We start from the raw sequence: 96,124 nt of genomic DNA, 5'->3' as shown, positions 1-96,124 counted from the left end.
AAACCGTCTTTCCATCTTCTCTCATGCGAGAAAAGAACGTATCCGGTATTAGCTCCGGTTTCCCGAAGTTATCCCAGTCTTACAGGCAGGTTGCCCACGTGTTACTCACCCGTCCGCCGCTGACTATCAGGAGCAAGCTCCATCAAGTCCGCTCGACTTGCATGTATTAGGCACGCCGCCAGCGTTCGTCCTGAGCCAGGATCAAACTCTCCGAAGAAATGTTTGACTTGCTCATGTGCTTTTTTAGTGTGTGCTCACTATTACTTAAAACGTTGGCGCTTTGTTTTGTTCAGTTTTCAAAGAGCAATCTTGTTCGACTTTATTATCTTAACATAACCTTAAGTGGTTGTCAACTTCCGCGAAGTTAGTTTAACAAATAACTTCGTAAGCGACTTCAATATCATATCGTGATCAAACAAAAAAGTCAACATCTTTTTTTAAAAATATTCATTTCAAAATCTTTTCTGCGTCGCTCCGTAAAGAAGCAACTCATTTATAATACACTCTTATAAATTTGAGGTCAACATTTTTTTAAAAAAATTATGAAATACAATATTCGTTCAAACGTTTGACCCCATCTTCAGCTCATCCTAAAAGGGCAGAAACCGTATCACCCGCTTCCGCCCTCTACCATCGCAATTAACGAAACATAAACTGCATCATCACATGAGCTGCAAGCCTGCTTGTCATATCACGAAAATCTTTTGACGGATCAATTTCAACAATGTCCATCGCTTTTACTTTCTCAAAACGGGAGGCTGCAGCTATGCTGGACAGAAGTTCCCTGCTCGTCAATCCTCCAGGACCGATAGCAGGACAACCAGGTGCGAACGCCTGGTCAACGACGTCCATATCTACTGAAAAATAAATAAAATCCACTTTCTTTGATAACCTCTCCATTTCCTTCTTTATTATAGTAAGCAGACCTGATTCCTCAATATCAGCCATTGTGTATACAGATATCCCTTTTTCTGCTGTATAGTACCGGTATTTTTTCGCATTGGAAAAATCGCGGATTCCTATTTGAATGAGATTTTCTCCAAGCAACAAGCCATCTTCCACAAGGCTTCTGAAGGGTGTACCGTTAGTACGGCCACCGTCCTCCAAGTTGCGTACATCGTGATGGGGATCCCATTGAATCACTCCGACCGATCCGTATTTTTCTTTAAAGGCACGGATAGAAGGGAAGCTGACACCATGGTCTCCCCCCAAAACAATATATCGCTTACAGGAATTGGTCGAAATCATTTCTTTTACACTTACATAAAGCCGGTTAAGTGTATCTTCCACATCAATCGGATGAGTGATAACATCACCGAAATCAAGTATATGATATTCTTGATAATCCGTGTCCTTTTCACCAGAATAAGTGGAGTAGTAACCCAGGCAGGATCTGATTGCCGCAGGGGCATCCGCCGCTTGAGATAAGGATATGGACGACTTGGAAAAAGGGAGTCCAATTAATCCGATTTCACCTTTGCTTCCCGAAACATAGGGAGAGATGCATTCCTTAACCTTTGTTACATATTGGTCTTTAAATACCGCCGCTTTTCCCGGCTGCAGAAAACTGAATTTCTCCATAAGTTTCCCTCTTCCATATTTTTCTTCCGGCATAATAAACGCTTTCCGCATGATTAACACCGAAATGGTATGGCAAGTATAAATAATTTGGAATGTCCCAAATCACGAAATTAGCCGGGTGACCGGTTTCAATAAAACCTGCTTCTTCCCCTTTTCCGATCGAATGGGCTGCATTAACGGTTACAGCATTCCATATTTCTTCAGCTGTCATCTTCAGCTTCAAGGCAGCAAGCGACATAATCATCTGTAAATTCTCCGTTACACAGCTCCCGGGATTAAAATCTGTTGCAAGAGCTACCGCAGCGCCTTCATCAATCATCTTTCGGGCGCGTGCATAATGATCCTTTCCGAGATAAAAGGTTGTTCCCGGAAGGAGCACAGCTACTGTATCACTGTTGCCAAGCGCTTGGATTCCTTCATCAGAGGCTGCTACTAAATGGTCTGCACTGACCGCTCCAAGTGAAACTGCAAGTTCCGCTCCTCCTAGTGAGTCGATTTCATCGGCATGGATCTTCAGCCGGAAGCCTTTTTCTTTAGCAGCTTCTAAAAATCTCCTGGACTGTTCTATTGTAAAAACGCCCGTTTCGCAAAAAATATCAACAAACTGTGCGAATTCTTCCTTTTTAATTTCATCTAACAGCTCTATCATTTCATCCAAAAAAAGATCCTCTTCCCCTCTGTATGCTGAAGGAACGGCATGCGGCCCCAAAAAAGTGGCAGTAATCGAGACTGGATATTTTTCCCTAAGCCGCTTTATGACCTTTAACTGCTTTAGTTCGGTTTCCCTAGTTAGTCCATAACCGCTTTTCGCTTCCAAAGTTGTAGTTCCAAAGGAAATCATCCTTTCTAAATGAAAAGATGCTTTTTCCAGCAATTTCTCTTCACTAGTCCCAGCTGTCGATGCCACAGTGGAATGGATGCCGCCGCCGTTTGCCAGAATTTCTAAATAGGGAACACCCGTCTGTTTTAACGCAAGCTCATTTTCCCGTGACCCGCCAAAAACCAGATGTGTATGCGGATCAACCAATCCAGGTGACACTACCTTACCACTGGCATCGATCACTTCTTTCGCAATAATACCGGGCGTTTCCTCGTTTAAACCAATCCAGGCTACTTTTCCATCTAAAACGGCTAACGCAGCATTTTGCTTTACTGGGAGAACCTTCATTTCTTCCCCTTTTAATGGGTGTGATGAATATCTTGGCAGGATTAATTGCCCTATATTCCGTATAAGTAAATCATATTGCATAAAACCTCCTCCTTTCCTTAAAAATCATTTCTGCAGCATTGGAATATCGACGCCTTTTTCCCTTGCGACTTCAATTGCTTTATCATAGCCGGCATCTGCATGGCGGGCGATACCCATTCCAGGATCTGTCGTCAATACGCGCTGCAGTCTTTCTTTGGCAAGTTCAGTCCCATCAGCAACCGCAACCATTCCAGCATGCAGGGAATAGCCCATCCCCACGCCGCCGCCATGGTGGACGGAGATCCAAGAACCGCCTGCAGCGACATTGATGAGAGCATTTAAGATAGCCCAATCGCCAACAGCATCGCTTCCATCCTTCATTGCTTCTGTTTCCCTGTTTGGAGATGCTACAGAACCGCAGTCCAAATGGTCGCGCCCGATTACAATGGGTGCCTTTAATTCGCCTTTTTTCACAAGCTCATTGATGGCAAGACCCATCTTGACCCGCTCTCCGTACCCGAGCCAGCAAATACGGGATGGAAGCCCTTGGAACTCGACTTTTTTTTGAGCCATATCAATCCAGCGCAGCAGAGGTTCATTTTCAGGAAACAACTCTTTTATCAGGGCATCGGTACGGTAAATGTCTGCAGGATCCCCGGACAAAGCTGCCCAGCGGAACGGTCCCTTTCCTTCGCAAAATAAAGGACGGATGTATGCCGGCACAAAGCCCGGGAAATTGAAGGCATTCGCCTCCCCTTCATCCTTAGCAACCTGTCTGATGTTATTTCCATAATCAAAAACAATAGCTCCTCTATTCTGGAACGCAAGCATAGCTGCAACATGATTAGCCATGGAGTGACAAGCTTTTCTTTCATATTCCTTCGGATTATTTTGGCGTAATAAATCTGCTTCCTCCAAAGAGAGACCTTCCGGGATATAGCCATTTAACGGATCATGGGTAGAGGTTTGGTCTGTAACTATATCAATTTGAATGTTCTTTTTCAAAAGCTGATGGTGCACCTCTGCGGCATTTCCGACAAGCCCAATCGAAAGAGCTTCCCCCTTTATCCTTGCTTCTAGTGCCCAGACAATGGCTTCATCAATAGAACGCGTCATTCTGTCGCAATAACGGGTTTCAATCCTTTTTTGAATCCTCTCGGGATCAACTTCTACAGCGAGACAAACTCCGCCATTCATCGTAACAGCCAACGGCTGCGCTCCCCCCATTCCTCCTAGACCTGCCGTTAGAGTAATGGTATTTTTTAAAGATCCGCCGAAATGCTGGCGGGCTACTTCCGCAAACGTTTCATATGTTCCCTGCAAAATGCCCTGCGTTCCAATATAGATCCAGCTGCCGGCTGTCATTTGTCCGTACATCATTAAACCTTTTTTATCCAGATCATGAAAATGGTCCCAATTAGCCCACTTTGGCACTAATACAGAATTCGATAAAAGCACACGAGGAGCGGCAGCATGTGTTTTAAAAACAGCCACCGGTTTTCCTGATTGCACAAGCATCGTTTCATCATTTTCCAGCCTTCTCAAGGTTTCTGCAATCGCATCAAAGGATTCCCAGTTTCTTGCCGCTTTACCTATACCGCCATATACAACGAGTTCCTCAGGCTTTTCGGCCACCTCAGGATCTAAGTTGTTATATAGCATCCTCAAAGCTGCTTCCTGTTCCCAGCCTTTACATTCCAGTTCCAGTCCTTTTTTTGCCTTTACGGTACGCTTTGAAGTTGTTGACATCTTATTTATCTCCTTTGCTTTCAGAATTTTATTAAATGGTGTTTTTAATAATTCCTTGGCCTCGCTTTTCTTCCATTAAACCTGTCCAGCACCCATTATTTTTTTTAAGCCAATCAGCCAGCCTTTCGATATCTTCCGAAAATACACGATCTTCCGTAATTGACGGGACTATCATTCTCGCTTCCTCATAAAATAACCTTGTTTGCGGGGACATTTTATCTACTCCCCGATATTGGACTGCCTGCAAAGCACATATACACTCGATTGCCAAAACTCTGCGGACGTTTTGGATAATGCTGTAGGCATGGCGGGCAGCGATTGTACCCATGCTCACGTGGTCCTCCTGATTGGCAGAGGAAGGGATGGAGTCTACACTTGCAGGATGCGCAAGAGTCTTGTTTTCTGAAACCAGGGAGGCTGCACAATATTGCATGATCATCGCCCCAGATTGAAGGCCCGGCTGAGAACTTAAAAATGGCGGCAAATCATTTAATTGCGGATTAACAAGTCTTTCGATCCGGCGTTCAGAAATGCTCGCCAGCTCAGCAGCTGCAATTTTCATAAAATCCATCGCGATTGCAATTGGCTGCCCATGAAAATTCCCTCCCGAAATAATCGTTTCACCCCCATCAAAAATTAACGGGTTATCGGTAGCAGCATTTACCTCTATCTCAAGCTTTTCTTTTACATAATCAAAAGCCTGCCATGAAGCACCATGTACCTGCGGGATGCACCGAAGCGAATAAGCATCCTGAACCCGTTTCTCTCCTTGCCTTGTTATCAGATTGCTCCCTGATAACATCACACGCATACGTTTTGCAACTGCTATTTGCTGCGGATAGCCGCGCGCTTCATGTATAGCCGGATGGAACGCGTCAATAATCCCCTCAAGCCCCTCCATTGTAAGGGCAGCGATCATTTCGCTCTGATATCCCAATTCATTAGCCTCCAGCCAGTTAATTACGCCCATTGCTGTCATTGCCTGGGTTCCATTGATTAAGGCAAGCCCTTCTTTTGCCTGCAACATGATCGGGTTTACCCTCGCTTGATTGTACGCTTCCTCAGTGGAGCATATTTTTCCGTTGTAATGAACCTTCCCTTCACCTATAAGTACAAGCGCAAGATGCGAAAGCGGCGCTAAGTCTCCCGAAGCGCCAAGTGACCCCTGTTGAGGAATGACCGGATGAATCTTGCAGTTTAATAAACCAACAAGCCTTTCTGCTATGACCGGGCGTATGCCAGAAAATCCTTTTAACAATGCATTCAGCCTGAGCAAAACCATTGCCCTTGAAACAATTTCGGGAAAAGGTTCACCGACTCCACAGGCATGTGAACGAATCAAGTTTAATTGAAGAAGGTTAACATCATCCTCCTCGATAATCACATCGCTGAATTTGCCAAAACCTGTATTAATGCCGTAAATCGTACGCTTTTCAGCAACTATTTTTTCAACTGCTGCCCTGCTTTCTTGAACTTTCCGCATGCTTTCAGGGCAAATCGAGACCAGTTCCTCCCCATAACAAACTCGCCTTATCTGTTCTAAAGTTAATGAATAGCCTGTCAATTCAATCATTCCTGATCCTCCTAATTTCAAAAGTGAAGCGGCCGGACAGTGGAAGAACAGCTTTGACCGCAGTGTTGTATCTAAAACTGCTTTACAGCCTTCGTCCTATAGCGCGGCTAGTACCCTATCTCCGATCTAAAGTTTTCTTTCGTGAGATGAATTAGTTCAGCTTTGTTCACTGTCCTTTACGCCGGAGCTTTATTATTCTGCAAGTATGCTGACCGCTGGTACTAGACATTAAAAAAAGGAGACGATAATGGCATAGTGATACCATCATCGCCTCCTATTTGACTATTGGACTCTAGGCAATGTTTTTATATATGATTAATTCCCAAACCAATTGTTTCGTGCTCCAGCCCTTTAACAGGAGCCCCAATTGTTCCATAAAAAGCAACAGAGATCCATTCTCCTTCCGCTTTTTCTGCATATGGAACTCCGCGGACTACGGAAAACCGCAGGCCGACTGTTCTGCTCATTTCGCCGATTGCAGGCTGATCCCTTGTCACACCTTTAATCGCTTCTAAAATGGCGTGATACAATGCATGCGTTTCCCTGTAAAGACCGTCATGAATGATCCCATTTCTCTTAGCAGCCGTTTCTACAGCTGAAATCACCTTTTGCATATTCATGGATCCTACTTTTCCCTGGCAGAATCTCACATCATTTAGGGAAGGCCGGAAATAATCCAGCTCCTCATCAGTCAGTGAGGCCAGCAGAACCGCTATTTTACCAATTGCGATCTTTTGACTCATATATTCACCATTTTCCGAATCTTTACTATTAACTAATAACTTACTTATATTTTATTTGCACTAAATTCCTGATGTCAATGTTTTTGGAAAATTTTAGTTTACTAATATATCACCATGATAGTATAATAAAGCGTTACATAACAAAACTGCCGGCTAAAAACTTTATCTTATTTAAGTCTGCAAAAAGCTTATTTCTTTTTTTCTGCTGAAAAGCGGCAGAGCTGTGCCGATTGTTAGGGTTAAGAAAAACTAATTAAAACACTTAGGAATATGTATTGTCAGCTTCTCTCAACCCCCTTTTCATTGTGTTAGCATGTGCAAACAGGTTTCCATCCACCGCTGGAGGATAACTCAAGATTGGTTGCTGTCCAAAAGAAAAACCAGCACAGGGCTGGCCTCGAAATCTAGACATGAAACACTTCATACAATTCTTCTGGTATTTCTGAAATAAACGGGTTCAATTCACCCGGGCATAAAACATGAAGCTCATGCATCGCCCTCGTGCAAGCTGTATAAAATAATTTCCGCTCACTTTCCTTTTCATACCGGCCTCTCGAACCGTTATAAATGACCACTGCATCAAATTCTATCCCCTTCGCCAAATAGGAGGGAATCACAATTACTCCCGATTCGAACGTTGAGCTTCCTCGCCCGACCAGCCGCACCTCGGCAATATCTCTAATTGCATTGAACGCTTCATTGCTTTCCTCTTCATTTTTGCAAATAACGGCTATGGTTTCATAACCTTTCGCACGAAAATCATAAATTGATTTAGCTGCTCCTGCAGCAAGTTCATGTTTTGACTTTATCATGGTCACACGCGGTTTGCTCCCATTTCGGTTAAAAGGTTCAATATTTTCCCCGCCCGGAATAAAGGCTCTTGTGAAATCCGAAATTTGCCGAGTTGAACGATAACTCCGCTTCAGTAAAATCGATTCTGTCTTCTCAGGATCGTACAAAGATGCCAGAACCTCAAGACCTGTTTTCTTCGAGTGATCATAAATCATTTGATTCGTATCACCAAGCACAGTCATTCTGCTGCGCGGAAACAGCCGTTTGATAAACGCAAGCTGGAACGGAGAGTAGTCCTGGGCTTCATCAATAAACACATGACGGATCATCCTATTTGTCCGGAATCCTTCTAATTCTTCCTTGAGATACAAGAACGGGCATGAATCTTCATATAATATCTGTTCATTGTCCAGCTTACTGTTTGTAAGCCCGCAAATGCCTTCCCAATTCTGCGGCAGGCCATAAGGAAAGATAAACGCTGTAAGCTCCTCGCTCCCGCTAAAAATTTGCCGGTACATTCCTCTTACATCCAGATAGGTTAAAGCTTTAACTTCTTTATAAAGTTCTCTAAAGCTTTTCCTCACTACATAAGCTGAAAGAAGCCTTTGCTCCCTTTCGAAATCATCAAATGTATTCTCTGCAAAACGTTTTTTCTCATTTAATTTCCGGTAAAAAGCAGCATATTCCTCTTTTTCCAGATACTGAATCTCTTCCTCTACCCATTCTTTTTTCGCCTCTGCTTTTTCCAGTAATTTCAACTCCTTTAACAGCCACTCGTTAACAATCTTTAACCGGTCAGGAATTTTTAATTTTGCTGGAGTTTCATAAAAAACCTTTTCTATTTCAGAATAAGAAATTAAGACTTTTTCCCGAAAAAGTATATCGCTGAATATCAGCCCTTTCACACCAAGCTGTTTTATATAAAGATCGAGTGTCTGAATAAAATTAAGCCCTGATTTAAGCCGAATGCTTTCCAGCCTGTCTTTGTATTGATGATCTTCGTCTTTTGACAGCATATACTCCATTTGCTGAAAAAAATCCTCTAGCACCCATTCATCCGAAAGATGGCTTTCAAGAAACTGCTGAAAAGTGGCTTGCTGCATATTCTCTTCCCCAAGCTCAGGCAAGACATTTGATACATAACTATTGAACATCGGATTTGGCGAAAACAGCAAAATATTTTCTGCTTCCAGGCTGTCTCTGTATCTATAAAGCAAATAAGCAATTCTTTGCAGAGCGGCAGAAGTTTTTCCGCTCCCCGCTGCCCCCTGGACAACAAGCAATCTGCTTTTATCATTGCGGATAATTCGATTCTGTTCCTTCTGTATCGTGGCGACTATACTCTTCATCTGGCTGTCAGCCTGTTTGCCAAGTACCTCCTGCAGCAGCTCGTCTCCTATCGTTACTCCAGTATCAAACATACTGATAATAGAACTGTTTTTAATCACATATTGCCTTTTTAGTTCAAGCAAACCTTGAATCGTTCCGAAAGGCGCGTTATACGCTGCACTCCCAAGAGAGTAGTCATAATAAACACTCGAAATGGGAGCACGCCAATCATAAACTAGGAACATGTCTGTTTCTTCATCAAAATAAGAGCCAATCCCAATATAAATTTTTTCCGGCTCAGTTTCATTTTCTTCCTTAAAATCTATCCGGCCAAAATAAGGAGAGTTCTTTAGCCTTCTCAATATATTTAATTGCTTGTCATTATGGCCGCGCCTGCGCTCTCGTTCAGCAAGGAGCTCCGCCTGCTGTATTATGCTTGTATGCGTTTCATGGATGTCATCAGGAGTATCAAGATTGACCCTGACATCTTCCCAAAAACTTTGCCTAATATCATTGATTTCAGTTTCCGTTAAACCGCTTAAGTCATTTACTAAGTTCACTTCTCTGCCGATCTTCACAGAAACAGCATTAACTCTCTCCTGCTCTTTTTGAAGCTCATAATTCCACGCATCCATGAAATCTCTCCTTTACAGCCAATTTAGCAAGAAATAATTTGACAAAGATACTCTATTCATCTATAATATATAATAGAGTTACTATACATTAAAAAACAAATAGACTCACCTCGTTAATATTACCACATTTTTCTTCCTCATTCAATAAATCCTGAAAACCATACTATCTTCTTCCCTTATTGCAGTTTTAATCTCTTTCTTGGTTTATCTTACTTCATAAAATTTTACTCCTTTTTTCCGACTAAATTACCTGCCTGCATCTGTTTTAAAAGACCATCCCAATGTTGCTTGTAGAAAAATGGTATAATTTAACGAACTTTAAAATTTGAAAATTCAAAATTAATAGTTTAATATAATAGCTGTAAGTTTGGAAACGCTTTCATATCTTCACCATGAAATACATAATGACTATAAACTTTTATTAGGAGGGTATTCATGGCAAATATCACATTGGAAGTAAGTGAAAAGCTGCAGAAATTCTTACAGGGGCCAAAGAAACTTTATATTAATGGCGAGTTCGTAGCCAGCGTCTCCAACAAGACGTTTTCAACTCCGAATCCTGCTACAGGAGAATTATTGGCGGAGGTATATGAGGCTGACCGTGCAGATATTGATGCGGCTGTAAGGGCAGCAAGAAAGGCTTTTGACGAGGGCCCATGGTCTAAAATGTCCGCTGCCGAACGCAGCCGGTGCATGTATAAGCTTGCTGACTTAATGGAAGAGCATAAGACGGAGCTTGCACAGCTGGAAACTTTGGACAACGGAAAGCCGATTGGCGAGACCTCTAATGCAGACGTACCTCTTGCCATAGAACACATGCGTTATTATGCTGGCTGGGCCACTAAAATTGTAGGTCAAACAATTCCGGTAAGCGGAAATTATTTTAACTATACAAGACACGAAGCCGTAGGGGTTGTGGGCCAGATTATCCCTTGGAACTTCCCTTTGCTGATGGCTATGTGGAAGCTCGGTGCTGCACTTGCAACGGGATGTACAGTTGTTCTGAAGCCCGCTGAGCAAACACCTCTTTCCGCTCTTTACCTGGCTGAACTGATAGAGGAAGCAGGATTCCCGGCAGGTGTTATCAATATCCTTCCTGGCTTTGGCGAAACTGCCGGGCAAGCTCTTGTTGATCATCCATTGGTCGATAAAATTGCCTTTACAGGGTCTACCCAGGTCGGAAAGCTAATCATGCGAAATGCAGCTTCAAGCTTAAAGCGGGTTACTCTGGAGCTGGGCGGAAAGTCACCGAACATCATCCTGCCTGATGCAGATATGTCAAAAGCGATCCCAGGTGCCTTAAATGGTGTTATGTTTAACCAGGGCCAGGTATGCTGCGCAGGCTCGAGGGTTTTCATCCAAAAGAAGCATTACGATAATGTTGTAGCAGATATGGTTTCTCACGCAAAGAATATTAGGCAGGGTTCCGGACTTGATCCTGAAACACAAATCGGGCCTCTTGTATCCCGCGAACAGCAAAACCGAGTGCTTGGCTATATCGAAAAAGGAGTTAGCGAGGGCGCAGAGGTACTTGTAGGCGGCAGCAAGCCTCAGGATGATGGATACTTTGTATCTCCTACCATCTTTGCAGCTGTAAAGGATGAAATGACTATCGCCAGGGAAGAAATCTTTGGTCCTGTCATCGCGGCAATGCCTTTTGAAGACTTGGATGAGGTAATTAAACGTGCTAACGAAAGTGAATATGGCCTTGCTGCAGGACTATGGACACGTGATATTTCCAATGCCCATTATGTGGCTAGCAAGCTTCGTGCAGGAACTGTCTGGGTAAACTGCTACAACGCCTTTGATGCTGCTTCTCCTTTTGGCGGTTACAAGCAATCAGGTCTTGGCCGAGAAATGGGATCTTATGCACTGAACAACTATACTGAAGTAAAGAGCGTGTGGATAAACCTTAACTAATACTACTATTCAACATAAGTATGCTAAAAAAGGCCAGTTAACAAAAATTGGCCTTTTTGCATTGTTATAATTAAGATTAGTTATTTAAACCACCCGTATATCACAGCTTCCTGCCGCTGCTTTCCCCAGGTGCCGATTCCATATATAACTGAAGCAAAAGATCGACAAATAAAACCGCCCTCGCATTGTATGATGTGATGCTATATGATACATCAAGCGGTTCTCTTGATCCGTAAATAGGCAAAATAATATCCGACATTTTACCGAGTGAACTTTCACGATTACTCGTTATCGCCACAATTTTAACTCCCTGCCTTTTGGCGATTAGCGCTTTTGATATTGGATACGAAGATTCACCAGACCGCGAAAACACCACCATCATCTGGCTTTTTTCCAATTGGTTCATATATATTCCACCTGGGGCACTTACATTTACTAACCAAGCATCTTTACCAATAATCTGGAAACGTTGGGTAAAATAATTTGCGATAATCTCTGAAATGCCTGATCCGCAAACGCCAATCTGTTTTGACTCTGAAAGCATTTGAATAAAACTATCCACATCAGCTTCTTTTATCTGCTGTATAGTTTTTTCATAGCCTTCTTTGAAAGAATCAGCCAATATATACGCAGTATTTTTAATAGAAGACTGCCCTTTATCCTGGTTTGCATCTAGAGAATCGTATTGATTTTTCAAATAAAACTTTAACTCGCTATATCCGCTCAGACCAAGCTTTGCACACAATCTTGAAACGCTGGAAGTAGAAACAAAATTATTTTTCGCCGCTTCACGAATACTATAATTTTGCAATTCATTAATACGGTCTATTAAATCAGCTAAAATTGTGTACTCTGTATCATTGATAGTATCCCCGACAGTCGAAAGAATTTTGTTCAGAAGCAATCGTTTCATTGAGGCAACAACTTCCTTTCTATTTTTTCTATTATAGAATAGGAAAACCAAGAAAGAAATCTGGAAAATAATAGACTGCAATAATAAAAAACAGACCTGAACAATAGTCCAGGTCAATTCTTGCATATAATGTTAATTTAAAGCTGGCCAAAATTCTTTATTTGCTTCGATTAACTCATCTAGCACAGTTTTTGCAACTTCCACTGATGGGAAGGTTTTATTAAGTGCGAACGCCTGCAGAGCTTTTTGATAAGATCCTTCAAGTGAAGCTTCAACCAGCAGCTTTTCAGAAGCCAGCTGCTGCTCAATTAATCCCTTGTAGAATAATCCAATTGGTTCAAGTCTGACTGGCTCAGGTCCTCGGCTTGTTACATATGCTGGTATTTCAACCATTGCATCTGCAGGAAGGTTAGGAATGGCACCATTATTTTCTACAATCAGCAGGAATCGTTTTCTTTGGTCAAAAGCGATGGACATAGCTACATCAACGATAAACGTACCGTGTACGCCCACTTTAAAACCTTCCTTAAATTCACCTGTTTGTTCTAAATGTTCGATTGAATCAAAGAGATTTTGTTCGCGGTTATCCATTACACGGTTGGCCCTTGTGTATTCCGGATTTTGCTGTTCCACTATTGTTTTCGGAATCAAGTAATATTGTAGATAAGAGCTTGGCAAATACTCAGGGAACAACTTAAGCATTTTTGCTACATTTGTGTGGGCCTTAATCCAGTCTATATCGGAATGCTGAAGGTCCTTGGATTGCTCAGGTGTAACAAGACCATGCTCACTCATGTATTCCCGAAGCTCTCCCATGCGGCTTTCACCTTTAACATAAACATCAGTGAACCAGCCAAAGTGGTTTAAACCAAAATAGTCTACTTCAATTTCGTCATATTCACAGCCGATTATTTCTGCCATTCTCAGCATCATTCCAATTGGCATATCACAAATATTCAGGATGCGGGCATTTGGGCGCATTTTCCTAATTGCTTCTGCTACAATGGCTGCCGGATTGGAGTAATTGATGATCCAAGCATCAGGAGCATATTCGGCCGCAAAATCGCAAAGCTCAAGCATTGGGCCAATGGTTCGCATTCCATACGCCATTCCTCCTGGGCCGCAAGTTTCCTGGCCAACTACTCCATTGCTGAACGGAATTTTTTCATCTTTTTCCCTCATTGCATTGCCGCCTACGCGCAGCTGGGCAAAAATAAAGTCTGCACCCTCAAATGCTTGTTTTGGATCGGTTGTCGCACTGATTTTTACATTTGGATTAAACTCCTGGACAACCTTTTCTGTTATAAGAGCTACTTTTCTCTGACGTTCTTCATTAATATCGTAAAGACGGATTTCGCTTACAGGAAATTCTTGTTTTTTAAGCATTAGAGCTTTCACAATTCCTGGTGTATATGTTGAGCCTCCGCCTGCTACTGCTATTTTAAAAGTTTTCATTATATAGCACCTCTTTGTTAGTTTTTACTCTCCCATTTGCTTGTCTACTGCGCTTCGATACTCAGATACCTTCATACCAAACACAATATGGAATTCTTCTTCTGATGGCTGGGACATGCCAAGAGAATCTGGAAGTTTTTTAAGCGCATTTTTATTTACCAATGCAGGGTCCTTCACAAAAACACGAAGCCGCGAAATACAGTTTGTATAGTCTTTGATATTTTCTCTTCCGCCAAGATGTTCAATAAGCTTGCTTGCTACTTCATGTCTATCTGTTTTCTGTATAATTAGCTTAGACGCAGCTACTTCTGCTATCAGTACCTCGTCTGTGTCATCCTCTGGCTCACGCCCAGGAGTCATGATATTAAACTTCTCTATATACCACTTGAATGTGATTAAGTAGATAAAGAACATGGCTATACCTACAACAAAAATAGGAACCCACGTAGATTTATGTCCCTGGAATACACCGTTAAATATTAATTCGATGATGTTGTTTCCACCCAGATATGACGCATTAACCATGTCAAGAATAGCAAATGAAAGTCCTGTTAATGCAGCATGGATGACAAATAATCCAGGTGCCAGGAACATGAATAAGAATTCAAATGGCTCGGTAACACCTGCAAAGAAAGATGCACTTGCTGCTGAAATGACAATAACCTTAGCCCTGTTTTTATTTTTAGCAGCTAAGTAAATACCCAATAATGCACCCGGGATACCAAATACTTTGATTGGTGTCGCACCTTGTCCAAGCCAGACACGGGTGATGTCCGATAAATCGCCGCTGAATTCACCACATCCTAGTGCTCCGGTAGTAATCGCTTTTGTACCTGTGAATACTTCACCGCAAATTTCTTTTACTCCGCCTACTGGAGTAAAGTGGGCTAAAGAGTACCACACATGGTGGAGCCCGGTTGGAATAAGGATCCTTTCAATGAATCCGAACAAGAATGATCCAACAACACCTGCCCCGGTCACAAGTTGGGCAGCTTTATAAATACCACCGCCGATATAAGGCCAAACGAACGGAATCGCAATACCCACCAGCATAAAGATGAATCCTGTTACGATCGGAGGAAAATGCTTACCTTGATAAAAACTGAAAATCATAGGCAATGATTGATCGCGGAAACGTTTCGTCGCCCATGCAGCAACCGTACCAACGAGCACTCCGCCTAAAACACCTGTATCAATTGTTTGAATTCCAAGCACGAAAGTCTGCATTGCTTTTCTCATATCAAGCGTTTGCGTTATGCTGACCATATTGTTATCCCCGACTAGGACATCCGGACGGATTGCCATTCCGAAGCTGCTGATTGCCAAGCTTGAAAATGTAATCATGAATAGATAGCCAATTACCGAGGAGAATGCAGCGAGTTCTTTATTGCCCTTTTCTGACATTCCTATTGCAATCGAAACGGCAAATACTAATGGCATAAATCTGATAACAACCAATCCTGATTCACTTAACGCATTAGCGATAAATTGAATGGCAGTACTTCCTAAAAAGGGTGCAGCTTCGATAAAGTGAGGATTTTTCAAAACTGCTCCAAGTGTAAGAAGCAATACGAAGAATGACATAACCGCTACACCAAGAAGGAAAGACCTGCCCAGCATTGAAAAATAACTTTGTAATTTCTTTTTCACATAAATAACCCCCTTTTAACCCATTTAAATCTGAATACGCTTTCAACACCATCAATATATCACAATATTATTTTATATTTATCATTCTTGGAACATGTTTTGGCAACGGTTACAAGATTGAAACATGTTCCAACATCCACTCTTTTCATAGAAACCCAACCTTAAATTAGGCTACTATATTACTATAATATAAACTTGACTTCTATTAAACAGGAGGAACATATGATGGAAAAACATTATGATATCGTAATTGTCGGTGGCGGCCCTGCCGGCATTAATGCTGCGATTGCAGCGGGCCGAAGCAATAAAAAGGTATTATTGGTGGAAAGGCATGGATTTCTTGGCGGCATGTCGACAATTGCAAGCGTTTACCCTTGGATGACATTCCATACAGAAAATGGCGAACAAGTAATTAAAGGAATTGCAGAAGAAATCGTGCAGCGTTTAAAGGAACGCGGCGCTTCTCCAGGTCATCTTCGGGATACTTGCGGTTTCGTATATAGCGTTACACCGTATGATCCTGATGTATATAAGGTAGTTGCTGTTGAAATGCTGGAAGAAGCAAACGTGGATTTATTAGTTCATAGTTTTGTAGATAATTTGGAGGTGGTTGACAATCACATCTCCTACATTGAAATCACCTCTAAATCAGGCAGGGTGAAAGTGTTCGCAGATATCTTTATCGATACATCAGGCGATGCTGATCTCGCCTATCTTTCCGGAGCCCCTACATTAAAGGGCCGTGATGAGGATCAAAAAACACAGCCGCTGACAATGAAATTCCGGATGAGAGGCGTTAATCTGCAAAAAGTTAAGAAGGAAATGATTAAACACCCTGAAAACTTTTTCAGAAAGACTCCATTTGATGAGCTAGCTGATCTTCCTTTGACATCCGTTCAAGGGTTTTATAAGGAATGGAAGGAAGCAAACCTGCCAATTAACCGGGATCAGGTCCTGTTTTTTGCCGGTCCGGCAGAGGATGAAGTACTGGTTAATATGACGAGAGTCCAAGATCTTGATGCAACTAAGATTGAAGATTTAACGAAGGCAGAAATTGAAGGCCGGAAGCAGGTTTTAATGGTTGCCGATTTCCTTGTTAAATGGATACCTGGGTTTGAGAAGGCATCTATCTCAAGTACCGGTGCACAGATCGGAATAAGGGAGTCTAGGCGGATTGAAGGCGAATATATCCTCACTAAAGAAGATGTTATTGCAGGACGCAAGTTTGACGATGTTATTGCTAAAAGCGGCTATCCGATTGATATTCATGCACCGAGCGGCAATGGAATGGAAGTTGCCTGGGTCGAAGGTGACGGATCATTTGATATCCCGTACCGTACCCTTCTCGCAAAAAAGATTACCAATCTCTTAGTGGCAGGCCGATGCCTCTCTGCTTCCCATGAAGCTATGGCGACAACAAGATTAACCCCCAGCGCAATGGCGGCCGGGCAGGCTGCAGGAACAGCCGCGGCACTTGCAATCACAACGAACAAAAATGTTAATGAAATTGACATTAAAGAATTACAAAAGCAGCTTATTAAGGCTAATGCAGTGTTATAAACAGTAAAGGGAGGCAACTCGAGTAAATAAACGGGCTGCCTGCCTTTTTATTTAACGCCTAACTTGCTCATATCACTTTTATCTTTGTTCCGCTTTAATTTTTTCATTAGCACAAACCCGCTCACCATATACATGAAGGAAGCAATATAGAAAATGCTTCCGATTGTCAGAAAGTCTACCAGATACCCAGTAAGGATAATGGCAATTGCCCCTCCGATGCCAGTCCATGCATGGTACTTCCCTATTTCCCTGCCCACCTGCTTATTTTCGGTATGACGGGCTAATGATGTCTTTTCTGTGTTTTTCTGAACCGCTCCCAATAATCCCATTAAAACTTGAAGCAGATAAACCTGCCATACCTCTGTTACCAGCGGAAAAAATAATAACAGCAATGCCATTGCCCAAGAGTAAACAACCAGCAGCCGCTGGTCACCTATTCGGTCTGAAAACCTTCCTATGACCGGATAGAAAAGCGCGGCGCTTAATGCGAACAGCCCATATGCCCAGCCAAATTGCGAATAGCTGTCACCGGCATTTCGGAGCAGCAGGATATAAAATGGAAAAACAATGCTGCCAGCCATAATAACAATGCTTTGAGAGATGATAAACCTCTGATATGTCATCTTCCATACTCCTCATAAAATAGGTTCACAAAGCGGTCATTCGGGTCAAATTCTTTTTTCTTTGTAAAAAACTCATCTATCCGCGGGTAAGCTTTTTTAAGCTGCCCGCGAGTCGGATAAGGGTAATACGGCAAATAATAGCTGCCCTTATGGTTCAGGGTGACGTTGATCATTTTTCGGATAACCCGCCCTGTCTCTTTCTTCTCCGCTGAGGATCGGCCTTGGTTAATCAGCAGGACAAGAGCAAACATATCATCCTTCGCATAGGATAATACAGCATTTTCGTTTTTTTCGACAAACCGGACAGTAATATTGAGCAGATTAAAATTCTTTTCGTTTTGAAGCACCGAGCGCAGCTCATCTATATAACCGGGGAATTGGTCGACAGGCACGAAATATTCCTGCAATGTCTCCGTTCGTGTTCCGTTTTCATAATCCATAAAAGCGGACTCGGACCTCATGACGTTGTTCCGGGTTTCAAATGAACCATTCTGCTGTTCTGTATAGTTTTTTTGCAGGTCCCAAAAAGCATTTTTTCCCCAATCACTGTAACGGGATATTCCCAGGAACAATTTTGGCACTGCAATAATTCCTTCGCCCTTTAATTTACTAAATTGCTGATGCATGCTCTGATCGTCTGCCAGTAAATAATCGGTAACATACATATCTTTTAAAAGGTTTTTTGGGGCAACTGAAATACGGGCCAGATGCATTTTCACCCCCGGATTGTTCCTGATCTCATTCTTGAAAAAGTCAGGATAATCCTTGTATTCTACCAAACCGGTTCGTAACTGATAGAGTTCATCATCCGTTAGTTTTAAGGTTACATCAAGAATCACACCAAATAATCCATATCCGCCGATAACCAATGGAAAAAGCTCAGCATTCTCTTTTTTGCTAACATTTAAGATCCTGCCGTCAGGTGCTAACAGGCGAAACGACTTTACTGTATCTATTAATGCATCATTTCGTATGTCCCTGCCATGGACATTTACACTCAATGCCCCTCCAACAGTAAAGATATTTTGCGACTGCATCACTTTAACCGCGAGACCATGGGGGTTAATATATTTCTGGATATCATCCCACGTTGCCCCGCTTTGGACGGTGATTTCTTTTTGTTTTGGATCAAAATCAAGTATTTTATTATATTCTTTCATATCGAGCATAATCGCATTTGGATAATAGGTGTGCCCGCCCTGGCTGTGCTGCATGCCGGCGATCGAAAATTTATCATTCGTGTGCATAGCTTCCTTTATCAATTTCTGCAGCTGTTTATGATCGGCCGCCTTCTCCACCGACTTGACCCTGATCGGAAGCAGCCTCCCTTTGTCACTGATAACAGGGCTGGAGATCCTATTCTGGTAGGTATGTATGGAAATGGAAAACAAGAGTATATAAGCCGCCAAGAAAAGATAAAGCATCTTGATTTTCATAAAAATCGCCTCGGGCTTTTTTAGATTTTGTTAATCTTATCATACCCTTGCATTAATAGGGCCATCATTTTGGAGAAACTTATGCAAAAACAACCACAAGACCGTGTCCTGTGGTTGTTGTTATGAGTGCTTGGAAAGCGGCTCCTCTCCATCAATCATTTGGTCTAATCGAATAATGCTTTGTCTGGCGCGTTCATGATCCAGTTTGCGGTAATGATGCATCCCGCCCTTCTCCTCATCCTTTTCATCCGCCCATTTTATGAGCTGCTGGATCGGTGTTCGGATAATATCATTTGAGGGCAAAAAAGAGTCAGTATGAAACAAAATCGCAAGCGAGATGGTCCGTGCTTTAACCGGATTTTCTCCCAGACGGATCAAGAGCTTATGCGCCCTTTCTGCTCCTTTTATTGGATGTATATCATTTTGCCTGTATAAATCGTAATCCCACTTTCCGTTTCGATACCAGGTGAAATGTCCTATGTCATGCAATAAACCGGCTTTTGCAGCTATGTCTGCATCTTCTCCATGCTCCTTTGCCAGGTGATAGGCATGATAAGCTACGGCAATAGCATGAGCGATCCCAGAGCGCTTCAAATATTTTTGGGCAATTCGATGCTCAAATACCTGTAATAGAGTAACATCCCTCATCCTATTCCCTCCTAATTCATAATATGAAAAAAATACTCGTGACGGAATCACAAATATCCTGAAAACGTACCCATTATTCTTTTATTACTACCCTTTTTCGGGTTTTTTAGACCTTCATGTTAATGATAAACCCCTTTGTGTCATCTCAAATATTCTTTTTAGCTTTCTATTTGTTTATCCTGTAAAAGTTTCTCTCTTAAAGTTATCATTTATAAGAAGTTAGGGTAAAGAATAGCATGTCGGCTATCATAAGAAAAGGATTTTGTATGAAACTTAACAGATGGGCATATGCAAGGCGTAATACTATAAAAGCAACTTTTGATGAATTTCCGAATTCGCTCGTTATTTTTAGAAGAGTAAAGTATTATTATTTTGTTTATAATGTGGAGTGGTCTGCAATGGACCCTCCTGTCAGCCGAGGCAAATTGGAGGAAATGGAATGGCTGATAAATAACGAGCTAGATCACGCAGAAAACTATCGTAATAGAAAGTTTTTTAACAAGGGCAATTAGTGTGTGGATAAGGAAGGAGTTTAACCAATGAAATTTCCAAATGATGAAGATGGAAAGGTTTTAAGCATGCTATTTAATGAAGGGATAAACTTCAAAAAACCTCAGCTTGTTGATTTTTTTGTTGCAGTCCCAGATAAAAAAAGCGGCGAGAAGGTCTTAGAAGCGATGAAGGTTGAGGGATTGCACGGAGAAGTCATTCAGGATGATGAAACAGATGAATGGATGTGCTACTGTTCCAGAAAAATGATGCTTACACATAAAGAGATAGTGAATATCCAAAAGAGGCTTGATGATTTAAGCAAACCATTTAACGGCCACTCTGACGGCTGGGGTATGTTAACAGATTAACTAGTTCAGTATACCCGTAAGCATATTCTTTCCATTTTATGAAAATTCTTGATAGAATTTTTTTAAATTCTGTTAGGAGGCTATACCTATGTATGAAGTAATTATTATTGGCGCTGGCCCTGCCGGCGGCAGTGCTGCCCTTATTACTGCAAAGGCTGGAAAAAACACTTTAATTATTGACAGCGATCAAAGCGTCACAAAAAGAGCGTGGATTGAAAACCATTATGGAGTGGCTGAAATCACAGGGCCTGACCTTGTTGAAATTGGCAAAAAACAGGCGAAAAAGTTCGGAGCCGAAATTGTACAAACAAAGGCTGCGAAAATTGTGAAGGCAGATGAAGGGTTTACAATTGAAACAGAGAATGGCAGCTATGAAGGTAAACATGTCGTTCTTGCAACAGGTATGATTACAGAATTAGCAGAACAAGCGGGTGTCCAAACAAAAGCAGGTACCGAGCCCCGTATTAAATCTATCATCGACTGCGATGCAGCTGGAAAAACTAACATTGATGGAATATGGGCTGCTGGAACATGTGCCGGAGTAAGCATGCATACAATCATTACCGCTGGTGATGGCGCTAAAGTTGCCATAAACATTGTGAGTGAGCTAAATGGCGAGCGTTACGTCGATCATGATTTGTTAAAGGCATAATCACTCATATTTTTACCCCTGTCATGTTAGGCAGGGGTTATTTTAGCTGTGCTTCAAAGGCCCCCCTTTTATTTCATTCGTATCCCCTATTTCTCCAATCATGCTTTCTCTTCCGTAAGACCGCATTTATTATCATCTCACTTCCCTCATTCTTTAAGCTCAAACGAAGAACTGAACTATTAAACTTTTTTGAAACCTTCTTTCCAAAGCCTATAGTTACTTTTTTAGTTCATTTTCATTCTCTTCTAATAGCAGAAGCCTACTATGAACCTATGAAAAAACATTCCCCCTACTTATATCGAAAAACCTTGGAATATCATTTATGACGCGGAATGGTTCATATTTTCTTTACAACATAAAAATGTTTGAATTGTTATATAACAAGCAGGAATATTAATGGTAAATTCAGAATATATAAACTATTAAGAATGAATGAGTATTCAATCATTCTTAAAAACTATAAGGGGGTTTTATATGAAGGCTTTTTGGTTGCATGTTACTGAGCTTATGGGAAAGAAAGGAATGTTAATTTCGATTATCGCTGTCCTGCTTGTACCTCTCGTATATGCGGCAATTATACTGACTGCATCCTGGGGACCGTATGACAATCTTGCAAGCTTGCCTGTAGCAGTTGTCAATAAGGATAAGGGTGCAACTTCTTCAGGAAAACCAATCAATGTCGGCGAAGACTTAATGAAGACTTTGAAAGACAGCAACACGCTCGGCTGGGACTTCATTGATGAAAAGGAAGCGGAACAGGGATTAAAGAACCAAAAGTATTATATGGTAATTGAAGTGCCTGAGGATTTTTCCAAAAATGTCACCACAGTATTGGATGAAAATCCAAAGAAACCTGAGCTGCGTTATGTGCAAAATGAAGGGCTCCATTTTATGGCTGCCCAGGTTACCAAAAGTGCTACAGAGCGTATCCGCGAACAGCTCGCCAATAAAGTAACTGAAACGTACACAAGAAGCCTGTTTGATCAACTGGGTGAAGTATCTTCCGGATTCCAGTCCGGTGCTGATGGTTCTCAGAAAATCCACGATGGTACAGCTCAGCTTCAAAACGGAACAAATCAGCTTCTTACGTCATTAACAGAAAAGTCCGGAGATATTAATAAACTGGCTTCGGGTTCCAAGGAACTGGAGGCAGGCACAAAGCAATTATATGATTCTTTAAGTTCCAAGCAAGGAGATATTTCTAAACTTGCAAAAGGAGCGCAAACAGCTGAACAAGGGACTGGTTTGCTGCTAAACTCACTTAAACAGAGCAGCGGTAATATCAACCAGCTTGCCGCAGGATCGAAGTCTCTTGCCGCAGGTGCAGCCGATCTAAAAGCCGGTACCGCTGAAATGCTCGAAAAAATGAATGATGCTAAAACTGGTACAGCACAGCTAAAAGAAGCTCTGACAAAACAGATCGAGCCAGGAAGCGATAATCTTGCTGCAGGTCTGACTGCTTTGAATGAAAAGGCTCCTCAATTAGCCGGAGGATCAAGGCAGGTCGCTGATGGCATTAAAAAATTGCAAAACCATCCGCTTATGGGTCCCTTGCTTTCTGCAGACCCTGAATTTCAAAAGCTGGTAGCTGGCAGTGAAGCAGTTGCTCAAGGCGCTGCAGGCCTGGCAGCAAGTTCGCCTCAATTAAAGGACGGTGCAAATGCTCTTGCTGGCGGAATTGATAAAGTTACTGCAGGAGTGGCCACACTCGATGGCGGCATGTCCCAGTTCATCGCTGGCCAGAACAAAATCAATAATGGCGCATCCGCACTGGCTGCAGGTGCGAACAAAGTTTCCGCTGGAAATGCAACTGTAAATGCCTCATGGGGCAAATTAACTGGCAGCGTTGCTCAGCTGAACAACGGTATTTCCCAGATCAGCGACGGCAATAAATCAGTAGAAACAGGCTGGAATAAACTGACTTCAGGCGCAGGAACAATTCATAGCGGAATGAAGCAGGTCAGCAATGGCAACCAGACAGTCGCAGCTGGCTGGGTAACCATGAAGGACGGAGTAGGCAAACTGGACAGCGGGGCTGTTCAATTAAAAGATGGCAGCCATGAGCTTGCTAAGGGGCTTCAGGGAGGTGCTGACAAGACAGCTAGTATCAACGCTGGCGACAAAAACATCGAAATGTTCTCTTCTCCTGTTGAGCTAGTTGCGAATAAAATCAACGAATTCCCGATGTACCGATATGCGAATGCTCCGTACATCCTTTCACTTGCCTTATTTGTTGGTGTATTGGTCATGACATTTATTGTTGACCTGAACAGACCGTCTGACATCCTGCTCACAAGGCAAAGCTGGTTTGCCGGCAACCTTTCTGCCATGTCTATTCTGGCAGTGGTTCAGGCTGTAGTTGTTTCTGTTTTTTCACTATTCTTTATTAGACTAGGTTTTGGAAGCGGTTTCTTTCTTGTAGGCTTTGCCATCATTGCCAGTCTAACTTTCTTGATGCTGACATACTTCCTTGTCGCACTGGGCGGAAATATTGGCAGATTTGCAGCTATGGCTTTTCTGGTTCTGCAGTTATCGACAACAGGCTCGGCTCTTCCTATCCAGATGCTTCCTGAAGGTCTGCAAAGCTTAAGCAGGTTCCTGCCGCTTACCTACTCCAACGCAGGTTTCAGATCGATAATCTCGCTTGGTGACTCTGGTTATACATTCTCGAATACAGGCTATTTGTTAATCTTCTTAGCTGCAGGCCTGATTCTTTCATTAATCGTTATCAGATTCAAGTCAAAATCACCTTCTAGTGATTCCACACTGGCAGCGTAGAGCTCAGCGGTTCGAGCCCGCTATTCAAGTCATAAAGAAATTTTAGAAGTAAACATCAAGCAGGATGTTGTTGATCCAGATGATATTGAAATGCTTCAGGATTCAGTTTTGGCAGCTACAAATGATGCTTTGAAGAAAGCGGATAAACTAACAAACCATGGGGCAATTTACAATGGGAAAGACCACAGCAATTTATTGATGTTGTCGGTCAGGAGCATGTAACGAAAACACTGGAGAATGCCCTACTGCAACTGAAGCAGTTAAAGAATTGGAAGCAGGTGAAATCGGAGCTAGAACACTCGGTGAACATGTATACAACGAATATGTTTCTATCGAAGAAACAGAATGGGATAGCTACCGTATAGTTGTTCACACATGGGAAATCGAAAACTATCAATCTAAATTCTAAAAAAGAAGCGGGAAAGGTCTTTTGAAATAGGACCAGTTACCCGCTTCTTTTTATATGTTGTCAAAGCTGCCAATTTATATTTGTTTAGTACAAGTATGGCATGGACATATGTCTTACCTTACAATAAAAATTTCTATCCGCTAACAGCTGACCGTGGGTTTTTTTAAAAATCTATCTATAATATTTATTTACTGCGACCACAGGTAAAGGAGGTCTTCAACTTCATAAAATTGTAGATCAGATTTGCATTTTTTCCTTTTCGTGTATTTCGATTCCTTTTAAACTTAAGGCACTCCATAAATTCCTGATCGCATTGATAAGGGGAAATCCCACTGCTAAGACAGCGATCGTGTCTCATGCAGCACGCATCTACATCATTGATAGGTGCGCCTGGACCGCTGCAGCCCGGCCCACACCATCTGTACCCCGGGAAGATACAAAGAGATATTCCCTTTTTCCTTCTCCTTATACGTGACAAACCCAACACCCCCTTTAGAAGTTGCTATATAATTATATTTTTTTAATACATGCATGGCTCGGACAAGTATCATCCAACAGAAAAATAAATAAATCTTACGGTATATGATAAATCGAAACGATCATTCTCATTCTAATGATAAAGCAGGAAGGATAGCCGGATTCTGTTGGCGGATAGCCATTTCAATCAAAGCTATTTCGGTAGATTAAAGCAAGTGTATTCCTTGTCGAATTGTTGAGAAATTCAGTGACTCCTTAATTCACCAAAACCTTTTGCGAACCTTCGTTCCGTTATATGAATCATCATCAAATGGTTCATCTTTTTTTTGTAATAGCCTTGTTGAAAAAACACTCAGACCACCTCAATATAATTGTACGACACAATTTTGGGGTGTTTTATTGGAAATTCATTTACATTTATAGGAATGAAAAATAAAAGATGCACCGCAAGGCACATCTTTAAAAATCAAGTTCAAAATGCTCTTCAATCCAAATTACAATTCTCTTTATAATTTTCTAGCAGCATTATGGGCACTTTTGTTTCGCCCTTTTTTTAAAACTCGAAATACCTTCGAAGTAAATAAGAAATCCATTTACATTGAGAATGGTTTCTAATATTTTCAAGCAATCCTTTTACAATAGCACGACTTAAAGTCGGTTCAAGCAAATGCTGCTTAAGCAGGATTAATGATTCCTTTTCAATAGACTCTTCAATTTCACCGATTTTCTCTTCCGCAAGTTCGAGAATCTGTTCCTTCGTTACTTCTTCTTCCATCGGTTCCTTAAACATCTGGATAAGCTCCTGTGAAATAAAAGGGACTGTTGTATATCTGGCCAGTATAGTTGTTTTTTCAACAAGCGATTGGGATAGTTTATTCAAATCTAACGGCAGGTTATAGAATAAAAATAACTCTGAATAAGTATTCATAAAGCCTTTTATGCAATAAATTAAATCATATTTTATATATTTAACCTCTTCGCCATACAAACGTTCAATCATCGATAAGATAATTCCCTCAATTAATCTGTTATAGTAATGAATTTTAAAAATGAGTTCTTTATTAAATGACTGTGTTTGTTCCTTGATGATAATTTTGACAAAATCAGAATGCTTATGAAAAGCGTTAAATGTTGCGTAATAAAAGTTATATAAAAGTTCTCCGTCATCATTTGTATTTCTGACTGAACAGTCAATATCAGAGGTAATCTGCATCATGAAATTATCAATCAATGCTAAAATCAATTCGTCCTTTGACTTGAAAGATAAGTAAAAAGCACCCTTTGAAATGCCGCAGTGCTCTGTTATTTGTTGAACAGAGGTAGCCTCAAAGCCTTGCTCTGCAAAAAGCTCCAACGCCTTTTCCATAATTAATTGTTTTTTCATCATTTTTTTGATCGCTCCTATAATCATATCATTGACAAATGACTGACTAGTCATTAGTATAAATAATTGAGTTTGATAAGTCAATTAAGGGTGGGTGTTCGAGTGAAAGGTTTAGTCAATTTTGTCCTACAGAACAAACTGGCAGTTTGGCTGCTTACAATCATCATTACTGTATCTGGTATTTATTCAGGTACAAAAATGAATATGGAGACAATTCCAGATGTTTCGATTCCATACTTAATGGTCATGGATGTATATCCTGGAGCAACTCCTGAAAAAGTTATGGAAGATGTGTCCATGCCAATAGAGAAGGCTGTAGAAGGCCTTGAAGATGTAAAATCCGTTTATTCAAATTCATATTCTAATATGTCTAGTCTTCAAGTGGAATATGAATATGGTATAGAAATGGACGAGGCAAAACGTGCATTACAATCTGCTATAGATGCAGTGGAATTACCTGAAGGAGCACAGGAGCCGACAATTACAGCCATCAGCATGAACATGATGCCGGTTGCTGCACTAAGTGTAAGCAGCTCAACCGAAGATATTGTTGATTTAACGTCAACAGTAGAGGAGATTATTCTTCCCAAAATCGAGAAAATCGATGGTATTGCATCTGCAACTATTACCGGCCAGCACATTGAAGAGGTTAACCTTACGTATAATGAAGCCAAAATGGGTGAACTTGGCTTAACCAAAGAGAAAGTAAAGGAAATGATCCAGGCAAGTAACATGGCTGTATCGTTAGGACTTTACGAGTTTGAAGAAGGTGAACAAGCCGTATCCGTAGACGGCAAGTTCATGACAGCTGATGAATTAAAGAATATGCTTATTCCTGTAACACCATCATCAAAGAATCCATCCCCCTTTGTGAAACTTAGCGACATTGCTGAAATTGAATTAGTTGGTAAAGTAGAGTCCGTTTCTCGCACAAACGGTGATGAAGCCATTGCCATTCAAATTGTAAAAGAGCAGCAAGCTAACACTGTTGATGTTGTAAACGATGTGAAGGAATTAATTGGTGAAGAAAAGGAAAAAATCGATGGTCTGGTAATCGATGTATCACTTGACCAAGGTGCACCAATTGAGAAATCGGTAAAAACTATGATTGAAAAAGCGGTATTTGGCGGGTTAATTGCCGTATTAATCATTCTGCTATTCCTGCGTGATTTTAAATCAACAATTATTTCAATCATATCCATTCCAGTATCGATCTTTATGGCATTACTGCTGCTAAACTGGATGGATATTACCCTGAATATCATGACGCTTGGTGCGATTACCGTCGCCATCGGCCGTGTAATCGATGACTCAATTGTAGTAGTTGAAAATGTTTATCGACGCCTGCACTTAAAAGAAGAGAAATTAACAGGCCGAGCATTAATACGTGAAGCAACAATTGAAATGTTTAAACCAATCCTGTCATCAACATTAGTAACGGTTGCTGTTTTTGCACCGCTTATCTTCGTCAATGGTATGGTCGGTGAGTTGTTCGCGCCTTTCGCGTTAACAATGACGTTTGCGCTTGGAGCTTCGCTGATTGTTGCTATAACAATCGTTCCTGCATTATCTCACTTCTTGTTTAAGAAGAAGTTATATAGTGAAAAGACAGAAAGCAGCCATAAAGAGGCTGGCAAATTAGCTTTATGGTACAAAGGGATCCTTGAAAAGGCACTTAACCATAAAGTTATTACTTCAATCATTGCTGTTGTTTTGTTAGCTGGCAGTTTGGCGCTAACACCAATAATCGGTTTTAGCTTCATGGGCAGCGAAGAAGACAAAGTGATGTATTTAACATATACGCCAAAAGCAGGCGAGCTTAAGGACGAAACCTTGTCAAATGTTGAAGCTGTTGAAAAAGACATGCTAAAACGTGATGATATTGATATCGTTCAAATCTCTATTACAGATAATGCAGATCCTATGATGGCCATGGCAGGCGGAGGGGCTGGCGGTGCATTAATGTACCTGATCTTTGACCCGGATATGGATGACTTCCCAGAAGCTCGCGAAGATATTGAGGATTATGTAAAGAACATTGGCCAAACCGGTGAATGGAAGAGCCAAAACTTCGCTCCTGCCGCAGCAGGTGCAAATGAAGTCAGCTACACGTTTTACAGTGAAGATTTGGATAAACTCTATGATTCTGTAAAACTTGTAGAAGGCGTAATGAAGAAAAATGACGGCTTAAAAGATGTCTCTACGAGTGCAGAGGATGCATACGTTGAGTATACCTTTAAGGTAGCACAGGATGATTTGATGCAGTATGGCTTAACAACGGGTCAAATCGTTATGATGCTAAATCCGGCAAAAACACAAGATGTTTTAACAACGGTTGAAAAAAATGGGGACACATTAGATGTAATCGTTCAGCAAGATCAAGCTAAACAACCAGAATCAATCGATGATATCCTGGCTACACCAGTGCCGACAGCACTAGGCAAGACAATGCCGCTATCTGAACTTGTAGAAGTGGAGAAAGGTACAACGCTAAATACACTTTCACGCAGTAAAGGTGAATACTACGCAACCGTAACAGGAACAATCCTTGGCAAGGATATATCAAAAACAACATCTGAAGTAGATAAAGCTATTGATAAATTAGATCTGCCTAAAGGTGTTGAAATCGGCGTCGCAGGTGTGCAAGCCGATATGAATGAAACATTTACACAACTTGGTATAGCCATGCTTGCTGCAATCGCAATTGTGTACTTTATCCTTGTTGTAACCTTCCGTGAAGGTGTCGCGCCATTTTCGATCCTATTCTCACTGCCATTTGCGGTAATTGGTTCATTTGTAGGTTTATTAATCGCAGGTGAAACAATTTCTGTATCTGTCATGATGGGGCTATTGATGTTAATTGGTATCGTTGTAACAAACGCCATAGTCCTAGTAGACCGTATTATTCATATGGAACGTGATGGTATGACTATGCGTGACGCGGTTCTGGAAGCTGGCGCAACGCGTCTGCGCCCAATCCTAATGACAGCAATTGCAACGATCGGTGCATTAATCCCATTGGCAATTGGTTCAGGCGGCGGCGGTCTAATCTCGAAAGGTTTAGGTATAACCGTAATCGGCGGTCTAGCAAGTTCTACCTTATTAACATTAATTGTTGTACCAATCGTTTACGAAGTTTTATCAAAACTTTTCAAGAAAAACCGAAAAGAAGTAGAAGAAAACTAATTCATCCCGGCCCTATTAGGTATTACTTACCTTTTAGGGCTTTTTAATCTATATGACATGTGACTCCCTTATTTTTTGGAAACTATTTAGTGAAAATTTTTTAGCTCAAATGTTAGCATTGTTACATTACTCTTTAGTGTAATTGGTATCCTTTTTTTGAAGGAACTTTCTATGCACGTAGAAGTGGACTACTATTTTCCATTTCTTATAGCAATATCCTTGTTGAAAACCCTCTCAATTTTCGGAGGGTTTTCTTTTTTCATAATTCTCTTATCAATTGCCAATTTTCTCCCAATTCTATCTTTTGACAATTAAATTTTTTTAGTTGTATCATGTTAGAATGAAATGGAGGTAATGATATTGTCTTTTAAAGATAAAGACTCAATTATTAAAAGCGTCCCTCAAACGGGATTCTTTGGACATCCAAAAGGCCTATTTACTCTTTTCTTTACGGAATTTTGGGAACGTTTTTCTTATTATGGAATGAGAGCTATTCTCCTTTATTACATGTATTATGAACTGTCTAAGGGAGGATTAGGCATAGATCAAACAACAGCTGCTTCCATCATGGCGATTTACGGATCCCTTGTTTATATGTCAGGCATCATCGGCGGCTGGATTGCAGACAGATTATTTGGTACCACCAGAACCGTTTTCTATGGCGGTATTCTGATTATGCTTGGTCATATTGTGCTGTCATTTCCGGGCAGCGTTACTGCGCTGTTCATATCGATGGGTCTGATCGTTATTGGTACAGGCTTGCTGAAGCCAAACGTATCAAGTATAGTCGGTGACCTGTACAGCGATGAGGACACACGCCGCGATTCCGGATTCAGCATATTTTATATGGGTATCAACCTGGGCGGTCTGCTGGCACCGCTTATTATCGGAACAGTCGGACAGGAATATAACTTCCACCTTGGTTTCGGACTTGCAGCAGTCGGAATGCTCCTTGGTTTGATTGTATTCATGGTGACCAAGAAGAAAAACCTTGGACTTGCTGGTTCACATGTTCCAAACCCGCTTACACAGGAAGAGAAGAAACGGACCTTTACCATTATCGGTATCGGAGCTTTAGCTATCATTGTTCTCGGCGCAATATCTATCAGCACTGGATTCCTGACGATTGACCGTTTTATTTTCCTTATTAGTATCCTTGGTATTGTTATTCCTACTCTATACTTTATCTTTATGTACCGCAGCCCAAAAACAACGGAAGTGGAGCGTTCCCGCCTGATTGCTTACATTCCGCTATTCATAGCTGCGATGATGTTCTGGGCAATTCAGGAACAGGGTTCCATTATTCTTGCTACCTATGCAGATCAGCGGACTGATCTGCACTTTGCCGGAATGGAAATTAAGTCATCCTGGTTCCAGTCACTTAATCCGCTGTTTATTGTATTCCTTGCACCTGTATTCGCATGGTTATGGGTCAAGCTTGGCAATAGCCAGCCATCTACTCCTAAGAAGTTTTCATTAGGCTTGTTTTTTGCCGGACTATCCTTCATCGTGATGATTGTTCCTGCATATATGAACGGTACAGATTCGCTGGTAAGTCCAATCTGGCTTGTAATAAGCTTCTTCCTGGTTGTGCTTGGGGAGCTTTGCCTTTCACCAGTCGGCCTTTCAGCAACAACCAAGCTTGCGCCTGCGGCCTTCTCGGCACAAACCATGAGCCTTTGGTTCCTTTCAAATGCTTCGGCACAGGCAATTAACGCTCAAATCGTTAAGCTGTATAAGCCTGAAACAGAAATCATTTACTTTGGTGTGATCGGCGCCATTTCGATTCTGCTCGGTGCCATACTTTACTGGATGTCGCCAAAAATCCAGATATTTATGAAGGGTGTGCGCTAACATAAAAAAAGTTGCTTGGCACTGCAGCTAATCATCTGTACTTGTTTATAAAGCTATACCTTGTCTAATAAAAAACAAAAAAGATCCATTCCTGTTAAAGCAGAAATGGATCCTTTTTGTTTATGGCTATATCCTTTTCAGCACTACCTTTTCCTGCAGAAAGGATTTCTCTATTTAACATCAGCATTATTTCTCTATCGAACCATACAGTTTAAAATCAAAGGGTACCGTAACCCCATAATCCTCAATAATCCTATATAGTTCATCATACTGTGAACCTTGTATATCGGTATAGAGTGTTCCCTGTCCTACAGGTCTCATATGTTTTACAGTTATTGCATCAATAATTCCCATTTTATTACTTGGATAACCCAACAAGTGTGGCCATAGTGAGTCCAATCCCCAGCCTGATTTGCTTTCTTTAAAGGAATTCCAGCATAAGCGGAGTGCATCTGGTGAGAACATTGGCACCATTACTTCAACAAATTTGGTATACCTCAGTTTATATTTACTTTGCTTTAATGTTATTTTATGGGAATAAAAGGAATCGGATGTCAGAGCTGGCTGAGCCAAAGATAATTTATGCTTCATAAAAAATGCAAATAATTTATGGATGGTTTTACTATCCGTGATAATGTCGTCATCCGGCATCCATACAGCATCATATTTTAGAATTTCTTCGCCGAACTGCTCCATTATCTTATAAAATCTTGGCCATTTCGTAGACTTGCCTACGGAATAAAAATCACAGTCATTTTGATAATTATTGCTGCCATCTCCGAAATATTCGAGGAATATATCAAAATTTTTGTACTTTTCCTTTTTGATCCATTGCTTATGCTGAGAAGAATCTCCTACCCTTGCCATAACTAAATAACGATTTTTCCCGCTATATATAATAGGTTTTACTACTTTTCCTTCATACTCAGCATCATTTAAGTTGATACCAGAGCTAGCAGCCCCCATCCCCCTACCATTGAAAACATAGCGATAATCAAAAACTCTCTTTTTCTTAATAGCTTTTTCATGACGTATGAACTCCTCCCAGGCTGTTAAAAGAACAACATTATCTGCTTTTTTAAGAAGTTCCTTAAGATTGGAGGCATATTCAATCGGTAAGCCATAAGCTGCTTTAAACTCATCCATTGCCAGGGGATCATAAGCTATGATATTTTTATAGCCTTTGTGAAGCAATGCTTCAATAATGGTTTTTGCCTGTGTATCCCGAATATCATTTGAATTGGGTTTAAACGCCAAACCAAGTATTCCTATTTTCTCATTTTTTCCTATTTTTTCGTCTATTTCACTTACAACAAATTGCTTAATTGATTCATTGACATTTATCACACTTTTTAACAATTCCGGTGTGAAGGAATTCATCTCCGATTGCTTAACAAGAGCATTTATATCTTTTGGAAGGCAATAGCCGCCAAATCCGCATCCGGGGTAAACATAAGAGGTCATATTAGCAGGATGGCCAAACCATCGTTTATCCCGATGAAGAACTCGGAAAGCTTTGCTTATATCAATTTCCCCTATAGATCGCGCAATCATGGATTGTTCATTTGCAAAACTTATCAGGGTGGCCAGCAGGGTGTTAGATAAATATTTAATAAACTCAGCGGTAGTGAGATTAACCCGGTATATTAGGGATTTGAAAGGTAAATAGATATTAGTGACGGCCTGTCCGCTAAGGCTATCATCATGGCCAATGAGAATTCTTTCGGGATTCATAAAGTCCTCCCAGGCTGTTCCTTCCCGCAAAAATTCAGGATTATTGGCTAGGCCTATATTAACGCCGCTCTGGAAGCCTAGTTCTTCAAGATAGGGTTTTATTTGTTTGCTTGCAGTAGAAGGAGGAATTGTAGACTTGAGGACCAATGTTTTAAAGGTATCCGGTTTTATGTGGGCTGTTACATCTTTGATCGACTGGAATATATAGCTTAAATCTGCGCTGCCATCCGGCTTGCTCGGGGTACCAACACAAAGAAAAATTATTTCACTATTGTCAATTGCTTCATTCAAATCCTTTACAAGCACAAAGCTTCGATTTAAATGTTCATTTAGTTTTTCACCCAAATAGGGCTCGTAAAAAGGTGTTTTTCCATTTCTTAACTGCTCCCTTTTTGTCACATCTATATCATAGCCATAAACCTTATATCCTTTATCACTAAATCCCAAGGCTGTAGTCAGCCCGACAAAACCAAGGCCAATCACGGTAATCAATGTATTTCACCTCTTTCTTTGAGGAAAGTTAAAAAGCGGTATACACCTTCATCAATGGAGATCGAAGGAGAATAATTCAGCAGTTTCCTGGCCTTTGAGACATCAGGACATCGTCTTTGCGGATTATGGGTAAGGTAGCTTTGTTCAGCTGGTGCTTTAAATTCTATGGATTTATTAAAGTTAAAAATAGCCGAACCCGCCTGCTTATAAATCTCTGATAGTTCCCTTATTGAAATTTCCCGTTCTTCGATGCCAATATTAAAGTAATCAAAAGGTTCATACAGCAAAGCTTTTAAATAACCTGAAATGGCATCTGCCACATAGCAGAATGTCCTGGTCGGGGAGCCATCGGAGTACATGACAATATCTTTATTTTCCACAACAGCTTTTGCAAAATCAGCAGGAACTCTTTTATCATTCAGTCTCATCCCAGGTCCATAATTGTTAAATGGCCTGACAATGGATATCGGCATCCTATAGGCTTCCGCATATAAGTAGCAAAGAGTCTCACCAAATCTTTTAGCTTCATCATAGCAAGCGCGCGGCCCTATCGTTGCTACATTGCCCCTGTACTCCTCAGATGTAGGAATATATTCAGGAAAAGGATCACCGTATACTTCACTGCTTGAGAAAAATAAAAACCCTTTTATATCCCTGTTTTTATAGTAATCAAGTAATGCCCTAAGCCCTGATACATTCGCGTCAACAGTCTCAAAAGGGTGCTTTCTGTAGTAAGCCGGTGACGCGATGGACGCCATGTGAATAATAAAATCAGCATCGGATATTTTTTTAGTATCAAATCTATCAAACTCTGTGATATCAAAAGTAAAGAGGTCCAGCTTTTCACTGTTTTTGCCTAAATCCGTCAGCCATTTGGGCTTTCCCAATTTAAAATTGTCTATTGCGGTAATCTTTCTTATTTCCAGCTGTTCAGCATACTCGGCGAGAAAGGACATAAAATAATAACCCAAAAAACCGGCACATCCAGTAACAAGGATGGATGTCTGCTTGAACTTCGATTTTTCAGAGTCTGAAAGATTATTGAATATATGCTCAAGATCCTGCTGATAGACTGGTTTTCTATTGTCAATCATTTAAACCACCTTCTTTCATGGCATCACCTATAAATTGATATTGAACTGATCTGCTAAAATAATATCAATACCCTGTGCAAGCCCTATTTCACTTTTCCATCCTAGTTTTTGAAGCTGTTGAATATTGGCCTTCGAATCCATTATTTCGTTTTCCTGATAAGGGATGGCTCCAAATTTAAGCGTGGTTGAAGATCGGGTTTTTTGATGGATAAGCTCCACAAACTCCCGGACTGGCACTGATGAACCAGTCCCTACTTCAAATTCCTTAAACCATGGAACGTGCTGGTCTCCCCATTTCAATAAAAATAAATAAGCCGAGATAGCATCTCTGACATGAATAAAATCTCTTTTTTGTTCTCCTGCTGTAAGTTGTAATTCCGGAATATTATTAAAACAGCTCTTCAATATATATGAGGAAAATTTATCCTCACCATCGAAGGAACCATACAAATGCTCTAGTCTAGCATTAATAAAATGAATCTTTTTGGCATTGCTATATTCCTTTCCGCATTCAAGAAAAAGCTTTTTCGTTAGCGCATATCCCGCTAAATGGCTATAACCAGTATTGCCTTTATGGATAAAAGAATCTGTATTAATAAAGGTTCCGGTTTGAAAAGCAATGGCTGTTTCCAGCAGCTCCAGCGGAAAGCTTATATTAGATTCAACTAATTCCGATATTCTATCACCATGCCGGTTATATTTTGTTGCAGTGTGAATAATGACATCAATGTGACCACATTCAATAAATGGCTGTATAATAGGACACCGGTCAATATCAAAAAAGGTAACCTTTTGAAGGAGATCGCTAATTCTCCAGGTGTTGGAATAGCTCCTTTTTAACAAAATAACATCATAACCTTCTTTTACTAATGCCCTCGTCAAATGGCTTCCCAAGAAGCCTGTAGCACCAGTAACTAAGATTTTCATACTTTTCCCCCTTCCAACTGAATCACCTTATCAATTCCATGTTTTCCAGGGAGCATGTCCGGAATCCCAAAGTTCCTCCAAATATTCCTTATCCCGCAAAGTATCCATGGGATGCCAGAATCCGCTGTGTTTAAATGCAATAAGCTGTCCGTTCTTCGCAAGATTCTCTAGCGGTTCTTGTTCAAATACAGTATCCTCCCGGCTATTCAGGTATTGAAACACCTCTGGCTCAAGGATAAAAAAACCGGCACTTATCCACTGATCGTCTTCTTGTTTCTTCTCCTGAAATCTTTCTACCTTGTTATCATCTGTTAAGGATAAAATACCAAACCGTCCTATAGGCTTTGTAGCGGTCACGGTTGCAGCTTTCCCATGTGTTTTATGAAACTCCAGTAATTCTTTTATATTGATATCTCCCAGCCCATCACCATAGGTCAGCATAAAGGATTCATTTCCAATATACTTTTGAATGTTCTTAATCCTGGCGCCCGTCATAGCCTGCAAACCCGTTTCTGCCAAGGTAACTTTCCAAGGTTCTATAAAATGATGGTGAATGATATATTGATTCCCATTTTGAAAATCAAAAGTAATATCCGAGTTTCGCATAAAATAGTTTGCGAAGAATTCTTTTACCACTTGGCTTTTATAACCTAAGCAGATAATAAATTCGTTAAAGCCGAATCTTGAATATATCTTCATAACGTGCCATAAAATTGGCATATCACCGATCGTTATCATAGGCTTAGGTTTATTATGTGATTCTTCCATTATCCTTGTGCCCAGTCCTCCCGCCAAAATGACAACCTTCAAAATAACCCTCCTTCTCTGTTTTTTATTAAAGCAAAGAATCGTAAAGGAACACATATACAACTGTGCAGATTTGTTTCATTAGATCACGAGCATTCCCTCTCATTAAGGTGGCAGACTATACTGTCTATCCAATATATTTCTTGTATAATATATTGCCTTTACTTCAAAATGTTTGGACAAAAATCATAAATAAATAAGATAAATTCTTTTGCCGCAAGAGATGAGATTCTTTCTAAAAGCAGCGTAACCATGGAGTTCGCTGCTTTTAATTTGGTGCATAAATAGTACCGGAAAGCTACTATTAAGTCTGTTCCAGGTTGTTCATTGTGTTCCACTTGTCAACTAAGTCTTCATGATCAAAATCGGTTCCATCCAGGAAAATATCCATAGCATGGCCAAAATCAATAGCTATCTTGCCTGTTTCAGCGGCGAGACGGGGAGCAAGGATTGTTGCCTGAATCCCCGCAGATAAAAGTGCTATCTTCCACTTTTTGTTTTTTACAAGCTTTTGCTGGACTTCCTCAATTTCAGCGTAACTTTCCATTCCAACACAATCTACTACATTTATCTCCAGTTTTTTAAGCTTCTTTGCTGCCTCTTTCGATCTGCGGCCTACTAAGATGATATCTTTATTTTTTAACCATTTCATAAACTTCTTCTTAGGATCTCTAACCATCTGCTGGGTAATCCATGCAGAACACACATGTTCCGGAGTAAAATCAAGCTTATGAAAAACATCGTTTGTCATTTTGTCCCAATTGGTGCTATCCCAATCTCCGGTTGTCAAAATACCGGTTATATCAACTTTATTAAGTGCCTCAAGGACTCCTTCTTTTATTTCATCAATTTGATCGGTACCACCGTTATACTTTCGATACTTATCAAAGTAAGTAGTTAAAGTAGTACCTTCTGGCCAGCTAAGGTACAATAACTCAGCATGGCTGAACCTTGATAACGATAAAGGTTTTTTTTCTTTATAGGCAATTTTAATCATCTGTTGGACAACCTGCAGACTTAACAGCCGCTCTTTAAAATTATGGCAATCACAACTCATAGTTTCACACTACCTTACACTGTCTCTATAAAGCTAATAAATTCAAATACTTAGCAGATTGTGCGGGTAAAAACACCGGTATACTGCTGTTTTTTTATTCATCAGGTTTCATTTGAGAACTTCTTGATCAAGCGCGAACTAAATGCAGGGTTATTGTCCATTGCCAAAACTATTACTTGTTTTTTAAAATAAAACAAGCTATTTCCCAGTTGGAAATAGCTTGTTAGAGTGTGAATTTTACGCTTTCTTTGTCCCTATGACTAATCTGTTTTTACCGCTCACTATTTTGAACCATGAAGTCAAAAATGAGTTTTCCAATGGCGCTGATTGTTCGCCGTCCGTCTTCTTTCGATGGCAGTTCATCGCTAAGCACGGCAGCATAGGCAACTTTTTCGCCATATCTAATAATGGCACAGTCATGTTCAATGCAGTGCAGACCACCGGTTTTTCCTGCTACAGCAACCTTATCAAGATCCATCATGGCCGGCAGTTTATCAAGGAATTGCTGATTTTTCAATATATCTGCCATTTCCCTGCTGCTTTCATCAGATAAAAATGATGCTTCCTGGATCGCTTTCAGACAAAGGGCCATATCAGCCGCACAGGTAAGGTTATCCTTCCCTTGTTCCGCTGCCTGGAAATCCATCATCTTCCGCTCCAGTATAGTTTTCTCAAGCCCTAACTCCTTGATGGTACGATTGATTGAATCCATGCCAAGCAAATCAATCATAACATTCGTGGCTGTATTATCCGAAACAATGATCATTAATGTCATAATATCCTTCAATGTCATGAAGGACTTATCTGAAAGAACCTGTAGTACTCCGGACCCGCCAACTTTATCCCGCCGCTGGATAGTGACTGGCTGGTTAAGGTGAATACGGCCCTCTTCCTTTTGTCTAAAGCCTTCTACTAAAATAGGAACCTTGATTAAACTGGCTGAACGGAAAACTTCGTTGCTGTTATGTTCAATTGTCCCTCCGTCCAATTCCAAGTAGAGGCCAACACGGCCGGAACACTTCTCAATTTCAATTTTGACAGCTTTTTCCAAGTCAATAATATTCATTGTGGAATACCTTCTTATTTGGCAACCGCCACTTGAGAATGGTCATTGTCACCAGTAATTTTTTTATTATAAAGATGGCACGCTACAAAATGTCCTTCCTCAGCCTCCTGCCATTCCGGCTTAATCTGGGCACATGCTTCCATCGCGTATTGGCACCTAGTCCTGAAAACGCAGCCGCTTGGAGGATCAATCGGGCTTGGAATTTCTCCTTTTAGTAAAATTCGTTCCCGTTTATCCTCCACATCCGGATCCGGAATCGGAATTGCTGAAAGCAGGGCTTGAGTATATGGATGCAGCGGTTTTTTGTAAAGCTCGCTGCTGCTTGTCAGTTCCACAATATGCCCCAGGTACATAACCGCAATTCTTGTGCTGATTTGCTTTACCATTGAAAGATCATGCGCAATAAACAAATAGGTCAGGCCTTTTTCCTGCTGAAGTCTTTTCAGCAAATTAACGACCTGGGCCTGGACGGATACATCAAGCGCTGATATTGGTTCGTCTGCAATAATAAACTCAGGATCAAGCGCCAGCGCGCGTGCTATCCCTATCCGCTGCCGCTGCCCTCCGCTGAATTCATGAGGATACCGGTTAGCATGATCTCTGTTTAGCCCTACGTCCTCAAGCAGCTGATAAATCCGCTCCTGGCGTTCCTGCTTGTTCGGATACAAACCGTGCACTTCCATTGGCTCGGCAATAATCTCGCTGACCGTCGAACGAGGATTCAAAGAAGCATAGGGATCCTGAAAAATCATTTGCATATTTTTATGGAAATCAAACCGCTCTTTGTCATTCATGCTGTGGACATTCTTGCCGTTAAAAATTACATCTCCATCTGTGCTGTCATATAAACCTATGATGGTTCTTCCTGCCGTAGACTTACCGCATCCTGATTCTCCGACAATCCCAAAAGTTTCTCCTTTATGAATCTGAAAAGAAATGCCGTCCACTGCCTTTAGTGTGGAATCCTTGCCCAAATGAAAATGCTTCTTTAATTGATTGACTTCTAAAAGAACTTGTTTATTCATGTTTATTCCTCCGTATCCTGCCCATAACGCCTAGCTGCACAAAGTTCTTTTTCATAAATAGTACCTGCTAATGGAATGATTTCAACCGTTTTTCCCGTCTTTGGAGAATGTAATAATTGCCCATCGCCATAGTAAATTCCCACGTGATGGATGAATCCCTTGCCTTCCTCATATGCAAAGAACAATAAATCCCCTTTTTGAAGATCATTTAAATCTGCTTCTTTACCGTCTGACGCCTGTTCATGGGCATCGCGCGGAATCGTATAGCCGTTCGCTTTGCACATTGTATAACTAAACCCAGAACAATCAAGGCCATAGCTGCTCATGCCGCCCCATAAATACGGCAGCCCCAGAAATCTTTCGCCCTCGTCTGCAATGTCACTTCCGCTTCCCTTTCTTCTGCTGGAATAAGAAGCAGATACTCTAACATCCTGAGCTGAAAGGGAACCTGTCCCATCAGGCGTTTGCACAATGATAACCTCTTCTTGCTCTTCCAGAACCGGCAAAAAGGTCTGGTAGCTAAGTTCAAGCTCTCCTAGGCCATTCTCCCTTGAAAGCTTTGCCTTTTTGCTCCTTACTTCAGCAACAGGGCCATTCTCAATTTCCCACTCGGATACTGATATTAGCTGTTCAAGCGGAATCCATCCTGGATAGCCGCGCTCATCCTTGCCAGATGGCTGTTCTGGGACAAGTACATGGGCCCAGCTGTCTCTTTGCTCAATCACAATTACTTCCTGACCATACAAAACCTGTGATTGGACCAAATTGCTATTGCAAAGCTCAAGCCTTGTTTCATATGTCAGCTTTTCCAGCCATGCTTCATAATCAGGTTTGCTTCCAAGAGCTGCTGAATCTATTTCCCGCGGAGAATCATAAGACGTCCAGAGCGTTGCAACCGGAACACTTACCACCCATTTACTTTGTGCTGCCAAGAGAAACTCCTCCTTGAACATGTATGTGTTTGATGCCCAATCCCGGACTTTGCGGCATGGTTATTAACCTGCCATTATATTGAATGCCCCCATCAATGATTTCCTCGGCGAGCATGAGAGGCGCATCAAAATCAAAACGAGTGATGTTCTTTTTGCTTGCAGCAAAATGGGCAGCTGCCGATATACCAAGCTTCGTTTCAATCATGCTTCCTACCATGCATTCAACTCCGCAAACCTCAGCCATTTTGTTAATTGTTTCTGCCTGATAAATACCGCCTGCTTTCATTAGCTTGATATTAATGAGATCAGCACTGCGTGTTTTCAAAACTTCGTAAGCCTGCTTTGGAGTAAAAATACTCTCGTCGGCCATTATCAATGTTTCCACTGAATCAGAGACCATCTTTAGTCCCTCAATATCTGCAGCTTTAACGGGCTGTTCGACCAATTCGATATCAAGGCCGATATCTTCCATTTTTCTGATCGCCCTTACTGCATCTTTTGGCTTCCAGCCCTGATTGGCATCCAGCCTTATCTTAATGCCTTTGCCGACCCGGCTGCGGATCTCCTGAATGCGTTCAATGTCAGTTGCAATCTCATCTTTTCCTACCTTTACCTTTAACACATTAAACCCTTTGGAAATATAAGAAACAGCATCCTCTCCCATCTCTTCAGGGCTATTCACGCTAACCGTGAAGTCTGTTTCCAGCTCATCCCTGTAGCCTCCGAGAAATTGGTAAAGAGGAAGTCTGCAATCCTGGGATATACAATCATAGATAGCCATATCCACTGCAGCCTTTGCACTTGGGTTGCCGACAAGAATCGACGATATTTCCTGGAAAATAGTTTCATAATTTCGCAGGCTTTTATTTAATAAAAATGGCTTAAAGACCTGCTGGATGGCTGCCTCTATGCTATTAAGGCTGTCTCCGGTGATAACTAGGGTGGGAGGGGCTTCACCCCACCCTGTTATTCCGTTATCACAGCTGATTTTCACAAAGATAGCCTCAGCTGTGTGAACCGTCCGCAAAGCAGTCTTAAACGGTTTAATCAGCGGAACTGCTGTGCGGTACGTTTCAATGCTTTGTATTTTCATGGACTGATTTCCTTTCACCGTTTGCAGAGACTTGTGGCGAAAACTGGGCTCTGCATTTTATTGATATTCGTTTTAAATTTTACAGCCTTTTTACTATAATCATGATGCTCACTTTACGGATCGCCTAAAAATTGCGTTCGCATAAATGAACTGCGTTTTCACTATATTCCTATTTTTCCGCTTAATTGCTGCGACAGGTCCTTTCACTATAAAATGAAATTATTCCACGCCGCTTTCAATGATTACTTGTTTAGCAGACGTTGACAATGTGGCTTTTACTCCCAGCGGAATCCCGATATTAGGTGAACAGTGGCCGATATTAAAGCCTTTCAATGCCGGTTTTCTTGCAAGTTTTACATAATGTTCAATCACTTCGTCCAGGGTAAGCGTTTGTTCTCTTTCGGGCACACAATTGTTAAAGTCAGCGACGAGAATGCCAGCTGCATCACTAAGTTTTCCGGACATATAAAGTTGGTTAAGCATTCGGTCCACCGCCCGGGGTTCTTCATTGACATCTTCAATAAGCAGCAGCTTATCCCTCGTATCCAATTCGAATGGAGTACCAAGCGTACTAACAAGCAGAGATAAATTTCCTCCTGTAAGGGCTCCCTCTGCTTCTCCTTCAATCATTGTCTCTAACGGAGAAAAGTCCTCTGTATAAACGATGTCTTGCGGCTGGAACAGCTGACTGAACATTTGCTTGGTTAATGGAAGAACATCTTCTTTGCCGATATCGGATGCAAGCATCGGTCCATGGAAGGTGGCCATTGCTGCCTTCTTGCCAATTGCCGTGTGCAAAAAGGTAATATCACTGTATCCCCATAAAATCTTTGGATTACCACGAATTAAATCGTAATCAATTCCTGAGGCAATTCGAGCTGTTCCATAACCTCCGCAAGCGCTAAAAATGGCTGAAACATTCTTATCTGCAAACATTTCATGTAAATCAGAAAGCCTGCCTTCATCACTGCCCGCTAAATAACCTAATGTTTCATCAAGATGTTTGCCAAGCTTAACTTGAAGACCCAGTTCCTCAAAAAATTGCAGGGCCCTCTGTAAATTTTCCTTGTTAGGCGGGCTTGCAGGGGCAATAATTCCCACTGTATCCCCTGTTTTAAGCCGTTTCGGTTTCCGAACCATCAAGATTCCCCCTTTCCTGCTGTCAATCTGATATATGTATCAAGTATTTTCTTCATTCCTATTAAAAGCTGGCATACTTAACCTGATGGAAAAAACGCAGCTGGACCATGTAAAAAAAGGGGTGTTCGCCCGAACACCCCTTTTTTCGCGGATAAGAAAGTATAAATCCCTTATTTAAAGGAGTAATTTCCTTCTTCTCCGCATAAGTACAACTACGCCTCTGTCTTCGCCTTTACAAGGCTCGCCAATCGGCGAGTTTTCTATGCAAAATCCTTGTAAACTTTCAAAAGGCATTGTTCCAGTACGAGGCTCGTACAGGGAAAAACGCATATATTCACATGAAGCTCTTTTATTAGTTCTTATCTGCCCACTTAAGTTCTAAATATCCAACCGGGTGGCGGACAACGCCTGTTACTTGTTTGTTTACCAAGTGAACCTGGTTGTAGAAGTGGATCGGAATAATTGGCATTTCATCAAACAAAATCTTTTCTGCTTGATACATCAGCTCAAAACGCTTCTCTTCATTTGATTCCTGCTTTGCCTGTTTAATCAGATTGTCATACTGCTGATTGCTCCATTGAGTACGGTTCATGGAGTGTCCAGTCTGGAAGTTTTCCAGGAAGTTGATTGGGTCTGCATAGTCAGCAAGGAATGAACTTCTTGACATCTGGAATTTGAATGCTTTCTGTTCTGTTGCAAACACGTTCGCTTCCATATTGGCAAGCTTCACGTCTACTCCAAGATTTTCTTTGAACATTTGCTGAAGCGCTTCAGCAATTTTCTTGTGAACATCATCAGTGCTGTAAGTCAGAGTAACTGGCGGAAGCTTGTCATATCCTTCTTCTTTCATACCTTTTTCAAGCAGGGCCTTAGCTTCTTTTGCATCTGTCTTAACCAGGTCTCCATTAACTTCACGGAAATCCTTGCCTGATGGATCCTTGAAACCTGGAGAAACGAATCCGTATGCAGGCTTTTCCTGATTTTTTGTAACAAACTCAACCATTTGTTTTTGATCTACAGCCATAGCGAATGCTTTACGGATATTCTTGTTGTCGAAAGGCTTCATACCAACATTAAGACGGTAGAAATATTCTCCAGCCTGATCTTCGATAGTGACTAAATCGCTTTTGAAAAGCTCTTCGCTCATTTCAGAAGGAATCTCAGAAATATCAAGATCTCCTGTTTTAAACTGCTGGTACTCAGTATTTGTATCATCAATCATTTCCCAATTGATTTTTTCAAGCTTTACAGTTTTTGCATCCCAGTATTTTTCGTTTTTCACAAATACCATACGCTCATCATGATCCCAGGACTCTAAATTGAATGGACCATTACCGACAAAGCTCTCAGCCTCCGCAAACCATTCAGGATTTTCTTTTGCTACTTTTTCATTGATAGGGAAGAACGCAGGGTTAGTAATTACGCTCAAGAAATACTCCTGAGGACTAGTAAGCGTTACTTCAAATGTTTTGGCATCTACAGCTTTCACTTTTACAGCATCTGCAGTACCTTTTTCATTATTAAAGGCTTCTCCGCCTTCAATGAAATAACCAAGGAAAGCTGCACTTGAACCAGTTTTAGGGTCCAACAGGCGCTTCCATGCAAAAACAAAATCGTTTGCTGTTACATCGTCGCCATTTGACCATTTTGCGTCCTTGCGAATGTGGAAAGTATACGTTTTGCCATCTTCGGAAACATCCCATTTTTCAGCTGTTGCCGCTTCAGGCTCATGATCTTTCCCAAGGCGTGTTAACCCTTCCATAAGGTTATTAAGTCCCTGCCAAGATACGGAGTCAAACCCGATCGGCGGATCGAAAGAAGTCGGTTCTTGACCATTATTCAAATTTAAGACTTTTTCAACTTTCTTTTTTTCCTTGCCTTCATCGCCTTTAGCAGGCTCACTTCCTGTATCTGATTTCGCAGTACAGGCAGCTAAAACAAAAACGAGCATTGCTGACAAAATAAGTGTTAATGCCTTTTTCACCTTTTTTCCCCCTTAATAACCTAGTTTGATTTATGTCTTACTTCATTGATGCAAGCATCTTCCCGGCCCGTTCATCCTGAAGCCAGCAATCGACTTGATGCTCGCCGCTGAGGCTTGTTTGAAATGGATAAACTCTATCACAAACCTCCATTGCATATTCACACCGTGCGGCAAACGGACATCCCGCCGGAGGTGCGAACAGGTCAGGCGGTGAACCGGCAATCGGTTCAAGCTCTGCTTCCTCCGAATCGAGCCGGGGCACTGAATTCAAAAGCCCCCTTGTGTATGGGTGCTGAGGATTGTAAAAAATTTCACGGCGGTTTCCCGTTTCCACAATTTTCCCGGCATACATGACAGCAATTCGGTCGGCAACCTGGGCAACTACTCCCAAATCATGCGTAATTAATATAATGGAAACTCCAGTTTTTTGCTGTATTGATTTAAACAATTCAAGAATTTGAGCCTGGATAGTTACATCGAGAGCTGTAGTTGGTTCATCCGCGATCAGGACCTCCGGCTCGCATACAAGTGCCATCGCGATCACAATTCGCTGGCGCATCCCGCCGCTGAATTGATGCGGATATTGCTTTAAACGTGCAGCCGGGCTGGGAATGCCGACAAGTTCGAGCATCTCAAGAGCTTTTTGCTTCGCTTCTGCCTGACTTAAATTCTCATGCTGTCTGATACCTTCCATTATCTGCTCGCCAACAGTAAGAGTTGGATTAAGAGCAGTCATTGGGTCCTGGAAGATCATTGAAATATCTGCACCGCGGATTTTTCTCATCTCAGGTTCTTTAATAGACGTTAAATCACGGCCTTTAAAAATAATCGAGCCATCGGTGATTCTTCCGGGAGGAGATGGTATCAGCCTCATAATAGTCTGTGATGTAACACTCTTTCCGCAGCCTGATTCCCCTACAATGGCAAGGGTCTCCCCTTTATGCAAATCAAACGTGACACCACGGACTGCCTGCACTTCCCCGCCATAGGTTTTAAAACGGACGTGAAGATTTTTTACTTGAAGCACTTTTTCCATGATGGTTACCTCCTCAGCTTCGGATCAAGCGCATCCTGTAATCCGTCCCCTAAAACGTTAAATGCGAACATGGTTAAGGAAATAAAGAATGCCGGGAAGAAAAGCCTCCACCAATGTCCTGATAAAATTACAGATAAACTGTCATTGAGCATCACGCCCCAGCTTGCATGGGGAGCCTGAATACCAAGACCCAGGAAACTCAAAAACGCTTCCGCAAAAATCGCGGATGGAACGGTAAGCGTCAGCTGGACAATGATTGGGCCCATTGTATTTGGAAGCAGGTTTTTTCGGATGATCCGTGAAGTTTTGGTTCCAAATGTTTTGGAAGCCAGAATAAATTCATAATTTTTCATTTGAAGCACCTGGCCGCGGACAATCCTTGCCATGCCGATCCACCCTGTTACTGATAAAGCAACGATAATTGTGGAAAGGCCCGGCCCCATTACAACTGCCAGAAGAATAACAACCAGCAAATAAGGAAGGCCGTAAAGCACTTCAATAAATCGCATCATAATATTATCTGCTCGTCCGCCTTTATAGCCGGCAACCCCTCCATAGATGATACCGACAATAAAGTCAATCAGAGCAGCAACAACACCCACGAATAAGGAAACCCTTGCTCCATGCCAGGTACGTGTAAATACGTCTCTCCCTAATTCATCTGTACCGAACCAGTGGTCACCGGAAGGAGGTTTATTTTGATTCAGCAGCGATTGGTCCCCGGCGGAATGAGGTGAAATTAATGGGCCGATAATCGCCATGATAGTTAAGACAATCAAGAATATTAAACCGGCCATCGCGAGCTTATTTTTCATCAGCCGGCGCCAGGAATCCTGCCAGTAAGAAAGGCTGGGACGCACCACAGCTTCCGCTTTTTCTCTGTCCTTTGTTTTAGGGACGAACCAATCGTCGGGAACGTCATGAGCAATATTTGGTTCATGCTGTTTTCGGAGCTCCATTACCTTCCCTCCTTTTTACCAAGCTTGATTCGCGGATCTAAGATTCCATATGCCAGATCGACCAAGAAAAGCATTACGATCAATACAGCACTGTAAAAGACCGTTGTTCCCATAATAACTGGATAATCACGGGTCGAGATACTATCAACAAAGTACTTCCCCATGCCTGGAATTGCAAAAATCTTCTCAATAACAAATGTTCCAGTCAAAATGCTTGCCGCCATGGAACCAAGGATGGTCACCACAGGAAGCATGGCATTCCTTAATGCATGTTTAAAAACAATCTTTACCGGAGAAAGCCCTTTTGCCTTTGCAGTCCTGATATAATCTTGGGTTAAGACTTCAAGCATGCTGGAGCGTGTTAATCTTGCAATGATTGCCATTGGGCCAGTTGCAAGCGCCAGCGTTGGTAAAATCATATGGCTGACGCTAGTCCATGTGGCAGCCGGCAATATCCCCCAGTTCACCGCTACCTGCTGGATAAGAAGAGTTGCCATGACGAAGTTCGGAACGGAAATTCCAATTACAGCAAAGGTCATCGCCAGGTAATCGATGATTCCGTTATGCCTTAACGCTGCCACTACTCCTAGAATGATACCGGAGATAACAGCAACAATGAGAGTCACCATTCCCAGTTCAAAAGAAACCGGGAAGCCTCTTCCAAGCATATCGTTAACTGTCTGTGAAGACTTTTTAATCGAAGGACCGAAGTCCCAAGTGACTATTGACTTTAAGTAGGTCCCATATTGGACTATAAGCGGCTCATCAAGATTAAAGTGAGCTTCTAAGTTTTTTTGGACGGTTTCATTGGTTGTTCTTTCCTCATTGAAAGGCGAGCCTGGAATCGCATGCATCAGGAAGAAAGTTAGCGTTACGATAAACCAAAGCGTGACCACTGCGGAAAGCAACCGTTTAACCAAGTATGTATTCATGCGCCTCACGCTTTCTTAACAAAATGTTGTTCTCATGGCAAGTTCAGTCATCACCAGCATGGCCTGATAAGCTTCCAGGATATCTTTTGCCTGAAAGCGAACAATTGTTGTGCCTTCTTCGATTTCTGCTCCAGGCATTAAAGCTGCCCACTCTGCTTCTCCGTAATTGGTAAATTCTATTCGGAGCAAAGGCTTATCTGGCGGCACAAGAGGTTTCACTTTATCTCTGTTCGCAAAAGCAATTACTGTCTTTTCACGAAGCAGTTCTCCTGCTTTTGCCGGAGTCAGAGATCTGGCGGCTGAGCGGGAAATCGTTTCTTTTACAACAGCGGTAGTAATATTTGGAATTAATTGTTCTGCTTCAAGCGCAGCACGATCATCTCCAGCCACCATTAGTACGGGAACACCGTAATAGCCTGCCACAAATGCATTAAATCCTAATTCACCAACAACCGTATCATTTATGTACATATTGCGCACTCCGAAAATCATCGAGTGTGACATAACACCCTTTTGGGATGCACGAGCATGATAGCCTGTAAAAATTGCGCCATCAAAATTTTCATCCAAACCCTGCACCATAGAAAACGGTTTAACATCACCTGTAATCAGTACCGTTTCCGGATGCAGCCGCTCAATCAGAAGATTATTCATCTTGGAATGGCTGTCATTCACAACAACCTCTGTGCAGCCATTATTGAAAGCTGAAGTGATTACATGGTTTGCTTCGTCAGTCATAATCACCCGTCCGCGCTCATAGTTATGGCGTCCGGAATCGACATGGGTATAGTCTACAAGCCCGGTGATTCCCTCCATGTCTACCGACATATATAATTTCATTATGGACCCCCTATATTATTTTACAATTTTCTTAAGATTATAAATTAATATACTGCTATTTACAATGCTATTTGGAATAATTTTTCTGAAAAGTAAAAGTAAGAGCTTACCATTAACCGGCAGCTCTACTATTAGGATAATTATTTAAATTTTTCACTAATTGTAACTTTTTTCCAAACTTTATATATCAGTATAATTTTTAAAACCACTAAGTTTACTATACTTGGAAAGAAACATATTTCACTTCTAAAAATTCGTTTAACCCGAAGTGTCCTCCCTCTCGGCCGAGTCCGCTTTCCTTCATTCCTCCAAAAGGAGCTTGGGCAGTGGAAGGAGCACTATCGTTCACACCAATAATTCCATATTCAAGATTTTCAGAGTAAGTGACTGCCTTCTTCAACGACCCGGTGTACACATAGGCAGCAAGGCCAAATGGTGTAGCATTTGCCCGTTCGATCGCTTCATCATCAGTACGGAATGTAGTTACCGGCGCAAGCGGCCCGAAGGTTTCTTCCTTCATGCAGAGCATTTCATCATTTACCTCTGATAGAATGACAGGATTAATAAAATAGCCTTTTTCAACGGTTTGGCCTGATTCTCCATGAATCACTGCTCCTTTCGCAACAGCGTCCTCCAGCTGTTCATGCACCTTCTTAACTGCAGCATCATCAATCAGCGGGCCAATTACAGTCCCATCTTCCAGTCCGTTACCTACCTTTAGCCCCTCAACAGCCTGTTCAAAAGCTTGCAGGAATGGTACTTTTTTCGATTCATGGACAAAAATTCGGTTAGCACAAATACAGGTTTGACCTGCATTTCTGAATTTGGAGACAATTACACCCTTTACCGCTGCTTCGATGTCTGCATCCTCCGCTATGATAAAAGGAGCAAGGCCGCCAAGTTCAAGAGACACCTTTTTCACTGTATCGGCCGCTTTCCTCATTAAGTGCTTGCCAATTGGAGTTGAACCTGTGAAGGTCACTTTTTTCACCCGGCTATCCTCCATCCACACATCTGATATTTCAGCCGGATTTTGTGTTGTAACTACATTGATAACTCCAGCAGGTATACCTGCCTCTTCAGCACATTCTGCAAGCATAAGTGCTGTCAGAGGTGTTTGTTCAGCCGGTTTGATTACAACTGTACAGCCTGCAGCCAGGGCAGGAGCCACCTTTCGTGTGATCATCGCCGCTGGAAAGTTCCATGGTGTAATGGCCGCCACTACCCCGACCGGCTGCTTTTGCACCATGATCCGTTTTGAAGCAACGCTAGCAGGAATGGATTCTCCATATATGCGTTTCGCTTCTTCTGCGTACCACTTAACAAAACTGTTCGCATATTGCATTTCTCCCCTTGCTTCTGCAAGAGGTTTACCCTGTTCTTTTACCATTATGACAGCGAGTTCTTCTAATCTATCATTGATAACTTTATGCCAGCTTTCCAATAAAGCTGCTCTTTCGTAAGCGGACGTTTTTGACCAGGTTTTAAACGCTTCGTGTGCTGCATCAGCAGCCAGGCGTGCTTCAGCTGCTGTACCATTGGGAACCCGGCCCACTGTTTCATTGGTAGCCGGATTCTCAACAGCGAAACTGTCATCCAGCATAATCTTCTTGCCATTTATATACATCGGATACGTTAACTCCTGTGTTTTCATCCCGCTTTACGCTCCTTTTGATCATCTTTTGCATGCTGTGTGAAAATTTTATCGTTTTCTCCGCGAAGGAAGTCCTTGCCATATAAAAGAACACATAAAATAATTCCAGCTGCGAATGCCATGGTTGCACCCTTAATGACCAGGATTGCACCAACAACACCGGCAATCCCCAAATCACGCTGGCTTCGCGCCTGCATGACGCCAATCCGGATGCTTACATAGCCCTGTACTAACAAAGTCAAAGCCAGAGCAACACCAAGAATTGGCTGAATTAGGCTTACGATCGGCAGCAGCAGCAAGCCGGTATTTGTTCCCCAGCGGAAGGAGCCTGCACCTCCAAAGAAGGAATTCATCGCCTTTTTCCCTTCCTTAAATCGTTCAACCACAACTACCTGCATCGCTGCCCACATCGGGCCGCACATTGTAATGTCCGGACCAATAAAGCTCATGATTGTATTCCTGGCACCAAAGATCAGGTGAGCACGATTTGGATTGTAGTCTACTTTTTCGTCCAAGCGAACCACATCAGACTCTGATAATAGCGCCTTCGTTTTTAATACATCGCCAAACACTACTAAATAGGTTGCCAGAACAGCTGGCACGGCCTGAATAAAGAAGGACATTGCTGGAAAACCAAGCCCAAAAACAGTGTACTCTGCCCAAAGAGTTGCGAAATCAGGCTGACTGAACCCCCACTGAATATCTGGCCATTTTGCTTCACCCATCAGCGGCGCCACTACGACCGCCAATAAAATTGCAGGCAAAATCCCTAAATTACCAAGCATAGCCCATGTCTTATTCTTACGTTTTAGGCCTTCATAATGCTTTGAAAAAATCAGGTAAAACGCAAATCCGATACAAATCGAGATCGTATATGGGAATAAGTCAAACTTTCCTCCCACTTCAAAAATAGAAACAATCGCTCCGAATCCAGCTCCCAGGATAATCCCGGATTTTATGGCATCCGGAACCATCCGGACTACTTTGCTTGCAAGCCCTGTAACACCAAGAAGTATCGATAATATCCCAAGGGTAAGCTGGAATGCGATTAACGCATAGACCCTGTCAGGGCCTTCATCAAACTGTTTAACAAACAATACAATCAAAGGAATAGCAGGTGTAATCCACCCTGGAATAACCGGGTCACCAAGCAGATGATGCGTTAAGTACAAAAGTCCATTTAAGATTACAACTGCCAGCGCCACCTCAAAGGGCATGCCGAGATGATCGGCCAATAGCGTAATCGCTCCAAGATCCACGGCACACATAAGAAGGCCTTGTACATAATCCGGCCACTCAAAGCGGTAGTGGACGAAAGGCAGCCTTATTTTAAAAGGTCCGACTGGGATATAGGGTGTTTCAGAACCGTGAGGACGATTTTTCCATTTCATTTTTTTACCTCCTTATTAGTAAGCTTCGCGATATATTTTTTCCATATCTTTTACACTTAGTTTTCGCGGGTTATTTTTAAGCAGCCTTACCTGCTTTGCAGCTTCTTCGGCCATTTCTGCCAGGGCAGTTTCAGGTATGTCAAACTCACGCAGCGACTGTGGAATTTCTACATAACGGCATAATCTGGTCATTGCCTCGATTGCTTTATCCGCAGCGGCATCGTCAGTAAGTCTCTCAGTCTTTTCTCCCAGTGCTTCTGCGATATCCCGGAATCTCTCCAAACAGGCAATTTTGTTCCATTTCATCACATATGGAAGGAGCAGCGAGTTGCTGACACCATGTGCCATATGGAAACGGCCGCCAAGCGGATAAGCAAGGGCATGAACAGCACCTACTCCAGCGTTTCCAAAAGCAAGTCCGGCCATCAGGCTCCCTGTTATCATAGCTTCACGTGATTCCAGGTTATCGGGCGCTGCATACGCTTTTGGAAGATGCTTTGAGATAAGCTTCATCGCACCAATTGCAAGTGAGTCCGTTACAGGTGAAGCAAATTTGGAAATATAAGCTTCCACAGCATGGACGAGGGCATCAACCCCGCTTGCAGCTGTAACACTCGGAGGACAGGTCAATGTCATAACCGGAGAGACAATCGCTGTATCCGGCAATAAGTAAGGGCTTACAATTCCCTTTTTAACTTGTTCCTTCTTATCTGACAAGATGGAAATATTGGTAACTTCCGATCCTGTTCCAGCAGTAGTTGGAATCGCGATCAGAGGCAAGCCCGGAACCTCTATAAGATTCACTCCAAAATAATTTTCAATTGCGCCTGAATTTGTAGCCATAACGGAAGCTGCTTTTGCAATATCGATAGCACTGCCGCCGCCAACCGCGATAAGTCCGTCATGGTTTCCCTGTTTAATAGCCTGGACAGTTTGTTCAACAATTTCAATTTCCGGCTCAGGGTTTACACCAGAAAAAATCCCTGCTTCCATTGGAAGAAGGTCTTGTACCTGCTTTACCACTCCTGCTTGAATCAGAATTTTATCCGTTACAATCAAGGGATTTGTAATTCCAAGACGTCCAGCCTCTTCAGGAAGCTGCCCGAGAGCATCAGTGCCGGTAATTAATTTGTTAGCCATAGAGAATGTAGAAAAATTCATTTTGCATAATCTCCCCTTTCATCTTCTTGTATATTTAAAAATGCAAGATTCGTGCCAATTTGCAATCGCTTTACTTATTTCGACAATTGTTCACAAAAAAAACTTTATTCGCACCAAAAAATTCACAATTCCAGACATATTAAAGTTACTGATTAGGTAAAAAGATAACTAAAAAAATGAGTAGAAAACGAATCAAACCCTTCATTCTGATTCGTTTTCTACTCGTATATGATATTTTTTCATTTTCTGGACTATAGCACTCTGGCTTATTCCTAACGATTTTGCAGCTCCTCTAGTAGTTCCGTATTTTTGAATTGCTTCAAAAATAAGAGACCTTTCCAGCTTAGCTGTTTCCTCCTTTAACGTTCCCGTTTCCGTTTTCGGGATAACAGGCTGGAGGAAGGAAGGAAGATCCCTCACATCAATAACCGAGTGGAATGTAGTTACTACAAGCCGTTCAACAAGGTTGGCCAGCTCACGGATATTTCCCGGCCAATCATAATTAGTCAGCCACTCAAAGCATTCAGGAGTTATTGTTTTATCCTCATTATATTTTACATTGTAGCGGCCTAAGTACATTTCTAGTAAAGGAATTATTTCTTCCCTTCTTCCCCGCAAAGGAGGCACTTCAAAAGTTACAATATTGAGCCTGTAATATAAGTCTTCCCGGAATCTTCCCTCACTGACCAAAGTTGTCAAATTCCGATGTGTGGCTGTAATGATTCTAACATCAACCTGTATCGTTTCAGTTCCTCCAACCCTCATAAACCGGTTTTCTTCTACGGCCTTCAAGAGTTTAACCTGAAGATGCAATGGCAGGTCCGCTATCTCATCCAAAAACAGAGTACCCCCGTTTGCTTCTTCAAAAATCCCTTTCTTTCCCTGCTTCAATGCTCCTGTAAACGATCCAGGTTCATACCCAAACAGCTCAGCTTCCACCAGATGCTCAGGAATAGCGCCGCAGTTTAATTCCATAAAGGTGCCCTTGCTTCGCAGGCTTCTGGAATGAATATACTTTGCTATTAAACTTTTACCGGCACCGGTTTCACCTTGGAGGAGAATCTTCGCATCAGTCTTTGCCACTTTGTCAGCCAGCTGAAAAAGCGGCTTTGTAGAAGGCCCGATGACAAGATTATCAAACCCTGATTGTTCCGGAAAAAGGGAAGTATTAGCGATCTCCTTATAAGATAGCTTTTGCCTGTCCAACTCATGCTTTAAACGGATTAGCTCAGTAATATCCCGTACACTGCTTAGTACATACAAGACTTCATTTTCCTGGGAAATGATAGGTGTTGCTGAAACAATGATTCTTCTTTCATTGCGGATTTTTTGGATAAGAGTGACCGGCTGTTTCTTTAAAATCGCTTCAAGTGAAGCTGATATAGAAATGATACCCTGTTCGATTAAATAGCTCATATGCTTGCCGTTGACTTCTTCTTCCTTAATGCCAGTTATCCGCTGGTATGCTTTGTTAATAAAAAGAGTGATCCCTTTACCATCTGTAATGTAAACTCCATCATACAGAGAATTAAATACAATCCTGCATAAATCACCTGAAAAAAATGCTTGGAGGTGAGTGTCAGAAATGGAATGCGGCAGAATGGCTGGATCAGGGAGATCGGTTATTATAAAGTGGCTGATCGGCTTTGTAAGTTCCCCCTGCTGAACGGCAGCAGATAAAGCATCAATGCTAAGATAACCTGCAAATTTTCCTGATTCATCATATACTTCCACAGCGTTGCTTCCTGTTGGAAAAAGAGTAATCGCTTCTTCTATTGTTAAAGTTAATTTAAAATCTATCATCGGGCAGCTCACCTGCTTGTTTTTCTATTTCCTATTTTTACCATATTTATTAAATGTCTCTATAACAGTCCGTGCCATTATTTCAATCCCGCTTATTAACGCTTCTCTTTTAAAATTCATGTACGGGTGATGAAGACCTGGCTGAAGATCACAGCCTAGTCCTAACATAGTCGCCTTGATATTTGGCCGCTCTTTTGTATAAAAATGAAAATCCTCTCCGCCTGGCGTAATAATCGGATGGACATACGCCTCCTCGCCCATTGCCAGCTGAATTGCCTTTGCCATCATCTTTTCTGCCTTGTCGCTAATCACAGCGGCATAAACCCGTTCAGTAAGTTTAAATTGAATCTCCACTCGGTATAATTCGCCTGTTTTGACAATAACATGCTCTACCTTGGAAATTAGTTCTTCCATCGCATCGTTGGATTGGGCACGCAAATCCAGGTGGAATGTTCCTGACCCTGGAATAATATTGGAGTTCTGGCCGCCTGCTGAAGCCTGTGTCATTTTTACGGAGTATGGGACAAGCGGATTAAGGTGAACTCCCTTTAGCTGCTCTACTATCGCCGAAAGCACCTCAATGGCATTTACAGAGAGGTGGGGCCTCGCCCCATGTCCGTCAAACCCCGAGATTTTTCCCTCCATCGTAACAGATGCTCCGTGTATGATGCCGGATGATGCCTTGCCATGCGGCACTTCCTCAATCGGCCGCAAGTGAACTCCGTACAAAAAATCAACATCCTCCATGACCCCTTTCTCAAGCATTTTTAAGGCTCCCTCACCAACCTCTTCAGCCGGCTGAAAAATAAACTTCAGGTTTCCAGGAAGATCTATATTCATTTTTTTTAGCAAAAGCATCGTCCCGAGGGCTATTGTCATATGGCCATCATGACCACATGAGTGATTCGCCTTATAATTGCCATTCACTTCCTGCCAGAGAGCATCCATATCCGCCCTAACACCTACGGTTAATACAGCTTCATCCTTAGAACGCTTCCATTCCCCCACTGCTCCCGGGCAGTCGCTGAAGGTTGTAACTCCAAGCCCGTTTTTTTTCAAAATGGATACTATATAGTCTGTTGTTTTATTTTCATTCCAGCTCGTTTCTCCATTTTCATGCAAATGCTCATAAATAGATTCTATCTCAGGTATTAATGTCTCCAATACTTCCTTCATCCAAATGCCTCCATTATTCCATGATGTGATTTATATCTCTAAATTAATATATTTCCACGTAATAACCCTTTTTAATGTAATTTATGCCAATTCGGCAGTGTTCGTGTTGATAGGGCTGTTTATCTCGGCAGCATTAATCTATATATCTTTTAAGATACCTGAAGAAAATAACGGCCACAAGCAATACTGCTAATTATGGATTAAAAACTTTCATGAGTTTTACCTCACTGCCTATGCATGGAAATTAGCAATAATTGTTAGCAGAAACTCTCACAATAAAGTCGGCGGAGAAGAGCGAAATTAATTTAATTGATTTTTTCACCCCAAACAGCCGGCACAGCTCCGGCCCTTTTCCACAGAAAAAAGCCCTCGGAGTAAACCAAAGGCAGTTTTGCGGTGCAGATAAGGTTTTTAAAAAAATGCTTTGTTAAAGTTCCAAGTTGATTTTGGTACTATGTTGATTGGAACGGAAGGCGAGGGACTCTTCGAAAAATGCTTCGAAATTCCTGCGTGAGGTGTTATTTCAAGCAGCTAATTCAATGAAGCGGACCAAGGGAGACCCCGCAGGCGGAACGCCGCGGAGGCTCCCGGACCGCCACTAGAGCGGAAGTCAAAAGGCAAGTAACAGAGCTTTAAAAATTACCGGGAGACAGTTTTCACTATCCTGGTCAGGGTTTTTTCAAACAATCGAAAGTCTTCTTTATTCGAATAATGGGCGGAATTCTCCAATACTATAAATTCTTTTCCTTTTGGGGCAATTAGCTTATCGTAATACTGTTTCGCAAGCAAATAGTTTGTTGCTTTGTCATGTTTACCCTGAATAAAATAAACCGGCACCTCTATCTTAGGGACTGATTTAAACAGATTGGTTTTATTTAGTTCCTCCTTTAAAGCTTCACTTTTAAAATAGCTAAAGTTAGCGGCTGGAACCAATGTTATATATATATCTGCCAATGAGTAGTCTGGGGAAAGAAAAATACCTTTTGATAAGTGGAAAATATTGGCTTTTTTTACAGTTTCATCTGAATAGTTATGAGCTGAATACTTATCCAGAAAATCGCCTAATTGATCTGCTTCTTTTACTGAGTACGGCCCCTCACCCAAATTCTGAAGAGCTGATTTCATCTTTGTGTCGTGTTTTTTATCAGCCTCCTTATTAAGCCATTGGGCTGCAAGCTTTTGATTTTCCATGAAATCGGTCACCTGTGCAAATCCTATATAAGCATGGATTTTTTCTGGGTATCTGCTGGCCAATTCAGCTCCTATAATACTCCCAAATGAATTGCCGACAATAAAGACCTTATCCTGATGTAATTCATGCCTTATATAATCCACTATTTCATTCGCATCAGAAATAAATTGTTCTATATTCATCGTTTCCTTTTCAATTCCTTTGTGATAGCTTTTCCCAGCGCCTCTTTGATCATAATATACGGCAGTACAGGACTTAGTGATTTCAGGGAACATAGAGCGGGAACTGGCACCAAATGGCATAGGAGACCCCGGCCCTCCATGAAGGAACACACAGACAGGATTATTTTTGTCCTGGCCTTCAATAAGCAAATAATGTTTAACTCCCCCTATGCTTAATTTTTCAATCTGGCTAATACCGCCATTTTTTATAAAAGTTTCAGCCTGTGCTGAAATTTTATGCTGCTTATACCCGCGGAACCCAAGCAAAGTCAACACAAAGAGTGATAATAAGATTAATATTATTCCCATTGTCAGCATGGTTATTTTCCCCCGTGATTTTCTATTTTTTTGGCTCATACCAACCATCTCTCCCAGTCTTTCATTTCTGATTAAAGAATACTGAAATTCAGTCATACCATAACAGTGAAGCAGGTCATATAAGTAAGAAATATTTTTATGATCATCATCTATTACTGCATGCCTGATTTTAGTAAAATTAGGGTTGTAGATTACTGGAATGATAGAGGTGCCTTGGATGAACACAGAAAAGAGAAGCTGGCTGTGGATCGATTGGTTTATTTTTTCGCTGAGGGCCAGCTGGTATATTATCGGAGTTGTTTATTATTTTGTTAACCAGGCTGATTTGGAAGGCTTGCCTTTTAGTTTTTTTGCACTGCTGGTAACAGCCTCTTTTGTAGTTCCTAATCTTTTCTGGCGTCCCGGCTATATCAACCGCCAGCTGTATGCTCTATCCGAACTTGCAGTAACCGGCTTTTTTACGGTTTACACAAATATATTTCTTACCTTAAACTTTGGAAGCGTCTTCCTTCTGCTGCCGGCATTCATGATTGGTTATTTGGCGTCCAGGCAAACCTCGGCATGGACATTCCCGGTTTTCCTGCTTATCCTTCCCGGGGCGAGGTATTGGTCAGCGGAGAGTTTTACTATTTTTATAGTTCAATACATTGATGTGTTTGTCTTTTTTGCATTTGGAGCTTGTCTGAATGTAATCGTCCGTTCTCATATAAAAAGAGAACAGCTTCTTGAAGAGAACACAGCCCAAAGCAATTTTATCCAGGAGCAAAACAAAATTCTTGAGCAATATGCTGTTAAAGTTGAACAGCTCACACTGCTTGAAGAACGAAACAGGCTCGCAAAAGAACTGCATGATTCCATTGGGCACCATTTTACATCGATTACAGTCGGGCTTGATGCCATCAGGTATATGCTTGAGCTTGAGCCTGAAATGGCTAAAACAAAGGTAGAGGGCCTTGCCGAACTATCCAGAAAAGGGCTGGATGAAATCCGCAAAAGCATCCATAGCATTGCTCCCTCGGAGGAAGATATGCCGCTGTCCAGTCAGCTTGAACAAATCGCGCTTGAGTTTGCAGCACATACAGGAACTTTCATTCAGTTTCAATGCTTCGGTGAAGAGTGCCCTGTATCCCAGCAAACAAAGTTAACTTTTATCAGATGCATGCAAGAAGCGATAACAAATGCAAAACGGCACGGACATGCAACCGAAATAAAAGCATTTCTTACTTTTAGAACAGATTCAATCGAATTAGTTATTGAAAATAACGGACATACATTTATTGCTGGCGATTTAGGTTTTGGATTAAATGCTATGAAGGACCGGCTCGAACAGCTGCAGGGCAGATTGGAAATAACCAATAACAGTACTGGGCAGTTTTCCTTGATTTGCACTGTTCCGGTAAGGAGGAATGTGTAAGCAATGAGTACAATTAAGTTAATGCTTGCAGACGACCAGGAATTAATCCGGGAAAGTCTCGCATTTGTTTTAAATACTGATACACAATTAAATGTGATAGCTCTAGCTCGGAATGGGAAGCAGGCAATCGAACTTTGTGAAAAAGAACTGCCCGATGTCATTCTAATGGATATCCAAATGCCAGAAATGAATGGAATTGAGGCTACCAGGCTCATCAAGCAGCGATGGCCCCATGTACGGATTATCATCTTAACAACATTTCAGGAAATTGATCACGTCCTGGAAACCTTGACTATAGGAGCAGAAGGATATCTCCTTAAAGCTATACACCCTAATGATCTGATTGCCGGAATAAAATTGATACATAGAGGCGGGACTTTGCTTCCAAATGATATTGCAAAGCAGCTCATCCAGCAGTTAAACAATCCCACTGAAAAAATTGTTTCTTCCCCTGCTTCCAGATACAGCCTGACTGTCAGGGAGGAGCAAGTCCTAAAGAACCTTGCAATGGGGCTTTCCAATAAACTGATTGCCGAAAAGCTGAACTTATCAGAGGGCACTGTAAAAAACTATATTTCAAGCATCTATCACAAGCTGGATGTCAACGACCGGCTGCATGCGGTAAATAAGGCCAAAAAAGAAGATTTAGTTTAACTGCATATAACTGTATGAATGCCTCCCATTAAATTTTTGAAGCTTTTATTTTGTTTCAGACAATTTGGTATTTTTATTAGTTGCAGTTTCTTATCGGAATGGTCTGGGCATTACTGTAACACTAATATTCATGGAATTATCCTGGTTTTCGCGGAATTAATTTTATTCTCACGGAATTATCCTGGTTTTCACGGAATTAATTTTTTTCACTGATAAATAAGCAAATCCGGTCTAATTTTAGTTTTTGGATTAACTATGAGGGAAAACCACAAATGCATTTTTCCTTTGCTTTTCAGCTTGAGCAGTGTTCGTGTAAAATAACATCTAAACAGACCGAAAAGGATGGAAGGAGAATCCCCTATGCAGCTGAGCGTTCTCGATCAATCACCAATTTCCCGGGGTTCCGATGCAAGAACCGCGTTAAAGAACACATTAAACTTGGCAAAATTAACAGAGGAACTTGGCTATACGCGCTTCTGGGCAGCCGAACATCATAATACAAATGGATTGGCCAGCACTTCACCTGAAGTGCTGATTTCACATATCGCATCCCAGACCAGTAAAATCCGTGTAGGCTCTGGGGGCGTATTGCTGCCGCAGTATAGCCCTTTTAAAGTAGCTGAAAACTTTAAGACGCTGGAGGCATTATTTCCAAACAGGATTGACTTGGGCATAGGCCGTTCTCCTGGTGGATCTGCCTCAACCCGTCTTGCGCTTACAGACAGCTTAAGGAAAAGCTTGAATGAATTTCCTCGCCAGCTTCAGGATTTAAAAGGTTATCTAACTGACACCCTGCCTGAAAACCACCCATATTCTGATGTCAAGGCAACTCCAATATCAGATAGCACTCCGGAAATTTGGCTTCTCGGCATTTCACATCGCGGTGCGCGGGTTGCTGCTGAGAACGGGATCGCCTTCACCTTTGGGCATTTCATTAACCCTTCCAGCGGACAAAGGGCAACAGAAGAGTATTTCTCAAGCTTTCAGAATTCTTCACACCTTTTCCAGCCTAGAATGAATGTCTGCATTTTTGTAGTCTGCGCGGAGACCGAAAGAGAGGCTGAAGAGCTCGCATTAAGCCAGGACATATGGCTCTTAAACACAGGCAAGGGTACGGATACAACCATTCCATCTATTAGTGATGCAAAAAAAACAGTTCTAGGAATAGATGACCGGGAAATAATTAAACAAAACAGAAAAAGAACAATTATTGGAACTCCCGATAAAGTGAACGAAGAGCTCCGTCTGTTAAGCGAAATCTACCGGACTGATGAATTTATGGTGATTACAAACATTTTTGATTATGAAGCAAAAATGCATTCCTACAAGTTACTGGCACAAGCCTTACTGGACTAAGGAAAATGTGACCTCCTTGGCAGTTTGGCCGAATAAAATGAAAAACGGCCGAATTAATTGCCATGTTGGCGAAATTAATTTAGATTCGGCAAAATTATTTCGAATTTTGGATAAATAAATTATCGCGATTCGGGGGATCTCCCCCTTTCACAGCATCTAAATTAACCAAGTGGAAAATATTACTCTTATTTTTTACAAGTTTATATGACAAGTACGATTTTCTGCCCGCAGACCAAGCGTTTAGGATAGTAAAAATAAGAAACTGTTATCAAAAATCCATAACAGTTTCGGGCGCACATACAGTATACTATTTAATCCACCCTTTTGAACGGGCCTGGTTCACAGCTTCCATACGGTTCGTTGCTCCCAGTTTGCTGATGATCTCTGACATGTAATTCCGGACCGTGCCATATGATAGGAAAAGTGTTTTCGAGATTTCCTTTGTTGTCTGTCCGGCCGCAGCCAGCCCCAATACTTCCATTTCGCGCTCGGTCAGGGGATTTTTTTCCTCGAACATTACCAATGACAGCTCAGGGGAGATAACCCGCTTGCCTTCATGTACCCGGCGAACCGCATCAGCCAGCTCATGGCTTGGGGTATCCTTCAGTAAATAACCTGGAATGCCTGCGGCAATTGCCCGCTGAAAATACCCTGATCTCGCAAAAGTAGTTAAAATAATCACTTTACATGGATTACCAGACTGCTTCAAGCTTTCAGCGACATCCAATCCACTCATGACCGGCATTTCAATATCCGCTATTAGAATATCAGGCTGATGGACCCTAACCAGCTCCAATGCTTCAGCTCCATCCTTGCCTTGTGCAACTACTTCCATATCCCCCTCCAGTTCAAGCAGGGCTGCAAGTGCTCCCAGCAGCATTTGCTGGTCTTCCCCAAGTACTATTCGAATCATACTGCATCTCCCTCAAGATTTTGTCTGATTACTTTTGGAATTTCAAAGGTAAAGACCGCTCCTTTTCCAGGGCTGGATTCAATTACTAGCCTGCCTTCCACAAGCTGCAGCCGCTCTTTGATGCCGCTGATCCCGTTCCCATGATTTCCTGTTAGAAGCAATGGGTCAAATCCCTCTCCATTATCCTTTACACTTAAGCTTAGAGCTGCATCCATGTTTTTTAAAATAACTTCACAGCGGCTGGCCCGGCTATGCCTGACAACGTTGGTCATGCATTCACGGAAGCTCATGGCCATTATTTTTTCCTGCAGGTTTGTCAATTCAGGCACTTCAGCCCATTTGATTTCCAGCTGTATTCCTGCTGCAGCTGCTAACGTTTTGGCGTGGGAAACTTCCTCTTCCAGCTTCATCGCATTCATATCAGATACTAGAGCCCTCATTTGTTTTAGAGCTGAACGAGCGGTATTGTGTATCTCGCGCGCTTCAGCTTCCACACGCTGTGGATTGCGGTTTGCAATCCTTTCAATAAGCTCGCTTTTTAAAGAAATTAACGATAGTGTATGCCCAAGCGTATCATGCAGCTCCTGGGCAATCCGCTGCCGCTCTGCTTGCTGGGCAAGCACCTCAATCGTTTCGTTTGCGGCCTGCAGCCGGTGGGACATTTCCTTATACCCCACGGAAGCTTTTACGATAAATGGCAGAATTGTGCCGCCGATTAACGGGGGCAATATGCTTAGAAGATAATCAAATCTGGTAAAAATCCCCGAAGTAATAACGATTAAAATGCTCCCGGCTGCAAAACCTCCGCAGAACAGATAAAGTGTTCTGGCTGGAAGGCGATTCATCAGATTTAAAAAAATAAACACCATATACAAATACATTGGATGATAAGTGAATCCAAGAAAAAGCGTGATCCCAAACATCAACCCGATATAAATATTAGTGCGGCCGGCATCCCAGTAAGACTGCCTGAATAAAACGAGCAGAACCCCGATCAATGACAGACCGAGATAAAGTTTTGATGTCGCCGGCTCCTGCAGCATGAATATGATAGGTATTGCAATATTAGCAAGGTAAAAATATGGGAGCATGCCCTCTCGCTCAGGGAATAGTTTATGAAACACAGTTTTCAATTATATCGCTTCCCGTTTCTTCAAAATATAGCTTGATAATACCATAAAGAAAACAGTGCACGATATAAGAAAAGCAATATTTTCCATTGAAATGGTTTGGCCGGCCAGAGTGTCCCATGCACCTTTTGCATAATGGTAAGAAGGAAGCCATTCGGCTGCCTTCTGCAGCCAGCCTGGCAATGTTTCAAGCGGCATCCATAAACCGCCGGCGACAGCCATTCCCATCAGCAGCACATTGGAAATTGCCGTTGCTGCATCAGCATTCTTCATTGTTCCGACAAGGGCGCCGATTGCCAGGAACGGCACGCTTCCAGCCAGCAGCCATAATCCGCATAAAAACCACTTGCTGAACGATAATTCCAAGCCATATACAAAGGCGGCAACAGGAAAAAGCAGCAGGATGATGCAAAGATGAATCAGTAATTGAGAAGCCAATTTTGCGGAAAGCCATGTTGCCATTGGCAGCGGAGTGAGCTGCAGCTGCCTGATCCATCCCTCCTTCCGCTCATATGCCAGCCGAATTCCGAATTGTGATACTGCAGTCCCAATCAAACTGAAAGCAGTCATCGACATTAAAGAATATACACCCCATGTAGTACCGCCTATCTTCAATTCGGGTCCATTCAGGCTCGCAAAAAGAAAATAAAAAGTTATAGGCATCACGATTGAAAAAATCATAAAAAAGGGACTTCTAATAATTCTGAGCGTCTCCGCCTTCCATTGCGCATAAAACATCTTCATACCTTATACCTCTTTCCTTTTTTGAATGGCGGGAGCCTTATTTTCAACAGGAGCAGTCAGGCTGCGGAACGCGTCTTCCAGAGTAGCAGATGAAACCTGAATATTGCTGATTCCCCATCCTGCATTCATGATAAATGTGAGCAAGGCATCCGTTTCTTTTGAATGGAGAATAATATAGCCGCTCTTTTGCTCCACCCGTTCCACACCCGGCAAGGATTGCAGTTCAGATGTCTTAGGCGGGTTATCTGCACGGAATGAAATAAACCGTGTAGTAAATCCTGATTTCAGGGAATCTGAAGTTCCCTCAGCCAGCAGCCTGCCTTCAGAAATAACAGCAATTTGATCAGATACAGAGTCAGCTTCCTCTAAATGATGCGTCGTTAGGACGATGGTTTTTCTATCAGATGCAAGTGCTCGGATCACTTCCCAGAAACGAATTCTGGCTTCTACATCCATTCCAGTTGTTGGTTCATCCAATAAAAGCAAGCTTGGATTACCTGCCATGCTTTGAGCGAATGCAAGCCTTCTTCGCTGCCCGCCTGATAAGGAAGCTGCTTTACGGTTAGCCTCCCTATGCAAGCCGGAAAGATCCAAAAGCGTTTCATAAGAAAGCGGATCGCGGTAATAGCTGCGGAATAACTGAAGTATTTCCCCCACCTTCAAGCCGTCAGCCGGCTTTGTCTCCTGCAGCAAAGCACCTACCTTTTGCCGCAGTTCAGGATGCTTCGGCTCCATGCCCAGCACTTTTATTTCCCCCGAAGTGGGCTTTAATAGGTGAAGCATCAATGACACTGCCGTCGTCTTTCCTGCCCCGTTTGGGCCAAGCAGCGAAGTTACCTGCCCTTCATTTATTTTTAAATTTAGCCCGTTTAAGGCCTTAAATGATCCAAAAGCTTTCTCCACACCATTAAATTCAATTGCATAAGACATCTGTACATCCACTCCATTTATTCTTGATAATTCCATTTTAGTGAAGCGGTGCAATAACCAGTAGTTGATAATGTCACTAGAAGCGGATGACATTTGTCACCTTTATTAGAAAAGCACAAGCGCCCTGGTCAGAGGAAGAACGGCTAAGATCGCCACGTTCTGTGGCAACGCCGTCCTGACCCACATCGTGTGGGCCTCCGACAAGCATAAAATAAGCGCTGACAGAAGGAGCTTTTGGCCTTCCGAAGGTTTGGCTTATGACCAAGGTTGTAACGGCACTTGGTTACAACACTTGGGGGGCTGGGGACTGAAGCTAGACATATGTACTTATTTCAAAAAGTTATGCTTTCTTATCCAGTGAAACAAACAAAAAAGCTCTCATCCCTATATGCTGATGAGAGCTTTGTTCCTATATTCTCTTTTTAACTTCAATATTACTTTCCTTTTCTAAGGGCTGGATAACCGCTGACATATCTTTATCAGCCAAGCCCTGTTCTATTGCTCTTGCAAAAGATTGCTCTGCAAACCTTCCTGAAAACCTGGTCATCCCTGTTTGTTCAAATAATGTGTTCGCGAGCGCGACATCCTTATGTACGTATTTTACTGCCCCTCCTGGCTCAAATTGGCGATCCAGAACAAAATTGTCCATATGCCTTCGTAGTATTCTGCTATCGCCATAACTTACGGACAGAAGTTTATATAGCTGCTCTGAATCCAGACCGTGCGCTGCTCCGGCTACCATAGCTTCAGATGCTGCAACAGAATGGACAGCAACCAGATACTGATTGATCAATTTGGCAATCGTACCTGCACCTGAAGCTCCTAAATATTGAACGGTTGTACCAAGGATCTTCAGCATTGGCAAAACAACTTCATAAACCCGCTCCTCTCCCCCCACCATTATTGTTAAGGTGCCCTGTTCTGCTCCTTCAGGTCCTCCGCTTACCGGTGCATCAAGATAGCTGATGCCTTTTTCTCCAGCTTTTTGAAAAAGGGTTCTGCTCGTATCTGCGCCAACTGTTGTAAAATCGATGCAAATAGCTGATGCCTTTGCATTTTCAAGAATTCCATCAGGACCCTGATAAACAGCGAGGGCATCATTCGGCATAGATAGGCAGGTACAAATGACGTCGACACTCCCTGCAAGTGAAGCAACCGTTTCGCACCTTAATGCCCCAAGCCCAATTAACGGTTCTGCTTTTTCCGGGGAACGGTTATATACAGCAACCTCATGTCCGGCCTCCAGCAGCCGTTTGACCATCCTTCCTCCCATAACACCTGTCCCGATAAATCCGATATTCATAAACATAATCCCCCTTATGTAAGCCACTCAAAGCTATTTTCGCTGTTTCCCTTTGGAGTATACTCCAAGCCTATTAAACCCTTGTATTCCACTTCTTTTAAAAATTCAAATACCCTTTGATAATCAATACTCCCTGTGCCTGGCTGATGGCGTCCCGGTGAGTCAGCTATCTGCACATGGCCAATTACATCTTTATACCGCTTGAAGTTTGCAAGCAGATTACCATGAATTCTTTCAATATGGTAGAAATCAAACTGCAGTTTCACATTAGGCATATTCACTTCTGACAGGATACTATTTGCCTCTTCAATGTCGGATAAAAAATATCCGGGCATATCAAAAGAGTTTATCGGCTCAATTAATAGCGATAGATTTTGCTTAGCCATTAAGGAAGCAGCATATGTAAGATTCTCTAAATATATTTCTCTTGCTTCTTTTTTATCCGCTTCCTCAGAAAGAATTCCTGCCATACAGTGGATATTAGGGACTTTTAAAGCGGTGGCGTAGCGGATTCCTTCTTCCACAGAATCTTTAAATTCCTGAATTTTGTCTGGTAAAACAGCCAATCCCCGCTCGCCCTGTTCCCAATTTCCCGGCGGCAGATTAATTAAGGCCAAAGCAACCTGATTATCCTCAAGCTTTTGTTGAATATCTTCCATTGAAAAAGTATACGGAAATTGGCACTCTGCAAATAAAAAGCCAGCTTCTTTTGCCTTTTTAAACCGTTCCAAAAACGGTACTTCCGTAAATATGGTTGATAGGTTGACAGAATACTGGTTCATGGAAGCCTCCTTTTTCAGTAAAAAAAATCAAACCAATGTGTTCATGGACACATTGGCCTGATTTTTTAGTTTTCAGGTTTTAAATATCAAGAATTTATTTCGCTGCTTTTATATCAACCTGTGGATTATTAGCAACCAAAAGACTTGCCCGCTTGTTATTTGTAGCGATGATGTAAATGGCAGCAAAAGCAATTAATACTGCAACTATTGAACCTAGATTAAAGATCCCTTTTTGAGAATACCATACAATAGAATAACCGACTGCTCCGGATAATAGCGCGTAATATGCGAATGGAAAGAGTGTTTTTCGGATAACTGCTCCTTCTTTACCAACAAGGCCAACAACTGCAGAAGCTGCTACCACGTTATGAACGCATATCATATTACCAGCTGCCCCTCCTACTGCCTGCAGGGCAACGATCCATGTAGCATCAACGCCAATTTGCGAACCAACATCATATTGAAACAGAGCAAACATCATATTACTAACCGTATTGCTTCCCGCGATGAAAGCCCCGATTCCCCCAATAAATGTAGCGAAGAAAGGCCAAAATTCTCCTGCTAATGCTGCAGCTCCATTTGCTAATTCTATAGGCATTTTATCAAAGCCTGCTGCACCTCCGCCTGTATTTGCGAAAACCTGAACCATAGGAACAGTAAAAACAAGTGCTGTTGAAGCCGCGAGTGTTGTTTTGCCAGATTCAGCCCAAGCTTTTTTGTATGCGCTTCCACTCATACCATGCAAGAAGAAGGTAATAATTGTGACAAGTATAAAAATTGTACCTGGTAAGTATAACGGCTGGAAACTTGATGTGATCCCTGAATCGAAAATATTTTCAAATTTAACTGTCCATGACTGAAGCCAAGTCATTATAGGAAGCGTTTTCAATCTTGATAATACTAAAAATGCACCTACCAAAATGTAAGGAGCCCATGCACGGACCATGCTCATGTTACCGCTTTTATGAGAAACCTCTTTAATTTCCAGATTTCCAAGCCATTCCGGATCCCATTTTGACTTTTCTTCAAAATCCCATGCATCTTGTTCAGAAGGCATGAGGAACCCTTTTTTAGCTGCAAAAACGACAATTGCCAAACCAACTAAGCCGCCAATCATTGATGGAAATTCAGGTCCAAGCACATTGGCAACTATAACATAAGGAATCGTCATGGAAAAAGCTGCGAACAATGCGAATTTCCATACCTTAATCCCTTCAGTAAAAGTTTTGTTTTTCCCAAAGAACCTAGTCATTAAGGCAACAACAAAGAGCGGGACAAGTGTACCGGCAATCATATGAAGAATTGCTACCTGGCCTCCAATGCCAGTGACCAAGGCCAAAAAATTATCAGTTATGCTGGGATCAGCCGATAAACCTGTTTGGACCCCAACAAGCATTGGTGTTCCAACAGCACCAAACGAAACAGGGGTACTTTGAATTACCATACCGGCAATAACGGCCGCCATAGCAGGAAAACCTAATCCCACAAGCAATGGCACAGCTACTGCTGCAGGTGTCCCGAATCCGGATGCTCCTTCAATAAATGAGCCAAATAGCCAGGCAATAATGATAACCTGAATCCGCCGATCCGTCGTTATATCCGTGAATCCCTGACGAATAGTTTTTAATCCGCCGCTTTCCTGAAGCGTATTAAGCAGCAAAATAGCTCCAAAAATAATGTACAATAGCGTTCCTGCTACTACCAGGCCGTTGATTGAAGCAGCCGCCACATTTGCTCCTGGCACTTTCCAGACAAACAGCGCAAGACCGACTGCAACCAGATAAGAAATCGGCATTGCTTTACTTGCGGGCCATCTGAGTCCAACTAAAAAGATTCCGACTACAAGAATTGGTAAAAGAGATAAAAAGGCCAAAATCCCCGTACTCATAATACATCTCCCCCTTGCGTTTCATAATAACAAACATTGTTTTTTAATGTTGCGGAAAGAGAAACGTTGTTATATAACTATAGGAATCATGTTATATAACATGATGTAATTCTAATACCAATTATACAAAGTTTTCAATTAATTTCAATAATATTTTGAAAATTTAAAAATAGTAAAAAACAAAAAAAGTTGTCCGATATACCTTTACTAAAGATATCGGGTACAACTTTTTTCAACTTATTTTGCTTTCATATCCCAGTCTTCTAGAAATTTGGTTTCCTACATGGAGCATTTTTTCCTGAAGCTGCTTCAATCGTTCTTCATTCATGCGCATGGTCGGGCCGGAAATACTGACCGCAGCTATTGCCTTCCCAAGATGGTCAAAAATTGGAACCGCGATACATGTGATCCCATATTCATTCTCCTCCAAATCCAGCGCAAAGCCTTTTTGCCTTACCGAGTTTAACTCATGAAGAAATGCATCTTTATCTGTAATTGTTTTGTCTGTATGCAGAGGCATACCTTTACGCTCGAGGATATCCAGAACAATGTTGGCTGGCAAATAGGCAAGGATTGCTTTTCCAACGGAAGTACAGTGCATAGGGGCGCGTTTCCCAACCTTGGAGTGCATCCGAAGCGTTTCATTTCCTTCAAGCTTCTCAATGTAAACGACTTCTCCCTGATCGTAAACAACCAGGTGGATAACCTCGTTCGTGTCATTTTCCAGCTCCTGCAAATATGGCTTCGCTTCAGCCCGCAAGTCAATAGAATCCAGAAGCTTCGAGCTGATTTCCAAAAATTTATATCCAAGCTTATACCTTCCTGTTTCTTCATCCTGTTCAATATAACCATATTGAACAAGTGTCGAAAGAATTCGGTAAACCGAACTTTTATTTATATCTATTTGATTGGCTATCTCCGTAACGCCTGCTCCGCCTTTTTTCAGGCTTACGATTGTAATAATATCCAAGGCACGGCTCACGGACTTTACCATGTTCTCTCTTTCCACTATGCTCACCTCTATCAGAAAGGCTCCGGCTTAATAGACCGGAGCTAATAAACTAATCATGTCAATTTCATTAGTAGCGCAATTTAATGTGCGGGAGCGTTCTCCTTAACTGCTGTAAACGTGTTGCGAAGGACTCCAATTTCTCTTATACTGCATTCGATTACATCTCCGGAACCTACAAGCTCTGCTCCAACAGGGCTTCCTGTTAATATGATATCCCCTGGTTTAAGTGTCATTACGCTTGTCAGATATGAAATCATTCTGCGAATTGGAATAATCATTAACTCTGTGGCGCTGTTTTGTTTTTCTGCACCGTTAAGCCTTGCTTCAACCCTTACTTTGAATGGATCCAGTTCCGTTTCAATTACAGGGCCAAGTGGTGTAAACGTATCAAAAGATTTGCCGATTGTCCAGTGGCCATCCTGATGGAAAAAGTGCGGTGCAGTTACATCATTTCCGACTGTATAACCAAAAACATAATCCAGCACATCAGACTCTGGTACATTTTTTGCTTCTTTCCCAATAACGATCGCCAGCTCCGATTCGAACTTAACCTGTTCAGTTCCATTCGGGATGACTATTTCATCTTCAGGTCCGATTACCGATGATACGGGCTTGAAGAAAAATACCGGAATTTCAGGGAGCTGTTCCGGAAGGTCTGCAACTTTGGAAACATAGTTCGCTCCAATTCCAATAATTTGGTTCGGTTCTAGCGGTGCCAATAGCTTTACTTCTAAAGGGCTAAATGTCTTGCCTGTATATTCCCACTCTCCATAAATATCACCGTTAATTTCCCTTATAACATCGTTTGTTTCAAAAACACCTGTATGGACGGCAGCATCAGCTAAAAATCTGGTGAATTTCATCACAAAAACCTCTTTTCATTTATTATGATATTTCAGGGCATTCTAATTGCTTAGAATGCCCCTTGATGTTTTCAAAATTATTGTTTTACCGCAAACTTTGCTTTCGCCTCTAAACGGCGGCGGTGCAAAATAGGCTCTGTGTAGCCATTTGGCTGATCATAGCCAAGGAAAACAAGATCACAGGCAGCCTGGAAAGCTACGGAGTTATCATAATCTACGGCCATTGGAAGGTAAGCTGAATCTCCAGCGTTTTGTTTATCTACAACCTTTGCCATCCGCTTCATAGTTTCCAATACCTGTTCTTTTGTAACAATTCCGTGATGAAGCCAGTTAGCCATATGCTGGCTGGAAATCCTTAGTGTTGCACGGTCTTCCATTAAGCCGACATTGTAGAAGTCAGGAACCTTTGAGCATCCGACTCCCTGCTCTACCCAGCGAACAACATAACCAAGAATACCCTGGGCGTTGTTATCCAGTTCTTCCTGAATCTCTTCCTTAGTCCATTCCGGATTAGCTGCAACAGGAATTTGCAGGATATCATCCCGTAAATCCTTAATGTCATTTAGCAATTCATTTTGAACTTCTGTAACATCAATCTGATGGTAGTGAAGAGCATGCAATGTGGCAGCAGTTGGTGATGGCACCCATGCTGTATTGGCTCCTGCCTTCAGATGGCCAATTTTCTGCTTCATCATTTCCGCCATTAAATCTGGCATTGCCCACATACCTTTACCAATTTGGGCGCGTCCCTGGAAGCCGACAGAAAGTCCGGTATTTACATTAGATTTTTCATAGCCGGTCAGCCAAGCTGTTGCTTTCATGTCATTTTTACGGATCATCGGGCCTGCTTCCATGGAAGTATGCATTTCGTCTCCCGTTCTGTCCAGGAACCCAGTATTTATAAAGACAACGCGATCTTTAACTTCACGGATGGATGCTTTTAAATTTAAGCTTGTGCGGCGCTCTTCATCCATTACACCGATCTTAAGCGTATTCCGCTCAAGGCCAAGCAGGTCTTCAGTACGGTCAAACAGTTCATTGGCGAAAGCAACCTCTCTGGAGCCATGCATCTTCGGTTTAACGATATAAATGGAGTTTTTAGAAGTATTTTGATATTTTCCGGTTCCAAGCAAAGTATGCTTCCCAAGAAGTGATGTTACTACTGTGTCAAGAATTCCTTCTTGAATCTCCTGTCCTTCTCCATCCAAAATTGCATTAATGGACATTAAATGCCCTACATTACGAACGAACATGAGTGAACGCCCGCGAAGTGTGAACTCCTGGTCTGACGGAGAGGTATAGGTACGGTCAGGGTTAAGCGTTCTAGTCATAGACTTGCTGCCCTTTTTAAAAGTAGCAGCCAAATCACCCTTCATGAGGCCAAGCCAATTGCGGTAAACTAGAACTTTATCCTCTGCATCAACCGCTGTAACGGAGTCCTCACAGTCCATGATCGTCGTTACTGCCGCTTCCAAAAGGACGTCTTTAACTCCCGCAGCGTCTGTTTTGCCGATGGCATGGCTTCGGTCGATCTGGATTTCAAAATGAAGACCGTTATTTTTCAATAATACAGCATCAGGGTTTTCAGCATGTCCCTGATAACCTGCAAGCTTCTCTTCCTCGGCCAGACTTGCAGTTTCACCGTTGCTTAAAGGAACGGAAAGTTTTCCATCAATAATGGCATAACCTGTAGCGTCCTTATGGGATGCTCCGTTCAGGGGAGCAGCCTGGTCAAGGAACTCCTTCGCAAATGCGATGACTTTTTCTCCGCGCACTGGATTGTAGCTGCTGCCACGTTCTGCTCCGTCTTCCTCACTGATTGCATCCGTCCCATAAAGGGCATCGTAAAGGCTTCCCCAGCGAGCGTTGGCAGCGTTGATTGCATATCTTGCGTTATTGACCGGGACCACCAATTGCGGCCCTGCCTGAATTGCAATTTCTGCATCTACTCCTTCAGTAGTAATCTTGTAATCCTCGGCCTCAGGCTCCAGATAGCCAAGATCCTCCAAGAAGGCCTTATAATCTGTAAAATCATAGCCATCCTTATGTTCGCGATGCCATTCATTAATCTTATTCTGAATCTCGTCACGGCGAGCCAAAAGTTCCTTGTTTTTTGGTGTCAGATCATTAACAAGAGCTTCAAATCCATCCCAAAATTCGTCTCTTCCCAATCCGCTTCCAGGAAGCGCTTCCGAGTTAATAAAATTGAAAAGAACTTGTGCAACTTGAAGTTTCCCTACTTTTACATAGTCAGTCATCACGTGTTTCCTCCTTAAATGTCGGCCGTCTCATTTTGTTCGTTATTACAAAACACTGTTTTTTATTTTGTATAAAAAATATATCATGAGAATTTAAACAATATCAATAATATTCTTAAAATTTATGCAGAAAAGAGGAAGCGCTTTTATCAAAGCATGGCGGATTAATATAAACCCGCCATGCTTTGTACCACGTTCGCCCCCCAAAACGCCGGTATTTCTACTGTGCTGCCGCAGCAGCCTTCATTTCTTTCTTGATTTCGACGCAGCGTCCAGGTGAGGGGAACAGTTTTCCAGCGTTTAATAGATTCTTATTATTAAAGACATCGCGAATATTTGTTTGTGCGATAATTTCATCGTCATTAAACACAAAGCGCATTTCTTCTCTTTTCTCTATACCAACACCATGTTCACCGGTTATTGTTCCGCCTACATCAGCACAAACCTGCAAGCATGCACTTCCAGCTTCAAGCGCTTTTTCAGACTGTCCTGGTATCCTCGCATCGAACAGAACAAGCGGGTGAAGATTCCCGTCGCCTGCATGGAAAATGTTCGCAATCCGCAGCCCTGATTCTTCACTGATTTTGTTGATTCTGCTTAGCACTTCAGGCAGCTTGCTTCTTGGGATAACACCATCCTGCACCAAATAATCAGCAGAGATAGCTCCCATCGCCCCAAATCCAGTTTTGCGGTTGGCCCACCATCTGGCGCGTTCCTGTTCATCTTTAGCAGCTCTTACTTCACGGACATTTCTATTTTTGCAAACTTCAAGGATCTGATCTATTTGCTCATCGATTCCAGCTGAAATCCCATCTACTTCTATAAGGAGCACTGCCTCAATATCCCTTGGATGGCCTACAGGAAAGGCAGCTGCTTCAACACCTTCAATTGCTGTTTTGTCCATCATCTCAAGGGCTGCTGGAACGATGCCGGCTGAAATAATATCAGATACTGCCTGGCTTCCATCGATTACACTATCAAAATAGGCGAGCACCGTTTGCTTCGCTTCCGGATTCTTCAGGATACGGACCGTTATTTTCGTAACAATGCCTAGTGTTCCTTCCGATCCAGTCAATAAACCAAGCAGATCGTATCCAGGGGCATCAGGAATCCCGTTTTGGCCAATATCGATAATATCGCCATTTGGCAATACCACTTCAAGCCCGAGAATATGGTTCGTGGTTACACCGTATTTTAAACAGTGGGCACCGCCTGCATTTTCAGCTACATTGCCGCCGATGGTACAGCAATATTGGCTTGATGGGTCCGGGGCATAATAATATCCTTTATCAGAGATTGAATTTGTCAGTTTAAGGTTTACAAAACCAGGTTCTACAACAGCACGCCTATTTTCTAAATCAACACTTAATAGACGCTTCATTTTAACCAAACTGATAATAATTTCTCCATTTACGGGAATGGCACCGCCGCTAAGGCCGGTTCCTGCTCCACGTGCAAGAAAAGGAAGATCGTTGTCGGAACAATATTTCACAAGCCGGGAAACTTCCTGTGTGTCCTTCGGAAAAACAACGGCCTTTGGCAAATGCTTATGCAGCGTAAAGCCATCACAATCATAAGCTATCAGGTCTTCCTTTTGGTAAAGGATCGAACGGGGGCTGCCAACAATATCTGCTAATGCCTGAATATGTTTGTCATTTGTTTTAATTTTGAGAGCCATTTAATTGCCCCCTTTGTTGTTGTCTTCTTTTTGATAAGCCCAGTCAAGCAGCTGGACTGTATGCACAACCTTTTGGTTTCTACCGTATTTCTTTACTCCCATTGCCATTTGCAGCATGCAGCCAGGATTCCCCATGGAGATCATTTCCACATCATCAGGCACATTCTGCATTTTATTTTCGAGCACTTCTCCCGCCATTTCAGGATTGGTAATATTGTAAATCCCGGCACTTCCGCAGCAGCGGTCAGAATTTGGCATATGCACCATTTCTACGCCTGGGATGTCAAGGAGAATATCACGAGGCTGCTGCCTAACACCTTGTCCATGTGCCAAGTGGCATGCATCATGGTAGGTAATTCGTGTATTTAATTCTGCTTTCGGTTTTTCATAGCCCGTTTCATGCAGATACTTTGAAATATCCTCTACCTTCGCGGCAAACTCCTTAGCTTTTTCATGCCATTCAGGCTCTTCACGGAACAATTCGGCATACTCCTTCATCATGCAGCCACAGCCTGCTGCGTTTACAACAATTGTATCGGAGTCTTTAAAGGCTTCAATATTTTGCTTGGCCAGCTTTCTTCCTGTCTCACGGTCACCTGCATGCACATGCAATGCTCCACAGCATGTCTGGTTTTTTGGAATCGTAACGTCATTTCCATTCCGCGTTAATACATTAATGGTTGCTTCGTTAATATCACTGAACATAACATCCATTACACAGCCAGTCATAAAAGCAACTTCATTTTTAGTTTCGCCTTTCGCTTTGATGACATTTTCATTTTTGTATTTCTTGCGCACCGGTCGCCCTACTTCCGGCATGATTGCTTCCATATCAGCCAGGTGCTGAGGCATAATATTGATAAGTCCAGTCTTGCGGACCACTTTTTGCATTCCGCTTTTTTGATAAAATCTCAGCAGGCTTCCCATAGTATTCAGGCGGTCCTGGTGCGGGAAAAGTCCCTGAAGGAAAATTTTGCTTACTGTTCCCTTCATACCTGTTAATGGCATCGCTTGACGGATTTGACCCCGTGCTTCTTCAATTAGTCCGCCTACATCAACATCCGCTGGACAGGCAGTTGTACAAGCACGGCAATCAAGACAGGCAAATACCGGATCCATAAAATGTTCATTAACCTGAAGCTTCCCCTCCGCGACAGATTTAATTAAATGTACCCGACCTCGCGGCGAATGCTGTTCCTGCCCGGTTATTTCGTATGTAGGGCACGATTCCAGACACATTCCGCAGTGGACGCAATCCGCCCATTTGTTTTCATCTGGAGCATCCTTCCATAGGTAGTTGCTAAGGCTATTCGTGGTGGTTGCACATGAAGGATCTGCTTTTAAATCAGCTTCTTTTACACTCACTTTATATCCCTCCCACAAACCGTTTTTCGTTTAGCACGCCGTTTGGGTCTATTTTCGTTTTGATGCCTTGCATTAAAAAGAAGTGTGACGGCTTATCGCCCCAAACATCGACTTTTTGGCGCAGTTCAAATGGTAAATGCCTTACTACCGCATATCCTCCCAGCTGGACTACGGAATTCCGAAGCTGCTGGATGGCAGAAACAACATTATCACTTGCTCCTTTCAGATTGACCTGACACAAACCATGTCCCAGTCCGCCATGCGCTTCGACCGCAAGATTATGTGAATCCTTCAGCATATTGGATTCCTGGATAACTTTAAGAACATCCAAATTAACAGCACCAATTTTTAATGCAGCTGCCGTTTCATTGTCCGCTGCCGTTTCTGCACCGTTCGGACCAATTTTATAAAAGCGCTCCCAGAACGACTGGGCTTCCTGCTGCTGAAGAATGGTTAGTTCTGTTTGGGCAGGCTTATTCTTCTTAATATATTCCTCTTGATAATGGACAGAGCTCGCAACATCTTCAAAGGATATCGCCAGTGTATAGCCATCTTTTCCGGTTAATTGCTTTGATAATGAAGGGTTTAGCAATTCCAGGGCAACAGGCTCAAGAGTTGAATCCAGGAGGCTAATCGCAAAAGAACGTACAGGCTCCGGATTTGTTTCTGGAAAGGTTAATAAGATGAGGCTTTCATACTTCGCCAGCGGCCGGAGCTTCAGAGTGACTTCAGAAATCACTCCAAGGGTTCCCATTGAGCCGATAAACAGTTTATTCATGTCATAGCCGGCTACGTTCTTTACCGTTCTTCCCCCTGCGCGGATGATCTTTCCATCTGGATAGACCATTCGAAGTCCGATCACCACATCCCTTGCCGAACCATAACCTAGACGTTTCGGTCCACTGTCATTCGCGGCAATAATGCCGCCAATCGTTGCATTCTCCGGCCATACAGGATCAAGTGAAATCTTTTGGTTGTGCTCAGCCAGATAAGCTGAAAGCTCCTTAAAAGGGGTTCCCGCCTTGACTGTCACAGTCATATCTCCAACTGTATGTTCTACAATTCCCTTGTAGTTTGCTAAAGACAGCAAAATGTCAGCGGTTTCAGTCAGCCCGCCATATCCCCTTTTTGTGCCCCCAGCCATTATTGTAATTTTTTCTCCAGCATCGTTGGCATACTTTAACACATTGGCTATTTCTTCTTCTGTTTTCGGATAAACTGTTACCCTGCCATTATTTCCAAGAGGATGGAGCTGAGTTTCACCTGAGTGGATTTGTTCTTCGGGCATAGTAGCTTTTATGCTTAGTGAATTTGAAGCTTCGATCAATTCCTGCACCTCCTATTGTTTTGTAATAAGAAACACCGTTTCTTATAGTTTCAAAAAAAAACTTTTCCTTGCAATATATCTTTCATATTTCAAGAAAATTACTTTAAAACATCATTCTTCAGAAGTTGTTCTACATACCCTAAGTGTGCAAGCATCCTCGCTTTTGCTTCTCTAGGCTGTTTACTTTTGATTGATTCATAGATTTCCTTATGGTGCACATCGATTGTGTCCACAATTTTACTATTGTTTTGAATATACCTGTGAAAATCCATCATCACTTTTTTCATTGTTGTAGAAATAAATTTTACAAGTTCAACCAGTATTTCATTTCCTGCTGCTAAAGCAATGGTCCTATGAAATTGATAGTCTGATTCCCAGCCCGCAGCTGTTTTGGCGTACAAAAGATCATCCATTATCCGCAGGTGTTTTTCTGACCGATTTAATGCCGCCATTTCAGCCATTCCGCTTTCCAAAATCTTTCGTACTTGAAATAACTCTGTGATATCTCTTAAACCTGGGTGGAGCATAACATTGGAAAATAACTTTGCTGAATCAAATTCACAAATAAACGTTCCCTCACCCTGCTTCACATTTACAATTCCCTTGCCCTTCAGTGTGGTAATCGCATCACGCACTGCAGAGCGCCCTACTCCAAATAACTCACATAATTCACGTACGGAGGGAAGTTTTTCGCCCGGCTTGAAAGTACCGGAAGATATCATTTTCTCAATCTGTTCTTCGACCGTTTCGGATAACTTCTTCACCGTAAGTTTTTCTACATTCACTAATCCGTCTCCTTCCTTCCAGACATCACATATCCGACAAGTGAAACGCTTACATTAATTAAATCACCCCAGATGATATTTTGCAATTAAAATTATTTGAATTTATTAAATTATTTAAATAATCTACTATCAATTTATAATTCGCTCTTTTTATAAAAAGGCTCAGTTAAACTTGGCTGTTGATTTCCTCTAGGTGCCCGCATTCCGCTCTAATAAACATAACTGCAAAATCAACTATAAGCTTTAACATCGCCTATAAAAAAAACCGGATCGGAGACTATGTAAAGTCTACGATCCGGGTTTACATCTGCAACATGAATTAATAGAGCAAATTTTTTTCATTACACTTGGGATGAATCATGTTCTATTTTTTATAATACCTTGCTTAAAAACGCCTTAGTCCGGGTTTCCTGCGGATTTTCAAATAACTCTTTTGGCACGTTTTCTTCCACAATATACCCGCCGTCCATAAAAATTACCCTGTCGCCGACTTCACGGGCGAAGCCCATTTCGTGGGTAACGACGACCATTGTCATGCCTTCCCTTGCAAGCTGCTTCATAACCTCAAGAACCTCTCCAACCATTTCGGGGTCCAGGGCTGAGGTTGGCTCATCAAAGAGCATAATCTTCGGTTCCATAGCCAATGCCCGTGCAATCGCTACCCTCTGCTTTTGGCCTCCCGATAATGAATCCGGATACACATTAGCCTTCTCTTCCAGGCCAACTTTTTTCAGCAGGGCAAGTCCCTTCTCCCTGGCCTGCTGCTCATTGGTTTTTTTAACCTTCAATGGGGCAAGCATCAGGTTTTCAATAACCGTTTTATGCGGAAACAAATTAAAATGCTGAAAAACCATGCCCACTTCTTCCCTGACTTTATTTATGTCTGTTTTTTTATCGGTAATATCCTTATCCTCTATGTATATATGCCCCTCTGTAATCGTTTCAAGATGATTTATGCATCGCAAAAATGTGGATTTTCCTGATCCGGAGGGCCCGATTACGACGACAACCTCCTGAGGCTTGATCGTAATATTAATGTTTTTAAGTACTTCGTTTTCTCCAAATGTTTTTTTCAGCTTTTCAACCCTAATCATTCAGTTGCCACCTTCTTTTCCAAACGGTTTAGTAAGAAACTTAGGGTCAGTGTTAGTAGTAGGTAAATCACGGCAGCTGTCAGATATGGCTCCCAAACGCGAAAGTATTGTCCGTTCATGGCTCTTCCCCAATACATTAGCTCAGGGGCTGCAACGATCGAGGCCAGTGATGATTCTTTAATTAGAACAATAAATTCATTCCCAAGCGGCGGAATCATTCTCTTGGAAGCTTGCGGCAAAATAACATTTCTCATTGCCTGAACATGGGTCATTCCAAGTGAGCGCGCACCTTCCATTTGCCCTTTATCGATTGACAGGATACCTGCACGGAAGATTTCCGCTATATAAGCTGCCGCATTTAATGAAAGTGTGACGATGGAAGCGGCAATTCCATTGGTGCTTCCTGTAAAAAAAGGTACAACCGCAAAATGGATTAATAATATCTGAACTAATAACGGTGTTCCGCGGAAAATAGTTATGTAGACTTCAAACGGAAAAGAAAGAATTTTATTTCTCATCAGCTTTCCAAGGCCAATTAATAGCCCCAGTATAGTACCAAATGCAATCCCGGCCAAAGACAGCCCGATCGTCAGCAGAGTTCCCTTCAATAAGAAGGGGGCATACTCTACGATAATATCAAAGCGAAAATCCATTTATTTATACCCCCAGATAGTTAAAGATGCGTAACACTATGTTGAGGGTTACGCATCTTATCTTTTTCTTATTGCTGTTCTTTTAATTTTTCAAGATCAGGATCGGCCTTGAACCATTTGTTGTAGATTTCTTTGTACTTTCCGCCGTCCAATACCTTTTTAACTGCTGCATCGATATCTGCCTTAACCTTGCTGTCTTTCGGGAACATTAATCCGTAAAATTCTGATTCAAATGCAGCATTGTCTTCGATGACAGTTAACTTTTGATCCGGATTATTTTTGGCATACTCTTCAATAACCGTATTATCGGCAACCACTGCATCGGCACCGCCGCTGGTTAGCTCCATGATGGCAAGGTTGGTGTTTTCAAATTTCTTTATTGCTTGATTGTTTTTGCCCAGCAATTTTTCAACCGCTTCCTGGCCTGTGGTAGCATTCTGGACGGCAACCTTCTTGCCTTTTAAATCTGCACCAGACTTAATATCGCTATTCTCAGGAACTAAAATCTTATTGGTAGACAAGAAGTAGGGAACTGTGAAATCATATGTTTGCTTGCGTTCATCATTAATTGTAATTGCTGACATTCCAAAGTCGGCCCTTTTATCCTTAACTTCTATAAATAGAGGATCCCAGCCAACATGTTCAATCTTCACGTCATATCCTGCCTCTTTGGCAACCTCGTTAACAAAATCCACATCGAAACCGACAATTTTGTCCCCTTCCATATATTCAAACGGAGCATAAGCGGCATCAGTTACCACTCTAAGCGACTTTTTCTCTGACCCGCCAGCGGATCCGTTCGCTTCTTCACCTTCCGTTTTCTTTGTTCCGCACGCAGCTAACGCTAATGCAAATACCATAATTACTATTATCGCATTTAACTTTTTCAAATAGCATCCCCCTCATAAAAACTGATTTACTCTTTCAATAATTCAGTATATTTTAAAAATACTATATCACCTTTTTAAATTTAGATAAAGAGTGTTCTACACCTAATGTCCTATTCTTTACTTTTTTAACGTAAACTATTAAATTATGTTGTTATTAATAATCGCAAAAACCCGATTAGCGGACCATTTTATTATTGTCCGTTATCGGGTTTTTACTCTATTATTTAATTTTATGTTCTGAGCCTATTGATTTCCGCTCCAGTGGCGGCCAGGGAGCCTCCTCGGTTTTAACAAAGCCTTATTTCAATGGGCCTACTACTGACCCCCGTAAATGCTGTTTGAGAGGAGACGATAGCTGTATTGAGGATGGGCTTTATTTGTGATGTCGTTGGCAAATAACGTAATGTTTCCTTTCGTAATTGCAATTGCCTGCCCTTTTATCGCTTCATGCTTCGGCCACCAGCCAGAGATGAAGAAGCTGTTGTTTCCACTCACTCTTGCAAGTACTGAAGCACCTTCTGGAACTGATTTAATCCATGAACCAGTGGCAATATACAGCTTTTCCTGCTTAACATAACCTGAAGTGAAAATGCTATTTGGAGCTACATCAGTCCATACCAAACCCTCGTGGTAGGCACGGGAACCGGTAGTTGTCGCAACATCAAAGCCTGGCAGGAGGCTGGACTTCTTCACAAAATCAAGGGCAGAATATCCAAGGCCTATATAGTCTTTCCCAGCTGAAATTTCTGCTTTGTCTGCCGTCCCGGCATCATCAACAATTACATTGGCTTTCGCAGAACTATCCACAAGTGTAAACCCAAGTTCCTTTAATACAAATTTTGATTGGCCGCTGCCTGCATTGAAAATCTTTGGCTGCACAAGCTTTTTGGTTTTGCCTTTTTTATCATAAGCTGTAACACTTAAATAATATTTATTTTGGATCTTGGCAAGATCCGCTTTATCAATAACGAAATCACCTGCTGCGTAGCCTTTGCCGCCTGCAGTCAGCTGTTGAACGGTTTTGTTTTGGCTTAGCAGCGCATTGACCGCTTTTACAGCTTCGTTGCTGCTGTTTTTCAAAACATAATAATCTGCTTTTGAAGGAACATCTGTTTTCGGGAATGCTACAGACTTAACAGGTGTTGTTTTGCCTCTGAAAGCGTTGGCTGCCCGAATTTCATTAACAGTAAAACCGCGAAGATCCGGGAAGTTATTTACCACTTCTGCGTACATTTCCTCCCATCCTGACAGGTCTTCGCCCTTAAATAACACAGCATTAGCAAAGCCTCGCAATGCTTGGTGCATATTGACGACGTAAGTGCCTGCCGGATAAGTTACCTTTCCAACTTTAACTGCTTTAGAAAGCTTTTCAACCTTAATATCATTACGGAGCAAATACTCTACCATTTTGTGCGCTTCAAAACTATTTTTCTGTAATTCTTTGTTTATAGGCAGCACATAGTATTCAGGGAAGAAATTCTCGTTCTTTGCACGCGGACGGCCAATTTCCTCACCAGCCGGATCCACAAGCCATTTATCGACAGAACGGTCATCTTCACCAAGTACGCCTCTTGAATAAATATCCAGCTGATTCCGGAACAATTCATTTTTGTTGTCGGCAGCATACTTTACTGCTGCCAGGCCAGTATGGACAAGCGCCTTGTACGATTCTGCGTTTAAGTCAGGAATCTCTACAGTGTGGCCCATAGCTCCATGGAACATCGCAAATGTTGAAGTATAGGAAGGTGTTGCATCATCAAATTTGTTTGGCCAATCCTCAAGCGGAATCAGATAACTGTCATATTTTGTATTGGCTATACCCGCCTTACCCATTTCATGCGCGTTTTCAAGCATTCCATCCATTAACAGGTCGTATTCATAATTCGGATTATGCGGAGGTGTACAAGGTTCAATGACAAATTCTTTATAAAAACCGTGAAAATCTATCAAGGATATAGGTGACCATTTTCCAAGGCCCCTTGCAAGTGTCTGAGTTTCTATTTGAGTCTGATACGTATTATCACGGTTTAAATCAAAGTCATTTGCATTGCGTCGGGTATTATGTGCACGTCCATCAGGATTTTGCGTAAAGTTGAACAGCAGGATAACATTGTCCAGGGCTTTATTTACATTTAAAGTTACTGTCTTTTCACGGCCCTGGGCATCTGTAGTCTTGTAAGCTGCCTGATCCTGTGTTGCAAACATGCGATAAAGCTCAACAATGGCGTCCACGCCTGGTGCTTCATCCGGATGAATATTATTGATCCATACAGGCACCTTGTAATTTTTCAGCTTTCCAGAAGCCAGTTTCTTCTTCATTTCAAGAGGATTATCTTTCTTTTGCTTAGCGATTTCTTTTAAATATTGATCAACTGAAGCCTTATCTTTGCCAAGCACAACAAAGTGCATCGGCCGGCCTTCCACAGATTTACCAAGCGGTTCATAGGATATGTAGCGACCTTTTTTCGCTTCTTTCTGAATCTTGTCGATGGCCGGTTTAATCTCGTCCCAGGCCAAATATTCATCATAAACATTTAACTTGAGTGAAGTATTTGCCTCAATCCCCTTTTCGGCATCTTTTACTGCAAGCGAATAATTGCCGATCATTGCCGGATAGAGTACCCGCAGGCTTCTAGGTGATACATCATTCGTGCCGTATAACAGGTCAAAATGAATGGTAGCTTTCACTTGTGTTGTGCTGCCCACATATGCAGGAGCTTCTTTAAAAGTGATATATGGATCTCCCGAATAAGCTTTGGCGGAAGCGTCCCACTTTTTCCACTGATCAAGGGGCTTATTGCCAAAAGTCCATTGAAGCTTGCTCAGATCAGCCCTATACCCGAGATCCAGGGTTACTTCAATGTCACGAGCTTCTGTCATCGAAACTTTAGAGTTACTCACGGTGATTTCGAATGCTTTGGTCTCAGCTGCTGTTTTCGTTTCCACTGCAGTTCCAGCTGCTTGAGCTGGTGCAATTAGCAATGAGAAGCTTAATAAAAAAGTGATCATTACCAAAAAACTTCTTTTAAGCATTGATATGATTCCCCCTTATTACTCAGAGAATATTCTGAGAATTTAGAAAAATATTAACACAATGCTAGCAGCAAATAAAGTAACTTACCTTAGATTGATCAATAAATATTAGAAATCTTATATTTCTAAATGTATGTATTAATAAACAGCCTGGCTGCATACCCAATTATTAGTAAAAAAGTGTTGCAGTACTCTTAAGCTTCAAGTATGATGTTTTCATACCTCATAATTCTAGGTAGGTGAAAAAAGTGTTAAATCGTGAGCTGTTAAAAGGCAGTACATCTCTGATTGTCCTTCAGCTTTTGGATGAACGGGACATGTATGGCTACGAGCTGGTCAAAGAGCTGGGTGCACGGAGCGACCAGCATTTGCAGGTTAAGGAAGGCACACTCTATCCTGCTTTGCATAAACTCGAAAAACAGGAATACATTGAATGTTACTGGCAGGAACAAGCAAAAGGGCCCGCCCGGAAGTACTATCGGATTACGGCAGAGGGCAGGAAAATGCTAAAGGAAAAAACAACAGAATGGAATCATTTTGTAAAAGTGATCAACAAGCTGATGAAAGGCACGACCAATGACCCAACATGAAGCGAAAAGTTTGTACCTTAAAGAATTAGAAAAAAAGCTGTATAAACATCCGGGGAAGCAGAGTATTTTAAAGGACTACGAAGCACACCTTTCCGACTTGCTTGAAGAACTGTCTGCCGAAAACAGAACAAGCCAGGAATGGCTTCTTTACATCTCAGAGGTGATTGGAAAGCCTGAAGAAGTTGCGGCATCATGGAAAGAAGAACTTTCAGTTACCCATAATAAGACCTTTCTGTTTTTCTTATCTTTTAACGCCGCTTTTTTTGCGGCGGGCGGGTTATTGACTGTGTTTCATTTAATCGGCAAAACCGCATGGATTTATGATCTTTGGCATGGACTGACTTCGATTCCAATGTTAATTATGGGAATGTATATGCTTTTTTGGGTACTGCTTGGCTATGAAATTGGCAAAAGCTTCGGTGCGGCAGGCAATGCATTAATGCAAAAAACATTTTTGCTCTCGCTAATTCCCAATTTGGGCCTGATGCTGTTAGTGCTGTTTCGAATTATTCCCCATGAATGGTTTCATCCCTTGCTGTCAGAAACATTCATTACATTGTGCATTGCAGGTACGATCATACTGTATCCGCTATGCTGGCTGGGATATCGGTGGGGTAAAAAGAAATCCGTCTAATTTTTTTGAATATATACCTAGAATTACTTAGTATATAGAACTACTATCTATAAAGGAGCGGGAACATGGACGTTAAAATAAAAAAGGGAGATTTTTTCTTTCTCTTTCTCTGTGCAGGTTTGGCTATTATAGCTGAGTTAGCTTTTTTCCATGGTGAAATCGGTGTTTCTTATTTAGTGTTTATTACGGCCTTTTATTGGGTGTTCTTCTGGCGATTTAAAAGCTTCCCTTTTACTAATAGGAGAATCGGTTTTTTGATTTTGATAGCAGTGTGGATGTTGGCTGCGAGTTATCTTTTTTACTCAAACATGTTTTTTTATCTGTTAAATCTGATTATCATTCCGAGCCTGGTCATTCTTCACCTAACTCTGATTACAGGCACAACCAAACTGGCATACGATCGTTTTTCCTTTATTCTTTATACCATCAAAAAAGTGGCAGCTTCTTTTTTGTATAATGCTTCCTTTGTTTCCAAATTCAAAAAGCATTTTCAAAATAAATCTGATAAGAAGGCCTATCAGCTTTTCTCAAAGGTTTTTATAGGTATCCTTCTTTCAGTGCCCTTGCTATTTATTGTCATTAGCCTGCTTTCTTCAGCGGATGCCCAGTTTGGCAGCTTGATCGGCAGACTGCCATTTGTGTTAAATGGACCAAATTTGGCGGAAGCAGTTTTTCGTTTTGTCGTGATTGTATTTTTCACATTTGCTTTTTTCGGATTTTTACAAGTGCTAAACAAACATAACGAACAAAAAGAGCCTTCAGCCTCTATCCCGGAAACCATAAACAAAAACTGGGATGGGGTAATAACTGCAACGTTATTAGTGATGGTTAACATCGTTTATGGCCTCTTTGTAACTGTGCAGTTTCAATACTTTTTCAGCGGTTCGCTTCAGGAAACTTATACGTTTGCCGAATATGCCCGCCGAGGATTCTTTGAATTGCTGTTAGTATCTTTAATTAATTTAACGCTCCTGAATGGTGTGTTAACTTTCACTAAAATGGAGAAGCCCGGAATCAAAATGTTTATCAGACTGCTGCTCACAATCTTGGTCCTTGTCAGCAGCATCATGCTGGTTTCGGCTTTTATGAGACTGTCACTTTATGAAAGTGCATATGGATTCACACTGCTAAGAGTCTTGCCCCACTCCTTTATGATCCTGTTGGGAGTCATCTTCGCCTACACAATGATTAAGATATGGGTTGAAAAGCTTTCATTGGCCCGGTTCTACATTATCTCTGCTCTTGTATATTACGCATTATTAAACACAGTAAATATCGATCAGTTCATTGTCGATAGGAATATGGATCGTTATCGGGAAACTGGAAAAATTGATGTGTATCATTTGGACTCGCTCTCATACACGGGCCTGATGGGGTTGATGGATCTTTACGAAATAAATCCGGAAATACCAAATCTTAAACAAGCCCTGATAGACCGTAAAACGTTCCTGTCTGGGGGCGATATGCCTTGGCAGTCATTTAATTTATCGAAAAGGGAGGCCTATGACCGTTTGCAGGATCTGGAAATAAAATAAGAGGGTAAAACCAGGGAAACGACCAATTCTTTTGGAAGTTTCCGTATTTTTCTTTGTATGATAAAAAAATATAGTAAAAACTTATTGGAGGAACTTAAAATGAGCGGAATTGCAAAAACTCCTGAATCGCCATACTTAGGAATGGAAAGTGCCCGGGATGAAGGGTTAGGAATTACAGTTTCATAATGGGATTCTTTAGAATCGATACAAGAGTGGAAGGAAAATGCTGCCCATGGAATCGCACAAGAGAGAGGAAAAACAGAGTGGTATTAGAATTTTTCTCTTAGAATCTGCAAAGTAGAGAGACAAAGCTTTTTTGAAAAGTGACTATTGGTAAGTGCATAATGTTTTGAACTAAAACGGCCCAGCAATGCTTTTTTCTGACACTCTAAAGGGCGGGAAAAGCTTTAACGGCTTGCTTCCCACCGCCCCGGTGGTTCTTGGACTTAATTTATTTCAAATGAACATTGGCTTGGTCTGTTACTGTGAGGGTTACATTGCCGACTCTTAGAGACAGATTTTTAAGTTCTAATCTCAATCGCATACTGTCCATAGAGACACCTCCATTATCAACTAAATTGTTGTCTATCATTCTTGAATTTCTTCTTCACTTTTGTATTCTAAAATGTCTCCAGGCTGGCATTCTAATGCTTTGCAAATTGCCTCTAAAGTTGAAAGTCTAATTGCTTTTGCCTTTCCATTTTTCAATATAGAAAGGTTAGCCATTGTTATTCCAACTCTCTCCGAAAGTTCTGTTACGCTCATTTTCCTTTTTGCTAACATCACATCAATATTGATTATTATCGCCATGTTATTCACCTCAGACCGTTAAATCATTTTCTGATTTTATATCAATTGCTTCTTGTAAAAGTTTTTGGAGAACAGCCGCAAAGACTGCGATAACCATCGAAGCAAAAGGAACAACCAATCCGATAAAGATGACACCTGGGGCGTCGTCTTTCTCCGCAAAGAGATAGAAGAGCGGCAAGACTAGCACATGCAAACTACTGATTGTGATTGCGCAGTATTTGATTTTCTTTAAAGCTTTTACTGATAAATCGGAGAAAGCTTTATTTTTGTCAATATAGCGTAAAAGTTTGAAAGCTTGATACAAAGCAATGTAAAAAGGTATCGCCGATGCATAAAAAACGATGGAAATGAGATATTTTATATAAGTAAACTCTGGAAGCAATTTTGCTGCAATATTCCCTATCTCAGGTACCAAAAAGATGCACAAAGCAAGAACTGGGACTCCCAAAAGAATAACAGCTATTTTTAAAAACAACGTTGTTACTTTTTTCATAAAAAGCACCTCACTTTAAATTCTAAGTAATTTGATCTTAATATACATTTTATTGAATTTCAATAAATTTTTATTCGTTTTTAATATATAATTATTGTTTTATCAAATTCCTTCAATAAAAAAAACACTCCTCATTACAAGAAATGCATATAACTTTAAACTATTCAATTCATAACTTGTTCAACAGACCTGCCCCTTAGCAAAACAAAAAAACCGCCGAAAATGGCAGCTGAATCTCTTTTATTCTTCATCCTCATCTGAATTGAAGGGTGTATTATAATCGATAGACAACACCTGCAGCTAAATCTGCTCTCAATTCCCAACCCAAAGGCACACCAAATCGTCTGCATATAGGAATCCATATAGCTAAACGCTTCGTTTAAATCTGTCTAAATTCTTCTTTAAATTTCTTGTAATTATCGTAGTTTTCAGCTGTAATATTTAAATGATTTAACGATTGGACCTCAATTTCAAAGTCCACAAGCGCTTTTAGTTCCTCCCCGGTTAACTTCCCTGAAACGGTTCCATCCACTGGTTTATTCTCATGAATAATTCATGTATCATTCAAATCTTCTTCATTACTTTTTCTATTATTTTTCCAGCAGTCTTTCCGGCTTTCTTTGTTATTTGCTTCTTCACCTGCTTCTTTATTTCCTTCTTTATCATGCTCTTTAATCCCATATATTTACCCCTTCCTTTTAAAGTTGATCATACAATCACTTATAAAGTTTCCCATTTTGAGTCTTTGATGTCTTCTTTATTCGGAATTGTTACAAATGCAGTGCTTGCTTCCTTCATTACATGCCCTAAACTTAATAAAAATTTGTTCCCTGTCTTATTTTACTATCTATGTTGGGGTAGCGTCAGGAAAATTTACAACGTTAAATATAAAAGCCCAATTCCTCTTTATTAACATAGAAAAATTAGACTCTTTTTCGTTACTCCATTAAAACGCCCGATTGTTGAATAGCCACCGATCCTTGCTTTTTTGCAATCTTCAAATGATGTATGGAGCTCTTGTTTCAATTAGTGTAGTTCACCACAAACGATGCTAACACCTCACATATTTGCGTTTGAAACCAAGCCTCCTTCTATCTATTTCCTTTTGGATATTTTCGGAGGCAAGCAGAATACTGTTTTTTTTCTTGTCCCGCCTGATTTCGACCGGTCCTACTGCCTTTGCAGTGTTCACCGCCATATCATGGAGCGGCAAAAAGGAAATCCCGACTGTGTAAATAAAATTATTCATAGCAGATTTTGTTCGATCAGGAGAATCGTGAATCGTATTTTCTACCTGATCAAGCATACTGGCAATCTTGCTTCCGCTAAATTCGCTGTCCGGGCGATTACCCAAAAGCCAGCAGTAACAGCTCCAGCCTGCCGACATTCTAAGTTCTTCCCGGCTTGCGATCCATTTATCGGCAACAGCTTGTGCAATATCGGTTTCAGCCAAAGTTACAGCAACCACATAATCAGACAGCATATAAAAATACGCCCCATCCATCCAACGCTCAAAATCTGCCACCGTCATCGTCATCGGGTCAGCAATGATGCCGGCAAAATACATGGCATCGTAGTTCCCGGTGGCATAAAGCTGCTCGGCTAAAGGCTGATTTTTCTTGATTTTCTTTGCGAGTGGCTTCATTGCGCCTGTAGCCACCCCAAACAGCGGCTCGAGAGCACCATTGCTTACGTAGGTTTTTTTAATTCGTTCCTTGCCGAGTGCTTCCAGTTCCTGCATCACCATTTCGATATCCATCTTTTTGCACTTCCTCCCTTTATAATCATACTAACCAACTAGCTTTATCAAGCAATGATTTAACTTATGTATTACATAAGAAGTAGCTTGACATCAAGCTTCGGCGATGTTTTTTAATATAACAGATTATCTTTTTCCACTAAAGAGATTCTAAGTGCAAAGCTTTTGTACCACTCGTCTTTTCCTTTTTGTTTAGCCAGTTTATGTGCTGCATTATGCCGCCAAAGATCAATGGCCTCCAGTGAATCCCAATATGAAACGGTAATACCAGCGCCAGTTACATCACGGACACTTTCAACCCCCAGAAATCCTTGCTGCCGTGAAGCAAGCTCGACCATTTTATCAGCCATTTTTGCGTAACCGTTATCTTCGGGAGTTCGCTGAGAGGTAAAAATAACCGCATAATACGGCGGCTCCGGAGTTTTTCTAATGCCTGCATTTGGTCACTTCCTTTTGTATTCTTTATTCCTATAATTTAACACGTTACCGAAAGATATAATATGACTTTATGTAAAGAAACGCTAAACTGAATTATTATGGATAGGTTGCGGCTCCCCTGAAAGATCATAAACCCAGGTTTAATTCTCTTTCTTAAATGAATTTTTTATTCTATACAATTAGCATGAATAACACTGGGCGTCTCCGCCTTGACGGGGGCGTCTTTTCGACGTGGAAATGGATAAGAAAAGGCGGAATGAACATAATAAACCTGGAATGAAAGGGAGTTTTTACAGAACTTATTAAGGATTTCAGGTGAGAAAATATATGTTTTGGAAAAAGAAGAGCAAACCAATCCGTCATGAAAATAAAGACGGCAACCAGCTTTTTCAAAAAGATAATGATTTATCTATAGCTGCTGTCAAGGGCCTGATTTCAAATATGGATGATGGAGAATTGATAGAACACAGGATTAATAAAGACCGGAATATAACTCTTATTTTCATCCGAACATTGATTGACGTGGAAAGGTTAAATGAATCCATCATTCAGCCCTTAAAAAATGGTTCTGAAGATATGATACATACCTGCATTACCTCAGTAAAAGCGGCTGCTCTGACCAGCCTTGATGAAGCACAGCAGCTGATGATGTTGGGACATGTGCTCCTTGATGACGGCAAGGGACGCTGGTGGGCTGTTCCATTTGAAAATCCCTTAGGGAGAAGCATTGAACCATCGGAAACAGAAACCATTTTACTCGGTCCTAAGGACAGCTTCACCGAACAGATTGACCAAAATATCACTTTGCTTCGAAGAAGGCTTCCGGTGACTGAACTTAAAACGGAGAGGTTTTCTGCCGGGTACCTGACTAAATCGAAGGTTGTATTACTGTATGTAGAGGGCATCGCCAATCCAGATATTGTTGATATTGCCCGCAAAAAAATTTCCAAAATAAATACTGATATGGTGATTGAACAGTCGAATCTGGCGGCGTTTATTGAGGATCACATCCATTCGGTCTTTCCGCAGTTTCAGCAGACAGACCGTCCGGATCAATGTGCCTATTCTCTTGGACTTGGAAAAATCGTCATTCTGGTCGCAAATACACCGTTTGCGTTAGTTGCTCCTATCACCTTTTTTCATCTCTTTCAATCACCAGAGGACTATATCCACAAATGGATTGTTGCCAGTTTCCTGCGATGCCTTCGGTATGTAAGCTATTTGGCGTCTATTACATTAATCCCTCTGTATGTTGCGTTAACCACCCATCACTATCAGGTCATTCCGCTGCAGATTCTGTTTGTATTATTAGAATCCAGGAGTAAACTGCCATTTAGCCCCTTCTGGGAAGCGCTATTAATGCTTCTGATTCTGGAAATTATTAAAGAAGCCAGTTTGAGGATGCCATCAAAAACAAGCACAACTCTGGGTACAATCGGTGGTATTGTTATTGGCCAGGCAGCAGTGGAAGCAGGGTTTGTAAGCAAGGTGTTAATTGTTTTATTGGGTGTGGCTGCGATTGCGTCTTTTTTAGTTCCAAATTATCTGTTAAGTAAGACTAACACACTCATTCAATTTGCATTTTTAATTTTAGCATCGTTACTGGGCATTCCGGGAATTGTGTTTGGAATGATCTTTATGCTCGCACACCTTAATGGACTTACAAGCTTGAAGCAGCCATATTTTGCTCCGGTTGCGCCCCTCTATTGGAGAGATTGGATGGATTTCTTCATTCGGGCTCCTATTCCATGGATGAAAAAGCGTCCAGCACATGTACATCCTCTCTTTAGATGGAGATATAACCGAGGAGATGATCACTAGATGGGGGATTTTATATTATTTGATAAGACTGCTCAGCTTGGAAAGGGATATATTATTGCATTCGCTAACCGTTCACAAATGCTCTATTTTATATTATTTTTGCCAAAGTTTTTAGAGATGCCGTATTTATTATTAGGGGTATTGGCAGTAGGAATCCTATCTCAGATTAACCTGTTTATTTTATCAAAGTGCCTGTCTTCTAAAAATACGCAGCAGGGGTATCATGGATTCGCTGATCTTTTAGGTCGGAGGACGCTTCGTATAATAGCCTTTGCCGGGATTGCGTTCATTTTTATAAAGATGAGTATAATTATCCTTGGGTATGCTGAAATCGTCCATCAATTTATTTTTCCTGCTATGCAGCGGCCGTGGATGATCCTGTTTATTATGCTGATAAGCACCTATATTGCCAGTCAGGGGATGGAAAAAACACTCCGCTTTGGCATTATTGCTTTCCTATGTACCTTTTGGATCATCCTGCTTTATATTTCGTATTTCTTTCCTCCTGCAGCTGAGCTGCATGATCTATATCCTTTGATCCCAACAGATTGGTCACATAAACCCTGGAAAGGCATATTAATGGTCTGGTCCTCTTTATCAGGACCGGAGTACTTAATTCTGGTGCTGCCTTGGATAAATTCCAAGCAAAAGATGCTGAGATATTTATCGATTGCAAATTCGATTTCTATTTTAGAGTATTTGCTGCTTTTCTTGGCATGTCTGTTCTTTTTCGGAACCACTTATTTGGGGAAAATAGGTTTTCCGGTAGTTAATATGATCAGATACCTTCAGTCTCCTGTTTTTGAGAGAGTGGAAATTATCATGATTTCCCTGCAAATGTTTCACTATGTTTTCTTTATATCCGTTTTGCTGCTTTGTTTATATGGTGCCATACGCATTTCTGCAGGAACTCAGTATAAAGAAACTACACGTAAAGGTTTTTACGCTGTGTGCTTACTTGTCCTGGCAGGTGTGTTTTTAATTCAGCTGTTCTATTGGAGAGAAGGAAAAGAACTAAACCGCTGGGCAAACGTGCAATTATGGTCTGGTGCCTTTACTTATTTACTAATTCCATCTCTCCTCCTGGCTGCCACTAAAATAAAGGGGAGGCGTTCCAGTCTATGAGGGCACTCACTTCATTTATGCTTATATTAAGCAGTATATGTCTTTTAGCTGGCTGTTCTCCTTTTGCAAATGACAATACAGTTGAAGAAATTGCGCCTGTGACCTTTTTGACCGTTGAAGCGGGAGGAGAAAAAGGTAAATTAAAAGTCTCTACATTGGTTCCTCCTGTCATGAAGGAAGATAAACAATTTTTTTCCACCAATGTCACACTGTTAGAACAGGGAAGAAAGAGCTTTAATTTGAAATATTACCGGGAAATTAAGCTCGGGCAGCTCCGTATGCTGTTTATTGATGAAAAGGTTGCCAGAAATGGAAGTGTATCATTGATTGACACGATATTAACCGATCCAGAAGTATCTCCGCGGCTTTATCTCGTAGTATTGAAAGGTGATTTCGAAGCATTTATCAAGAATCGTATGCAGCAGCAAAAAGATCTGGATTACTATTTATACAGGATGTTTAAGCATTACGAAAAGGGGCGTCAGGGAGAAATTACGGTTACAAATATTCATGAGTTTATGGAAAAAGTGTATTCTCCTTATTCAGATCCGTTCATTCCGGTATTTAAGGTGGATAAAGATAATTTTAGCTATGAGGGCACTGGATTTTTTGGGAATGGAAAGTTAAAAGGTGTTTCTGATAAGAATCAAGACCAATTTTTTCAGCTTCTTAACAAATATCATTTCCTTAAGAACATGATCATTACACCATTGGACGTCTCTCTGGGGGAAGTCCGTTCACGTGTTACGACACATGTAAATATAAATGACCATACCGTTTCATTTAAGATTCATTATAGAGGCAGAATCGATGAATACCGAGGCACCAAAGACCTGAACAGGCAGGACAGCATTTACGGATTAGTCGACGAGCTCGAGGGCTATATGGAAGAGGGGACCGCTTCACTGCTGAAAAAATTGCAGGAATTGAAAGTGGATCCCCTTGAAATAGGGGGACAGACGATGGCACCCGCTTCAAAGCCCATGTCAGAAGAAGACTGGATAAAGTTCTGGGAGAGTGCAAAAATAAAAGTTGACTGTTATTTCGAACTTGAACCTTTATCCATTTAATAGAGAGTACAAGTAAGGCTGCGATACACTTCGCAGCCTGTTCTTTTAAATCTTGACGATCATTCTGCCGCGGGCTTGTCCTTTTAAATTTCAAAACCTAAGCTAATACGAGAACCTATAGGAGCTGATTTTGTCAGTTTATTTATCTTCTTTTAACAATCTTCTTGTATGCCAAATAGGCTATTACAATTACAGCCACAATTAAAATTACCTTCATAAGAAATTGACTCCTCCATCTCCTTTGTCTAATCTACTTATTCCCATGAATGTATAATAAAAAACATAAAAAACAAAAAGCCAACTTCATCTGTTGGCTTTTGTTTAGGTGGGCTTATTTAGCCGCTACAGCTGAATAGTATTCAATTAGTCCAGTTAAACTCTGTGTCAAATCCGAGAAGCTATATCCGAGCTTTTCCGCTCTTTCTGTATTAATGGCCCAGGAACCCGGCAGACCATACGGCGAGGCATTATTTTTTGTTAACACACTTGTTATGACTGCCTTTTTTCCAAGCTGCTGTTCAATTGTTTGGATTAGTTCGCTTAAAGAAATATCGCCTTTGCAGCCCGGGTTAATCGGCCCCACATAGCTTGACTCTCCAAGACTGTATAAAAACTCTGCCGCTTCATCAGATAAAATAAAACTGAACCGCACGTCCGGATTCGCTGCACCAATTGGTTCTCCATTCATCACTTTATCAACATGGAATTTTAGGCGCTGGGTAAAATCATCTTTACCAATAACAAAAAATGCATGTGTTATGTGAGCAAGTTTTAAATTTTTAAAACTGCAAGGATCTCTTCTTGTCAGCCGGCTGATACTTCCTCATATGGCCGGTACGGAGCACTTCTCTGAGATAGGGGTCACCATAAGGATTGGTTTTCTTCAGCAATTCCATCAGGTATGTAATATCATCCATGGCCCTGTGGGTTTGATAGTTTGTAATATTATGTGACTCCAGAAGCGTCAGCAGCTTGCTATTTGAAAATCCATAGTTTTTCCATGGTACGCCTTTCATGGTACAATACCACTTCAGGTCATTTATTTGCGGATACATATAGTAAAGAAAACTGCGGTCAAATGAGGCATTATGCGCAAAAACCGTATCCGTCCTGTTAAAAAAAGTTTTTATCTTCACATCATAAAAGCTCTTTCCGGCCACAGATTCATACGGGATACCGTGGATACGGAAAGCATTGCTGTAATTCCGCTTTGCAGTGTTTGAGACTGGTTCACGCAAATAAGATTCCTGATCGACAATATCAACAATTTCACCTGTTTCCTCATTATAGGAAAACAGCTTCAGCGCCAATTCAATGATTTCATCTGTCTTAGGACTTAATCCAGTGGTCTCTACATCCACTAATAAACCAAGTTTCGTTTGATTGTTCAAAATTACACCCCTAACCAATTTTTCCTAAGGCTAGCATAACAGAAAAAGGTTACCCAGGGCATATTTGAAATATATTCCAAACAAATTATATGGAGATACAATAAAGGCGGTAAGCAGCTGTAAGTAATGGGAAGAATGATTTTGCATTTTTAGCCCTTTTCCCGTAGAAAAAGCAGAAAATCTTTGCTGATCTTCTGCTCGCCTCATTTAGAAATAGAATATTCAAAAAATAAGTTATTGCCATTTCCCCATTGATTTAATGCAAACAATTGCCCCGGCTTGCACTATATGTTGTAAGGGTATGAACATAGGAATATACATTAGTTTATTGCTTTTCTTATACTGCCATTTGAATTTGCCAGCAAATTTCTTGCTGCCTCCGCATCTAATCCTGTTTTCGCCATAATAATGGCAACAGTTGCATCACCATTTGCCTGTTCTGATAGCTTTGTGGCTGTATCATAGCTTACATTAGTTGTTTCCATAATTATTCTCTTTACTCGTTCTCGTAATTTTTCATTAGTTGCCTGAACTGCTACCATCAGGTTTCCATAAACCTTTCCCAGGCGAATCATGGCACCCGTTGAAAGCATATTGAGAGCCATCTTTTGGGCTGTACCCGCTTTAAGCCGCGTTGAACCTGCCAGCACCTCGGGACCGACAAGAATATTGATGGCAACATCCGCTATTTTGCTAATTTTATCATTAGCATTACAAGAAATAGTGATTGTAGCAGCTGCCCTTGCTTTCGCTTCCTGGAGGGCTCCTATTACATACGGTGTTCGACCGCTGGCAGCGAGGCCAACAACCACATCTCCCTGACTAATATTACGTTTCTCTATGTCTTCCCTTCCCAGTTCAACGCTGTCTTCTGCATTCTCAACTGCCTGCATTATGGCTTGCGGGCCACCGGCAATAATCCCCTGCACTAAAGAAGAATCTGTTCCAAACGTGGG

78 protein-coding genes, 1 rRNA gene and 3 pseudogenes (1 of these 82 only partly in view) are annotated in these 96,124 nt (G+C 41.6%); 20 read left to right on the top strand and 62 right to left on the bottom strand.

Going from position 1 to position 96,124, the window contains the following annotated elements; all coding sequences use genetic code 11:
- From CVD28_RS19480 to helD, 7 genes are all read right to left on the bottom strand, one after another.
- Positions 1–217, bottom strand: a 16S ribosomal RNA gene (locus tag CVD28_RS19480); the annotation flags it as partial.
- Positions 218–639: 422 nt separating this feature from the next.
- Entirely contained in the window at positions 640–1,581 is a 942-nt protein-coding gene (gene hutG, locus CVD28_RS19475; RefSeq protein ID WP_101595475.1) for a formimidoylglutamase, read from the bottom strand.
- Positions 1,535–2,830, bottom strand: a complete 1,296-nt coding sequence (hutI, locus tag CVD28_RS19470) for an imidazolonepropionase (RefSeq protein ID WP_101595473.1) — start codon at positions 2,828–2,830, stop codon at positions 1,535–1,537. The genes hutG and hutI overlap by 47 nt, the downstream gene beginning before the upstream one ends.
- A 24-nt stretch (positions 2,831–2,854) precedes the next feature.
- The gene (gene hutU, locus CVD28_RS19465) at positions 2,855–4,519 is read right to left on the bottom strand and encodes a urocanate hydratase (RefSeq protein WP_180954233.1); all 1,665 of its coding nucleotides are present in this window, start codon (positions 4,517–4,519) and stop codon (positions 2,855–2,857) included.
- A gap of 31 nt (positions 4,520–4,550) precedes the next feature.
- Positions 4,551–6,092 (bottom strand): histidine ammonia-lyase, encoded by a 1,542-nt coding sequence (hutH, locus tag CVD28_RS19460; protein ID WP_101595467.1) that lies wholly within the window; start codon positions 6,090–6,092, stop codon positions 4,551–4,553.
- A 305-nt stretch (positions 6,093–6,397) separates the two neighbouring features.
- Positions 6,398–6,835 carry a hut operon transcriptional regulator HutP gene (gene hutP, locus CVD28_RS19455; protein ID WP_101595464.1) on the bottom strand — a complete coding sequence of 146 codons (438 nt, stop codon included), beginning with the start codon at positions 6,833–6,835 and terminating at the stop codon, positions 6,398–6,400.
- Positions 6,836–7,239: 404 nt separating this feature from the next.
- The gene (gene helD, locus CVD28_RS19450; RefSeq protein WP_101595460.1) at positions 7,240–9,591 is read right to left on the bottom strand and encodes an RNA polymerase recycling motor HelD; all 2,352 of its coding nucleotides are present in this window, start codon (positions 9,589–9,591) and stop codon (positions 7,240–7,242) included.
- Positions 9,592–10,026: 435 nt separating this feature from the next.
- Here helD and CVD28_RS19445 point away from each other — a divergent pair, with 435 nt between their 5' ends.
- Positions 10,027–11,511, top strand: a complete 1,485-nt coding sequence (locus tag CVD28_RS19445) for an aldehyde dehydrogenase family protein (protein ID WP_101595457.1) — start codon at positions 10,027–10,029, stop codon at positions 11,509–11,511.
- 100 nt (positions 11,512–11,611) lie between these two features.
- On the opposite strand, the gene CVD28_RS19440 is transcribed toward CVD28_RS19445, so the two are convergent.
- From CVD28_RS19440 to CVD28_RS19430, 3 genes are all read right to left on the bottom strand, one after another.
- Positions 11,612–12,424 carry a MurR/RpiR family transcriptional regulator gene (locus CVD28_RS19440; protein WP_180954232.1) on the bottom strand — a complete coding sequence of 271 codons (813 nt, stop codon included), beginning with the start codon at positions 12,422–12,424 and terminating at the stop codon, positions 11,612–11,614.
- A 132-nt stretch (positions 12,425–12,556) separates the two neighbouring features.
- Entirely contained in the window at positions 12,557–13,879 is a 1,323-nt protein-coding gene (locus CVD28_RS19435) for a 6-phospho-alpha-glucosidase (RefSeq protein ID WP_101595449.1), read from the bottom strand.
- A gap of 24 nt (positions 13,880–13,903) precedes the next feature.
- Positions 13,904–15,529, bottom strand: a complete 1,626-nt coding sequence (locus CVD28_RS19430) for a PTS transporter subunit EIIC (RefSeq protein WP_101595447.1) — start codon at positions 15,527–15,529, stop codon at positions 13,904–13,906.
- Positions 15,530–15,751: 222 nt separating this feature from the next.
- On the opposite strand from CVD28_RS19430, the gene CVD28_RS19425 reads away from it, so the two are divergent.
- A complete protein-coding gene (locus tag CVD28_RS19425; protein WP_101595443.1) occupies positions 15,752–17,089 on the top strand; it encodes an FAD-dependent oxidoreductase in 1,338 nt (445 codons plus the stop codon).
- A gap of 47 nt (positions 17,090–17,136) precedes the next feature.
- Here the strand turns inward: CVD28_RS19425 and CVD28_RS19420 are convergent, their stop codons facing one another.
- The 3 genes from CVD28_RS19420 to CVD28_RS19410 form a co-directional block, all read right to left on the bottom strand.
- A complete protein-coding gene (locus CVD28_RS19420; protein ID WP_101595440.1) occupies positions 17,137–17,712 on the bottom strand; it encodes an MFS transporter in 576 nt (191 codons plus the stop codon).
- Positions 17,709–19,148, bottom strand: coding sequence for an FAD-binding oxidoreductase (locus tag CVD28_RS19415; protein ID WP_101595436.1), 1,440 nt, complete (start codon positions 19,146–19,148; stop codon positions 17,709–17,711). The genes CVD28_RS19420 and CVD28_RS19415 overlap by 4 nt, the downstream gene beginning before the upstream one ends.
- Before the next feature lie 120 nt (positions 19,149–19,268).
- Positions 19,269–19,796, bottom strand: a complete 528-nt coding sequence (locus CVD28_RS19410; RefSeq protein WP_101595433.1) for an HD domain-containing protein — start codon at positions 19,794–19,796, stop codon at positions 19,269–19,271.
- Between the two features lie 539 nt (positions 19,797–20,335).
- Between CVD28_RS19410 and CVD28_RS19400 the strand changes: the two genes are divergently transcribed.
- From CVD28_RS19400 to CVD28_RS19380, 6 genes and pseudogenes are all read left to right on the top strand, one after another.
- Complete coding sequence (locus CVD28_RS19400; protein WP_101595431.1) at positions 20,336–20,656, top strand: ribonuclease E inhibitor RraB; 321 nt, start codon at positions 20,336–20,338, stop codon at positions 20,654–20,656.
- Between the two features lie 88 nt (positions 20,657–20,744).
- Positions 20,745–21,308, top strand: a complete 564-nt coding sequence (locus CVD28_RS19395; protein WP_101595428.1) for an FAD-dependent oxidoreductase — start codon at positions 20,745–20,747, stop codon at positions 21,306–21,308.
- 474 nt (positions 21,309–21,782) lie between these two features.
- The gene (locus tag CVD28_RS19390; protein ID WP_180954231.1) at positions 21,783–24,086 is read left to right on the top strand and encodes a YhgE/Pip domain-containing protein; all 2,304 of its coding nucleotides are present in this window, start codon (positions 21,783–21,785) and stop codon (positions 24,084–24,086) included.
- Between the two features lie 18 nt (positions 24,087–24,104).
- Positions 24,105–24,308, top strand: a pseudogene (locus CVD28_RS19385) (YbaB/EbfC family nucleoid-associated protein); the annotation flags it as partial.
- Positions 24,281–24,343, top strand: a pseudogene (locus CVD28_RS29355) (hypothetical protein); the annotation flags it as partial. The pseudogenes CVD28_RS19385 and CVD28_RS29355, both read left to right, overlap by 28 nt.
- 11 nt (positions 24,344–24,354) lie before the next feature.
- Positions 24,355–24,495, top strand: coding sequence for a hypothetical protein (locus CVD28_RS19380; RefSeq protein WP_101595420.1), 141 nt, complete (start codon positions 24,355–24,357; stop codon positions 24,493–24,495).
- 184 nt (positions 24,496–24,679) lie between these two features.
- Here the strand turns inward: CVD28_RS19380 and CVD28_RS29350 are convergent, their stop codons facing one another.
- A complete protein-coding gene (locus CVD28_RS29350) occupies positions 24,680–24,982 on the bottom strand; it encodes a phospholipase (protein ID WP_374702551.1) in 303 nt (100 codons plus the stop codon).
- Positions 24,983–25,525: 543 nt separating this feature from the next.
- Positions 25,526–26,359 carry a TetR/AcrR family transcriptional regulator gene (locus CVD28_RS19370; protein WP_101595412.1) on the bottom strand — a complete coding sequence of 278 codons (834 nt, stop codon included), beginning with the start codon at positions 26,357–26,359 and terminating at the stop codon, positions 25,526–25,528.
- Positions 26,360–26,458: 99 nt separating this feature from the next.
- Here CVD28_RS19370 and CVD28_RS19365 point away from each other — a divergent pair, with 99 nt between their 5' ends.
- Both CVD28_RS19365 and CVD28_RS19360 read left to right on the top strand, forming a co-directional pair.
- Positions 26,459–29,542 carry an efflux RND transporter permease subunit gene (locus tag CVD28_RS19365; protein WP_101595410.1) on the top strand — a complete coding sequence of 1,028 codons (3,084 nt, stop codon included), beginning with the start codon at positions 26,459–26,461 and terminating at the stop codon, positions 29,540–29,542.
- A 360-nt stretch (positions 29,543–29,902) separates the two neighbouring features.
- A complete protein-coding gene (locus tag CVD28_RS19360) occupies positions 29,903–31,396 on the top strand; it encodes a peptide MFS transporter (protein WP_101595406.1) in 1,494 nt (497 codons plus the stop codon).
- Between the two features lie 186 nt (positions 31,397–31,582).
- Here CVD28_RS19360 and CVD28_RS19355 read toward each other — a convergent pair whose 3' ends face one another.
- The 21 genes from CVD28_RS19355 to CVD28_RS19255 all read right to left on the bottom strand — a co-directional run bounded on the left by CVD28_RS19355 (position 31,583) and on the right by CVD28_RS19255 (position 57,469).
- On the bottom strand, positions 31,583–33,613 hold the full coding sequence (locus tag CVD28_RS19355) for a nucleotide sugar dehydrogenase (protein ID WP_257985926.1): 2,031 nt from the start codon (positions 33,611–33,613) through the stop codon (positions 31,583–31,585).
- 5 nt (positions 33,614–33,618) lie between these two features.
- On the bottom strand, positions 33,619–34,716 hold the full coding sequence (locus CVD28_RS19350; protein WP_101595400.1) for an NAD-dependent epimerase/dehydratase family protein: 1,098 nt from the start codon (positions 34,714–34,716) through the stop codon (positions 33,619–33,621).
- A gap of 27 nt (positions 34,717–34,743) precedes the next feature.
- On the bottom strand, positions 34,744–35,643 hold the full coding sequence (locus tag CVD28_RS19345; protein WP_101595397.1) for an NAD-dependent epimerase/dehydratase family protein: 900 nt from the start codon (positions 35,641–35,643) through the stop codon (positions 34,744–34,746).
- 30 nt (positions 35,644–35,673) lie between these two features.
- A complete protein-coding gene (rfbF, locus tag CVD28_RS19340; protein WP_101595394.1) occupies positions 35,674–36,453 on the bottom strand; it encodes a glucose-1-phosphate cytidylyltransferase in 780 nt (259 codons plus the stop codon).
- Positions 36,454–36,754: 301 nt separating this feature from the next.
- Positions 36,755–37,507, bottom strand: coding sequence for a GT-D fold domain-containing protein (locus CVD28_RS19335; RefSeq protein ID WP_101595391.1), 753 nt, complete (start codon positions 37,505–37,507; stop codon positions 36,755–36,757).
- Positions 37,508–37,778: 271 nt separating this feature from the next.
- Entirely contained in the window at positions 37,779–38,573 is a 795-nt protein-coding gene (locus CVD28_RS19330) for a serine hydrolase (protein WP_101595387.1), read from the bottom strand.
- Positions 38,574–38,587: 14 nt separating this feature from the next.
- Positions 38,588–39,598 carry an ABC transporter ATP-binding protein gene (locus tag CVD28_RS19325; RefSeq protein ID WP_101595384.1) on the bottom strand — a complete coding sequence of 337 codons (1,011 nt, stop codon included), beginning with the start codon at positions 39,596–39,598 and terminating at the stop codon, positions 38,588–38,590.
- Positions 39,599–39,600: 2 nt separating this feature from the next.
- Positions 39,601–40,530 (bottom strand): C40 family peptidase, encoded by a 930-nt coding sequence (locus tag CVD28_RS19320; protein ID WP_101595382.1) that lies wholly within the window; start codon positions 40,528–40,530, stop codon positions 39,601–39,603.
- Positions 40,514–41,623 (bottom strand): mandelate racemase/muconate lactonizing enzyme family protein, encoded by a 1,110-nt coding sequence (locus CVD28_RS19315; protein WP_101595379.1) that lies wholly within the window; start codon positions 41,621–41,623, stop codon positions 40,514–40,516. Before CVD28_RS19315 ends, CVD28_RS19320 begins: the two co-directional genes overlap by 17 nt.
- Positions 41,624–41,842: 219 nt before the next feature.
- On the bottom strand, positions 41,843–42,763 hold the full coding sequence (locus CVD28_RS19310) for a S66 peptidase family protein (protein WP_101595376.1): 921 nt from the start codon (positions 42,761–42,763) through the stop codon (positions 41,843–41,845).
- A gap of 352 nt (positions 42,764–43,115) precedes the next feature.
- Positions 43,116–44,714, bottom strand: coding sequence for a peptide ABC transporter substrate-binding protein (locus tag CVD28_RS19305; RefSeq protein WP_101595513.1), 1,599 nt, complete (start codon positions 44,712–44,714; stop codon positions 43,116–43,118).
- 70 nt (positions 44,715–44,784) lie between these two features.
- Positions 44,785–45,783: an ABC transporter ATP-binding protein gene (locus tag CVD28_RS19300; RefSeq protein ID WP_101595374.1), complete on the bottom strand. Its 999-nt coding sequence runs from the start codon at positions 45,781–45,783 to the stop codon at positions 44,785–44,787.
- Between the two features lie 5 nt (positions 45,784–45,788).
- Positions 45,789–46,742 carry an ABC transporter permease gene (locus tag CVD28_RS19295; protein WP_101595371.1) on the bottom strand — a complete coding sequence of 318 codons (954 nt, stop codon included), beginning with the start codon at positions 46,740–46,742 and terminating at the stop codon, positions 45,789–45,791.
- A complete protein-coding gene (locus CVD28_RS19290; protein ID WP_101595368.1) occupies positions 46,742–47,674 on the bottom strand; it encodes an ABC transporter permease in 933 nt (310 codons plus the stop codon). Before CVD28_RS19290 ends, CVD28_RS19295 begins: the two co-directional genes overlap by 1 nt.
- 15 nt (positions 47,675–47,689) lie before the next feature.
- Positions 47,690–48,514 (bottom strand): M55 family metallopeptidase, encoded by an 825-nt coding sequence (locus CVD28_RS19285; RefSeq protein ID WP_101595365.1) that lies wholly within the window; start codon positions 48,512–48,514, stop codon positions 47,690–47,692.
- A gap of 217 nt (positions 48,515–48,731) precedes the next feature.
- Positions 48,732–50,141, bottom strand: coding sequence for an NAD-dependent succinate-semialdehyde dehydrogenase (locus CVD28_RS19280; RefSeq protein WP_180954235.1), 1,410 nt, complete (start codon positions 50,139–50,141; stop codon positions 48,732–48,734).
- A 23-nt stretch (positions 50,142–50,164) separates the two neighbouring features.
- Positions 50,165–51,559, bottom strand: coding sequence for a hypothetical protein (locus tag CVD28_RS19275; protein WP_101595359.1), 1,395 nt, complete (start codon positions 51,557–51,559; stop codon positions 50,165–50,167).
- A gap of 15 nt (positions 51,560–51,574) precedes the next feature.
- The gene (locus CVD28_RS19270) at positions 51,575–52,720 is read right to left on the bottom strand and encodes an iron-containing alcohol dehydrogenase (RefSeq protein WP_101595356.1); all 1,146 of its coding nucleotides are present in this window, start codon (positions 52,718–52,720) and stop codon (positions 51,575–51,577) included.
- A 201-nt stretch (positions 52,721–52,921) separates the two neighbouring features.
- Positions 52,922–54,523, bottom strand: coding sequence for a sigma-54 interaction domain-containing protein (locus CVD28_RS19265; RefSeq protein ID WP_101595353.1), 1,602 nt, complete (start codon positions 54,521–54,523; stop codon positions 52,922–52,924).
- Between the two features lie 24 nt (positions 54,524–54,547).
- Positions 54,548–55,699, bottom strand: coding sequence for a M20 peptidase aminoacylase family protein (locus tag CVD28_RS19260; RefSeq protein ID WP_101595350.1), 1,152 nt, complete (start codon positions 55,697–55,699; stop codon positions 54,548–54,550).
- A gap of 639 nt (positions 55,700–56,338) precedes the next feature.
- Entirely contained in the window at positions 56,339–57,469 is a 1,131-nt protein-coding gene (locus CVD28_RS19255) for an alpha/beta fold hydrolase (RefSeq protein ID WP_180954228.1), read from the bottom strand.
- A gap of 178 nt (positions 57,470–57,647) precedes the next feature.
- On the opposite strand from CVD28_RS19255, the gene CVD28_RS19250 reads away from it, so the two are divergent.
- The 3 genes from CVD28_RS19250 (at position 57,648) to CVD28_RS19240 (ending at position 60,854) form a co-directional block, all read left to right on the top strand.
- Positions 57,648–58,844 (top strand): sensor histidine kinase, encoded by a 1,197-nt coding sequence (locus CVD28_RS19250; RefSeq protein ID WP_180954227.1) that lies wholly within the window; start codon positions 57,648–57,650, stop codon positions 58,842–58,844.
- A gap of 3 nt (positions 58,845–58,847) precedes the next feature.
- Entirely contained in the window at positions 58,848–59,498 is a 651-nt protein-coding gene (locus CVD28_RS19245) for a response regulator transcription factor (protein WP_101595341.1), read from the top strand.
- A 360-nt stretch (positions 59,499–59,858) separates the two neighbouring features.
- Positions 59,859–60,854, top strand: coding sequence for an LLM class flavin-dependent oxidoreductase (locus CVD28_RS19240; RefSeq protein ID WP_101595338.1), 996 nt, complete (start codon positions 59,859–59,861; stop codon positions 60,852–60,854).
- Positions 60,855–61,161: 307 nt separating this feature from the next.
- On the opposite strand, the gene CVD28_RS19235 is transcribed toward CVD28_RS19240, so the two are convergent.
- The 18 genes from CVD28_RS19235 to CVD28_RS19145 form a co-directional block, all read right to left on the bottom strand.
- Positions 61,162–61,767 carry a response regulator transcription factor gene (locus CVD28_RS19235; protein ID WP_101595336.1) on the bottom strand — a complete coding sequence of 202 codons (606 nt, stop codon included), beginning with the start codon at positions 61,765–61,767 and terminating at the stop codon, positions 61,162–61,164.
- Complete coding sequence (locus tag CVD28_RS19230) at positions 61,764–62,891, bottom strand: sensor histidine kinase (protein WP_257985925.1); 1,128 nt, start codon at positions 62,889–62,891, stop codon at positions 61,764–61,766. Before CVD28_RS19230 ends, CVD28_RS19235 begins: the two co-directional genes overlap by 4 nt.
- Positions 62,892–62,900: 9 nt before the next feature.
- A complete protein-coding gene (locus CVD28_RS19225) occupies positions 62,901–63,641 on the bottom strand; it encodes an ABC transporter permease (RefSeq protein ID WP_101595330.1) in 741 nt (246 codons plus the stop codon).
- A 3-nt stretch (positions 63,642–63,644) separates the two neighbouring features.
- Positions 63,645–64,664, bottom strand: coding sequence for an ABC transporter ATP-binding protein (locus CVD28_RS19220; RefSeq protein WP_308315106.1), 1,020 nt, complete (start codon positions 64,662–64,664; stop codon positions 63,645–63,647).
- Between the two features lie 316 nt (positions 64,665–64,980).
- Positions 64,981–65,874: an NAD(P)-dependent oxidoreductase gene (locus CVD28_RS19210; protein ID WP_101595319.1), complete on the bottom strand. Its 894-nt coding sequence runs from the start codon at positions 65,872–65,874 to the stop codon at positions 64,981–64,983.
- Between the two features lie 14 nt (positions 65,875–65,888).
- Complete coding sequence (locus CVD28_RS19205; protein ID WP_101595315.1) at positions 65,889–66,656, bottom strand: hydroxypyruvate isomerase family protein; 768 nt, start codon at positions 66,654–66,656, stop codon at positions 65,889–65,891.
- 94 nt (positions 66,657–66,750) lie between these two features.
- Positions 66,751–68,544, bottom strand: coding sequence for an L-lactate permease (locus CVD28_RS19200; protein WP_101595311.1), 1,794 nt, complete (start codon positions 68,542–68,544; stop codon positions 66,751–66,753).
- Between the two features lie 232 nt (positions 68,545–68,776).
- Positions 68,777–69,553 (bottom strand): IclR family transcriptional regulator, encoded by a 777-nt coding sequence (locus CVD28_RS19195; protein WP_101595308.1) that lies wholly within the window; start codon positions 69,551–69,553, stop codon positions 68,777–68,779.
- 83 nt (positions 69,554–69,636) lie between these two features.
- Positions 69,637–70,419 carry a fumarylacetoacetate hydrolase family protein gene (locus CVD28_RS19190; protein ID WP_101595304.1) on the bottom strand — a complete coding sequence of 261 codons (783 nt, stop codon included), beginning with the start codon at positions 70,417–70,419 and terminating at the stop codon, positions 69,637–69,639.
- A gap of 77 nt (positions 70,420–70,496) precedes the next feature.
- The gene (locus CVD28_RS19185) at positions 70,497–72,677 is read right to left on the bottom strand and encodes a malate synthase G (protein WP_101595301.1); all 2,181 of its coding nucleotides are present in this window, start codon (positions 72,675–72,677) and stop codon (positions 70,497–70,499) included.
- A 220-nt stretch (positions 72,678–72,897) separates the two neighbouring features.
- Positions 72,898–74,355, bottom strand: coding sequence for an FAD-linked oxidase C-terminal domain-containing protein (locus CVD28_RS19180; protein WP_101595297.1), 1,458 nt, complete (start codon positions 74,353–74,355; stop codon positions 72,898–72,900).
- The gene (locus tag CVD28_RS19175) at positions 74,356–75,720 is read right to left on the bottom strand and encodes a (Fe-S)-binding protein (RefSeq protein WP_101595293.1); all 1,365 of its coding nucleotides are present in this window, start codon (positions 75,718–75,720) and stop codon (positions 74,356–74,358) included.
- A gap of 1 nt (position 75,721) precedes the next feature.
- Complete coding sequence (locus CVD28_RS19170) at positions 75,722–77,008, bottom strand: FAD-binding oxidoreductase (protein WP_101595510.1); 1,287 nt, start codon at positions 77,006–77,008, stop codon at positions 75,722–75,724.
- A 137-nt stretch (positions 77,009–77,145) separates the two neighbouring features.
- The gene (locus CVD28_RS19165; protein WP_101595290.1) at positions 77,146–77,832 is read right to left on the bottom strand and encodes a FadR/GntR family transcriptional regulator; all 687 of its coding nucleotides are present in this window, start codon (positions 77,830–77,832) and stop codon (positions 77,146–77,148) included.
- A 371-nt stretch (positions 77,833–78,203) separates the two neighbouring features.
- Positions 78,204–78,926 carry an amino acid ABC transporter ATP-binding protein gene (locus CVD28_RS19160; protein ID WP_101595287.1) on the bottom strand — a complete coding sequence of 241 codons (723 nt, stop codon included), beginning with the start codon at positions 78,924–78,926 and terminating at the stop codon, positions 78,204–78,206.
- On the bottom strand, positions 78,923–79,579 hold the full coding sequence (locus CVD28_RS19155; protein WP_101595283.1) for an amino acid ABC transporter permease: 657 nt from the start codon (positions 79,577–79,579) through the stop codon (positions 78,923–78,925). The genes CVD28_RS19160 and CVD28_RS19155 overlap by 4 nt, the downstream gene beginning before the upstream one ends.
- Positions 79,580–79,647: 68 nt before the next feature.
- Positions 79,648–80,469 (bottom strand): basic amino acid ABC transporter substrate-binding protein, encoded by an 822-nt coding sequence (locus CVD28_RS19150; protein WP_101595280.1) that lies wholly within the window; start codon positions 80,467–80,469, stop codon positions 79,648–79,650.
- Positions 80,470–80,784: 315 nt separating this feature from the next.
- A complete protein-coding gene (locus CVD28_RS19145; RefSeq protein ID WP_101595276.1) occupies positions 80,785–83,502 on the bottom strand; it encodes a M14 family metallopeptidase in 2,718 nt (905 codons plus the stop codon).
- A gap of 248 nt (positions 83,503–83,750) precedes the next feature.
- On the opposite strand from CVD28_RS19145, the gene CVD28_RS19140 reads away from it, so the two are divergent.
- The 4 genes and pseudogenes from CVD28_RS19140 to CVD28_RS29345 all read left to right on the top strand — a co-directional run.
- Complete coding sequence (locus CVD28_RS19140) at positions 83,751–84,092, top strand: PadR family transcriptional regulator (RefSeq protein ID WP_101595273.1); 342 nt, start codon at positions 83,751–83,753, stop codon at positions 84,090–84,092.
- Entirely contained in the window at positions 84,079–84,726 is a 648-nt protein-coding gene (locus CVD28_RS19135) for a hypothetical protein (protein ID WP_101595270.1), read from the top strand. Before CVD28_RS19140 ends, CVD28_RS19135 begins: the two co-directional genes overlap by 14 nt.
- Positions 84,727–84,791: 65 nt before the next feature.
- Positions 84,792–86,261, top strand: a complete 1,470-nt coding sequence (locus CVD28_RS19130) for a DUF4153 domain-containing protein (RefSeq protein ID WP_101595267.1) — start codon at positions 84,792–84,794, stop codon at positions 86,259–86,261.
- Between the two features lie 129 nt (positions 86,262–86,390).
- Positions 86,391–86,534, top strand: a pseudogene (locus tag CVD28_RS29345) (antibiotic biosynthesis monooxygenase family protein); the annotation flags it as partial.
- Positions 86,535–86,849: 315 nt separating this feature from the next.
- Here CVD28_RS29345 and CVD28_RS19125 read toward each other — a convergent pair.
- The 5 genes from CVD28_RS19125 to CVD28_RS19110 form a co-directional block, all read right to left on the bottom strand.
- The gene (locus CVD28_RS19125; RefSeq protein WP_101595264.1) at positions 86,850–87,071 is read right to left on the bottom strand and encodes a helix-turn-helix domain-containing protein; all 222 of its coding nucleotides are present in this window, start codon (positions 87,069–87,071) and stop codon (positions 86,850–86,852) included.
- Positions 87,072–87,081: 10 nt separating this feature from the next.
- Positions 87,082–87,564 (bottom strand): DUF2975 domain-containing protein, encoded by a 483-nt coding sequence (locus CVD28_RS19120; protein WP_101595262.1) that lies wholly within the window; start codon positions 87,562–87,564, stop codon positions 87,082–87,084.
- 379 nt (positions 87,565–87,943) lie between these two features.
- A complete protein-coding gene (locus tag CVD28_RS28235) occupies positions 87,944–88,096 on the bottom strand; it encodes a hypothetical protein (RefSeq protein WP_180954226.1) in 153 nt (50 codons plus the stop codon).
- Between the two features lie 519 nt (positions 88,097–88,615).
- Entirely contained in the window at positions 88,616–89,323 is a 708-nt protein-coding gene (locus tag CVD28_RS19115; RefSeq protein WP_101595259.1) for a DNA alkylation repair protein, read from the bottom strand.
- A 113-nt stretch (positions 89,324–89,436) separates the two neighbouring features.
- Positions 89,437–89,754: an antibiotic biosynthesis monooxygenase family protein gene (locus CVD28_RS19110; protein ID WP_101595256.1), complete on the bottom strand. Its 318-nt coding sequence runs from the start codon at positions 89,752–89,754 to the stop codon at positions 89,437–89,439.
- A 334-nt stretch (positions 89,755–90,088) separates the two neighbouring features.
- Here CVD28_RS19110 and CVD28_RS19105 point away from each other — a divergent pair, with 334 nt between their 5' ends.
- The 3 genes from CVD28_RS19105 to CVD28_RS19095 are packed head-to-tail and all read left to right on the top strand — an operon-like array spanning position 90,089 to position 93,777.
- A complete protein-coding gene (locus CVD28_RS19105) occupies positions 90,089–91,582 on the top strand; it encodes a spore germination protein (protein ID WP_101595252.1) in 1,494 nt (497 codons plus the stop codon).
- Positions 91,583–92,707, top strand: coding sequence for a GerAB/ArcD/ProY family transporter (locus CVD28_RS19100; RefSeq protein WP_101595248.1), 1,125 nt, complete (start codon positions 91,583–91,585; stop codon positions 92,705–92,707).
- The gene (locus CVD28_RS19095) at positions 92,704–93,777 is read left to right on the top strand and encodes a Ger(x)C family spore germination protein (RefSeq protein ID WP_101595246.1); all 1,074 of its coding nucleotides are present in this window, start codon (positions 92,704–92,706) and stop codon (positions 93,775–93,777) included. The genes CVD28_RS19100 and CVD28_RS19095 overlap by 4 nt, the downstream gene beginning before the upstream one ends.
- Before the next feature lie 331 nt (positions 93,778–94,108).
- On the opposite strand, the gene CVD28_RS19090 is transcribed toward CVD28_RS19095, so the two are convergent.
- The 3 genes from CVD28_RS19090 to murQ all read right to left on the bottom strand — a co-directional run.
- Entirely contained in the window at positions 94,109–94,465 is a 357-nt protein-coding gene (locus CVD28_RS19090) for a hypothetical protein (RefSeq protein ID WP_101595243.1), read from the bottom strand.
- Between the two features lie 91 nt (positions 94,466–94,556).
- Positions 94,557–95,168, bottom strand: a complete 612-nt coding sequence (locus tag CVD28_RS19085) for an exonuclease domain-containing protein (protein WP_101595239.1) — start codon at positions 95,166–95,168, stop codon at positions 94,557–94,559.
- Between the two features lie 320 nt (positions 95,169–95,488).
- Positions 95,489–96,124: the 3' portion of an N-acetylmuramic acid 6-phosphate etherase gene (gene murQ, locus CVD28_RS19080; protein WP_101595236.1), read on the bottom strand. Its footprint extends 255 nt past the window's final position; 636 of the gene's 891 nt are visible here — the last part of the coding sequence; the start codon falls outside the window, past its right edge; the stop codon is at positions 95,489–95,491.

Source organism: Bacillus sp. M6-12 (assembly GCF_002860285.1).
In the GTDB taxonomy this organism is placed as follows: Bacteria; Bacillota; Bacilli; order Bacillales; family DSM-1321; genus Peribacillus.
The sequence above is the reverse complement of the archived record's forward strand: the minus strand, read 5'-3'. Positions and strand labels throughout refer to the sequence as shown.

Excerpts from the sequence above, each read along its gene's own strand:
- hutG (WP_101595475.1), bottom strand. The coding sequence starts at position 1,581 with ATGGAGAAATTCAGTTTTCTGCAGCCGGGAAAAGCGGCGGTATTTAAA.
- hutI (WP_101595473.1), bottom strand. The coding sequence starts at position 2,830 with ATGCAATATGATTTACTTATACGGAATATAGGGCAATTAATCCTGCCA.
- hutU (WP_180954233.1), bottom strand. The coding sequence starts at position 4,519 with ATGTCAACAACTTCAAAGCGTACCGTAAAGGCAAAAAAAGGACTGGAA.
- hutH (WP_101595467.1), bottom strand. The coding sequence starts at position 6,092 with ATGATTGAATTGACAGGCTATTCATTAACTTTAGAACAGATAAGGCGA.
- hutP (WP_101595464.1), bottom strand. The coding sequence starts at position 6,835 with ATGAGTCAAAAGATCGCAATTGGTAAAATAGCGGTTCTGCTGGCCTCA.
- helD (WP_101595460.1), bottom strand. The coding sequence starts at position 9,591 with ATGGATGCGTGGAATTATGAGCTTCAAAAAGAGCAGGAGAGAGTTAAT.
- CVD28_RS19445 (WP_101595457.1), top strand. The coding sequence starts at position 10,027 with ATGGCAAATATCACATTGGAAGTAAGTGAAAAGCTGCAGAAATTCTTA.
- CVD28_RS19440 (WP_180954232.1), bottom strand. The coding sequence starts at position 12,424 with ATGAAACGATTGCTTCTGAACAAAATTCTTTCGACTGTCGGGGATACT.
- CVD28_RS19435 (WP_101595449.1), bottom strand. The coding sequence starts at position 13,879 with ATGAAAACTTTTAAAATAGCAGTAGCAGGCGGAGGCTCAACATATACA.
- CVD28_RS19425 (WP_101595443.1), top strand. The coding sequence starts at position 15,752 with ATGATGGAAAAACATTATGATATCGTAATTGTCGGTGGCGGCCCTGCC.
- CVD28_RS19420 (WP_101595440.1), bottom strand. The coding sequence starts at position 17,712 with ATGACATATCAGAGGTTTATCATCTCTCAAAGCATTGTTATTATGGCT.
- CVD28_RS19415 (WP_101595436.1), bottom strand. The coding sequence starts at position 19,148 with ATGAAAATCAAGATGCTTTATCTTTTCTTGGCGGCTTATATACTCTTG.
- CVD28_RS19410 (WP_101595433.1), bottom strand. The coding sequence starts at position 19,796 with ATGAGGGATGTTACTCTATTACAGGTATTTGAGCATCGAATTGCCCAA.
- CVD28_RS19400 (WP_101595431.1), top strand. The coding sequence starts at position 20,336 with ATGAAATTTCCAAATGATGAAGATGGAAAGGTTTTAAGCATGCTATTT.
- CVD28_RS19395 (WP_101595428.1), top strand. The coding sequence starts at position 20,745 with ATGTATGAAGTAATTATTATTGGCGCTGGCCCTGCCGGCGGCAGTGCT.
- CVD28_RS19390 (WP_180954231.1), top strand. The coding sequence starts at position 21,783 with ATGAAGGCTTTTTGGTTGCATGTTACTGAGCTTATGGGAAAGAAAGGA.
- CVD28_RS19370 (WP_101595412.1), bottom strand. The coding sequence starts at position 26,359 with ATGATGAAAAAACAATTAATTATGGAAAAGGCGTTGGAGCTTTTTGCA.
- CVD28_RS19350 (WP_101595400.1), bottom strand. The coding sequence starts at position 34,716 with ATGATTGACAATAGAAAACCAGTCTATCAGCAGGATCTTGAGCATATA.
- CVD28_RS19345 (WP_101595397.1), bottom strand. The coding sequence starts at position 35,643 with ATGAAAATCTTAGTTACTGGTGCTACAGGCTTCTTGGGAAGCCATTTG.
- CVD28_RS19335 (WP_101595391.1), bottom strand. The coding sequence starts at position 37,507 with ATGAGTTGTGATTGCCATAATTTTAAAGAGCGGCTGTTAAGTCTGCAG.
- CVD28_RS19330 (WP_101595387.1), bottom strand. The coding sequence starts at position 38,573 with ATGAATATTATTGACTTGGAAAAAGCTGTCAAAATTGAAATTGAGAAG.
- CVD28_RS19325 (WP_101595384.1), bottom strand. The coding sequence starts at position 39,598 with ATGAATAAACAAGTTCTTTTAGAAGTCAATCAATTAAAGAAGCATTTT.
- CVD28_RS19315 (WP_101595379.1), bottom strand. The coding sequence starts at position 41,623 with ATGAAAATACAAAGCATTGAAACGTACCGCACAGCAGTTCCGCTGATT.
- CVD28_RS19310 (WP_101595376.1), bottom strand. The coding sequence starts at position 42,763 with ATGGTTCGGAAACCGAAACGGCTTAAAACAGGGGATACAGTGGGAATT.
- CVD28_RS19305 (WP_101595513.1), bottom strand. The coding sequence starts at position 44,714 with ATGCTCGTTTTTGTTTTAGCTGCCTGTACTGCGAAATCAGATACAGGA.
- CVD28_RS19300 (WP_101595374.1), bottom strand. The coding sequence starts at position 45,783 with ATGGAAAAAGTGCTTCAAGTAAAAAATCTTCACGTCCGTTTTAAAACC.
- CVD28_RS19295 (WP_101595371.1), bottom strand. The coding sequence starts at position 46,742 with ATGGAGCTCCGAAAACAGCATGAACCAAATATTGCTCATGACGTTCCC.
- CVD28_RS19290 (WP_101595368.1), bottom strand. The coding sequence starts at position 47,674 with ATGAATACATACTTGGTTAAACGGTTGCTTTCCGCAGTGGTCACGCTT.
- CVD28_RS19285 (WP_101595365.1), bottom strand. The coding sequence starts at position 48,514 with ATGAAATTATATATGTCGGTAGACATGGAGGGAATCACCGGGCTTGTA.
- CVD28_RS19280 (WP_180954235.1), bottom strand. The coding sequence starts at position 50,141 with ATGTATATAAATGGCAAGAAGATTATGCTGGATGACAGTTTCGCTGTT.
- CVD28_RS19275 (WP_101595359.1), bottom strand. The coding sequence starts at position 51,559 with ATGAAATGGAAAAATCGTCCTCACGGTTCTGAAACACCCTATATCCCA.
- CVD28_RS19270 (WP_101595356.1), bottom strand. The coding sequence starts at position 52,720 with ATGAATTTTTCTACATTCTCTATGGCTAACAAATTAATTACCGGCACT.
- CVD28_RS19265 (WP_101595353.1), bottom strand. The coding sequence starts at position 54,523 with ATGATAGATTTTAAATTAACTTTAACAATAGAAGAAGCGATTACTCTT.
- CVD28_RS19260 (WP_101595350.1), bottom strand. The coding sequence starts at position 55,699 with ATGAAGGAAGTATTGGAGACATTAATACCTGAGATAGAATCTATTTAT.
- CVD28_RS19255 (WP_180954228.1), bottom strand. The coding sequence starts at position 57,469 with ATGAGCCAAAAAAATAGAAAATCACGGGGGAAAATAACCATGCTGACA.
- CVD28_RS19250 (WP_180954227.1), top strand. The coding sequence starts at position 57,648 with ATGAACACAGAAAAGAGAAGCTGGCTGTGGATCGATTGGTTTATTTTT.
- CVD28_RS19245 (WP_101595341.1), top strand. The coding sequence starts at position 58,848 with ATGAGTACAATTAAGTTAATGCTTGCAGACGACCAGGAATTAATCCGG.
- CVD28_RS19240 (WP_101595338.1), top strand. The coding sequence starts at position 59,859 with ATGCAGCTGAGCGTTCTCGATCAATCACCAATTTCCCGGGGTTCCGAT.
- CVD28_RS19235 (WP_101595336.1), bottom strand. The coding sequence starts at position 61,767 with ATGATTCGAATAGTACTTGGGGAAGACCAGCAAATGCTGCTGGGAGCA.
- CVD28_RS19225 (WP_101595330.1), bottom strand. The coding sequence starts at position 63,641 with ATGAAGATGTTTTATGCGCAATGGAAGGCGGAGACGCTCAGAATTATT.
- CVD28_RS19220 (WP_308315106.1), bottom strand. The coding sequence starts at position 64,664 with ATGTCATCCGCTTCTAGTGACATTATCAACTACTGGTTATTGCACCGC.
- CVD28_RS19210 (WP_101595319.1), bottom strand. The coding sequence starts at position 65,874 with ATGAATATCGGATTTATCGGGACAGGTGTTATGGGAGGAAGGATGGTC.
- CVD28_RS19205 (WP_101595315.1), bottom strand. The coding sequence starts at position 66,656 with ATGAACCAGTATTCTGTCAACCTATCAACCATATTTACGGAAGTACCG.
- CVD28_RS19200 (WP_101595311.1), bottom strand. The coding sequence starts at position 68,544 with ATGAGTACGGGGATTTTGGCCTTTTTATCTCTTTTACCAATTCTTGTA.
- CVD28_RS19190 (WP_101595304.1), bottom strand. The coding sequence starts at position 70,419 with ATGAAATTCACCAGATTTTTAGCTGATGCTGCCGTCCATACAGGTGTT.
- CVD28_RS19185 (WP_101595301.1), bottom strand. The coding sequence starts at position 72,677 with ATGACTGACTATGTAAAAGTAGGGAAACTTCAAGTTGCACAAGTTCTT.
- CVD28_RS19180 (WP_101595297.1), bottom strand. The coding sequence starts at position 74,355 with ATGGCTCTCAAAATTAAAACAAATGACAAACATATTCAGGCATTAGCA.
- CVD28_RS19170 (WP_101595510.1), bottom strand. The coding sequence starts at position 77,008 with ATGCCCGAAGAACAAATCCACTCAGGTGAAACTCAGCTCCATCCTCTT.
- CVD28_RS19160 (WP_101595287.1), bottom strand. The coding sequence starts at position 78,926 with ATGATTAGGGTTGAAAAGCTGAAAAAAACATTTGGAGAAAACGAAGTA.
- CVD28_RS19155 (WP_101595283.1), bottom strand. The coding sequence starts at position 79,579 with ATGGATTTTCGCTTTGATATTATCGTAGAGTATGCCCCCTTCTTATTG.
- CVD28_RS19145 (WP_101595276.1), bottom strand. The coding sequence starts at position 83,502 with ATGCTTAAAAGAAGTTTTTTGGTAATGATCACTTTTTTATTAAGCTTC.
- CVD28_RS19135 (WP_101595270.1), top strand. The coding sequence starts at position 84,079 with ATGACCCAACATGAAGCGAAAAGTTTGTACCTTAAAGAATTAGAAAAA.
- CVD28_RS19130 (WP_101595267.1), top strand. The coding sequence starts at position 84,792 with ATGGACGTTAAAATAAAAAAGGGAGATTTTTTCTTTCTCTTTCTCTGT.
- CVD28_RS19125 (WP_101595264.1), bottom strand. The coding sequence starts at position 87,071 with ATGGCGATAATAATCAATATTGATGTGATGTTAGCAAAAAGGAAAATG.
- CVD28_RS19120 (WP_101595262.1), bottom strand. The coding sequence starts at position 87,564 with ATGAAAAAAGTAACAACGTTGTTTTTAAAAATAGCTGTTATTCTTTTG.
- CVD28_RS19115 (WP_101595259.1), bottom strand. The coding sequence starts at position 89,323 with ATGGATATCGAAATGGTGATGCAGGAACTGGAAGCACTCGGCAAGGAA.
- CVD28_RS19105 (WP_101595252.1), top strand. The coding sequence starts at position 90,089 with ATGTTTTGGAAAAAGAAGAGCAAACCAATCCGTCATGAAAATAAAGAC.
- CVD28_RS19100 (WP_101595248.1), top strand. The coding sequence starts at position 91,583 with ATGGGGGATTTTATATTATTTGATAAGACTGCTCAGCTTGGAAAGGGA.
- CVD28_RS19095 (WP_101595246.1), top strand. The coding sequence starts at position 92,704 with ATGAGGGCACTCACTTCATTTATGCTTATATTAAGCAGTATATGTCTT.
- CVD28_RS19090 (WP_101595243.1), bottom strand. The coding sequence starts at position 94,465 with ATGAATGGAGAACCAATTGGTGCAGCGAATCCGGACGTGCGGTTCAGT.